The organism is Nocardia sp. NPDC058114, from assembly GCF_042884695.1.
Lineage (GTDB): Bacteria > Actinomycetota > Actinomycetes > Mycobacteriales > Mycobacteriaceae > Nocardia.
On sequence record NZ_JBHVTK010000002.1, the window covers coordinates 112,151 to 227,006 of the forward strand.

Genomic DNA, 114,856 nt, shown 5'->3' on the forward strand with positions numbered 1-114,856 from the left:
GGGCGTGGGGCACGGGGGGCTTGTGTATGGGGGGGGCGGCCACTTCGGGGGGGCTGTGGGCTAGTCGGGGGGCCCCCTCCCCGGGGTGTGGGGGTTGGCTAACCGGGGGGGCGCCCCGGGGTTCCCGGGGGCCGCCACACGTGTTTACAGAGTGGTGAATCAGATATTTTCTCAAAGGGTTAATTTTATTCTCTTTCGATGAGAAGATGATTTCCGAAATAGAGAGCGCCGAGAACAGGCGCTTTGTTCGATGAGAAACAGGGCTCGGCCGCCGAGCTTGTGTCAGGAGGACATCGGTGAGATCGCAGCGAGTACTGATCGCCTTGATGGCGACCGCGTTGCTGGTGGCGGGCTGTAGCGGCCGCACCGGCAGCGGGGTCGAAGAGGCCGCGGCACCCGGCGGCAAGGCGGTGACGAGCGACTTCGGTGATCTGAGCGGGGTCTGCCAGACCGGCAAGTCGACGAGTGCGCCGACGCAGGGCGTCACCGCCGGGCAGATCGAAGTCGGCGTGTTCACCGATATGGGCTTCACCAAGAACCCCGAATTGGTCGATGCCGCCAAGGTCTTCACGTCCTGGTGCAACGACAACGGCGGAATCAACGGTCGCAAACTGGCCTTCAATGTCCGTGACGCGAAACTGCTCGAGGTCCGTGCGCGCATGCTGGAAGCCTGCCGCGAGGACTTCGCGCTGGTCGGCGGCTCCGCCGCACTCGATGCCCTCGGCGTCAAGGATCGGCTCACGTGCACGCTGCCCGAGTTCCCGTCCCAGGTGAGTCAGGCCGAGAACACCGGTTCCGATCTCCAGGTGGGATCCGGTGCCTCCTCCGCGCGCCCCTACGACACCTACGCGGGCATGCATCAGTGGCTGTTCAAGGAGGCCTACCCGGCGTCGGCGGCCGCTGTCGGCATCATCGTGGCCGACTCGCCGGTGGTGAAGTCGATGGCCGACCGATACGGGGAATCGCTGCCCGCCGAGGGCGCGACCCTGATCTACAACGACCTCTATCCGGCCGCGGGCGTCTCGGATTGGACGCCCTACGCGCAGTCCATCAAGGCCAAGGGCGTGAAGGGTCTGATCTTCCTCGGCGACTTCCGCAGCCTCGCCAAGCTCGAGGATGTGCTCACCAGCATGGACTACAAGCTGGACTGGGTCGACGTCACCAGCAACGCCTACACCCCCGCGTTCCTCGAGCTCGCCCGCACGTCGCTGGGCGCGCAGAACAACTTCGCCGACCTGTCGGGGACTGTGCCGCTGGAATCGGCGGCCAGTGTCCCGGCGGTGCAGCGGGCCAAGGATCTGTTCGCCCAGTACGCGCCCGACGGGAAACTGACCTACAACGGGCTGCGCTCGCTGGTGCAGTGGCTGCTGTTCGCGAAGGCGGCCTCGAGCTGCGGCGACAACCTCACCCGCACCTGCGTGGTTGAGGCCGCTCGTAAGGAAACAGCGTGGACCGCCGGTGGTTTGCAGGCGCCCGCCGACATGTCGACCCACACCGTGCCGCCCAAGTGCTTCAACGTGATGAAGGCGACCGCGCAGGGCTGGACGAACGCGGACTTCAAGCCCGACACCGGTCCGTTCCGTTGCGACATGAAGCCTTACGTCTACACCAAGGAATACGGTCGCCCGCTGACGCTGGCCGACGTCAACAAGAGCATGAGCGACGTCAAATAATGGAGCAGTTCATCGCTTTCGGCATCGTCGGGCTCAGTACCGCCGCGATCTACGCCATCATCGGCAGCGGCCTGGTCCTGACCTTCACCACGACCGGTGTCTTCAATTTCGCGCACGGCGCGGCGGGCATGGTCTCGGCCTTCGTGTACTGGCAGTTCACCGTGGGCTGGGGCGTGCCGACGCCGATCGCGGTCGCCCTGGTGTTGCTGGTGTTCGCGCCACTGTTCGGGTTGGCGTTCGCGCAGGCGCTGGCGCCGACCCAGGGCCTGGGCGACGCCGAGAAACTCGTCATGACGGTGGCGTTGCTCAGCGGCCTGATGCTCACCGCGCGCTGGATCTGGAATCCGGACGTGGCGCGCACCCTGCCGCGGTTCTTCGCCGACCAACCACCGCTGCACCTGGGTTCGGTGACGATCACCTGGCATCAGGCATTGACCATGGTGGTGGCCGTCGTGGTTGCCATCGCTCTGCGAATCCTGCTGTACCGCACGAGAACCGGTGCGGAGATGCGCGCGACCGTCGACGATCGGGCACTGGTCGGGCTCACCGGCGCCGACCCGCAGCGCGCCAATCGGGTGGCCTGGATGCTCGGCATCGAATTGGCGGCCATCGGCGGCATCCTGATCGCGCCGATGGTGGCCCTGGACGCGGCGCAGCTGTCTCTGCTGATCATCAGCGCCTACAGTGCGGCGATCTTCGGACGGCTGCGCAGCCTGCCGATGACCTTTCTCGGTGCGATCGTCGTCGGCTGCCTGGAGAGCTATCTCACCGGGTATCTGCCACAGAACGAGTATCTGCCCGGACTGCGGCTGGCCGCGCCCGCGCTGCTGCTGCTCGTCGCGCTGCTGCTGTTCCCGCACGGACGGCTGCGCGGGCGCGATCGGCGGTTGAGCCCGGTGCCGTTGCCGAGCGTGCGTGGTTCGGCGGTGTTCGCGGTCGTCGTCGCGGTGGTCGGGCTCATGCTCGCCACCCTGCTCAGCGAAGCGGATCTGATCAGCTACGGCCTGATCTTCGCCTTCGGGGTGATCGCGTTGTCGTTCGTGCCCCTCGCCGGGTTCGCCGGCCAGATCTCGCTGTGCCAGTTGAGCATCGCCGGGATCGGCGCCGTTGCCTACGCGCATCTGGGCGCCGAAGGGCAGTGGTGGGCGCTGCTCGCCGCCATGGCGATCGCGGGCGTCGTCGGCGCGCTGATCGCCCTACCGGCGCTGCGGTTGTCCGGGGTCTACCTCGCGCTCGGCACGGCCGCGTTCGCGGTGGTGCTCGACCGCTGGATCTTCACCCTGCCCTCGTTCGAGGTGTTCGGGGTGCGGATCGCCCTGTTCGACCAGGGCTCGGTGGATCTGGTCGGCCCCAGCCTGTTCGGCACGCAACTGACCAGCACCGCGCAGATCACCGTTTTCGCGGCGATCGTGCTCGGGCTGGCCGGATTCGCGGTGGCGATGCTGCGGCGCGGTCGGCTCGGCCGACGGTTGATCGCCCTGCGCGACAGCGAGGCCGCCTACGCCACCCTCGGCGGAAACCTGCTGGCGGCCAAGATGCTGGTGTTCTCGCTGTCGGCGGCGATCGCCGGACTCGGCGGGGCGCTCTACGGCATGCAGCTGCGGTCGGTGACCGCCGAGCAGTTCAGTTTCGTCGCGGGCCTGCCGATCTTCCTGATCGTGGTCATCGCCGGGCTGGGCGCGGTCGGCAGCGGATTGTTCACCGGCGCTGTCTATTCGGGCCCACTCAACGCGATTCCCGTGTTGTTCCCGGCGCTGACCAATCTCGTCCATGTCCTGCCCGCCCTGGGCGGTATCGCCTTCAGCGGCGGGTTCCTCGGCCAGGGCGCCCTGGCGCAGATCCGTCGCGAATGGGCCGCGGCACTGCGCGATCGGGTCGTCATGGCGGTGCTGCTCGGTGGGCTGGCGTTGCTGTGGGCGTTGCGACTGGGCGATGTCATCAACGGCTACGTGTTCACCGCGGGTGCGCTGATCGCGGCCATCGTGGTGCCGCGCTGGGCGAATCGGCGCCACCGTCCGCCCACACCGGCGCAGGTGCCAGTCGAATGGCTCGGCATCGATCAGGCGTGGACCACAGCAGACAAGGAGATGCTCGATCGTGGGATCGCTACTCGAAGTTGAGCAGGTCACGGTGACCTTCGGCGGTCACCGCGCCCTGGACAAGGCCGGGCTGAGCGCCGAGGCGGGCAAGGTGACCGGACTGATCGGCCCGAACGGCGCGGGCAAGAGCACCCTGTTCGACGTGATCTGCGGATTGCGGCGACCGGTGACCGGCCGGGTCACCATGAACGGCCGCGACGTCACCCGGCTCGGGCCCGCCCGTCGGGCCGGGCACGGGATGGCGCGGACCTTTCAGCGGCTGGAACTGTTCGGCCGCTTGAGCGTTCGCGACAACCTGCTCGTCGCCGCGGAACTCGGGCGCCACCGGCGCGACGCCGCCGGGATCGTCGACGGGCTCCTCGACCGACTCGGTCTGGACGAGGTCGCCGACACCGCCGCCGACGATCTGCCCACCGGCACCGGCCGACTGGTCGAGGTGGGCCGGGCAATGGCCGCCCGGCCCAGCGTGGTCCTGCTCGACGAGCCGGCCGCCGGCCTCGACCACACCGAAACCGAGCGGTTCGCCGCGCTGTTGCGGTCGCTGGCCGCCGACGGCGTCGCGGTACTGCTCGTCGAGCACGACATGGGCCTGGTCATGAATGTCTGCGACCAGCTCTATGTGCTCGACCTCGGCGCGATCATCAGTTCCGGGCCGCCCGAGGTGATCCGCCGTGACGCCGCCGTACTCGCCGCCTACCTGGGAGAAGGATGACCTCGTCACTGGAATTACACGGTGTCCGCGCGGCTTACGACGCGATCACGGTGCTGCACGGTGTCGACCTGCGGGTCGGCGCCGGCGAGGTGGTCGCCCTGCTCGGTCCCAACGGGGCGGGTAAGACCACCACCCTGCGGGTCGCGGCCGGGGTGCGTGCGGTCACCGCGGGCCGACTGGTTCTCGGTGGCCGAGACGTCACCGGGGCCGACCCCCGCGATCTGGCGGCCGCCGGGGTCTGCCTGATCCCCGAGGGCCGTGGCGTGTTCCCCAACCTGTCGGTTCGCGACAACCTGCTGATGATGACGTTCACCGGCAAGACCCATGCCGAGATCGAGGAGGTGGCGTTCAGCCGATTCCCGATTCTGGCCCAACGCGCCGACCAGATCGCGGGCACGATGTCGGGCGGCGAACAGCAGATGCTCGCGCTCGCCCGGGGATTGGCCACCGACCCCGCTGTGCTGCTGCTCGACGAACTGTCCATGGGCCTGGCCCCGCTGGTGGTCGAGCGGCTCTACGAACAGGTCGGTGAGATCGCCCGGCAAGGCGTGGCGGTGCTGGTCGTCGAGCAGTTCGCCGCCGCCGTCCTCGACATCGCCGACCACGCGGCCGTGCTGGTGCGCGGCCGCATCGAATACCAGGGGCCCGCCGACGGCGAACTCCGCCGCGAACTGGCCAACCTCTACCTAGGAAGTCACTGATGACCGAAACACGTGCCGACCGCTTCGCTCGCGAACTGGCCGAATTGAAGATCCCCGATCCCGCCGCGGGCCGGGGGAGTCTGTGGTTGCGCCTCGGCGCGACCGCGATGGTGGCGGGCCCGGCGCTCGCCGTGGTGGCCTACTTCCTGGCGCACAACACCTCCGATCCGCTGGCCCAGCGCGACGCACTGGCGCTCGCGCTGGTCGGGGTGGCGCTCAGTGTCGTCGGCGCCGCGCTGTTCGTCCGCTACTCGCTCACCGGTGTGCTGCGATTCTGGATGGCACGCCAGTCCTACGATCTGAACCAGCTCGGTGATCGTTTGTCGGAGAACCGAATTCAATTGGACGACGCCGCGTCCGTGGCGTGATGAGCGCCTGATCGAGATCGGGATCGCCCCCACATGAGGGCGATCCCGATCCAGGTCACACAGCGTAATACGGTCACACACAGCGTAATACGGTCACACACAGCGCAATTTGGTCACGCGCAGCGCAGTCCGGTCACACGCCGCGCGGGATGTCGAGGAATTGCGCGTCGATCGCGGTGTCGAGCGCACCCATGGTCGCGCCGAGTTCGGCGGCCAGCGTCCGCACCGTGGCGACGTCCTTGCGGAGGAACTCACCGACCGCGGCATGGAACGCGGCCACCGAACCCTTCGCCGCCACACTCGCGGCGGCGCGACTGGCTCCGCTGGCCTGCTGGAGCGCCGACAGTAGGGTCGCCTCGTCGACGCCGAGTTCGGCGGCCAGCTGCACGGCTTCGGTGATCAGGCCGAGCTGGGCCGCGAACAGCGCGTTGTTGACCAGCTTCACGCACTGGCCCGTACCGAGTGGACCCACCGCAAGCACCGGGTCCGCGTAACACCGCAGGACCGGAAGAGCGCGGGCGACGGCGTCTTCGGCGCCACCGGCGAACACGGTGAGGGTGCCCGCATCGATATCGGGCGGCCCACCGCTGACCGGCGCGTCGACCACCCCGAGATCGAAGGAATTGGCTTGCGCGGCAATGTCGTCGGCAGTTCGTGGGCTACCGGTGGTGTGCACGATGAGCACCGACCCGCCGGGCATGCTCGCCAGCAGCGGAGTATCGAGGCAGACCTCGCGGACCTGGGCGTCGCTGAACACGCAGACCACGACGGCGTCCACCCCGGTGCCGACCGCGGCGGTGAACGACACGGGCTCGGCGCCCAACTCGGTGATCCGTCGGCGCGCGTCGCCGGACCGACCGAGCGCGCGCACTTCGTGCCCCGCCGCGACGAGACGGCGCACCATCGGAGCGCCCATCCGCCCCACCCCGATGAAGCCGATCCGCAAGGCGGTCACCGCGGATGGCCGATGAGGCTCAGTGTCTCGTCGGCCGCGGTCAGCGCGACACCGGTCTCGGCGTCGGCCCCGGTGGCGAGTTCGGCGAGCAGCCCGACGTCCTTGCGCAGGGTGTGCCCGGCGTGCTCGCCGATCCGAGCCAGCGTGCCGGCCAGGATACGACCGAGGGCGAAGCTGTTCGCCGACCCGTTCGCGATCACCTCGCCGAGCTTGGCTTGGTCGACGCCGAGGTCGCGCCCGAGCGCCAGAGTGCTCGCCGCGGTCGCGAGATTCGCGGTGAACAGCAGATTGTTGAGCAGCTTGGTGACCTGGCCCGCCCCGGTATCGCCCAGGTGCACCACCGGATCGGCGTAGGTGCCGAACACCGGCCTGCACCGGTCGACCGCCTCGACCGGACCACCGGCCATGACGAGCAATCGCCCCTGGGCGACCGCGGGCGCACCGCCGCTGACCGCGGCGTCGATCAACGTAACGCCCTGTGCCGCAGCGGTTTCGGCGAGCTCGCGGCAGGTGTCGGGATGAACAGTGCTGTGCACGGCCACGATCGCGCCCGGCGCGAGTCCGCCGAGCACGCCGTCCTCGCCGGTCAGGACCTCACGGATGTCGGCGTCGTTGCCCACGCAGAGACAGACCAGGTCGCTGGCCTGGGCGAGGGCGCGCGGGGTGGGCGCGATCTCGGCCGCGGTCTCGGCGAACTGCTCGAGCGTGGCGGGTCTGCGTGCCCACAGGGTGGTCCGATACCCGGCCGCCACGATTCGCTGCGCCATCGGCGCACCCTGACTACCCAACCCGATGAATCCGATGCGCATCAGCGCACCTCCTATTCGACTATGCCGCTCACGCAGCAGGTTCGGGCTGCGGGCGCCAGAACAGCGCGAGCAGTCCCGTGGTCGACGCCACGCCGGCGCCGAGTGCGATGACGCCCCCGGCCCAGCCGGTGACAGTGATTCCGGCGGCATGATCGATCGACAGGCGACCCGGGCCGGTGAAGGCCAGCGCCAGTGCGACCACCGCCAGGACGAGTACGTACTCGTACCCCTCCTTGAAGACGAAGAATCCGTTCGCGCGGTGCGCGAGCAGCCCGGCGACGAGCATGACCGCGATCACCGCCGCGCAGGCCAACGGTGTGGCGAGGCCGAGGATCAGCAGCACGCCCGCCCCGATCTCGGCGACCACACTCGCCCACGCCTGCAAGACGCCGTTGCGCAGGCCGAGGCCGGCGAACCAGCGGGCCGTGCCCGCGATCCGCCCGCCACCGAGCCAGTGGTTGAGTCCGTGCGCGATCATCGTGGCGCCGACGACGAGCCGGATCAGAGTCGGCGCCACCTCGGTGACATCCATGGGTTCACCTCCTGAGCCACGACGGCGTGGCTCGGTCGAATCGGGTCAGTTGTCGCTGGTCAGCAGGAGGACACCACTCGGGGTCAGCCCGCCGCTGCTGGTCACCGCGACCCGCGCGCCCTCGACCTGGCGAGGGCCCGCCTCGCCGCGCAATTGGCTGACGGCCTCGTGCAACAGCCCCATACCGTGGGTGCGGCCGTGGGAGAGCTGGCCACCGTGGGTGTTGAGCGGGAGCAGCCCGTCGCGCGCGATGTTCTTGCCGCCGTCGAGGAAGTCCTTGGCCTCGCCGATCCCGCAGAAGCCGAGGGCCTCGATCCAGGACAGGCAGTTGAAGGTGAATCCGTCGTAGAGTTCGGCGACGTCGACATCGGTGGGGCGCAGCGAGGTACGCGACCACAGATGCGCGGCCTGGCCCAGGACCTGTGGTTCATGGGTCAGGGTGCTCTGGTCCCATTCGATCCGTTCGAGGATCTGGGTACCGACCGCGGCGACCCGCACCGGTGGCTTCGCCAGATCCGGGGTGGTGTCGATCGCCGAGACCAGCACGGCGACCGCGCCGTCGCAGGGGACATCGCAGTCGTAGAGGCCGAACGGGGTGGTGACCGGCCTGGCGTCGAGGTACTCCGGCATCGTCAGGGGTTCGCGATAGACCGCCGTCGGATTCAGCTCGGCGTTGGCGCGCTGGTTCAGCGCGATCCAGCCGAGCGTTTCCCTGGTGGTGCCGTAGCGATGGAAATGCCGTTGGGCGTTCTGCGCCAACGTATGCGCGGCCGAGGTGGCGCCGAAGGGCATCATCCAACTGGTGGTCCGGCCGCCCGTCGGCGTGATCTTGCCGGTGCGCATGAGTTCGTTGTACGTCGCCTCCCAGACGGTGCGGAAGCACAGGACGTGCCTGGCCAACCCGCCGGCGACGGCCAGCATTGCCGCGATCACCGACCCGCCGGGACCGAAGGTCTCGAAACCGCCGTTGTACCAGGTCGGCCGCAGACCCAGCGCGGCCTCGAGCGCGGTCACCCCGCCCTCGCCGAAACCACCGACATTGCCGCCGCCGGGATAGGTCGACAAGCCGTCGATGTCGGCCATGGTGAGCCCGGCATCGGCGACCGCGCGCTCGCAGGCCGCGATCGTCAGCGACAGCGGCGAAACCATCAGCCGCCGACCGATATCCGACATCCCGATCCCGGTGATGGCGACCTTGTCCTCGAACTTGTCCCGGCCGATCATCGGCCGCACGTGCTCGCCGAACCGGTGCGGTTCGATCTCGTCGGCGGGCAGCGGCGCGGGTTCGGGCTGTTCGGCGGTCGGCCGGAACAGCGGCAACCACACATCCGCGTCCTGTTCGAACACGACCTCCATCCGCATCCCCAGCACGAGGTCGGCCGGGTCACAGCCCACCACATTGGTGGTCAGGCGAACCCGGGGATCCTCCTCGACCGCGACCTGGGCCACGACATACGGCGCGGGTAGCCCCGGCACGCTGAACCGCTGGTTGACGGTGAAGCCGACCAGGGTGGCGAAGCCGGAGACCTCCCGGACCCCGAGGGTGTGCCCGTGGCAGTACCGGCACACCGGTTGCGGTGGATGGATCAGGGCCGCGCAAGAACCGCACTCCTGGATCCGCAGGCGCCCGTCGGCGCCCGCGGTCCAGAAGAACTCGTTCTCCGCGGTCACCTGGGGCAGGGGCCGCCCCGATGGCTCGGCCATCTCGTTCCTCACCGATGGCTGGGCCATCTTGTTGTTCACCGATGGCTCGGCCATCGCGTTGCTCACTAGGTACTGGCGTCGCGCTGGGCTGTGACGGGTGCCGCGAGTTGCTGTTCGTCACAGATCGTCTGGAGTTTCGCCAGCGTCTCCTCGAGTCCGGCTCCCAGCCGCACGCCCGGAGTGAACGTCGCCGGGAGGTGCCGCATGCCCTGGATGACCCCGATGGTGTCGTAGTGCACCGCGGTCTCGGGATCACAGCGGTAGTCCGGCATCCGGTCCAGCACGGCGAGCAGCATGCGCTTGAACACGGTCCGCGCCACGTTCGATCCGATGCACCGGTGGATGCCGAGCCCGAAGCTGTAGTGCCGGTTGCGCCGTCGGTCCAGGATGACCTCGTTCGGGTCGTCGAAGACCGCCGGATCCCGATTGGCCATCGCCCACGACAGCCACACCCGATCGCCTTCCTTGAACTGGGTGCCGACGACCTCGCAATCCTCGGCCATCGTGCGCCCGTCACCCGGTGCCGGCGTGTAGTAGCGCAGGAATTCCTCGGTGGCGGAATCGAGGAGATCATCGCGCTCGCGGCTCAGTGTCTCGCGCTGGTCCGGGTTCTCCGAGAGCCATTCCAGGGCGTGCGCGGTGAGCGCGGTCGTGGTGTCGAAGCCGCCGCCGATGAGCAGGCCGAGCATGCCCAGCATTTCCATATCGGGGAGCGGCTCGCCGTTCATCGTCGCGTTGTTGATCGCGTTGATCAGGCCGGGCCGGGGGTTCTCCCTGATCTCGAACAGATTCTGCAGCAGATCGATGCCCATCGTCCGATGCATTTCCGCGACTCGCGGATACTCCGGCGAATCCGGCGGTGTGTACACCGACGCGTGCGCGGGCTCGTTGTAGATCGTCCATTTGGCGAGCGGGATACCCAGCATGCCCAGGGTCAGCACCGCGGGCACGATATTGGCCAGTTCGTCGACGAAATCGATCCGCCCCGACTCGATCTTCTCGTCGATCGCGGCGCGCACGATCTCGTCGATGAACGGGATCCAGCGGGCCACGGCGGCGGGGGAGAGGTACGGATTCAGCGCCGCGCGCACCTCGCGATGCTCGGGCTCGTCCATTTCCAGAATGCCGCCCCGAACACCGCTCGCCCGTGGGGCTTTCGGGATGGAGATGCCCTTGTAGCCGCGCCGGACCCCGGCCGTGTCGTGGTCGTTGGAGATGTGCGGGCAGCGCGCGAGTTCGAAGACCTCACGGTTGCCCGCCGCGACCCAGTGCCCGTCGTGGGTGTCGGTCCAGGCGATCGGGCACTGCTCATGCATGGATTCGGTGGTCGCGACGAATTGGTCCCGATATTCGGGGGTCATTCTGTCGAACGAGAAATTCGGTTTCTTACGTGTGTCGTCGGTCGCCACGTCGTCGACGCTCATGGCGGTGTCCTCTCAGGAAATATCGATGGCGCGTTCCGGGCAGGAGTGCGCTGCTTCGCGCACCTGCTCCTCCTCGTCGGGCGCGACGGTCTCACTGACCGGCGACGAATGACCGTCGAAGTCGCTCAGCTCGAATGATCGGGGAGCGGTCATCGCGCACAGCGTGTGGCCTTGGCAGCGCGTTGAATCGACTCGAACCTTCACGGCGGGAATTCCTTTCAGGCGTGGTAGTCGTACCACTTCAGGTATCCGCCCGCGTCCACCCGCAATTGGCTGCCGGTGACGAAACGGGACTCGTCGGATGCCAGGAACAGCACCGCGTCGCTGATGTCCTCGGGCTCGACATACGGAACCGGCATGGCCTGCATGGTGTGGAAGGCCGGTTCGGCGTCCGCGCGGGTCGGATTCTCGAGATCGGGCCGGAACGAGCGGTACATCGGCTCGCTCTGCAACATCGGGGTATTGCAGTTGGTGGGGTGGATAACGTTGGCGCGGATCTTTTTCGGCGCGATGTGGGTGGCGAGTTCGTGCACCACCATCGACAGCGCGCGCTTGGCGACCATGTACGCGACGCCGCCGGGATCCTTGCCGGGCTGGTCCACCTTGGTGGTGTCCATCAGCGCGGCCAGCGACCCGGTGGCGATGATCGACGCGCCGGCCTGCAGATGCGGCAGCGCGGCGTGGATGGCGTTGAGCACGCCGACCAGGTTGGTGTCGAGCACATCGGTCCAGGCCTGCCACTGCGGCTCGCCCTTCATCCCGGCGATCCCGGCCTGGGCTACGACGATGTCGAGGCGGCCCAGTTCCTGTACTCCGTGCGCGACCGCGTCACGCATCTGCGCGGCATCGCGCACATCGGCCTGGACGGTGACGATGCGCCGCCCGGACTTCTCGACCAGTCGCGCCGTTTCGTCCAGATCCTCGGGACGCGACAGCGGGTACTGGATGGTGTCGATGTCCTGACAGATATCGACGGCGATGATGTCGGCGCCCTCGGCGGCCAGACGCACCGCATGACTGCGGCCCTGGCCGCGAGCGGCTCCGGTGATAAAGGCGACCTTGCCCTCGACACGTCCCACGGGAATTCCTTTCGGTGTGTGCGGTGCCCACCGGAAGGCGGTGAGCCCGTTGTCTGGATTGGTACGACTAGGTGTTACGGCCGCCGTTGACCCCGAGGATCTGCCCGGTGATGTACCCGGCGCTCTCGGAGATCAGGAACGCGCACGCCGCGGCGATGTCCTCGGGTTGGCCCACTCGCCGCACAGGGGTGCGCTGGATGTGGTCGTCGATCGTGCCGCCGAGCAGCTTGGCCGCCTCCGCCTTGCGCAGCATCGGGGTGTCGATGAAGCCGGGCGGGACGGCGTTGACGGTGATCCCGGCCGGACCGAGTTCGAGCGCCAGCGATTTCGTCAGCCCGTTCACCGCGGACTTGGCCGCGACGTAGTGCGCCATGAAGGGCTGACCCGAATGTGTGCTCGACGAGGAGATGTTCACGATGCGACCCCACCCGGCCTCGAGCATGTCGGGCAGCACCGCCTGAACGCAGTGGTAGACGCCGTTGAGGTTGACGTCGATCACCCGCTGCCACTGCGCGAAGTCGATTTTGGAGAAGCGCCCCGTACCGTCCAGGCCCGCGGCGTTCACCAGGATCGTCACGGGACCGAGCTGGGTGCGGATCGCGGCGAAGGCCGCGCCCACCTGCTCGGGGTCGGAAACGTCGGCGGTGTGGGCGAATTCGGTATCGGTCGGGCGCAGATCGAGCGTCGCCACGTGATACCCGTCGGCCTGGAGCCGTTGTGCGACAGCGAGACCGATACCGGAGCCGCCGCCGGTGACCACCGCGGTTTTCACGCCCAGGCCTCCTCGCCCGCGAGGGTGGTCCGGTGCAGTTCGCGTTCGGAGGACGCCTGGTAGGGCAGCGCCCGGTGCAGGATGCCGGTGTTGTCCCAGATCACCAGGTCGCCGACGGTCCAGTCGTGGGTGTAGCCGAAGCGATCCTGCGTCGACCAGGCAAGCAGCTCGTCGAGCAGCGCCCGGCTTTCCGCGGGATCCATGCCGACGATGTGATCGGCGGTGGCGCCGATCACCAGGGATTTGCGGCCGTCCGCGCGCTCCCAGACCAGGGCCGTCTCGTGGCTCGGCTGGGTACGCCAGTCCGCGACCTGTTCAGGAGTCGGCTCCGGATGCACCAGCCGCTGGGACGCCTCGAAGCTGTGCACCACACGCAGACCTTCGTAGCGCTTGCGGTCGGCTTCGGGGAGGTTCTCGTAGGCGGCGTAGGTGCTGGCGAACTGGGTGCCGCCACCCTCCATGGCGACGTGGCGGGCCGTGAGCACGGTGGCCTTGGCCGGCACCTCGTTGGTGGTGTCGTCGATGTGCCAGAAGAACGTGCCCTCGAGGTACTTGGCGGCCCGGTTCTTCGCGGGATCGAGGGTGATCGTGAAGATCTCCCGGCCGCCGGGTGCCAACACCGTGCCCAGCTCGCGGCAGAACGCGAGTTGAGCGTCGTCATCGAGGTGCAGACCGCGCACGACCAGCACACCGCGCCATTTCAGTGCTTCGAGGCACCGGCTGACCACCGTGTCGTCGTGCAGATCGGCGACGCCGGTGACTTCCACCCCGATCGCGGGACGCAGCGCTGTAGTGTGGATCACAAGAATCTCCCTTCCAGTTGCGAGAACCGTACTCTCGCTGAGGTTTCCTCCGCAAGGGCTGATGTCCGCTTTTCGGCAAACGGGCCGCCGGTGATCGCGGTGTCGGTCGCGGCATTCGGCTGATGCGAGCCCTTACATATGGATATATTGTTCTCTAGAAGAGAGAATCACATTTCCAACGCTCAGCGAGGAGACGGGATGTCATCCCAGGACACGGACTCGATCGGCGCGTCCGCGCCGACCACGGCAGTCACGAAGCGGTTGCTGATAGACGGACAGCTGGTCGAGGCGGAACAGACCTTCGCCTCGCTCAATCCCGCGACCGGCGAGGTGTACGGCTACGCGCCCGAAGCCACGCTCGAACAGACCGAGGCGGCCATCGCCGCCGCCCGTCGAGCCTTCGACACGACCAGCTGGTCGACCGACGCGGCGTTGCGGGCTCGCTGCCTGGACCAGCTCCATCGGGCACTGCTCGACAACGTGGAGGACCTGCGCGAGCTCACCATCGCCGAGGTCGGCGCCACCCGGCGGCTCACCCACGGCAACCAGCTCGACTTCCCGATCGAGATCGCTCGCTTCTACGCCGACCTGCTGCCCGAGTACTCGTTGACCGAGGAACTGAGCGAGCTCGAGATCCGCGGGGAGCGCCACCGGCGCTGGATCGAGAAGGAAGCCGCCGGTGTCGTTTCGGCGATCGTGGCCTACAACTACCCGCATCAGCTTGCCCTGGCCAAGCTCATGCCCGCCCTGGCGGCGGGCTGCACGGTGGTGCTCAAAGCCGCCCCCGATACCCCGCTGGCCACGCTCGCCCTCGGTGAGCTGATCGCCGAGCACACCGATATCCCGCCCGGCGTGGTGAATGTGTTGTCCGCCGCCGACGTCGAGATCGGCAAGCTGATGACCACGCACCCCGACGTGGACCTGATCACCTTCACCGGCTCCACTCCGGTCGGGCGCCAGATCATGGCGGCGGCGAGCGAATCGCTCAAGCGGGTCTTCCTCGAGCTGGGCGGCAAATCCGCCATGGTCCTGCTCGACGACGCCGACTTCGCCACCACGGCGGTGTTCGCCGCGTTCACCATCTGCACCCATGCGGGACAGGGCTGCGCGCTCACCTCCCGGCTGCTCGTGCCACGCGCGCGCCACGACGAGATCGTCGAGCTGGTCGCCACCAATCTGGGCTGGGTGAGCAGCGGGGATCCCAGTGACCCGAAAACCTATATGGGACCGCTGATCAGCGCCAAGCAGCGCGACAAGGTGCACGGCCTGGTCGAGCGCGCGGTCGCCGCCGGAGCCACGTTGGTCACCGGCGGTACGAAGGTCGATCCGGGCTTCTTCTACGCGCCTACCCTGCTCGCCGGCGTCGATCCCGACAGCGAGATCGCGCAGGAGGAGGTCTTCGGCCCGGTGCTCGTCGTGATCCCCTACGACGATGACGACGACGCGGTGCGCATCGCCAACAATTCGATCTACGGCCTGTCCGGTGCGGTGTTCAGCGCCGATACCGAGCGCGCGCTCGGGATCGCCCGGCGTATCCGCAGCGGAACGTTCAGCATCAACGGCGGTAACTACTTCCAGCCGGACGCTCCCTTCGGTGGATTCAAGCAGTCGGGGATCGGCAGGGAAAGCGGTGTCGCCGGGCTGGAGGAATTCCTCGAGAGCAAGACCTACGCCGCGGTCGTCGGGTTGAGCGACGCGTCGGGCGGTGCCCAGTAGTGGGGCCGCTGGAGGGAATTCGCGTCCTCGAGGTCGCGATGTACGGTTTCGTGCCGTCGGCGGGCGCGGTCCTGGCCGACTGGGGCGCCGATGTTGTCAAGGTCGAACACGCGGTCACTGGCGATCCGCAACGCGGCCTCAGACAAATCGGCCGGATGCGGGTCGAAGGTGACCCCAATCCCAATGTCGAACATGCCAATCGGGGCAAGCGCAGCATCGGCGTGGACATGTCGGTGCCCGAGGGGCGCGCGGTGATCCACGACCTCGCCCGCGAGGCCGACGTGTTCCTCACCAGCTTCCTGCCGCAGGCGCGCACCAAATTCGGGATCGACGTGGACGACATCCGCGCGGTGAACCCGAAGATCGTCTACGCGCGCGGCAGTGCGCTCGGCCCGCGCGGCGCGGAATCGGACAAGGGCGGGTTCGACATGACCGCCTTCTGGTGCCGCGGCTCGGTCGCCGCCACCATCACCCCGCCGGGCACCGAGGGCATGGTCTCGCCCCCGGGGCCCGCCTTCGGCGACACCATCTCGGGGACGAACCTCGCGGGTGGGATCGCGGCGGCGCTGCTCAAACGGGAACGCACCGGCGAACCGTCGGTGGTCGATGTCTCGCTGCTCGGGAGCGGGCTGTGGGCGATGGGCCACACCATCGCGCTCTCGGCCCATCTCGGTGAGCCGATGGTGGCGCCGGTACCGGGCGCCCATGGCGCGCCGACCAATCCGCTCTCGGGTCTGTACGCCACGGCCGATGGCCGCTACCTGTCGCTGGTGATGTTGCAGCCGGTGAAGTTCTGGGCCGACGTGTGTCGCCACATCGACCGTCCCGAACTCGCGACCGACCCCCGTTTCGGGACCTCGGCCGACATCGCGGCCAATACCCAGGAGGCCGTGGCGATCCTGCGCGAGGCGTTCGCGAGCCGGACCCTCGCCGAATGGACCGAGCGCCTGGGAACGCTGTCGGGGCCCTGGGCACCGGTCCAGGACAGCCTGCAGGTCGGCTCGGACCCGCAGATCAGGGCCAACGAGTACCTGATTCGCGCTGGTGAGCTCGAATTGGTCGCCAATCCGGTGCAATTCGACGTCACCGCGCCCGAACTGGCGCCCGGCCCCGAGTTCGCCGCCCAGACCGAGGAGATCCTCCTGGGCCTCGGTCTGGACTGGGAGCGGGTCATCGCCCTCAAAACCGCGGGCGCGATCACCTGAGATCTGCCCACGATCATGAAAAGCTCCGGCGGGCACCCACAGTGGGTGCCCGCCGGAGCTTTTCTGTTCGGCCCGGCAGTGTCGCGGACGCCATCCGCTCCGAGCCATCGCGACAGCGAGCGGCCCGCCTCGGGTAGGTGCCACCGAGGCGGGCCGCTCGTCTTCCGTTGTGTGCGCGCCGATTCGATCAGCGGCCGCGTTCGACCTGATCGAACGGCAATCCTCGATCGGCGGCGGCTTCCCGGGGCATCCCGAGGACCCGCTCGCTGATCTGGTTGAGGGCCATCTCGGTGCTGCCGCCCGCCAGGCTCCACGCCTGGCGCATCAGGTAATCCTGTCCGGCTTGGCCGGTCGCGGCATCGTCGGCGTCGCAACCCGTCGCGGCGGCGGCCCCGGCGATCCGCACCGCCATATCCGCTTGCAGCCACGAATTCCGGGCGCTGAACAACCGGACCATCGATCCGGCCGCGGGTACGAACTCACCCGCCGCGATACCGCGGGTGATGTGGCCGATCAGCTGATCGTGCACCATGTTCAGCGCCCGCGCCTCACCGAGATCCTCCCTGACCCGCGGGTCATCCAATTGCCCGGTCCGCCTGGCCGATTCGATGAGACCGGAGATATCACGCCCACTGTGGGTCTGGATTCCGCTGGAGTAGGGCGACGCGCCCCCGACGGCGCTGCGCTCATGGAACAACTGCCGATTCGTGGTCTCCCAGCCGCCGTCGACCTCGCCGAGCACCGCCTCCGCGGGCAGCACGACATCGTCGAAGAACTCCTGGCAGAACTCCCGAGACCCGTCGACCTGGGTGATGCGCTGGATAGTGACACCGGGCGCGCGCACCGGAACCAGGAACATGGTGAGCCCGGCGTGTTTGGGCACCGACCAATCGGTGCGGGCCAGGCACAGCCCGTAGTCGGCGGCGTACGCGCCCGAGCTCCAGATCTTGGCGCCGTTGAGCACCCAGGAATCGCCCCGGCGCTCGGCGCGGGTGGTGAGCCCGGCCAGGTCCGAGCCGCCGCGCGGTTCGGACAGGAACTGCACGAGCAGTTCCTCACCGCGCAGCACCGCCGAGAGGTGGGTGCGCTTCTGTTCCTCGGTGCCCTTGTCCAGAATCGTCGGCGCGCAGACGGTCAGGGTCGGGATATTGAGCGCCAGCGGCATCTCGTAGGCGCGCGACTCCTCGCTGAACACCCGCTGGTGCTCGGGTGTCAGGCCCAGCCCGCCGTACTCCTTCGGAAAGCAGATGCCGGCGAAGCCGCCGTCGTAGAGGATGCGCTGCAGCTGTTTGGCGCGCTGCCAGGATTCCTCGGACTTGCTGGTTTCCCCGTGCTGATTGGGCGGTGCGGGCTCGAGGTTGTCCGACAGCCAACGTCGGGCGCGGAGGCGGAATTCGTCGACGGGCTCCAGCTCGGTGGTGCTCGGTTCGGTCATGCGACCTTCCTGTCCAGGAGATCGGTGAGGCGACGGCGATGCTCCTCCGGCGTCCCGTACAGCGCGCGCCCGAGGGTGACCCGCCGCAGATACAGATGCATATCGTGTTCCCATGTCACCCCGATGCCGCCGTGGATCTGCACGCAGTCCTGGAGCAGGCCGGGGGCGACGGCCCCGATATAGGACTTCGCGACGCTGACCGCCTCGGCGGTTCTGGTCGGGTCGCCGTGGAACGCGTTGGCCGCGGCCCAGGCGGTGGCACGGCAGGCCTCGAGCGAGGTCTTGTGTTCGGCCGCACGATGTTTGAGCGCCTGATAGGACGCCAGCTGCCGGCCGAAGGTGTAGCGGTCGAACATCCACCGCACGGTGAGTTCGAAAGCGTGCTCGGCCGCGCCGGTCGACTCCGCGGCGGTGAGCGCCGCGGCGACCTGCACCTGGGTCTCCAGCGCGGCGGCGGTCTCGCCGGGATAGCGCTGAACGACGGCGTCCTCGCCGACCACGACATCGACCAAGGAGACTTTCGCGGTGCGGCGAACGAGGTCGAGTGTCCAGGTCGGGGTGACGGTGACGCCCGGTGCGTCGGCGGCGATCAGCACCTGGACCGGCCCCTGGGGACCGCGCGCGGAAACGAGCAGCACGTCCGCTTGATCGCCGCACTCCACCCGATCCTTGACGCCGGAGATCCGGAAACCGGTGCCCTCTGGCACCGCGACGGTATCCACCGCCGCGGGCCCCAACCCGTATCCGGGCTCGTAATGGGCCCAGGCGGCGATGGTTTCGCCACTGAGCACCGCGGCGAGCAGGTCCGCGAAGCGGTTCTGCTCCCTGACCAGTGAGGTCAGCACGGCACTGGTGGTGATGAGCGGGCCGGGCGCGCAGGCGCGCCCGAACTCTGTCGCGACGAGGGCGAGGTCGGCCATCGGCACCGCCGAGACCGATCCGCCGCCGAGCCGCTCCGGGACCAGCGGTGCGGTCCAGCCGAGTTCGGCGCCCTGGCGCCACCATGCGCGGTCGAACCCGACGCCGGACGCGGCGAGGCCGCGCACGACGTCGAGCGGAACGGACTTGGCGAGGAATTCGCGCGTGGTCGAGCGGAACAGCCGCTGGTCGTCGGAGAGCTCGAAGTCCATCAGAGTGATTCCCAGACAGTCACTTTCATGGCTGCCGGGTCGATGGCCGGGCTGAGCGTGAAACGCCCGTCGGCGGAGCGAACCTTGATCTCCTTCAGTACCGCACCGGCATCGCCGTCGATGAGGTAGTCGGCCTGATAGGTGAATTCCGGGGCCTGTCCGCCGACCGGTTGGGCGCGGAATCGGGTGCACGACTCGACGCCGGGGATCGACAGCATGTCGGGAATGTGCACCTCGGTGTACCAGGTGTTGTATTCCTCGTCCATGCCCGCGCGGGGACTGGAGAAAACGATCAAATGCATGGCAATGCCCTTCGGTTGTTCGAGTGATCAGCTGATGTGCTGGGCGGCGTAGCGCTCGGCCCATTCCGCGCGCGGCCGGATGGTCAGGTCGACATCGCGTGCCTTGTCCCGCAGTGCCGCGACTGTCGCGTCCTCGCGGGAAATGTGGGTGAAGGGATCCCAGTTGAGGAATCGGCAGGCATTCTGCCAGGTGATCTGATGGATGTCGCTGTCGTCGGCGCCGGCGCTGTTGAGTTCCTCGAGCACGAATTCGGGCGCATCGGGGAACAGCGAGTCCGAGTGCGGGTAGTCGCATTCCCACGCGATGATGTCGATCCCGATCTCGTGTCGCATCTTGAGCGAGTTGCGGTCGGTGACATAGCAGGCCATCACGTGCTCGCGGAACACGTCGCTCGGCATCCGGCCGCCGAAGTCGCGGCGCAGCCACTTCTGATTGGTGTAATGGCGGTCGGAGCGGTCGAGGTAGAACGGAATCCACCCGATCCCACCCTCGGACAGGGCGACCTTGAGGCCGGGATAGGTGCGCAGCGCCGGTCCCCACAGCAGGTCCTGGATGGCGATCTGCGACACCGTCGGCGCGAGGCACATGAGATTGTCGATCGGCGCGTTCGGCGCCAGGCGAAGCGCCCCGAAACCCTGCCCGATGTGCAGGTTCATCACGAGTCCGGTATCGGCGAGCGCCGCCCACACCGGACCCCAGTACTCGCCGTCGTGGTAGGAGGGCAGCCCGTCGATGTGCGGCAGTTCCGGCATCGTCACGCCACGGAACCCCTTGGCCGCGACCCGGTTGATCTCGGCGACGGCCAACGCGGGATCCCACAGCGGCAGAATCGCGTTCGGGATGAACCGGCCGGGGTAGGCGGCGCACCACTCGTCGATGTGCCAGTTGTTGTAGGCCGAGATCACCGCGATGGTGATCTCGTCCTTGAACTGGCTCAGATGCCCGGCGCTGAATCCGGCGAAGGTCGGAAAGCACATCGAGGACAGGATGCCGTTGGCATTCATGTCCGCCACCCGGCTGTGGATGTCGTAGACCCCCGGCCGCATCTCGGCGTAGCGGGCCGGATTCTTGTCCCACTCTTCCTTCGGCCACCCCACTACCGCGTTCAAACCGGTGACGCCCACCGGTTTACCCCGATAGACCCACTGATCGACGCCCTGGTCGTTGGTGATCAGTTTCGGGATGTACTCGGCGTGCTTGCTGGGCGTGTGCCGGGCGAACATATCGGCCGGCTCGACCACATGGTCGTCGATGCTGACCAGGATCATGTCAGAGAAGTTCATGGAGGATTCCTCGAAGTCAGGCGAATTCGGTTAACGCAGTTGGTCTTTCATGACCTTGCCGGTGGCGTTGAGCGGTAGCTCGTCGAGGAACCGCACGGATCGGGGCGCCTTGTAGCCGGCCATTCGATCGCGGGCCCACGACACCAGTTCCGCCTCCGATACCGGGCCCTTCGCGACCACGAAGGCGCGGCCGACCTGCCCGAGCCGTTCATCGGGCACACCGACGACAGCGACCTGGGCCACGGCGGGGTGCTCGAGCAGAAACGCCTCGACCTCGGCCGGATAGGCATTGAAGCCGCCGACGATGTACATGTCCTTCTTGCGCCCGTTGATCCGCAGGCGACCGTCCAGGTCGAGGCTGCCGAGATCGCCGGTGTGCAGCCATCCGTCGGCATCGATGACCGCCGTCGTCGCGTCCGGATCGTCGAAGTAGCCCTGCATGACGGAGTAACCGCGCACCAGCACCTCGTCGTCCTCGGCGATGCGCACTTCCACACCGTCACAAGGGGTTCCGACGGTGGTCGCGACTTGCTCGAAGGTATCGCCGGGCCGCGACGCTGTCGCGGTTCCGGCTTCGGTGAGCCCGTAGCCGGTCATGATCGACTGGAACGGCAGCTCGGTCTTGACCCGCCGGATCAGTTCGACCGGGATGTCGGCGGCCCCGGTGACCGCGGCCCGCAGCGACGACAGATCCCGGGTCGCGGGCGCGTCGAGCAGGGCGTGATACAGGGTGGGTGGGCCGGGCAGCATCGTCACCCGTTCACGTTCGACGAGCTCGAGCACCTGTTCGACGTCGAACACCGGCACCGGCAGCATCGTGGCGCCGCGGATGAGCGAGCTGATCAACCCCGCCTTGTAGCCGAAGGTGTGGAAGAACGGGTTGACCATCAGGTAGCGGTCGCCCTCGCGCAGATCGGCCAGATCGCACCATTCCGCGTACAGCCGCAGGGTCTGGCGGTGATTCATCATCACGCCCTTGGGTCGACCGGTGGTGCCCGAGGTGTAGATGATGTCGGCGATGTCGGTGCCGTTGACCGCCCGTTCGAAAGGCTCGCCGTCGGCGAGAAAATCCGATTTCAGGTCGATCACCGGCACGCCCTGCGGGCCGGTGTAGTCCGTCCCGAGGAAGCCCTGCTGCACCAACAGCAGCTTGGCGCCGCTGCGCCGCACGACGTCGGCGGCTTCCTCGGCTTTGAATCGGGTGTTGATCGGGACCAGCACGCCGCCCGCGGTGACCAGCCCGAACGCGGCGATGATCCACTCGGCCGAGTTGGGCGCCCAGATCGCCGCCCGATCGCCGCGCTCGATGCCCGCCGCCGCGAAAGCGCCCGCGGCCTTGCGCACTCGGTGGGCGAGATCGATGAAGCTCAACCGCTGTGGTCCGTCGACGATCGCTTCGGCAGTGCCGAAGCGATCGGCGGCGCTCAGGACCATCTGCGGGATGGTCTGCCAGGTCATACCTTCAGCAGCCTCGCGAGATTGCCGCCCATGATCTTGGCCTGATGTTCCAGGCTCAGATCCTTGATCTCGTGGATGTAGCGTGCCGGTTCGGCCAGGCCCTCCGGGTGCGGGTAGTCCGAACCGAACAGGACGTTGTCCACCCCGAGCAGGTCGGCGATCCCGCCGAGGTCCTCCTCCCAGAACGGGCTGACGAAGATGCTGCGCTTGACCGCCTCGACCGGATCCTGATGGCCGAAGCCCTCCGGCGCCTTCTTGGCGACGTCGGCGAGGTTCTCCAGCAGCGGCGCCAGCCACGACGCGCCGTTCTCGATGACCGCGACCTTGAGTTCGGGGAAGCGGAACAGCGCGCCGTGGCACACCCACGAGGCCACCGCGTCCTGGATCGGACGCCATTCGGTGGTCATCCGGAAGGTGTTGGTCTGGAACGGCAGCATCTCCAGGCTGGAGCCCTCCCACTCGGCGTTGTGCCGCGAGTAGCCGCTGTCGGAGGAGTGCATGGTGACGAGGATGTCGTGCTCGACCACCCGCTTCCAGAACGGGTCGAACTCCGGCAGCGCGAACGAGCGAAGCCCGCGCAGACCGGGGACCGGGGCCGGGCGCACCAGAATCGCCTTGGCGCCGTGCTCGACGCACCAGTCGAGCTCCTCGATCGCCTTCTCGACGATCGGCAAGCTCACCACCGGCACGGTGAAGATGCGGTCCTTGTAGACGAAATTGCCGTCTTCGCCCCAGGTTTCGAGCAGCCACCGGTTCAGCGAATGGATCACCGCGTGGATGAGATCGGGATGGTGGCGCATCCGCTCCTCGACGAGGCTGGCCAGCGTGGGGAACATCAGCGAGCGGTTGAGCTGCAGCTCGTTCATGAGCTCCAGGCGCGCGCCCGGCTCGCGGAACGCCGGGATCGACTTCATCGACTTGCCGAAGATCTCCCGGCGGCTCTTACCCTCGGGGTTGCCGTTCTTGAAGTAGTCCTCCATGGCGCCGGGACGGGCGACGACCTCGAAGGTGGGGTTGGGAATGTATTCGCTGATCTGGCCGAGGACCGCGATCTTGGTGCGCCCGTTGATCTCGACGTACTTGATGGTCCCCTCGTACTCGGCAGGGAGGAACTTGGTCAGCGCCTCCTTGGTTTCGTAGAGGTGATTGTCCGCGTCGAACAACTGATACGGCAGATCCAGCTGCGTCATGAGAGCCTCCTTGTTGGTTAGTGAGAATCATATTCTCACAAGATGCGCATGGCAATATTCAGTCGCTACATTTGCGTCCAGACGGCCTTGGTCTGCAGGTAGGCCTCCAGGCCCGCCTTGCCGGACTCGTAGCCCCAGCCCGACTGCTTGTATCCGCCGAAGGGCATGGAGTGGTCGAAGACCATCTGGCAGTTCAGCGAGATGGTTCCGGCCTGCAGTTGTTTGGCCAGCCGGTGGCCACGGCCGATGTCCTTGGTCCAGACGGTGGCGGCCAGACCGTAGGAGCTGTCGTTGGCCATCGCGACGACCTCCTCTTCGGTGTCGAAGGGCAGGACCGTGACGATCGGGCCGAAGATCTCCTCGCGGTAGAGGCGGCTGGTGGCGGGGTCGACATTGGTGGCCACGGTGGGGTGCACGAAGTACCCGGTTCGATCGAGACGCTGACCGCCTGCCACGAACTCGATGCCCTCGGATTTGCCCTGATCGACATAACCCAACACCCGGGTGAGCTGCTTGGCGCTGATCAGCGGGCCGGCCATGGTGCCCTCTTCCCTGGGCCCACCCATCTTCATGTTGTCGGCCAGGTTCGCGATGCCCGCCACGACCTTGTCGTAGGAGCCGCGTTGCACGAAGACGCGCGAACCGCACACACACGCCTGACCCGAATGCACGAAGGCGCCGAAGCCGGCCATCATGATCGCCATATCGAGATCGGCGTCGTCGAAGATCAGCACCGGCGATTTGCCGCCGAGTTCGAGGGTGATCTTGTTGAGGTTGCTCGCCGCCGAGGCCGCCACGATCGCCCTGCCGACCTCGGTGGAGCCGGTGAAGGCGACCTTGTCCACGTCCGGGTGTGCGGTGATCGCCGCGCCGGTGGTGTGTCCGTAGCCGTTGACCAGATTGACCACGCCCTCCGGTACGCCGGCCTGGGCCAGGAGCCGGTCGAGTACCAGCGCCGAAAGCGGAGTCTCCTCGGCGGGTTTCACCACGCTGCTGCACCCGGCCGCGAGGGAGGGGGCGACCTTGGCGCAGTAGTTGAAGACCGGCCCGTTCCACGGGAAGATCAGCCCCACGACATCGTAGGGCTCCTTGAGGGTGTAGCCGTGCTGCCGCGATTCCACGCCGGTGAGCCCGCCGGCGTTGATGTCGTGCGCGATGCCGTCGATCTTCGTGCACCAACCGGCGTAGTAGCGGAACCATTCCGAGCCGATGCCGACGGTGAGCGCGGCCTGGTTCTGTGGGATTCCGGCGTTGGCCGATTCGAGGTCGGCCAGCAGCTCGGTGTTCTCGTCGATCAGATCCGCGACGCGCCAGAGGATCTTGGCTTTCTCGCTGCCCGCCAGGTTCTTCCAGATGCCGGATTTCGACGCCGCTTTCGCCCGTGCGACGGCCTCGTCGACAGCTTCGGAGCCGCCGTCGGTGAATTCGGTGAGCTGTTCCTCGGTGACGGGATCGACGACGGGGATCGCGTCTCCGGTGCCCGGTCGGTTGCGGATCTCGTCCAGCACAGTCTGCACGGTCATGGCGTAACTCCTCGCATGTCAGCGGTGACTCGAGCGCAACGGATTCGGTACGCGGAATGCACCGTCGTCGCAAGGTTAGGCGCATAACCATCGAGGTGTCCAGACCCCAAATCGGCTCCGGTGAGGAACGGGGAAGCTAGGTGGAAGCCCGCACGATGAGGCGGGCGACATCGGTCGGCCGCGGCGCGGGGGGTGCCGGATATCCCAGTTCGGTGAGGACAGCGGCGATCGCGGCATCGGCCACCGCGGCGGGGATGTACTCCACCGTCGTCAGCGGCGGATCACACAGCGCCCCCATGGGATTGGCCTCGATGCCGATCACGGCGAGGTCGTGCGGGCAGCGCAGACCCGCCTCCCGCAGACCGTGCAACACCAGACCCGCGATCTCGTCGCTCTGCGCGCAGACCGCGGTCACCCCGTCGCGCACCCACCTGGTGACCAGCTCGGCCGCACCGCTCGCGGTCACCTCGTCCACGGTGATCGGCGGCAGATCGTGCGCACGCGCGGCCTCGACGATTCCCTGGAGCCAATAGTCGCCGAGGGCACGCCATTTGGCGATATCGGTGCGTCCGAACGCGATCTTGCGATGTCCACGCGAGACCAGGTGCCCGACGCGCATCGCCCCGACGGTGAGCAGGGGATCGCCGAGCGCGGGCAGCAGCCCGATCTCGATCAGGGGAACCTTCGCGGCGCGCACCTTGCCGCGCGCGTCGCTGCTCAACGGGAACAGGCTCACCACCGCGATCGGATCGAGATTGTCGATCGCGTCGATGATGCGTTCGTAGTCCTCGGTCTCGAAGATCTGCACTTGGAGCAAACCGTACTGCGCGAGCGCGGCGGCCATCAGGCTGCCCGCCTGAATCGGCATGTCGCCCACCGCGACTCGCGGCAGGATCGAGAGCACCACTCCGCTCTCGCCGCGCGCGAGATTTCGGGCGGCGACATTGGGGCGATAGCCGAGTTGTCCTGCGGCGCGGTAGACAGCCTCCCTGGTGCGTGCGGAGATGCGTTTGCCCGCGGAATTGTTCAGGACGTAGCTGACGGTCGCCGTGGATACGTTCGCCAGCCGGGCGACATCGGCGTGGGTGGGCCGCGCACTTCTGCCGACACTCGTCGCGTCGGGATCGGGAGCGGCCATGCACTCATGATGGCACCGTCACCGCGGACCCGGTGTGTAGGGGCCGCCGTACGGCGTGGGAATGGTCAGCGGTCCCACCGGGGCCTGCTCGGCGGTCTGCAAGGGATCGACGGGCGGTGGCGCGGGAACGGGGTCGTCGGCCGGTCGCGGCGCGTTGCGGGCGCCGCGCGGCATGAGGGTGGGATCGGGGTCGGTGCAGTCCGCGTGGAGGTAGGGCGGCGCGTAGTCGGGGACCGAGCCGCCCCGCCGCGGCACGTTGTAGTCGCAGGCGTAGCGGGGGTAGATGCTGGCCAGTGCCCAGACACCGCCGTCGTGGAACGCCGAGGCCACCGCGTCGAGGGCGGATCCGGCGCGCTGGCGGGGAAAGAAGAACTCCTCGAGGGCGGGAATCCGGGAGTAGGCGACCTGCGAGACGGTGACGAGATTGCCCAGCAACTGCACCATCGTCGGTGAGTTCTGCGCGAGGATGGTGTCGAGTTCGGTCAGCAGCGGCGGCGTCTGCGCCAGCAGTTGTTCGTAGCCGCCGGTCATCGACGCCATGCCGCCCGTCACCGCGGCGAGGTTCGCCGAGGTGTCCCGCAGGACGGTGCGCCCGTCGTGCAGGGTCGCCAGCACGACTCGGCTGTTGCGCAACAGGTTCACGGTGTTGGGCAGCACCGTGTCGAGCGTGGAGATGAGGAACGTGCCACCGTCGATGATGTCGGCCAGTTTGTCGGGCCCGGCCGGACCGACACTCAGTTCCCGCGAGATGGTCGCGAGCCGGTCGGGATCGATCTGGGCGAGGGTGCCGCTGAGGCTTTGCAGCATGTCCGCCATCGGCACGGGGGTGGCGGTGCGATCGGCGGTGATCAGCGCTCCGTCGGTCAGATACGGGCCGTCGTTGCTCGCGGGCAGGAAGTCGAGATACTGCTCGCCCGCCGCGGACAGGTCCGCCGCCCGCACCTGCCCCGACACCGAGATTCGCACATTCTCATCGATGGCGGCGACCGCGATCACCTTCTGGTCGACCACCCGCACCGAGTCCACGCGCCCGACCCGCACGCCACGCAGGGTCACTTCCTGTCCCGGCAGCAGCCCGCCCGACTGGGTGAGTTCGACGCGTACCCGATACGGGTGATCGAGCGGATCGACGCCGAAGGTGGACAGGATCAGGTGCGAACTGGCGCCGGTGAGGATGGCGAGCAGTCCGAGCAGCGAGACCACCGCCCGATGCCGGTGTGCGGCCCGGACGACCCCGACGAGCGCGCGCGCCGGTGTTTCCATCCGGCTCGGCCGGGGTGTCGTGGTCATCGTGGTGCTCCTGCCAGCCGGACGCCCAGCCGATCGATCATGTGCTGGAGCGAGCCGACGAAGGCGGTCCAGTCGGTGATGTCAGGAGCCCGTCCGCCGACGCCGCCCGGATTCGCCGGGTCGGGAATCGCGAGCTGGGCCACATCGACCGCGACGTGCCCGTTGGGACCACTGATCATCTTGAGCACGATCTTGATCATCTCGTTCACCGAGTCGAGGTCGGCCTCCGGATTGAGGGCCGCGGCGTTGAGTCCGGCGGCCAACTGGTTGATGTTGGCGGCCATGCTTGTGTTGTTGGTGCCCGCGACACTGGGGAACCGCGCGAGCTGGATGGCGATCGTATGGACGCGATCGACCAGGGTGACCAGGGAATCGGTGTTCTCGGCGAGGACCTCGACGGCGGGTCCGGCCGCGGCCACGGTGTCGGCGAGGGTGGACTGCTGGGCTGCCACCGTCGCGCTGAGATCGGCCGCGCCGTGCAGGACACCGTTGATCTGGTCGGTGCGATCGGAGAGGCCGCGCAACAGTGTTCGGGTCTCGTCGAGCAGTGCGGCGAGCCGGTCACCGCGGCCACCGACGTGGTCTCTGAGCGCGGCGACGACGGTGGTGAGGTACTGGATGGTGCCGCCGTTGACCAGAAGCGATGCGCGAGTGAGCATTTCCTCGATCGTCGAGGCCGCCGACGTCGACTCGAGCGTGATCGCGGCACCGTCGTCGAGTACCGCGCCGCCGGGCTCGACGACCGGCGGCGGCTTCATCGCCACGAAGACGTCGCCCATCGGGGTGGCCGACCGCAGCTGCGCCGAGGTGCCGACGGGCAACCGGACCGACGAGGTGATGCGCAGGGTCACCAGGGCGGTGTAGTCGCGGGCCGACATGGACTCGACCTGACCGATATCGGCGCCGTTGAGCGTCACTTTCGCCTTCATGGGCAGATTGAGCGCGTTGGAGAAGCTCGCGGTGAGGGTGTAGGTGTCGCCGCCGAGCCCTGGTGCGGGCAGCGGCAACTGGTCGAGCCCCACGGCACATCCACTGGTGGACAGGGCGAGCGCGACGGCGACCGCGAGTCGGGGTGCGATCCGGGTGCGAGGTGTCATCGGCCGCTCTTTCCCGCAATGCCCGCCAGGATGGCGGTGATACCGAAATCCGGTCCCATATCGCGCATGGTTCCGGTCGCGCAGCCCTGGTTCTGCAGTTGGAGCAGATTGCAGATCTCCTTGACCATCTGGCCGTCGAGCAGCAGCCGGTTGATGTCCACCACGGCGCGCAGCGCGCGGACATTCGGGTCGACGGAGTTGTAGGCGTTGTCGACGACCATCGGGAACACATCGAGGAACTGGGCGAGGTTGTAGTCGTAGGCGGCCAGGGAACCGGTCACCGTGTTCGCGTTGGTGGCGAGACCGGAGATGGTGCCCTGGTGGCGTCGCAGCAGTTCGGTGACCTGGCCGATGATCCGGTTCAGCGCGGCGCCGGTCTCGCCGGAACCCAGCTGTTGTTCGGCCAGGAAATCGGTGAGTTGTGCGACGGCGCCGCCGAATTCGCGCAGCGTCCCGTCATTGCGCGCGGCGGCCGCGGTGAGCTCGTCGAGGTTGGTGACGACGGTGGTGATCGCGTCGCGGGTGGCGGCACCGTTGTCCTGGCCCTGTCGCAACGCCCGGGAGAGCTCGCCCAGGGCCGCCCGCATCTCGTCGCCGTTGCCCGTGGTCGCGGCGGACCCCAGATCGATCAGGTCGGCGACCGGTCCCGCGCCCTTGCCGTCACCGCCCAGCGAGGTCGACAACTTCTGTGCCATCGACAGCAGGGCATCGAACTCGACCGGCGACTTCGTGCGGGCGGTACCGAGCACCGCTCCCGAGGGCAGGGTGGGCCCGCCACGATAGACCGGGGTGAGTTCCACGTGACGGTCGGTGAGCAGCGAATCCGAGATCGTGACTGCCTGCACGTCCGCGGGTAGCTGAATCGCGCTGTCGATTCGCATCTCGACGACGACCTCGGTGCCGCGGGCCTCGATCCGGACGATCCGCCCGACCTTCATGCCGAGCACCGAGACCGGGTTGCCCTCGTAGAGGCCGTTGGCATTGGCGAATTCGGCGGTGATGGTGGTGGTATCCGCCTGCGAACCGACCGAGCAGCTGGTCAGGCAGGCGACGCTCACCGTGATCGTGGCGAGTTTCAGGGTGGAGATCAGGGCTTTCATCGACAGTCCTGGTGATAGGGGGCGCGGCCGTTCTCGACGGCGACGGCACTCAACGCGCACATCCACGAGTCGACGAAGGCGCCGTCGGGGGCGCTGGCATTGAGTTCGGCACCGGTACCGGTGGCGTTGGCGAACATGCGCCAGGGGACCGGAAGGATCTGCAGGATATTGCGCAGCAGGTCGTCGTGGCCTGCCATCATCGCGGTCATGTCACGCAGGTCGGTCAGCAATTGTTCGACCTCGGCGTGGTCATCGACCACGATCGGCTCCAGCCGCGCGACCAGCGTGGTGATCGCGTCCAGTAGTCGGCGTAGCGCGTCCTGGCGGGCGATGATCTGGCGCAGCACCGTGCCGCCCTGACCGACCACCGAGGCGAGTTCGGCTTGCTGGGAACGGATCACGGTGCTGACCTGGTCGGTACTGGTGAGCAGCGTGCCGATTTGGTCGCGTCGGGTCGCGATGGTGGTCGACAGGGACCGGATATCGCGCAGGATGCCCGGCACCAGCGACGGCATGCCGTCGAGTCCGCGCGACAGCGAGGTCATCGACTCGGCGATCTTGTCGGCGTCGAGTTGGTCGAAGGTCGTGGTCGCGTCCTGTAGCGCGGTCTCGAGGTCGTAGGGAACGGTGGTCTGGGACAACGGAATTCGATTGTCACGTAGTTCGCCGCCGCCGGACGAGCGCAGCTCGACATAGCGTGAACCGAGCAGTGTGGTGAGTTTGATCGCGGCCGCGGCGTCGGCGCCGAGGACGACCTCGTCGTCGACCGACAAGCTCACCTCGACGTGGTCGCCGGCGAGCCGGGTGCCGGTCACCGTGCCGACGGGAATGCCCGCCCAGGTCACCGGGTCACCGGCGGCGATTCCCGCGGCTTGCGCGAAATCGGCCCGCACCGTGCGGGTGCCGAGGTTCAGCGAATTGACCACGACCAGCACGAGCAGCGCCAGCACCACCGAGAGCACGGCGATGAGGCCGGTTCGCAGCGACTTGTCGGTGGCGATCGCGCCGGAACCTCGGCGCGTCGAGACGCGAGTGAGGGCGCGCAGTGGTGTCTTCATGGGTCCTACCTACAGATCGCGGAGTGCTGGGGCCGACCGGTCGGGGAGGCGCCGCCCAGGATCTGCGCGATCACCGGATCGATGCCGGGGATGATGCTGAAACTGATATCGCACACATAGGCGTTGACGAAAGCGCCCGCGTCGGTGGCCCGGATCATGGCCTGGAACAGCAACGGAATATTGAAGCCGAGGAAGGCGAAACGTTGGTTGCCGTCGACGAAGTGCCGCGCGAAGCCGGGTTCGCGGTTCATGAACTCCGTCAGCGACGGACTCGCGCCGTCGACCACCGCGGCGGCGTCGGCGACGACGGTGGAGATCCGCGCGGTCTGGTCCAGCAGCGTGTCACGGCGGGATTCGAGTGCGTCGAAGATCTTGCGGGTCTGGGTGAACGTCGTCTGTAGTCCGGCGCTCTGCCCGGCCAGCGTGGTCATCACCGCCGACAGGTTGTCGATCAGGGTGCCCAGGATCTGGTCCGGCCCGGCGAAGGACTGGACCAGGGTCGCGGTCTCGGTGATCAGGGCGGCGACCGCGCCGTCGTCGCCCTGCAGGGCGCGGATCAGCGCGGAGGTCAGATTGTCGACGTCCCCGGGGTCGAGGGTGCTGAACAGCGGCTGGAATCCATTGAGCAGCCCCGACAGATCGAAGCTCGGTTCGGTGCGCTCGAGGGGGATCCGCGCACCGGGCGCCAGCGCCGTCGGGTCGCCGGATTCGGCTCTGCTCAACCCGAGATAGCGCTGCCCGATCAGATTCTGATAGGTGACCGAGGCGATGGTGTTGGCGTAGACGGGCTGATCTCGTTGAATCCGGAAGCCGACCTCGGCGTCGGGACCGTGGATGCGGATGGAGTCCACCCGGCCGACCTGTACTCCGGCGACCCGGACGTCGTCGCCGACGCGCAGTCCCGAGACATCGCTGAACACCGCGGAATAGGCGTGGGTGTCACCGGTGACATCACGTTGCAGGGTCACGCGGACCATCCAGATCAGCAGGGCGGCGACGAGCAGGAAAGCGGTCAGTCCGGCGAGGTCGCGTGTCATTTTCACCGTGGTTCTCCGGTGGGTGGTTGGGCGGGCACCGTCAGGCCGAGCAAGTCGGCCAGGCTCGCGGCTTCCCTTGGTAGACCGAGGCTTTCGGCCACAATGTCGCGCTGGGTGAGCGTGTTCACCGGCTGGTCGGCGGCGCCGATGACCGCCGGCCCCGCGGCGGGTCCGTTCGCGCAGCTCGCACCGGCCAGTTCGCCGTACCGTGGGCAGTCGGTCCGGGTGTATTGCTTGTGCGGGGTGAGCTCGACGATCACCTTGGCGGTGCCGCTCTGGGTCGCGGGTTGCCAGAAGTCGCGCGCGAACACCTGCGCGATCCGGGTCTGTGAGGTCGTCATCTGCACGAAGTTGCCGCTGCCCGCGGCGAGTAGCTGCAGCACCGGGCCCAGTCTGGAGTTGAGGTCGATGAGAGTATCTGTCCGATTGTTCAGCGCGGTGCCGACTGTCTCGGTGGTCGCGATACCGCCGGTCAGCAACTCGGACAAGCGGATTCGCTGCTCAGCGACACTGCGCAGCGGCGTGACCGCGCTGTGGAGCGCGGCGAGCAGATCGGGAGCCGATTCCTGGAGTCCGAGTACCGCGTCCGAGAGCCCGGTGAGCAGCGCGGTGTCGTCGGTGCCCGAGAGTTCGGCGTCGTAGGCCCGCACGATGCGCGCGAGCTGGGTGCCCGCTGCCAGCGCGTCCGCGCCGCGGCCGCGGGTCGCGCGTTCGACGGTTTCCAGGATCCCGACGGTGGGATCGCCGTCCGGGCGTCCCACCGCGTCGACGATGCGGCTCAACGCGGTGAGCGAGGTCTGCAGCTGCACGCTGGCTCGGCTGTGGTCCTCGGGTATCGACGCGCCGGCGCGCAGGGCGGGGCCCGGACCGTTGTCGATGAGCTGGATCGAGGGCACCGCGAACACGTTGCTCGGGACGACCCGTGCTGTCACCGTCGCCGGGATGGTGGCCGCGTGCTCGGGCGTCAGCTCGATGCGCACCCGGTTGGGGTGGGCGCGGTCCGCGGCGACCACCTCCTGCACGCTGCCGACCAGGATGCCGCGATATTTGACGTCGGATCGTTTCGGCAACCCGTCGCCCACGTCGACCAGCATCGCGGTGACCTCGATCGTCTGCGCGAACGCGCCCTCGGATCGGGCGACCATCGCCGCGACGGTGGCGGCGACCACGGTCAGCGCGGCGATCCCGCGCACGAACAGCTTGGTGTTACTCAGGTGCCGGTCATCGGACTCGAACACTATCGACATCGCGTTACCCACTGATCCTGGAGCCGGCGTCGAAACCCCACAGCGCCAACGTCATCAACAGATTCACCGAGATCATCACCGTGATGCTGGCGCGCATCGCCCGCCCGGCCGCGACGCCGACCCCCTGTGGTCCGCCACGCGCGTAGTAGCCGAAGTAGCACTGGATCGTGGTGGTGATGGTGACGAACACGATCGCCTTCAACAGCGAGAACACGACGTCGGTGCCGCTGAGCACCAGGTCGAAGTAGTGGGCGTAGGTGCCGAAGGATTGTCCGCCGACCAGCCCGACGAACAATTCGACGGCCAGGTAGTCCGCGGCCAGCGCGGCCAGGAACAGGGGGATCACCGCCACGATCGAGGCGATCAGCCGCGTCGAGACCAGGAAGGGCACCGGCCGGATCGCGATCGCGTCGAGGGCATCGATCTCCTCGGCGATCCGCATCGCGCCCAGCTGCGCGGTGAACCGGCACCCCGCCTGCGCGGCGAAGGCGATCGAGGCCATGATCGGGGCGAGTTCGCGCGTGGCCGCGGTCGCGGCGATCATGCCGGTCGCGGGCTCCATGCCGAGCAGTTTCAAGGCGTTGAAGCCCTCGATGCCGACGATGCCGCCGGCGGCGGCGCCCAGGATGATCATCACCCCCGCCGTTCCGCCACCGACGATGAGCGAGCCGTTGCCCCAGGTCACATCGGACAGGATGCGCAGCGATTCGCGGCTGTAGTGGCGCAGCGCCACCGGTATCGAGATCACCGCGCGCACGAAGAACGTGAACATGTGCCCGAACCGGATGATGCCGCGCCACGGCCCCGCCACCACGGCGAGCACGGCCCGCGCGCCGGGCGGGCGATACACGCTGGCCATCAGAGTGTCGTCCTCGGGAACAACATCGTGTAGATCTGGGTGAATCCGAGGTTGACGACCATCAGCACCACGATGGACGCCACCACGGCGGCATTGACCGAATTCGCCACGCCGCCTGGCCCACCCCGGGTGTTGAGGCCCTTCTCGCACGCGATGACGACGACGATCACCCCGAACACCGCGGCCTTGACCATCGCCAGGTACAGATCACCCGAGGTCGCGAAGGAGGAGAAGGTCGCCATGTAGCTGCCCGGAGTCCCGTCCTGGACATAGACATTGAACAGGTAGCCGGCGAGAAACCCGACGAAACAGCTCACCGCGGTGAGCGCCATCGCGATCAGGATCCCGGCGGCCAGCCGCGGCACCACGAGCCTGCGCAGCACCGAGACCCCCATCACCTCCATGGCGTCGATCTCCTCGCGGATCTTGCGTGACCCGAGATCGGCGCACAGCGCCGAACCCACCGCCGCCGCCAGCAGGATCGCGGTGACCAGCGGCGCCGACTGGCGGATCACGGCCAGGCCACTCGCGGCGCCCGCCAGTGCGGTCGCCCCGACCTGTCCTGCCAGCAAACCGAATTGGATGGACAGGGTCGCGCTGATCGGCACGGCCACCGCCACCGTCGGCAGCAGCGAGGTCTTCACCATGAACATCGCCTGCCCGACGAATTCGTCGAAGGGAAAGCGCCGCCCCGCGATGTCGGTGACCAGGTACCGAAAGGCGTCCCGGCCGAGTTCGACCTGCCGTCCGACGGTCTGTAGCGAGGCGACAGGGTGTCGCCGGCTGTATTGCTTCGACCAATCTTTGATCTCGGTGACCGCTGATGCGCTGGGTTCCACTGCGAGCTCTCTTTCCGATGTCGACGTCGCGTCAGCCCGGTGTGGGCGCGGCGAGTTCGCGAAGGGAGGCCAGGAACAGTTCGTCCATGCGCGGGCTCAGTTCGCTCAGGGTGGCCGCGCCGGCATGACCGACGGAGCCGAAGACGCGTTCGAGGGCGTCGGCGGGCGTGGTGGCGCCGATGGACAGGCACAGGCAGGCCACGCCTTCGGCGCGCAGTTCCTCGAGCGCCTTCGCGGCGTCGGCCTCGGCGTAGCGGCCCTCGTAGCCGTCGTCGTAGGGGCAGCCGTCCGACAGCACCACCAACAGCCGATTCTGTGTTCCCGCTTCCTTTTTGAGAATCTCGCCCGCGCCACGGATCCCTGCCCCGAGACGGGTGTAGTTCGAGGGCGCGAGCTGATTGAGTCTGGCTCGACCGACAGCGCCGAAGCGCTGGTCGAAGGTCTTGATCGCCGGCAGGTACACCGCGTGGCGGCCCTCGGAGCGGAAGGCGTACACCGCGACGCGGTCACCGAGTTCTTCGAGCGTCACGGCCAGGGTGGCGGCCGCGCGCCGCTGGTGCTCGTGCACGGACAGGCCTTCGAGATCGGCGTCGGTGGACGAGCCGGAGGCGTCGAGCAGGATCATGACGCCGAGATTGCGTTCGAGCCTGCGGTGTTCGAGGTACACGTTCTCCGGCCGCGAGTAGCCCGAACGCAGATCGACGAAAAGGTCGATGAGCGCCTCGATATCGAGCTCGTCACCATCGGCTCGACCGCGCAGCACCTTCGGACCGAGCCCGACCCGAGCCAGCCGCCGCCGCAGCACGTCGTCTTCCGGTACGCGCGCTGCCGCGATATCGGTGGGTGCGGTCAGCGGGAAATCGACGACTCGGCACCAATCCGGTTTGTACCGGTTGTTGAACACGTCCCACTCGGGATGGAGCGCGCCGCCGATTCCGGCGGCAGCGCCCGGCTTGTCGGCGTCGGTGAACCTGATCCGGGTGGGCAGCGGCCGCGCTTCGGGCCCGACCATCCGCGCCCGCCGTACCGCGCTGACCGGTGCCTCGGTGCCGCCGGGCGAGTCACCGTCGGACCGCGAACTGCCCATGGCCTTGCGCAGGAATTCCATCGCCGACTTGCCGCTGAAGAGGGGATTCTCGAAGAGTTTGAGAATCTTGCTCTCCTCGGACTTCTCGACGCTGTCCTCGATCTCGTCATCGGCCTCGGGGATGTCGCTGAGGTCGAATTCCAGGCGCAGTTCGCGCTCGCTCGCTCGTCCGCCCGGGCCGGGATCCGAGGCCACCAACTGGGAGGGTTTGAGGGCGCCGAACCAGGCGGGTGGCTCCTCGACCGGCGTTTTCCCCTTGGCTGCCGCGAGCGAATCCGCGGCAGTCGTGGTCGCGGGGGTGCCGCGGAGCCCGACCTCGGTGACGAGCGGAAGCCGTTGGGCGAGTTCGGTGAGGACACGATGGCCTTCGAGAGCCAGATAGCGACGAGCCGCCGTCGGACGCCCGCGCAAGGACCGCACCAACGCCGGATCCAGGCTCCCGGCGCCGAGCAGCGCGCTCTGCACGAGCACTTCGCGCCGCTGCTCGGAATCAGTCGCACCGCCCGACACGAACACGATATGGCCGTTCGTGTACGGGATCCCGCCCGCCGGCAGCTCTGCTATACCCACAGACCTGCCGGCGAGATAGGTGGCCAGGAGCCTGAACCGCTCCGGCCCGTTCGGATCGTTGTCGATCATGGCCGGCCGAGGACGGCGTCGACGAGTTCGCCGAGGGCGGCGACGATATCCGCGTCATCCGAAAGCGCTTGCACCACAGCCGATTGCACGGCGGTACGCAGGGCCAATCCGCCCGCGACGAGGCCGCCGGCGAGGATCAGCATCCGGGTGGAGGACACCTCGCGCAGCGGCGAGTTGTCCAGGTTGCGGATGGCGCTGCCGACCGCGACCAGTGCCCGCGCGGTCTCGGCGTCGACCCCGGCTTCGTGGGCGATCACCTCGCGCTCGATCTCGGGCGGCGGGAAGCCGAGTTCGATCGCGACGAAGCGCTGCCGAGTCGACTCCTTGAGGTTCTTCAGCACGCTCTGATAGCCGGGGTTGTAGGAGATCACCAGCTGAAACCCGGGTGCCGCGGGCAAGGTCACGCCGAGCCGGTCGACCGGGAGTTCGCGGCGGTGATCGGCGAGCGGGTGGATCACCACGGTGGTGTCCTGGCGCGCCTCCACGACCTCGTCCAGATAGAAGATGGCACCCGAGCGCACCGCCCGCGTCAACGGCCCGTCCACCCAGACCGTTTCGCCGCCCTTGAGCAGGAAACGTCCGACCAGATCCGCCGAGGTCATGTCCTCGTGTCCGGCGACGGTGATCAGTTCGCGGCCGAGCTCGGCGGCCATGGTTTCCACGAAGCGGGTCTTTCCGCAGCCCGTGGGGCCCTTGAGCAGAAGCGGGAGCCCGCCGACGGCCGCCGCCCGGAAGACCTCGACCTCGTCGCCGACCGCCCGATAGAACGGTGCCCGCGGAACGTCGAGTACAGCGCTGGATCGACTGGTCATGTCAGTTTCCTTTGTCGGTGTCGGCGAAGGGAATGATCTTCGGCAATTCCGCACCGTCGGGCAGGATGAGTTTCCCGGTCGAATCTATGTAGCCGCTGTTGCGGAAAGGGACCGGCAGATCGGGATGCGGGCAGAGCCGGTCGGTGCCTTCACCGCAGATACCCATGTTGAAGTACGAGCGCTTCTGGATGTCCTCGGGCCAGGGATCGGTGTGCAGGGCGAAGAACTGCGCGGGCAGGTTGTAGCCCACGAAGAAGAAGGTGCTGACCGCCGCGAAGATCGCCAGAAAACGCGTGAACTGTTGTTTGACGAATCCGCCCTGGATCTGGTCCAGGCCGCGCTCGACGATGGTCCGGCCGCGGTCGTCGGTGAAATAGCGCAGCGAGCAGAGGCCGGCCTGAACGCCGCCCCACATGAGCCCCTCGTACAGCGGCCACTGGTAATAGGTGCCGGCATTGATCGACCATGCCTGGAGTGCACCGGGGTAGGTGAAAAGGCCCATCGGCATCAGGAAGAGACCTTCGATGACGAGATCGAAGAAGAATGTCCAGACGAGCAGCACACCGATCAGTGCACCGGTGCTGATATTCGGGAAGCGCTGCTTGGCCTTTCGCATCACCCAGCAGCCGAGAATCGTGCAGAGCAGCACGCCATAGGAATAGCCCGGTGCGTTCATCAGGATCGGCTCGGCCATCATGGCGCCCGGTTCGCCATAGGATTGCCAGCCCGGTACGTCCTGTACCCACGAGCCCCTGTTGAACATCCAGGTGTTGTAGGTACTCCACGTATTGAAGTAGTTGAGCAGGGGGTCCTGGAAGAACATCAGGCCGCAGGCCACGAACAGCATGCCGTCGAGCGTTATTCGCCGCTCACGCAGCCATGGCCGGATGATGAAGAAATACGCGCCGACCGGCAGGCCGAGCAGGATCACCGCGGTCCAGACGGTGAGAATCACCTTCATGAAAGTCGGCGGATCGCTCGGTCCGGTGGGGACGCGTTCGAAATTGGGTCCGGTGATCCAGCGCAGCCACACGTATATCTGGAGGGCGAGGATCAACCCGCCGAGGGTTGCCCAGATTTTCACCGCTTTGCTGGTGCCCTGAACTTTTGCGCCGAGGGCGGCCACGTTGCTGAGTGGCTCGGTGACGGTGGTTCCCTTTTTCGGCTCCGACGGTCCGCTCACAGCGCACCTCCTCGATGAATTGTGGTGGTCCGATGTGCGTCGATACGCTCGAAATTCGGAATGGAATCGGCGATGGCCGTGGAAGTCGATGGGGGAGTCATCGATCACGCTCCTGAAGTATCTGTACAACCTGAAATATACCACTGAGAATCTCAGATACTGAGGAGTTTCTTGGATTCGTGCCATAATCGTTCACATGGCTGAGCGGTGGACCAGGGATCGGAGACTCGAGCGCACCAGGGGGCTGCTCCTGGAGGCCGCCGAAGAAGTATTTGCCGAAAAGGGCTTCGCGGCGGCGACACTCGACGACATCGCCCATGCCGCCGGCTACACCAAGGGCGCGATCTACAAGCACTTCGCCACCAAGGAAGAACTGTTCCTGGGGGTGAACGATCGGTACATGCAGCGCTACTTCGATACCTTCACCGAGGTATTGGCGGCGGCGTCGAAGGTGGGAGCCGAGGAGCTGGACCGAGTCGGCGAGCTGTGGCGTCGGCTCGGCGCCGATCGCGGCACCGAGCACGCCGCGCTGGGGATGGAATTCACCCTGTATCTGCTGCGTAACCCCGAGGTCAGGGAACGGGTCGCCGCCCGGCGGGAAGAGACGGTGGAAGCCTTGGGGCAGTTCATCATCGAGAATCTGGACCGGCTGGGAGCGACGTCGCTGATTCCGCCGATGACGATGGCGAGGGTGCTCATCCACACGACGCCCTCCGTTGTGCTGGGCACCGAACTCGACAGCGTCGACCTCTACGGACCGATCCTCGAGATGTACATGTCCGCGATCAAGCTGCCCTGATCGCGAATTCCGGCCCCGGTCGCTCATGAGCTGCGGATCCCGCTCGGCGGGGCCATGGCTCGGGGGGAGAGGGTATTCGCCTGCGGCAGTGCGGAATTCGCCGGGGGGCGCATCGAGAGTGACACGGTGTCGAGGTAGCCCTCGAGGCCCTCGGCGCCGAACTCGCGGCCGATGCCGCTGTTCTTGACGCCGCCGAAAGGCGCCACCGGATCCATGCTGTAGGGCTCGTTGACGCCGACGGTGCCCGCGCGCACTCGGCGCGCAATCGCCGTGGCGCGCTCGAGATCGGGTGACCACACCGAACCCGAGAGCCCGTACTCGCTGTCATTGGCCAGGTTCAGGGCGTGTTCGTCGTCGGTGTAGGTGATCACGCTCAGGACCGGGCCGAAGATCTCCTCCTGGGCGATCCGCATGGCGTTGTCCACGTCGGCGAACAGGGTGGGCCGGACGTACCAGCCGCGCTCGATGCCCTCGGGCAGGTCGCTGCCGCCGACGAGGACGCGTGCTCCTTCGCGCTGTCCCAGGTCGATGTAGTCGCGTACGCGCTGCTGTTGACGCTGCGAGACCATCGGACCGACTCGGGTCGCGGGATCGAACGGGTCACCGACAGTGAGGTTTTCGATGGTATCCACCAACGCGTCGACGAATTCTTCGCGGCGGTGCGCGGGGACGAGGACTCGGGTCTGGGCGACGCAGGCCTGGCCGCTGTTCATCAGCCCGGCCACCATCATGCCGGTGGCCACGGCAGAGGGATCGGCGTCATCGAGCACCACTGCGGCTGATTTGCCGCCGAGTTCGAGGCTGACCTTGCGCAGTGCCGCGCCGCAGACCTCGGCGACTTGTTTACCCGCCCCGGTGGATCCGGTGAACGAGACCTTGTCCACGCCCGGGTGCGCGACCAGGTGCCGGCCGACTTCGCGCCCGGCGGGCAGGATGCTGACCACCCCTGGTGGCAACCCGACCTGATCGAGCAGTTCGGCCATGTGATGCGCGTCCAACGCCGTCTCCGGCGACGGCTTGAGCACCACCGTGCACCCGGCGAGCAGTGCGGGAATCAGCTTGCCCACCATCAGGAACATCGGCATGTTCCAGGGAATGATCGCGGCCACGACCCCGACGGGTTCGTGGCCGACGACCACGTCACGGCCGAGGAACCCGGCTCTGGTGTCGCGCCATCGGTAGGCGGCCGCGATGTCGGCGAAAGCGCTCATCATGATGCCGGGCAACTTGGCGTGCGCCGAGCGCGAGAAGGTGATCGGCGCACCCATTTCGGTGGTGATCAGCTGCGCGAGTTCGTCTTCGCGGGCGCGGTAGCACCGCACCAGCTCGCGGATGATCGCCACGCGCTCCTGCGGATCCGTGCGGGGCCACGGTCCGGTGTCGAACGCCGCGCGCGCGGCCGCGACCGCGCGATCGACATCGGCGGTCGTCGGGTCGGCGACCCGGGCGATGACCTGCTCGGTGTGCGGCGAGATCACCTCGACCGTCTGGTTGGTGGCTGGGTCGACCCAGCGACCGCCGATGTAGAGCTGCTGACGTGGCGACATTGCTACCTCGGATCTGATGCGCGTATTCGGACTGCGGTCGAACGGTTTTCGCTGATCAGGGCTTCTTGTAGACCCGGCCGTCCTTCATCACGAACCGAACGTCCTCGATGGTCGTGATGTCGGCGGTGGGGTCCCCGGGTACGGCGATGATGTCGGCCAGCAGCCCGGGCGCCAGCCGTCCTCGGTCGTCGACACCGATCAGTTCGGCGCTGACGATCGTCGCCGCGCGCAGCGCCTGCGCCGGTGTCATGCCGCGGTCGACCAGCGCCCAGAGCTCTTTGGCGTTGTGGCCGTGCGGAACCGCGGGCGCGTCGGTGCCGCAGGCGATCTTGACGCCGGCGCGGATGGCCTTGCGCAGGGTCTCGCGCGCCCGTGGGAAGACCTCGGCGGCCTTCTTCTGCAGCGCGGGTGCGGCTTTGGAGACATCGAGTCCTTCGGAGAGGTAGCTCGTGGGCACCAGGAAGGTGCCCTGCTCGACCATCAGCGCGATGGTGTCGTCCTCGGCGAGGGAGCCGTGCTCGATGCAGTCGACCCCGGCGCGCAAGCAGGCGCGGATGCCCGCGTCGCCGTGCGCGTGCGCGGCCACGTGCACCCCGGCCCGATGCGCCTCGTCGACGATCGCGGCCAGTTCCTCGTCGGAGTACTGCTGCGCTCCGGCGACGGTGCCGTGCGACATCACCCCGCCCGATGCCGAGATCTTGATGACCTCGGCGCCGTATTTGATCTGGTAGCGCACGGATTCGCGGACCTGCGGCACGCCGTTGGCGCGGCCCTCCTCCACGGTGATCGGCATGATGTGCGGGGCCAGACGCTGAAACATCGTCGGATCTAGGTGACCGCCGGTCGGGGTGATGGCGTGCCCGGCCGCGACGATGCGCGGGCCTTCGAGCCAGCCCTGTTCGATCGCGCGGTGCAGATCCACATCCAGTAGATAGCCGCCGGTCTTCACCATCAGGCCGAGGTTGCGGACGGTGGTGAAGCCGGCGTGCAGGGTGACGCGGGCGTTCACCGAGGCCCGCAGTGTCCGATAGACCGGATCGTCCTGCACACCGTGCATCGGGTTGGGCAATCCCGAGGGATTGTCGGGCCCGCCGATGAGCAGGTTGACCTCCATGTCCATCAATCCGGGCAGCAGCGTGAGCGCACCGAGATCGATGACTTGCGCGTCGGCGGGCACCTCGACCGGGTTGATCGCGGTGATCCGGTTGTCGTCGACGACGATCACCGCCGGCGTGTGCCGCTGCCCGGTCTCGACCTCGACCCAGGCAGCGGCCCGCAACACGATGGACCTGCCGCTCACAGGGCGGGCTCGATCACGCAGGTCAACGACGCCGACCCGGTGTCCGGGATGCGCGGCTGTCGCCACACCTCGATCGGAAACGACACCTGAATCATCGAATACAGCAGGTACATCAGGTTTTTGGCGTCCTCGGGCATGTCGTCGATCGAGAACTTGTCGCAGTAGGTGAGCGCGTCCTCGGCCCGTGCGGCGATCGCGTCGTAGAACCGCTGCATATCGGGCATCGTGGAGCCCAAGCGCTGGTCGTAGCGTTGGGTTTCGTCAGCCAGACACCATTTCTCGGCGAACTGCTCGAGATCGCCGAATTCGATCGGCAGTAGCTGCGCGCTCACCGCTTGGCCTCCGTACGCTCGCGCTGATAGTCGCCGACCCAGTCCGCGGCCACCTTGTGCAGGTGCCGGAGCAGGATCTCCTGGTCGTTGAGCTGGAATGTCGTCACCGCGCGCGACTCGAGCATGAGCTGGGTCGCTTCCAGCGTCGAAGAGTCCTGCAGCCCATATTCTTTGAAGGTGACCGCCGCCATTTCGCGGGCGACTCGATCGCGGGGGGTACGGGCGGGCGTGAAGTAGAGGTTGCCCTCGAAAATGTGGGTGTTGTGCGAGGTCGGCCAGTACTGGTAGGTGAGATACCAGCCGCCGGACCAGATGAGAATGGTGAAATTCGGCCACAGCTGGAACGAATCCAGCCCCCATGGGTCACAGCCCGCGGGGTTGAGCCCGGCCGGCATCGCACCGAGATCGGGCACGTCCCAGGGGCCGAACAGGCCGCTGCGGGTGATGTCCTCCATCGGTTTACGCATCGATGCGTCGAGTTCCCAGGTCACCACGCCGGAGGTGCTGACCAGCCGGTGCGGTCCGTCGAGCTGGTAGTGCGGTGCTTCGAATCCGGCCTGCTGGGCGGCCACGGAGAAATTGTCCGGCGTCTGCTTTCCGTGCAGAATCGGCGCGTGGTAGAACTCCTGGAACGCGTCCAGGTAGAGCTTCCAATTGGCGCCGACCTCGGCCTTGTAGGAATAGCGTTCGGTCAGTGCGTCGAACGGGTATCCCTCGAGACCGGTCACCATCGGGCCCAGGAATTCGCGCAGTGTCTGACGTGGTTGCGCGGCGAGATTGACGAAGATGAACCCCGACCAGACCTCACAGTGCACGCGCGCGAGCCCGAGGCTGTCCTTGTCCAGGTCGAAGAACTCGCTCTCCTGCTGCACGAAGGTCAGCGCGCCGTCGAGGCCGTAGCGCCAGCCGTGGTACTTGCAGGTGAACTGGCGGCAGGTGCCGGAGGTCTCCTCGCGGGGAAACTCGTTCCACACCAGCTTGTTTCCGCGATGCCGGCAGATGTTGTGGAAGGCGTTGACACTGCCGTCGCGATCGCGGACCAGGATGATCGAGGAGTGCGCGGCGTGGATTTCCTTGGTGAAATAGCTGCCGGTGCGTGGCAGCTGTTCGATGCGACCGACATTGAGCCAGGCGCGTTTGAAGATCGCGTCGCGCTCGAGTTCGAAGAACTCCGGCGAGATCGAGTCCTCGTAGGACATCGGCGCGGTGCCGAGTTCGGGGTAGTGTTGGGTCCAGCTACCCTCTGCGGGTTTGGGCCAACGAGCCATGATGTACTCCTGAAAAAGCGGTATCGGTGGGCTATTCGATCGGTTCTTCACCGAGCACCGTGGTGCGCAACATCTCTCGCGCGGAACCCGACGGGTAGGGCGCGGCGCGGTGGATGACACCGCGGTTGTCCCAGATCACCGTGTCCCCGACCGCCCAGGTGTGGCGGTAGACGCGGTCGGGTGCGGTGCAGCGGTTCAGCAGTCCGTCGAGCAGGGCCCGGCTCTCGTCGGCGGGCATTCCGACCACGTGATCGGTCGACGCGCCGAGAACCAGCGAGCGCCGTCCGGTTTTGTGTGTCCAGATCAGCGGGTGTTCCTTGATCGGACGTCGGCGCCACGCCACCAGCTGTTCGGGCGTCGGGTCCGCGTTCACCCCGCGCTGCGACGCCTCGAGCGAATGCACCACGCGCAAGGACCGCAGCGAGGTCTGTTCCGCGGCGGACAGGTCGTCGAAAGCCTTGTAGGTGCTGGCGAATTCGGTCTCACCGCCGACGGCGGCGACGGCCTTGGCGGTGAGCACGGTCGCCATCTGCGGGTACGCGTCGTCTTCGGGCGTGCAGCCGTCGATATGCCAGTCGAAGGTCGCGCGCAGGTAGCTCGCCGACGAGTTCTTGGTGGTGTCGAGGCTGACCCGATAGATGCCCTCCACCGGGTGGTGCCCGGGTGAGGTGTCCACCTGTCCGAGCGTGCGGCAGAACGCCACCTGGGTTTCGGGGTCCAGATGCAGGTCCCGGAAGACCAGCACTCCGTTCTCCTCGAGGGCCGACATCACGGTCGCGGCGACGCTGCTGTCGCTGAGCAATTGCTCGCGCCGAACGCCGATGACCTCGGCTCCGACGGCCTGGCCGAGTTTCTCGATGGTAATCGTCATGGTGGAGTTCCTTCGTGTCCTACGGCCAGGGAGCGCTGACGCGCGCGAGTTCGGCGTCGGCGCTGTCGACGGGCTTGGGTTGTTGGAAGATCTCGACGGCCATCGCGACCATGACCAGCGAATACACCAGGTGCAGCAGGTGTATCGCGTCCTCGGGCAATTCCTCGAGCGAGAACTTGTCGCAGTAGGAGAGGGCGTCCTCGACGCGCGGGAAGCACGCGTCGTAGAAGTCGATCAATTCCTGCATGGGACTGGCCAGGCGGCGGGCGTAGCGCTCGGCTTCGGTCTGCAGGCACCAGTCGACGGCGAACCGTTCGAGGTCGGCGAAGGCGGGCGGCAGCATGGTCGATGTCATCGCGCATCGGCCCCGGCGAGATCGTGCCGGTAGACGTCGACCCAGTCGGCGACGGCCTTGTGGAAGTGGCGCACCAGGATTTCCTGATCATTGACCGGGAAGTGGGTCAGGCCGGCGGTGCGATACGCCGATTCCAGCGCGGTCTGGGTGCCGGTGAGCATGCCCGCGTCCTGGAGCGCGAACTCCTTGAACACGACCGAGGCGACCTCGTGCTCGACCCTTTCGCGCACTGTGCGCGCGGGCTGAAAGCACAACATTCCCTCGAACCGATGGGAATTGTAGGAGGTCGGCCAATAGCGGTAAAGCAGATACCAGCCGCGGTAGATGAGGATCTCGATATTGGGGAAGATCTGGAAGTTGTCGATACCCCACGGCTCGATCCGGCCGGGATTCAAGCCCTTGGGCAGCTCGCCCAGCTCCGGCGACTCCCACGGGCCGACCAGGCCGCTACGGGTCACCCGTTCGATCGGATACATGAACTCCGGCGGCATCGTCCAGCGTCGCGCGCCGCCGGTGGAGACCATCCGGTGTGGGCCGTCGACCTGGAAATGCGCGCACTCGAAACCCTTGCCCGGGGTGCGCACCGCGCTGGGAACCTGCTGCGAGTGCAGTCCGGGCACGTGGTAGTACTCCTGGAACGCGTCGGCGAACAACTTCCAGTTACTCTGGTTGTCGGCGCTGAATTCGTACCATTCGGTCATCTTGTCGAATGGGTAGCCATCCAGATCGGTGATCATCGGGCCGAGGAATTCTCGCAGTGTCTGCCGGGGCGTGGCGTCGAGGTTGACGAAGATGAAGCCGGCCCACACGTCGCAGTGCACCGGACTCAGGCCGAGCAGCGATTTATCGAGGTCGAAGAACTCGTTCTCCTGCTGGACGAAGTTCAGTGACCCGTCGAGGCCGTAGCGCCAACCGTGATACTTGCAGGTGAACTGGCGGCATGTTCCCGAGGTCTCTTCTTTGGGAAATTCGTTCCAGACCAGCTTGTTTCCGCGATGGCGGCACACATTGTGAAACGCGTTGACGGCGCCGTCGCGGTCGCGCACCACGACAATCGACGCGCGCGCCACATCGAGTTCCTTGGTGAAGTAGGTCCCGGTCTTCGGCACTTGCTCTACCCGACCCACATTGAGCCAGGCGCGCTTGAAAATGGCCTCGCGCTCGAGTTCGAAGAATTCCGGCGACACCGAATCCTCGAACGACATCATCGACGTTCCGAGCTCGGGATAGTGCTGAGTCCAGGTGCCTTCGGGCGGTCTCGGCCATCGATGGGGCGCGGCCGGTTCGTGGACGACTTTGCTCATGATCGTTCCTCCTGTTCGGGGTCCGGTTGCAGGGCAACGCTGTTGAACACCATCGCCAGGCACAGATAGGAGCCGGCGACGAACAGCAGCTCGATCAGCTGCCGACTGTCGAAATGGAGTTCGAGCTGGGCCCAGACGGCGTCGTCGACGCGATGTCGATCCAGCAGTTGGTCGGTCATCGCCAGCAGTGCGCGCTGCACCGGCGACCACACCGGCGCCTGCGGTCCGTAGCGCACCGCCTCGATCTGCTCCGCGTCGACGCCGAGCGACGTGGCGATCCGAACATGCTGTGCCCATTCGTAATCCGACTCGCTGCGCCAGGCGACCCGCAGGATCACCAGTTCGCGCTCACGCGGGTCCACGGTGGGACGCTCGATCAGCAAGCCGTTGTAGGCCAGCCACGCACCGGCCAGTTCGGGGTGATGGGCCAGCACGCCGAGGACGCCCGGCATCGCCGGGGCATCGGGTGCTCCGGAGAGGTACCGATCGGCCGATTTCACGTGTCCGCGCAACATCGCGCGTGTCTTCTCATCCCACTCCCGGACCGGCAGGGGCACCAGTCGAGCAGCGGCGGACAGGCTCATATCACCGACCCGCCGTTCACGCCGAGGACCTGCCCGGTGATGTAGCCGGCTTGCTCCGAGCACAGGAAGACACACGCGGCGGCGATGTCCTCGCCGGTTCCCAAGTGCCCGACCGGGATCGCCGCGGCCATCACGGCGCTCGCGGGCAGATGGCCCGCCGCCTGCGACTGGCGCGACATGGGCGTATCGATGCCCGAGGGCGGAATCGTATTGACCGTGATACCGGCGGCGGCGTACTCGCGCGCCAAGGCCTTGGTCATCGCAAGGACAGCGCCTTTGGACGCGGTGTAGTGCACCATGCCCGGCGAGCCGCGCTGCGCACTCGACGACGAGATCGTCACGATACGACCCCATCCGGCCGCGACCATGTCCGGCACAACGGCTTGCGCGCAGTGGAACACCCCGTTCAGGTTCACGTCGACAACGCGGTTCCACGCCTGTGGCGTGATGTCGGTGAACGGCGCGAAATCGACGGAACCCGCACTGGTGACGAGGATTTCGATCGCGCCGAACTCGACCCGGACCTTGCCGATCGCCTCCCGGACCGCGTCGCGATCGGTGACATCGACCGCGCAGGCCATCGCCGTCGCGCCGGTCGCGCGCAACTGTTCGGCGACTCGCTGCGCGGCCGCGCCGTCCACGTCGAGGACCGCGACCCGATGTCCGGCAGCGGCGAACGCCACGCAGATCGACAGGCCCATACCGGAGGCGCCGCCGGTGACCACCGCAACCCGAGCTGGTGACCGGCCGCCTACCGCCGCCGAGGCCGTTGTGGCTGTGTTGCTCATATCCGTGTTCCTCTGCTCGTCGGCAAGGTGGGCCGTCGCCGGATCCCAGTGCGGGATGGCGCCGTGGTCGGCGCGGGGGAGGCACGTCCTCCAGGGATGGGGTGGGTCGCGATGGACCAGCCGTCGGTGGGCTGCAGGAATGGCCGAGAAGGCTCGTTCCTTTATTAATCGAGTGCTCAATTTGAGCGAGTGATTAAGATATACGTGACGGCGCTCACCACTGTCAAGAGTCCGATTCGTGAACCGGCCTTGTCAGCGATCGCGGCCCCGCACGGCCGTAAACTGGTGAACCCCACACCGCTGGGCGCTGTCTGACCATGAACCGCGATCCACGCGACAGACCACAGCGCCTGTCGCACGACAGACAGGTCTCCATGTGAAGCCCGAGCACAGCTCTGACGCCGAGAACTCCACATCCCGCTCCGCGCTGCTGGACGCGGCCGAGCGCATCATGCTGGAGGAGGGCTACGCCGCCGTCAGTTCCCGGCGTCTCGGTACCAGGGCCGGGGTGAATCCCGCGCTCGTCTACTACTACTTCGGCAACATGGACAACTTGTTCGTCGAACTGTTCCGGCGAGGAGCCGACCGTAGCTACGAACGTCAGCTACGGGCGCTGGAATCGGCCCAGCCGCTCTGGGCGCTGTGGGACTCCATTCACGACCAGTCGCACACCGCACTGACCATGGAATTCGTCGCGCTGGCAAACCACCGGAAGGCGATCCGGGCCGAGATCGCCGATTCCTCGCGCCGATTCCGCTCGCTTCAACTCGACGCCGTGGCCGAGATCCTCGCCGGCTACGGCGCGAGCGCGGCCGGCTACACGCCCGGCGCCCTGGTGTTGCTGATGTCGAGTATCTCCCGCTTCCTGCGGATGGAGGAAGCCTTCGACGTCGACACCGGCCACGCGGACGTCGTCGATCTCATCGAGTCGTTCCTGCGTGAAGTCGAGGGGGAGCGGCGCGACCGGGTGCGCTGAACCGATTCGCCGGATTCCGTTTCCCGGCGCTTCTCGAGTGGTACCGTCTGCGACCAGTAACACGGTTACTACTCGAGAAAGGCGCCTCTGATCGGGGCGACGACAGCACTCATGATCACTTTTTCTGCCCGTGCGCATCGGCGCGCCGGACTGATACTGGCCGCCGCGCTCCTGGTGTCGATGGGCGCGGTGACCGCGCATTCTGCGCCGCCCGCGACCCGCGCCGACTGCCTGCCCGGCTCGGCCCCTGAATCCGGGCTACAGGGTGACGTTCCCGCCGCCGACCGTGACAGCGGTCGTTCTCGGGACGGATTCCGGTGCAACATCCGGCTACTCGGTGCCGCGGGCGGCCGGGGCGGTGGCATCACCTCGGTGACCTTCGACCACTGCGCCTACGTCGGCACATTCTTTCCCGGTGACCTACTCGGACCCGACGCCGGCGTGCAGGTCATCGATGTACGCGACCCGGCCGCACCCGTGCACACCGCCACACTGACCGAGCCCGCGATGCTGGCGGGAACCTGGGAGAGTTTGAAGGTCAACAAGGCTCGCAAACTGCTGGTCGGCGCGGGCGTGCCCTTCCTGACCGGCGCGGGTCTGCTGTCGGTGTACGACATCAGCGACTGCGCGCATCCGCGCCTGCTCAACCCGGGCACCGGGACCGATCTGTCCTTGCCGCTGCCGATCACCGCTCATGAGGGCGGTTTCTCTCCGGACGGTCGCACCTATTGGAGCTCGGGTACAGCGCCCGGCCTGCTCAGCGCGGTCGACCTGACCGACCCGGCGAATCCGCGAGTGGTGTGGCAGGGCCTGCCCGGGCTGTCCATGCACGGGGTCGGCGTCTCCCCGGACGGCAACCGCCTCTACCTGGCGAACAACCTCGGCGGGATGAAGATCCTCGACATCAGCGCGGTCCAGCGGCGTGACCTCGCACCGCAGGTGCCCGAGCTCGCCGATCTGACCTGGTCGGACGGCTGGGCGACACAGCACACCGTTCCGGTGACATACGGGGGAGTGCCCCATGTGTTCGCCGTCGACGAAGCCGGGTCCGGTGGGGTGAAACTCATCGATGTCTCCGACGAGCGGCATCCGCGGATCTCCGGCTCGATCAAGCTCGAGATCAACCAGCCCGAACACCAGGACTCGCTGCTCGCTTCAGCCGGCGGTGGGTCGCTGTTCTCCTACGACGCGCACTACTGCGCGGCCGACCGGCCCGTCGATCCCACGGCATTGGCCTGCGGCTGGACCTCGTCGGGAATCCGCGTCTTCGACGTGCGTGATCCCGGAAAGGTCATCGAGATCGGTTATTTCAACCCGCCCGCCCGCACCGGAGAACATTTCGCGCTGTCGAACTCATCGCACGCGCTGGCCTCGATCATCGGTCTGCCGCTACTGTCGGCGCCCTCTGTCGCGCAGGCGATCCTGCGGGGCGAATTCGATCCGGAGCAGGCGCTGAGCGCACGGACCGGCGCGGCCGTCGGGGACCTGTCGACCGACTGGTGCTTCTCGCCGCCGGAATGGCGCGGAAATCAGCTCTGGACCACCTGCGCCGACAATGGATTTCTGGCGCTCGAACTCTCGCCGCAGGTCTACACCCCGCCGTCCGACCAGAACTCGACCACCGGATCATGATCAGGCGCAGCGGATTCCGCTTCGCCGCGTTCGGTGCGCTCGCCCTGCTGCTGCTCGCGATGGGCGCGGCGCTGCGGCCCGTGCTGCCCGCCGGCGCCACCGCACCGGCGGTTCTGAGCGAAACCGAGGTCGGTTTCGTTCAGGACATGGTGGCCCATCACGGCCAGGCACTGGTGCTCACCCAGCGGCTCGACGCCGACGCTGATCCGTTCGTCGTCGGTCTGGCCCGGCAGATCGCCGACAGTCAGCGCACCGAACTGGGCATGCTGCTCGGTTGGCTCCGCTTGGCCGGCGCGCCGGTTGTCAATCCGCGCCGGATGGCGTGGATGCCGGATGCCGAACAGTCACACCGGCATTCGGGCACCGAGACGGACCGGACGATGCCGGGGACTGCCTCGGCCGCCGAACTGGACGAGCTTTCCGTCGCGCGCGGAACACAGGCCGAGATCATTTTCCTGCGGCTGATGCGGCGCCATCACGCCGGTGGGGTCGAGATGGCCGCCGCGGCCGATGCGCTGCTCACCGGAGGCGAGGTCGACCGCTCGGCCCGCGAGATGGTGCGCACCCAGGGGCAGGAAATCGGGCTGATGTCCCTCCTACTGAACCGGCGCGGGGTCTGACCCGTGCCCGGACAACGACACGATGAAGGTACCGCTATGTCTACGATGACCCGCCGTTCCCTGTTCAGTGGTGCCGCCGCCGCGGGCTTGCTGCTCGCATCGTCGCGTGCCGCCGCCGCGGAGAACGGGCCAGCCGCCCGCACCGGTGGTGTCCCGCTGACCAGGGAGGAACGCAGGGTGGTGGTGATCGGCTCCGGCTTCGGCGGCGGCGTCACCGCGCTACGACTGGCCCAGGCCGGGGTGCCGGTGCTGATGCTCGAGCGCGGGAAGCGCTGGGTCACCGGGCCGAACGCGGAGACCTTCCCGCATGCCACCCAGCCCGACAAGCGGTTGCTCTGGCATCGCTCCAGTCCGACGCTGTTCGGTACGCCACTGCTGTTCGAGCCCTACACCGGACTGGTCGAAGCTGTCTCGGGCAGCGGGATGACGGCGCTGTGCGCGGCCGGTCTCGGTGGCGGATCACTGGTGTATCAGGGCATGTCGCTCCAGCCGACCCGCGAGGTGTTCGAAACGCACTTCCCGGCCGGGCTGAATTGGCAGCAGATGGACCAGGTGTACTACCCCCGCGTCGCGCGCATGCTCGGCCTCGCCACCGCGCCGGACGAGCTGGTCGACAGCGCGCCCTACGCGGCCGCACGGGTCTTCGCCGATCGGGTGCGCGGGGCCGGGATGCCGCTGTCGAAGATCCCGATGCCGATCGACTGGAACTACGCGCTGGCCGAATTGCGTGGGGAGATGAAACCGTCCTACACCAACGGCGACGGTGCGATGGGCGTGAACAACGGCGGCAAGAACACCGTCGACGTCACCTATGTCGCGGCCGCCGAGGCAACCGGGAAGGTGGAGGTGCAGACCCTGCACGAGGTCACCGACATCGAGCGGGCGCCCGACGGTCGCTGGGTGGTGCGGGTCGACCGTCTCGACACTGCGGGCGTTGTTCAGGAGAACAAGATCATCACCACGGGAACCCTGGTGCTCGCAGCGGGCAGCCTCAACACCACCCGCCTGCTGGTGCGGGCCGGCGCCACGGGCGCGATCCCGGATCTGCCGGACGAACTGGGCAAGGGCTGGGGCACCAATGCCGACCGCATCTATGTCTGGCGCGATCCGGCGGCGGGTTTCGGTACCGCGCAGGGCGGTCCGGTCGTCTACGGCAGCAAGAACTGGGACGATCCGCACTCGGCGTTCACGGTGATCCAGGCGTCGCTGCCGCCGCTGTCGATGGACGCGGGCAGCACCATGCTGGTCGGCTACGGCGTGAGCGAGAGCCGCGGCGAATTCGTCTACGACACGGGCTCGGATGTCGCGACACTGCGCTGGCCCTCCGACGGCGACCAGGCTATCCAGGTGGGCCACATCGACCCCGCCGTGCGGCGGATCGCGGGACCGGGCGCGCAGGTGCTCGACACCAACGCGGTCTTCCCGTCCACCTGGCACCCGCTCGGCGGCGCGAACATGGACAGCGTGTGCGATCTGGACGGTCGGGTGCGCGGTCAGCGCGGCCTCTACGTGCTCGACGGCGCCCTCATGCCCGGCAACACCGCGGCCTGCAACCCGTCCATGACCATCGCCGCGATCGCCGAACGCGCGGTGGATGTCCTGGTGCGCACCGATGTGGGTGCCGTGATCTGAGCAAGGGACGCGGACGAGAACGGGCGGGCGGTGTCGTATCGACCCGCCCGCCCGTCGTTCGCGAGGCTACGGCGCTGGAAGTAGTTGCTCGCCATAGACTTCGAGGCAGCGCAGCGCCAGCTCGAGGTGGACCCGTCGGCTCTCGATCGGATGACCCAACCGGCGCTCCGCCTGCTTGAGCCGGTACCGGACGGTATTGCCGTGCACGCCGAGCCGGCTCGCGGCCGCGTCGATATTGCCTCCGGCACAGAGGAATTCGAACACGGTGTCGCGGAGACGGGCGCCTTGCTCGCTTCGATCGGCCAGTTGCCCGAGTTCGCGTTCGATGAGCGCGCGCACGGACTCGATGTCTCCGTCGCCGGTGAGCAGGCAGACCAGGTCGATGTCCTGGTAGGCGGTGACCGCGCCGGAATTCTGTGCGCTGGTCGCGATCCGCTGAGCGGCACAGGCTTCCAGATGGCTTCGCCGAAAGCCCGCCACACCGGGGCGGGGGGTGCCGAGCGCGAGGTGAAGGTGTGCGCTCGGCGGCGGCGCCACCGCGGCGATGTCCGGGAGATGCGACGTCGCGATCCAGGCCCACAAACCGTGGACGCCGCTGCTGATCAGGAGCGGAGGGGGCGCCCCGAGTGCGCGCGCGATCTGGGCCGCGTAGTCACGCAGCAGACCGGTGGCGTATCGCGCCGGCACCTCGGGGTCGGTCCAGAGAACAAGCGCGACATGGACGTTGTCCATCGAGTGTGCGAGTTTGTCGGGCGAATCGGCCGGTGGTGCCGGTTCCCCGCGCAAGATGGCCTGCACGATCTCTATGCGCTGGGCATCGGAATTGCGGGTGTGGTGCTCACGCTCGTCCATGTAGGCGGCGACGATGCCGTCGAGGCAGGTATCGAGCCACAGGGTGCTGTGCTCCCAGAAGATGACCAGGACAGCCCCGCGCAGTTCGGGATCGGGGATCTGCTGGTGCAGCACCTGGGTGATGTATCGCCACAACCCCCGCTGCGCGGCGCGGTAGGTCTTGAGCAGCATGTCCACTCCGTAGCCGCGGCGGGCCACGGTCCGCGCGCCGTTCACTGCCTCGGCGGGTGGCCGCGCCTCGAACTGCGTGCGCCCGATCACCGCGAGGAAGCCCAACCAGTGGGCTCTGGTGGCCGCCCGGACTTCTCGATGGACTTCGACGTCGGCGAGGTAGTGCGGGAAGGTCTCCTGGATCGCGGAGTCGACGGCGGACAGGATCGGCTCGGACTCGGATCGCATCCGCAGTGCGAAAGCCGTGAGCCATTCGAAGGCCGGCGCCGTGTCCTCCGCGGACGCGGGCATCGGCTCGCGGACGTGGCGTTGCGTGCGCGGGATCGCCGTCTTCACCGCACGGTCAGGTGGTGGTCGCGCCGGGTCGGCCGCGCGCGGCGCCCGGATGTGCTGTCGGAGGGAGCGGAAGCCGGCATAGGTGCACCTTAGCGCAACCGGACTGTTGTGTCCGGATGTTTCCCGGTCCGCGATGGAAGGCGGGTAGAGATTGTGGGGGCGTACCAATCGCGCATTCGCGGTTGGAACGGCGGACAAATGTCTGACATTCGTTTGGTAAGGCAGGGCTTCGCTGCTAGATTCGAATAGGTCAACGCCGGGCCGCGTATGAATTCCGTACAGTGTGGTGCCGGAAGCTGTCTGGCGTCGGCTCAATTCTTCGAATTGTTGATTCAACAATTCTTCAGGTGATGGGCGCGCGTCGACGGGGCTCGGGCGCGCGCATCGACACCAGCGTCCGGCGCCGTTCGGTGCCGGACGGGATCGGCCGATGGGTAACGTTGGCTGGATGAGCTCGCCGCGCCGTACCAACAGGGGACCTGCTGCCGCCGCGGAGAATCGTCTCGCCCTGCTCGTCGCGGCGAAGGCCGCATTCGCCGAACACGGCCTGGACGTTCCGCTGAACCTGATCGCGCGTACGGCGGGCGTCGGTCAAGGCAGCCTGTACCGGCACTTTCCGAACCGAGAGGCGATCATCCTCGCGGTCTTCGAGGAGAATCTCGGCCAGCTGGAGTCGATGGTCGCCAATGTCGACTCGACGCTGGACGAGCTGCTGGCGGAGATCTTCGACCAAATCGTCGAGGTTGCTGTGCTGTTCGATCTGTTCCGTGTCGCGGACAGCAGCGACCCGCGCCTGGTGGGCATCATCGCCCGCCTGTACGCCTTGCTCGACGAGAAACTCGCCGACGACAGCCGTCGTGGCAGTGTGCGCCGGGGCGTCACCGCCGAGGAGATCTTCCTCGCCGTGGGAATGCTGGGTGCGCTGCTGAACAAGACGCCGGAATGTGAACGGGCATCGGTGGCGGGCAAATGCCGGGGCCTGTTGCTGCACGCCCTGTGTGACTAGAACTCGAGTACTTGACGGAGCGGGGCCATTTCGTCAACAATACGTTCCAGCAACCGGATACTCGTGTCCGGTTGTGGTCGGGAATTCGTGTCGATCCCGTACTCGGCCTCGTTCGAATGGCTGCTGGATTTCATCCGGTGGCGGTATCAGATTTCAGGGGAAATTCTTGAAGAATGCACGCTCGGTCGCCCCGATGATGTCGGCGATCGCCGCGCTGTCGGTCGCGTTCGCCTCGACCACAGTGTTCGCGCCACCGGTCTCTGCGGCATCGGACCCGTTCTACAGCTACCGCGACGACACGCCGCTGGCCGACCTCGCGCCCGGAGCTGTCCTCGACAGCCGGACCACGACTTATCACCTCGTCGGCATCCCCACGCCGATCACCGCGGTGCAATTGCTGTACCGGACCACCGATGCCCGGTATCGGCCGAGTGCCAACGTCACCTCGATCCTGATCCCGCCCGGTGGAGTGGATCCGACTCGGGCGGTCGCCTACCAGTCCTTCTATGACTCGCTCGACCCGGAGCACGGACCCTCACGCTCGATCGCCGGTGACGTCAGCTTCGGCGGTATGGTGTTGACCTCGGAGGCCACGGTGATCGCGGACCTCCTCGCGCGCGGCTACACGGTGATCATCGCCGATACCGAAGGGCAGCAAGCGAATTTCGCGGCGGGGCCCGAGTACGGCATGAACACACTCGACTCGATCCGCGCGGCGGTCCGTTCGGAGGCCACCGGGCTCACGGCGCAGACACGGATCGGTCTGGTCGGCTATTCCGGCGGCGCGATCGCGACCGACTGGGCCGCGGCGCTGGCGCCGGACTACGCCCCCGACGTGAACGCCGCGCTCGTCGGCGCGACCCAGGGCGGTCTGCTGGTCAATCCCGCGCACAACCTGCGCTACGTCAGCGGCAGCGTCGGCTGGTCCGGTGTCGCCGCGATGGCGGTCATCGGTGTCGCCCGCTCCTATGACCTCGATTTCTCGCCCTACCTGAGTGCGTACGGCGCGCAGGTCGTCGCCGCACTGCGGTCCGCGTCGATCGCCAACGTGCTGTTCCAGTATCCCGGCCTGTCGTGGCAGCAGATGGTCAAGCCCGAGTACGCCGACCCCAATAGTGTTGCGCCCCTGGTGGAAGCGGTCGAGAAGGTCAATCTCGCGAACGCGCCGACCCCGACCATCCCGCTCCACATCGCCCAGGGTGCCAACGGGGTCATGGAAGGTACGGACGGGAGCAAGCCGACGGTCGGCGCCGGTGACGGCGTCATGGTCGCCGGAGATGTCCGTAGCCTCGCCCGCCGGTACTGCGCGGACGGCAACCCCTTCGTCGAATACCGGCAATACGACGAGCTCAGCCACATCCCGACCTTGGCTGCGTGGAGTGTCGGCGCTGTCTCGTGGATCGATGCGCGCTTCGCCGGCGAGGCCGCTGGATCGAGTTGCGGCACGATTCCCGAGGGCAACTCGCTGACATCGGATCTGTGATGTCGTGCTGCCGGTCCGGCGATCGGCAGCACAGCCGGGTGGACTACGTCGACGGTGGTGCGAATGATGGTGGCGCGCAGGCGGGATTCAGGACGCCGGAGGAGTCTCGGCGCGCGCCGCGAGGAAGTCGTCGACGATCCGAGCGCAATCCTGCGGGGTCGATGCGCGTAGACCGATGAGCTTCGCGAAAACGAGTGGCCCGACCAATTGCGACAGTACGAAGTACGTGTCGAATTCGCCCAGTTGCCGGTGGGCCTCGGGGGTGTCGAGCACCTGGTCGAACGGCACCCGATAGTGGTCGATGATGCGCTGGCGCAGCGAGCTGACGGCCGCGTTGTCGGCGTTGTGGTCCGAGCCGGTCGCCAGCCACGCCAAGGTCGACACCTGCAGTGGCGTGTCTCGAATCGCCTCGGCCTGGCGTTCCAGTAGGGCTATGAGGCGCTCGCGCAGCGGGCCTTCGGGCGGGGTCTCCAGGGCCGACGGCAGCAGCCGTTCGATGGTGGCGGCGCGTAGCTGAATCGCGTTGTCGAAATGCCGGTACAGGGTGGTTCTGGCGACCTTGGACAACCTGGTCACGCCCTCGACGGTGACCGCTTCCACGCCGCCGTCCTGGAGGAGCGCGGAGGCCGCATCGAGTAGCCGGGCGCGTGAGCGCACCCGGCGTGGGTCGACCTCGGCGGCGTCAGTTCCGCTCATATCGTCCAGTATTCCTCTGCCGGTGGACCTTTCCCACGGTCTACCTCCCGTCAGATACTTATGCTACACATAGTAGCGAAGCGATACTGACAGTAGCGGAGGCCCGATGGTTCCCCCCGGACGCGACCGATTGTCCGCGGCCCAGCGTTGGCTGCTCACCTTGTCTTGTCTCGCGGTAGTTCTCGTCACCTCGTCGATGGCCGCGCTGTATACGGCGTTGCCGGAGATCGCGGCCGACACCGGGGCGAGCCAGGCCGAACTCACCTGGATTGTCGACGGCTACACGCTGGCGCTGGCCTGCCTCGTCCTGCCAGGGGGTGCGATCGGTGACAGGTACGGCAGGCGCGTCGTTCTCGTCACGGGGCTCGTCATCTTCTCGTTCGCTTCAGCGGCTCCCTTGTTGCTCGACAGCCCGACGTGGCTGATCGTCGCGCGGGTCGTGACAGGAGTCGGCGCGGCGCTGGTGATGCCGTCCACGCTGTCGTTGCTGACCGCCGGATTTCCGGAGGAACGGCGGAGCAGCGCGGTCGGATTGTGGGCCGGTGTCGCGGGGGTCGGCGCGATCCTCGGCATCCTCGGTTCGGGCGTTCTGATCGAAAACTGGTCTTGGGCTTCGATCTTCGCCGGGATGGCGGTCGCGGGCGCGATGCTCGCGGTGGCAGCCTTCACACTGCCCGAGTCGGTGGACACCTCGAGGTCCGCGATGGACCCGCTCGGTGCGGTCACCAGCGCCGTGGCGATCGGTGCGATCGTGGTCGCGGCGATCGAGGTGCCCGTACGCGGCTGGCTCGATCCGATAGTGATCGGCGCGACCGCTGTAGGGCTGACCGTGGCAACAGCTTTCGTCGCTATCGAACGACGGGTCGCGCACCCGTTGATCGATATCCGGCTCTTCGCGCACCGGGGCTTCGGCAGCGGCACCGCGATAGTGACGGTGCAGTTCCTGGTCACCTTCGGCCTGTTCATGCTGGTCGTGCAGTACTTTCAGCTGATTCTGGGCTACCGTCCGCTGATGTCGGCACTCGCGCTCGCTCCCATGGGCATCCCGATGGTGGTGATCTCCGTGATCGCGCCCAGGGTGGCGGAACGGGTTGGCCTGCGAATCCCCGCCTCTGCCGGTTTGCTGGCGATCGGGGTCGCGATGCTCATGATCGCGCAAGTAGATTCGCACACTTCCTATGGGGACCTCCTCGGCCCGTTGCTGCTGATGAGCGCGGGGATCGGTTTGTCCACCGCGCCGGCGACAGCGGCGATCGTCGACGGCACCCCCGTGCAGAAGCACGGTGTAGCCGCGGCGGTCAACGATGCCGCCCGTGAAATCGGTGCCGCCATCGGCATCGCGATCGCGGGCAGCGTGCTCGCGGCGGGTTACGGCGAGCGCATCGCCCCCGCCCTGCCCAGCCTCCCCGAGGCCGCGCGTGAACCGGTCGGTGACTCGCTCGCGGCCGCGCTCGAGGTGGTGGAGCGCGTGGGCCCGCCCGCGCAGCAGCTCGGCGATTTCGCGAAGTCCGCGTTCATCCACGGCATGCAGGAGTCCGCGACCGTGCTGGGATTCCTGACCATCGGGGCGGCCGTACTCATCGCCGTGTGGGCGCCGGGCAGACGCCGCACCGACAAGACCGCCGAAACCGTGGCCTCGCGCGGATAGGTCACGGCGAGAACGATCTCCGCGTTCGGTCGTGGTGGTACGAAAGGTGCCGGGCGCCCGGTGGGTGTAGGACGATGAGGGCGTGAATGCTCCTGCGCCCGGGCCTGTTTTCGATGTCATCGCCGTGTTGAACGGTGCGGTGGACCTGCGGTCCTATCCGCGTCGCAACCTGGTGCTGAGCTCACCGCAGACCGGCGGCTTTGTGTTCGGTTCGGCCGCGTATCAGCGCGCGATCTTCGAACCTGTCGTGCACCTGCTCAACGGTGTCGAGATGCTCGAATCGCAGGGGTGGCAACTGGTCAGCGTGGTCGAGCGCAACATCGACAACGTCTACTACACGCTCGCCTTCATGCGCCGGATCTGAGGCGGATCCAGCCACGACGGCCGCCTGACATCGCCGTGGCCGGTGAGCTCGAGGCGAGCCGACCGGTCCATCACGCCCTGGCGAGACGATCATTCAGGAAGGGGTTCCGCCTCGCCGATGTGGCTCATGATCACCACGGCCTGCCTCAGCAGGGTGGCCTGCTCGTCGGAGAGCTTGCTCAACTGCCCGGCGAGCCAGGCATCACGAGCCGAGACTTTGTCGGTCAGCAGTGACCGGCCCGATCGCGAGGCCGCGACGACGACCTGCCTGCCGTCGGACGGGTGGGGTCTGCGCTCGATCAGTCCCAGCGCGGCCAACGCGTTGATCGTGCGCGTCATCGATGGCGGCCGCACTCCTTCTTTGACGGCGAGCGCGCCCGAGGACATGGCGCCGTCGCGGACGAGGGTGGTGAGCGCTGAGCGTTGGACCAACGAGATCGGCTGGTCGGTGTGATGCAGGCGCAGGAGGCGATCGAGTCTCACAGTCAGTAAGGACAGCGCCCCGGCCACAGCCGCGGTATTCGAGTTCGGTGACACAATCATGAACTTTACGAACAAAAATGCCCGCTGTCCCGGCCGGGGACAGTCCTCAGCCGGGCGGGACAGCCTGCCGAAGCAGCTGCGCCAGTTCAGGACAGCCAATCGTCGAGGTGGGGGAGTTCGGTGGCCACAGTGCCGGTGAAGCGAGGTGGGCGCTTCTGGAGGAAGGACATGATGCCTTCGCGGAGGTCGGCACTGGAGAAAGCGTAGGAGATGAGGCGGGCGTCGAGTGCGAAGACGTCGTCGGGGGTCTTGTCGCCGGACATGGCGACCAGCCCGCGACGGATGGCGGCTACGGAGACGGGGGCGACCTGGGTTGTCAGTTCCGCGGCAAGGGCCCGAGCGGCGGGCAGGAGGTCTTCGGGGGCGTGCAGGCTGGTGACCAGGCCTGCGGCGAGGGCCTCGTCGGCGCCGAAAACGCGGCCGGTGATCATCCACTCCTTGGCTTTGGCCAGGCTGACGATGCGCGGCAGGAACCAGAGCGAACCACCCTCGGGGAACAGGCCCCGGCGGGCGAAGACGAAACCGAAGCGAGAATCGGTTGCGGCAAGGCGGAAGTCGGCGGCGAGGGTCATGGAGAGGCCGACACCGATGGCGGCGCCCTGCATGGCGACGATGACGGGTTTGTTCAGGTCGGTCATCGGGCGCACGACCCGGGTGGACCATTCGACCCAGTCGGGATCGGTGACGTCCTCCTCGGATCCGTCCGCTGTGAGATCCATGCCGACGCAGAAGTCACGTCCCTCGGCGGCGAGGATCACCGCGCGAACGGCGTCGTCGCGGTCGGCTTCGGTGAAGGCAGCGCCGAGTTCGTCGGCCATCGCGGTGGTGAAGCCGTTGCGCGCCTCGGGACGGTTCAGCGTGATGGTGGCGACAGCCGCGTCAACGCTGTAAATGATGGTTTTGTAGGACAATTCGACTCCTCGGTTCAGCGTTTGCCGGATGCGGCGGACACGAGCAGCTCGACCATGGCGGTGGCCTTGCCGGACTGTGGCGGGTCGCCGGTGATGATGTCGCTCCAGACGAAAGCTTCGCCGACGCGCACGATCGCGTAGGCGAGATCGCGGACTTCGATACGCGGATCCAGATCGGGCAGGTCGGTCAGTCGTGAGGCGACCCAGTCGATCATTCGGCCCTGGACGACGGAGTATCCGGAAGTCAGTACGCGCAGGCCGTATTCCGGGTCGTCGGCGACGAATCGGGTCAGCGGTTCGAAGGTGCGGACCGTATCCGCGAGGGTGCCGAAGTGGCGGACGAAGCGTCCGGCGGGATCCTCGGACACACTCGCGCCACGTGCCTCGACGCGACCGATCGCCTCCGCGATGATCCGCCACACCACTTCACCGATGACGACTTCCCGGCTTCCCCACCAGCGATACAGCGTGGCGCGGCCGATCCCGGATGTCCGGGCCAGCTGTTGCATATCGATTCGGCGGCCCTCGAGGAACCACCGGCGCGCGAGGTCGACAACATCCTCGCGCGCCGGTTTCGCAGGTGTGCTCGAGGCCGGGTCCTCCGGTTGCGGCGACGAACTTTCGCCGCTGGTCACGACTACGGCCTCGTCAGCTCGGCGTAGCGAGCGAGGTGGTGGTCGGTGGATCCGAATTCGTGCTCGATCGCGGTCAGCCGCTTGAAGTAGTGGCCGACGGCGAGTTCTTCGGTCATGCCCATCGCACCGTGTAGCTGAACGGAGTTCTGGCCGATGAATCGAGCGGCACGGCTGACGGTGACCTTGGCCGCGGATGCCGCCCGCGCCCGAACCGCCGGTGCCGCGTTCAGTGCGTGGATCGCCAGATACGCTGCGGCGATCGCCTGCTCGAGCTCCATGTACATATCGACCATGCGGTGCTGCAGAACCTGGAAGCTGCCGATCGGCTGACCGAATTGCCGGCGTTGCTTGGCGTATTCGACGGTATCCGCCACCACCTTGCGCATGCATCCGACCGCTTCCGAGGCAATCGCCGCGATCGCCTCGTCGGCTGTGGCCTCGATCGACGACCATGCCTGGCCTTCCGCTCCGAGCAGTGCGGCGGCGGGCAATCGGAATTCGGTGAAGGTGATATCGGAACCGGCCCGGTCGTCGATCGTCCGGTAGGAGTGGATTTCGACCCCGGCCGGCGGATTCGCCGCATCGAACTCGCTGAGGAACAACGAGATGCCGGATTCGTCGCGCCGGGCACCCGAGGTGCGCGCACTGATGATCAGATGGGTCGCCAACGGCGCACTGGTCACGACGGTCTTGCTGCCGTCGATCACCCACGAATCGCCGTCGCGGCGCGCGGTCGTCGAAAGATCGTGCATCGCATGACCCGACGTCGGCTCGAGTGCGGCGAACGCGGTGCGCGCCGTACCGGCCACGATCTGCCGCACCAGTGCATCGGCAGCCGTCCCACCGCAGCGTTGCAGCAGACCCGCCCCGATGATGACCGTGTCGACATAAGGTTCGACGACGAGCGCACGCCCGAGTTCCTCGGCGATGACCATCATTTCGACCGGCCCACCGCCCATACCGTCGACATTCTCGGGCAGGGTCGCACCGAGGATGCCCAACTCTTCGGCGAAACCGCGCCACACCGCGGGCTGCCACCCCGCGCCGGACTTGACCGCGCTCCGACTCTGCTCCAGGTCGTACCGGGCACCGAGGAATCCGGCCACCGAATCACGCAGGAGTTCTTGCTCTTTGGTGAAGGTGAAGTCCATCAGAGCCCCAATGCTGCCTTGGCGAGAATATTTCGCTGAATTTCGTTGCTGCCCGCGTAGATCGAGCCTGCCCGGTCGTTGAAGTAGCGCAGCGGTGCGACGGCCTGCCACTCGTCGCCGCTGCGGTAGCCGTCGGCCGGTGGCTGGAATCCGGCGATCGGGCCGCCGGGTTTCGTCGCATGCGGTTGGTACACCCGCCCGCGCGGTCCCGCTGCCTCGAGTGCCAATTCGGTGATCTTCTGGCTCAGTTCGGTGGCCAGGATCTTGAGCATCGACGAGGCGGGGCCGGGGTTCTTGCCCTGCGCCAGTACCGACAGCGTTCGGTACTCGAGGATCTCGAGTACCTCGGTGCGAATCCGTGCCTCGGCCAGCTTCGCCGCGAAGGTGGTGTCATCGATCAGCGGATTGCCGTCCGGGCCGGTCTGCCCGGCTGCCGCGGTCGCGACTTCCTGGGCCATCACCTGCAACATCGGCGACAGTGCCCCACCACGTTCGTGTACGAGCAGATACTTCGCCACGGTCCAGCCGTCGTCGATCTGGCCGAGCACATTGCTTTTCGGCACTCGGACGCCGTCGAAGAAGACCTGGTTCTGCACCTGCTCACCGGAGGTCATCACCAGCGGGCGGATCTCGATACCCGGCGAGGTCATATCGATGAGCACGAAGGTGATGCCCTCCTGCTTCTTCCCCTCGCGCGATGTGCGCACGAGGCAGAAGATCCAATTCGCCTCGGTCGCGTGGGTGGTCCAGATCTTGCTTCCGGTGCACACGAAGTCCTCGCCGTCGTCGACGGCGGCCATCGTCAGCGATGCCAGATCGGAACCGGATTCCGGCTCCGAATACCCCTGACAGAAGAACACCTCACCGGTGAGAATCCGTGGCAGGTAGTACGCCTTCTGCTCGGTCGTGCCGAAGGCGACGATCGCGGGCGCGACCATTCTGATGCCCATCGGCGACAGCGCGGGCGCACCGGCCTGCATCAGTTCCCGGCCGAAGATGTAGTGCTGGGTGAGGCTCCAGTCGCAGCCGCCGTATTCGACCGGCCATGCCGGTGCCGCCCAGCCGCGATCGTGAAGAATGTGCTGCCACTTCATGCTGGCTTCGTGATCCGGATAGACGCTGGTCGCCAAGTGTCCGGCACGGCGTAGATCGGGTGTCAGGTTCTCGTCGAGAAAGGTGCGAACCTCGTCTCGAAAGGAGAGATCAGCCGCTGACCAGTCGTAATCCATCAACCCTCCCGGAGGGATGTGCTCCATTGCGCCCATGCAGACCTGCGGTCGCGTGAGACACAATGTACTTCTGTCTCAGTCCGGAATCAAGGGATGTTGAGGTGTCAGTTCCTAGAATGGAGAGTCACTTAATTCTGCTGTCGCCGGTATGGGGGACGAGATATTCGTGGACTGCGCCGACGGCGCGGACCGCGCTCTCGGCAGCGGCCTCCATCGTCGAGGGCATGCCGGTCTCGGTCCAGTCGCCCGCGAGGAACAGGCCCTCGATCGGCGTGCGCTGCGGCAGGCGCAGCGCGTCGAAACCGGGCTGCGCCGAGAAGGTCGCCTGCGGCTGATGGATGACGTGGGTGCGCAGCACCTGCGCCTCGGCGAACTCGGGGTAGTGCTCGGCCAGCGATCGCAGTGCCGCCGCGGTGAATTCGGCGTTGGGCAGATGGACGACATCCCACGAGGCGCTCACGGCCAGTGAGTAACAGTGCCCTGCCTCGGTCTCGACGCCGTGCATCCCCGTGGTGTCGAAAACCCACTCGATGGTGGTGTCGCGCAGATTCTCCGCGAGCCTGCGCATCCTGAGCGGACGATCCAGCCACACATACACGCTCGAGATCGGAGCGGGCTCGATCTTGCGCACGGGAGTGAAGTGGTCGTACTGCCCGAGCCGGCCGCGATCGAGCAGTGTTGTCAGCGACCACGGCGGCAAGGTGAGAACCGCCGCGTCCACCTCGATGACCCGCCCGTCGGAGAGTTGCACACCGGCGAGCCCGTCGTCGACGATCTCGAGATCGGTGACTCCGGCACCGACGACGATCTCCGCGCCGTGTGCCCTCAGATAGCGTTCGGCGGGTGCGACGAACAACTCGTGCAGACTCACCCGCGGCCAGACCGCGTCACCGGCCCTGCTGTTCCCTGACAGCGCGCGCTTGCCGATCCAGTGCAGGGTCTGGACGAACAGGGAGGCCGACACCCGCTCGGTCTTCTCGTTGAGCAGACCGATGACGAACTGATCGAGCACCAGCGCGCGCAACGATTGCGGTGCACCGATCTGCCTGAACCAGCGGTCGACGGTCAGGTCGTCGAGCTCCGGTGCCGGGCGCAGCGCGGCGCGGGCGATCCGCGCCCAGGTGCGCAGGGCGGCGGGCCGTTCGCGCAGCGGGATCGGTGGCCACACCATCCAGGACAGCCCGACGGCGCGGCGCAGCGTGCCCGGCAGCCAGGCGGGCGCGCGCAGGGTCAGCAGCCGGTCGGGCCCGGTCCTGATCGCGAACGGCGGGGCGTCCCAGAAGAGTTGCTCGCGCGTGCCGATGGTATCGACGTAGCGCAGCAGTGCGTCATAGCAACCGGCGAACAGGTGCTGACCGTTGTCGACCCTGCCTTCGATACCGGGCACCTCGAACGAGATCGTGCGACCGCCGAGGCGTCCTCGCTTCTCGACGAGGGTGACGCGGTGGCCTGTCTCCGCGAGCCAGACCGCCGTGGCCAATCCGGCCAGGCCCGCCCCCGCGACCAGGACGTGCGGGGATTCTTGCTGCCCCATCGGTACCTCCGGGCAATCGATGAATGTGAGAATGAATGAGAGAATTTGTCAGTCATACTCGCACAACGTCGATATGTTCGTACAGAATGGAAACCGCTCGTGCGGAACGGAACTCGCTGCCCGGCCGATCGCGGCTGAGGCGCGAAGCGCTCGCGTCCGAAAGGAGTCAGCACGTGCGCGGCGGTAGGAGTGCGCCGCGCGGTTGATCGGGGCGTCGGGCTAGCTCCGGCGCCTCAGGAGGCTTTCGGGTCCCAGGATCTGCTCGACGACGGCGAGGAAGATCTCGGTCGATTCGTCGACGAGCTCGTCTCTGGTCAGATCGAGTGCTCCGTTGAGCCAGCCGTACACGGTCTCGTACAGCCCGCCGACGAGGTGCATGGCGGCGAGCTCGCCGTACGCCCCCGCGGCTCCGGTGCTTTCGGGGCTGAGTTGCTTGTTCACCGTCGCCAGCACCAGCGCGGCGAAGCCGCGGATCGTCGCCGTGCGGCGTGCGTTGAGGGCGGGGTTGAGCTGGGCTTCGGTGAAGGCGATGCGGATCAGTCGCGGGTCGTCGGCGACCGCCTGCAGGCCCGCGGCGATGGCCGCGTGCACCTTGTCGCGCAGGGGGTCGGGGGCGGCGCGCACACGGACGGCGATGAGCTCGGTCAGCTCACCGATGACCTGGTCGTAGACCTCGGTGACGACGGCGTCCAGGTTGGTGAAGCTCTCGTAGAAGTATCGCTCGGTCAGTCCGGCCTGGCGGCAGAGGCCGCCGACGGTGAGCCGGGCCGAGCCCTGGGTGCCGACGATCTCCCTGGCGGCCTCCAGGAACGTGACCCGGCGCTGCGCGCGCCGCTGTTCGGCAGGCACACCCGCGTACGCACGATCCTTGACCATGCGCCGAGTCTGCCACAAAGCCTTGTCAGATTTCCAAATCTGCTGCATCCTGTTGTCAGATTCGAGCGAGGAGAGAGAATCATGACCGAGGCATTCATCTACGAGGCGATCCGCACGCCGCGTGGGCGTGGCAAGAAGACCGGCGCCCTGCACGGCGTCAAGCCGCTCGACCTGGTGGTCGGGCTCATCGACGAACTGAAGACCCGCCATCCCGGACTCGATCCGGCGGCGATCGATGACATCGTGCTCGGCGTCGTGTCGCCGGTCGGCGATCAGGGCGCCGATATCGCCAAGACCGCCGCCTTGGCGGCCGGGCTGCCCGACACCGTCGCCGGCGTGCAGCTCAACCGGTTCTGCGGCTCGGGCCTCGAAGCCGTCAACACTGCCGCCCAGAAGGTGCGGTCGGGCTGGGAGCAGCTCGTCATCGCCGGTGGCGTGGAGTCGATGTCGCGGGTTCCGCTCGGCTCCGACGGCGGCGCGTGGGCGATGGATCCGGTCACCAACTACGACACCTACTTTGTGCCGCAGGGTGTCGGCGCGGACCTGATCGCCACGATCGAGGGTTTCACCCGTGAGGACGTCGACGCCTTCGCGGTGCGCTCGCAGCGCAAGGCCGCCGCCGCCTGGTCGGGTGGCTACTTCGCCAAATCCATTGTCCCGGTGCGTGATATCAACGGCGCGGTGCTGCTCGACCACGACGAGTTCATGCGCCCCGACACCACAGTGGAAAGCCTGGCCGGGCTGACCCCGTCGTTCGCGGCGATGGGGGAGATGGGCGGCTTCGACGCCGTCGCGATGCAGCGCTACCACCACGTCGAGAAGATCACCCACGTCCACCACGCCGGCAACTCCTCCGGCATCGTCGACGGTTCGGCGCTGGTACTCATCGGCAGTGAATCCGCCGGTGTCGCCGCGGGTCTCACGCCGCGTGCCCGAGTCGTCGCCTCCGCGGTGAGCGGCGCCGATTCCACGATCATGCTGACCGGCCCGGTCCCGGCGACCGAGAAGGTGCTGGCGCTGGCCGGGCTCACGGTCGACGACATCGACCTGTTCGAACTCAACGAGGCCTTCGCCTCGGTGGTGCTCAACTTCCAGAAGAAGCTGAACATCCCCGACGAGAAGCTCAACGTCAACGGCGGCGCCATCGCCATGGGCCACCCGCTCGGCGCCACCGGGGCCATGATCACCGGAACCATGGTCGACGAGCTCGAGCGACGAGGAGCGCGCCGCGCGCTGATCACGCTGTGCATCGGCGGTGGCATGGGCATCGCCACCATCATCGAGCGCGTCTGAGCGTCGGACTCCGATACCGAAGGAACAACGAAAAGCAATGACTGACAACATGATTGCCTGGGAACTCGGCGCCGATCGGGTGCTCGTGCTCACGATGGACGACCCGAACCAGTCGACCAATACGATGACCGAGGCGTTCGCGCGCGACCTCACCGCGACCGTCGACCGGCTCGAGGCCGAGCGCGACAGCTTCGACGGGGTCATCCTCACTTCTGGCAAGGACACGTTCTTCGCCGGCGGTGACCTGAACCTGCTGATGAACGCGACACCGGAGACCGCACCGCAGATCGCACTCGGCCTCGACACCTACAAGGCGGCGTTCCGTCGGCTCGAGACGTTGGGTAAGCCGGTGGTCGCCGCGATCAACGGCACCGCGCTCGGCGGCGGTTTCGAGGTCGCGCTGGCGACCCATCACCGGATCGCGCTCGACGCCAAGGGCAGCCTGCTCGGCCTGCCCGAGGTCACCTTCGGTCTGCTGCCCGGTGCCGGTGGTGTCACCCGGACAGTTCGGCTGCTCGGTATCACCAGCGCGGTGCTCAACGTCGTGGGCCAGGGCCAGCGGATGAAGCCCGCGAAGGCGTTGCAGGTCGGCATCGTTCACGAAGTCGCCGCCACCCGCGAGGAGATGTTCGACAAGGCTCGCGCCTGGATCGCGGCCAACCCCGAGGCCGCGCAGCCGTGGGACGTGAAGGGCTACAAAGTCCCCGGCGGCACCCCGTCGAGCCCGGCGGTGGCGGCCAACCTGCCCGCGTTCCCGGCGAATGTGCGCAAGCAGCTCAAGGGTTCGCCGATGCCCGCACCGATCGCGGTGCTCGCGACCGCGGTGGAGGGCGCGCAGGTCGATATCGACACCGCGTTCGCGATCGAGACCCGCTACTGCACCCACCTGATCTGTGGCCAGGTCTCGACGAACATGATCAAGTCACTGTTCTTCGATCTGGGCACGATCAACAAGGGCGGCAGCCGCCCCGAAGGCTTCCCCGTGCGCACGCCGGAGAAGGTCCTCGTGCTCGGCGCGGGCATGATGGGCGCGGGCATCGCCTATGTGCAGGCCCGCGCCGGCATGCAGGTCGTGCTCAAGGATGTCACGATCGAGGCGGCCGAGCGCGGAAAGGCCTACTCGGCCAAGCTGCTCGACAAGGCCCTGCGCAAGGGCGCGATCACCCAGGACAAGTACGACGAGATCCTCGGTCGCATCCACCCGTCCGCGGACCCGGCCGACGCCGCGGGTTGCGACTTCGTCGTCGAGGCGGTGTTCGAGGATCCGGGTCTGAAGAAGAAGGTGTTCGGCGAGATCGAACATCTGGTGAACGCGGACGCGCTGCTCGGATCCAACACCTCGACCCTGCCGATCACCGATCTGTCCACGGGCGTGCAGCGGCCGAAGGACTTCATCGGACTGCACTTCTTCTCCCCGGTGGACAAGATGCCGCTGGTCGAGATCGTCGTCGGCGAGCAGACCAGCGACGAGGCGATCGCCCGTGCCGTCGATTACACCCTCGCCATCAAGAAGACCCCGATCGTGGTCAACGACAGTCGCGGCTTCTTCACCAGCCGGGTGATCGGCCAGTTCATGGACGAGGCGATCTCGCTGGTCGCCGAGGGCGTGCATCCGGCCTCGGTCGAACAGGCCGCCACCCAGGCCGGGTACCCGGTCGGTGCGCTGGCGCTGGCCGATGAGATCAACATGAAGCTGGCGCAGAAGATCCGGCGCAGCCTGAAGGAGAATCTGCTCGCCGAGGGCAAGAACTGGGTCGACTCGAAGGCGTACCCGCTCGTCGACGCGATGGTCGACGACTTCGAGCGCCCGGGCCGGCTCGAGGGTCGCGGCTTCTACGAATACGACGCCGACGGCAAGAAGCTGGGCCTGTGGCCGGGACTGGTCGAGAAGTACACCCGCGACGATCACGGCATCGCGTTCATCGACATGCAGGAACGGATGCTGTTCGCCGAATCCCTCGATACCGTGCGGTGTTTCGACGAGGGTGTGCTGCGCACCGTGCCGGACGCGAACATCGGTTCCATCTTCGGCATCGGGTTCCCGGCCTGGACCGGCGGCGTCATCCAGTACATCAACCAGTACGCGGGCGGTCTGGCCGGCTTCGTCGCGCGTGCCGATGAGCTGCGGGCCGCCTACGGCGACCGGTTCGAGGTCCCGGAGTCGTTGCGAGTCAAGGCCGCCGCCGGGGAAACTCTCGGCTGACGGTCACGACGACGAACAGAACCCCCGCCGCCCGGGAATACCGGGCGGCGGGGGTTCTGTGCTGGAACGGGCTACAGCGAACGGGCGATCAGTTCCTTCATGATCTCGTTCGTTCCCGCGAGAATACGAAGCACCCGCGCACTGGTGAAGATCTCCGAGATCGGGTACTCGGTCATGAACCCGTATCCGCCGAACAGCTGCAAGCAGCGGTCGGCGACCACGCTCAACTGATCGGTGAGCCAGTATTTGGCCATCGACGCCGTTGCCACATCGAGCTCGCCCGCCAGGTGGTCGGTGAGGCAGTCATCGAGAAAGACGCGACCGATTCTGGCGATGGTGGCGCACTCGGCGAGCTCGAACTTGGTGTTCTGGAAGCCGAGCAGCGACTTTCCGAACGCTTGCCGATCCTTGGTGTAGGCGATGGTCATCGCGACCGCGGCCTCCATCGACGCCACGGCCATCACCGCGCAGACGAGTCGCTCCTGCTGGAGCAGCTTCATCATCTGATAGAAGCCCTGGCCCTCGGCCTCGCCGAGCAGGTTGCCGACCGGCACCCGCAGGCCGTCGAAGAACAGCTCGGCGGTGTCCTGGCCGGTGCCGCCGATCTTGGACAGGGTCCGCCCGCGGGTGAAGCCGGGGGTGTCGTCACCGACCTCCGCGACGATGAGCGACACCCCGGCGGCGCCCTTGTCGGGGTCGGTCTTGGCGGCGATGATGACCGCGTCGCAGAGCGCGCCGTTGCTGATGAACATCTTCGAACCGGTGATGACGTACTCGTCGCCGTCGCGCACCGCCCTGGTCTGAATGTTCTGCAGGTCCGATCCCGTTCCCGGTTCGGTCATCGCGATCGAGAGCAGGCACTCGCCGCTGACCACCTTGGGCAGCAGGCGCGCCTTGAGCTCTTCGGCGGCGAACTCGACGAGGTAGGGCGCGATGATCCCGGAGTGGATCGCGAGGCCCATGGAGGTGTCGCCTGCCTTCGACTGGGCCTCGATGATCGCCGCCTCGTGGGCGAAGGTGCCGCCTCCGCCGCCGTACTCTTCGGGAACAGACGGGGCCAGCAACCCGAGCTTGCCTGCTTTGAGGTAGAGGTCACGGTCGGGGTGACCCTGCTGTTTGTACCGCTCGGCGCCAGGAAGCACCTCTTTCTCGAAGAACTTCGTCGCGAGTTCGCGAACGGCTTCGATCTCATCGTCTACCCAGCCCGCTTGTGCGGTCATCCGTGCCTCCCAGGACGCAATCTGCCTCAATCTGCGGAAACAGATTGTCAGATATATTGGCACGGCGTCAATAGGGAATGCTCGGCGGTCGGTGGTCGCCGTGATCAGCGGCGACCCCGGGTGCGCCGGTAGGCGGCCGGAGTGGTGGCCGTCCAGCGCTTGAAGGCGCGGATGAAGGGGGCCGCCTCGGTGTAGCCGAGCCGCACGGCGATCTCCTCGACCGAGAGTGCGGTGGCGGTCAGCATGTCCTCGGCCAGACCGCGCCGCGCCTCGTCGAGCAGGACGCGGTAGCTGGTGCCGTCGGTGGCGAGATGCCGTCGTAGCGTGCGGCCGGTGGTGCCGAGGTCGTGGGCGACCGCGTCCAGCGACGGCGGAATCGCGATTCCCGCGGTACCGGTGCCTGCCAGCAGATGGTCGCGAACCTCGGCTGCTATCCCGGTGCGGGTGGTCCGGCGGTCGATCAGTTCACGGCATTGCGCCAGGCACAGGGCCAGCGTGGCCTGATTCGCCTGTGGCAGTGGCTGATTCAGGGTTTCGGCGGTGATCGTGATACTGGTTTCGGCCTGCCCGTATCGGGGGTCCACGCCCAGGATCGCGGCGATGTCGTCGCCATAGCCGGGTTCCGGGAACGCGAACCGCGCCTGGTGGATATCCACCGGTCGGCCGAGCAGGTCGTCGAGCACCCGATGCATCGCGAAGGTGTCGCGTTCGACGAGGAACTGCTGGACGTCATCCGGGATCCGATCGTGTCGGATCCGGGCAACCATCTGCTGGTCGTGGAACTCCACGACCGGTGTGCAGAACGCGAAGCTCAACTGGAAGTAGCTCAGCGCCAAGGAGATCGCCTCGCCGAGGGTGGGGCTGGTGATCCAGGCGTAGCCGTAGATACCGAAGGCGCTGATGCGGTAACTGCGCCCCACCTCGATGCCGAGCGCTGGCCGGGTTCCGAGTTCGCGCAGCAGATTGCGAACCACCAGCAATTCCGTGCGGGCATCGATCTGGCGGTCGGCGGAGTCGAGGTCGGCGACGGACAGACCCGTACCGGCGAGGATCGACGTGGCGTCGGCTCCGTGTTCGACGGCGAACCGGTGCATCACGGCGACGCTGGCAACACCCCGGGGGAAGTCCCACGTGTCCACTGCTGGTTCCTGTCGCGCGCGCATGCCTTCCATTATGGCCTGAAATGTCAATTTTCTGTCCGCGGGCATCCTCGTTCTCGCGTCCGCGGCGACCTACCGTTGACCGCAGAGATCACTGACACGAGGAGCTGGGCTATGCGCACTCGGACAATGCCGTCCGCTGTCATCATCGGCACCGGGTTCGGCGGCCTCGGCATGGCGATGGAACTGCTGCGCCACGGCTTCGACGACCTCGTCATCCTGGAGCGGGCGTCGGATGTGGGTGGGGTGTGGCGGGAGAACACCTACCCGGGCGCCGGGTGCGATATTCCCTCCCCGCTCTACTCGTACTCGTATGCGCCGAAATCCGATTGGCCCAAGCGGTTCTCGGGACAGCCCGATATCCACGCGTATCTGCGGGATGTGGCGCGCGACAACGGCCTGCGCGAGCGGATCCGGTTCGGGTCCGAGGTGACCGAAGCCGAATTCGACGATGCGAGCGGGAAATGGACGGTGCGCACCGCCGACGGCTACGAGGCAACCACCGACGTGCTGATTTCCGCGGTCGGTCAGCTCTCGCGGCCCGCGCTGCCCACCATCGCCGGGATCAGTTCGTTCGCCGGACCCGCCTTCCACTCCGCGGAGTGGGACCACAGCGTCGACCTGACGGACAAGCGGGTCGCCGTTGTCGGCACCGGTGCCAGCGCGATCCAGTTCGTGCCCGCGATCCAGCCGCAGGTGGGGGCCCTGACACTGTTCCAGCGCTCGGCGGCGTGGGTGCTGCCCAAGCCCGATGTCGAGTACAAGGCGTGGCATCACCGGATGTTCGCGACGGTGCCGCCGGTTCGCCTCGCCGAGCGATTCGCGGTCTGGGCCCTGTGCGAGTTTCTGTCACTGGGCATCGCTGATGTCACCGCGATCAGGGGCCTGGTCACCAGGATCGCCGTGAACCATCTGCGCACGCAGGTCAGCGACCCGCAACTGCGCGCGAAACTGACGCCCGACTACCCGGCCGGCTGCAAACGTGGGCTGTTCTCCAACAACTACTATCCGGCACTCACCCAGCCGAACGTGCGGGTGGAGACGACCGAGATCGCCGAAGTCGTGCCGACCGGGGTGAAAACCGCCGACGGCGTGCTGCACGAAGTCGACGTGATCATCTACGGAACCGGGTTCAAGGGCACCGAATTCCTGTGGCCGGTGGCGATTCGCGGCGCGAACGGGCGCAAGCTCGAGGACGAGTGGCAGGGCGGTGCCCGCGCCTACCACGGCATCACGGTGCCCGGCTTCCCGAACATGTTCATGGTGTACGGGCCCAATACGAACCTGGGCGTCGGCTCGATCGTCTACATGATCGAATCGCAGGCTCGCTACATCCGCCAGGCGCTCGAGGAACTGTCCCGCCACCCGGCGCACACCCTCGATGTCCGGCGTGCGGTGGCCGAGGAATACGACGTGAAGCTGCAAGCCCGGCTCGCCCGTACGCCGTGGGGTCTGTGCTCGAGCTGGTATCGCAACGCCGCGGGCCGGATCACCAACAACTGGCCGGGCGCGGTCCTGAGTTATCGACTACAGACCCGAGCCCTGCGCCCCGAGCACTATCACCTGACCACCAACACGACAACGCCTGCGGGCCAGTGATATTCGCGGACCGGAATTCGAAAGAGGCTCATCGATGAAGCTGACCAACGGCACCGCGGCCGAGGTACGCGAGAAGGTGCGGGCGGTGCGCCGGTTGCACCAGACCGGCCTGATCGACCTGTGGCGACCGCGCCGGATCAAGCGCATGATCGCGCTCAACAACTCCTACGGCCCACAAGCGGCGATGATCAGCGCCGGTGCGGCCGATCGGCCCGACGAACCCGCGCTGGCCGATGAGCGCGGCGTGCTGACCTACCGCGAGCTCGACGAACAGTCCAACGCCTTGGCCCACGGTCTGCTCGGGCAGGGCCTGCGCGGCGGCGAGGTGGTCGGCGTGCTGGCCCGTGACCATCGTGGCCTGGTGCTGGCGATGGTGGCGGCAGGCAAGGCAGGGTTGCGGCTGGCCATGCTGAACACCAGTTTCGCCAAGCCGCAACTCACCGAAGTCGCTGTGCGGGAGAAGGTTCGCGCGATTCTGTTCGACAGTGAATTCGCCGGGCTCATCGATGCCCTGCCCGAGACGATGCCCCGGATCCTCACCTGGGTCGACGCGGAACACACGCCGCTGCCGAGCACGGTGACCATCGACATGCTGGTGTCGGCGAACACTGGTGCCCCGCTGCCCCCGCCGGACCGGCCCGCGGGCTTCATCATCCTCACCAGCGGCACCACCGGCCTGCCCAAGGGTGCGCCGCGCACCAAGGTCTCTCCGTTCGCCACCGCCCTGGTCGTCGACCGGGTGCCGTTCCCTCGCGGTGGGGTCGTCATGATCGCGACTCCGGTTTTCCACACCACCGGGATGGGGACCTGGACGATAGCCAGCGCGCTCGGTGCCGAGATCGTGCTGCGGCGCCGCTTCGACGCGCAGGCCACCTTGGCGGCGATCGAGCGGCATTCGGTCGAGATGCTGGTCGCGGTGCCGACCCAGTTGAACCGCATTCTCGCGCTCGGTCCCGACGTCATCGCCGAGTACGACACCTCGACGCTGCGCACGGTTTTCGTCGGCGGCGCACCGCTGCCCCCCGACCTGGCGATCCGATGGCAGGATGCGTTCGGTGACGTGCTCTACAACGGGTACGGCTCCACCGAGGTCGCGATCACCGCTGTCGCCCAGCCGCACGAATTGCGTCGTGCGCCGGGCACCGTCGGGCGGGCACCGGTCACCGCGCGCATCGCGCTCTACGACAGCGACGATCGCCGAATCACCGCGGCGAACGTCTCGGGGCGAATCTTCGCCCGCACCGTCGCCCCGTTCGAGGGGTACACCGACGGGAAGACCAAACAGATCATCGACGGGTACATGTCGACCGGGGACATGGGCCACTTCGACGCCGATGGGCTGCTGTTCATCGACGGCCGCGACGACGACATGGTCGTCTGCGGTGGCGAGAACGTCTATCCGCTGGAGGTGGAGAATCTGCTGGCGGGTCGCGCCGATATCGCCGATGTCGCGGTGATCGGTGTCGACGACGCTGACTTCGGACAGCGGCTGCGCGCCTTCGTCGTCGCCGCCACGGACGACAAGCCGGACGCGCAGGAGATCAAGAACTACGTCAAGGACAACCTCGCCAGGTACAAGGTGCCCCGTGACGTGGTGTTCCTCGACGAGATGCCCCGCAATCCCACCGGCAAGATCGTGCGCAAGGCGCTGACCGAGTACGTCGTCGATGGACACGGGGGGCGGTGAGCATCATGACCGAATACGACTACGACGCGATTGTGATCGGTTCCGGCTTCGGCGGCAGCGTCACCGCGCTGCGGCTGACCGAGAAGGGCTACCGCGTCGGTGTTCTCGAATCCGGGCGGCGATGGAATCCCGAGGATTTCCCGAAGTCCAACTGGAATATCCGCAAGTCGCTGTGGATGCCCCGACTCGGCTTGACCGGGCCGCAGCGGATCAGCGTTCTCGGCAAGTGCGCGGTGTTCAGCGGGTCGGGTGTCGGTGGTGGGTCGGTGATCTACGGCAACACCCTGTACGAGCCGCTGCCCGCGTTCTACGAAGACCGTGCGTGGTCGCACATCACGGACTGGAAATCGGAGCTGGCGCCGTATTACGACCAGGCCAAGCGGATGCTCGGCGTGCAAACCAATCCGCGCGTCGGGCCCAAAGATGAAGTGCTGCTGAAGATTGCCGAGGGCCGCGGGGTTGCCGACACGTTCCATCGCACGAATGTCGGGGTCTTCTTCAACGAGGGTGCGGAGGGCGCGGAGGTGCCCGATCCGTACTTCGGTGGTGCCGGGCCGACGCGCGCGGGCTGCATTCATTGCTCCGAATGCCTGACCGGCTGCACACACAATGCCAAGAACACCACCACGGTGAACTATCTGTACCTGGCCGAACGCAACGGTGCCGAAGTGCACCCGCTCACCACGGTCACCTCGGTGCGGCCGGACGGCAACGGCGGCTACCTCGTGGAGACCATGCGGTCGGGCGGTATCGTCCGCCGGAACCGGCGCCGGTTCACGGCGCGCCAGGTCGTCTTCGCCGCGGCTGCGTTGGGTACCCAGAAGTTGCTGCACCGCATGCGAAACGATGGTGTGCTGCCCGGGTTGTCGCCTCGGCTCGGGGAGCTGACCAGAAGCAATTCCGAGGCGGTGGTCGCGGTATGCAGTCGTAGCCGGTACGACCTGTCCCAGGGTGTGGCGATCACCTCCTCGATTCATCCCGAGCCGCACACCCATATCGAGGTGTGCTCGTACGGCAAAGGACAGAACGCGCTGTTCACCCAGGGCCTGCCGATGGTCGACGGCGGCGCGTTCCGGATGCTGCGGCTACTGCTCATGGTGGCGGCGCATCCGCTCGAGTTCATCCGGTTGAAGAATGTCCACCGTGCTGCCGAGCGCTCGGTCGTGCTGCTCGTGATGCAATCGCTCGACAACTCGCTGACCTCCTTCTTGAAAGGCCGGCGTCTGGTCACCAGACAGGGGTCGGGGGAGCCGAATCCCGAGTGGATCCCGATCGCGCACGAGATCGCTCGGGAGTACGCCGCCGAAATCGATGGTGACGCGGGAAATCTGGTCACCGACCTGCTGGGTATTCCGGCCACCGCGCACTACATCGGCGGCGCGACCATCGGTGACTCCGCCGACACCGGCGTGGTCGACCCCTGGCAGCGGGTCTACGGATATCCAGGCCTGCACATCGCCGACGGCAGTGCGGTCACGGCCAATCTCGGGGTGAACCCGTCGTTGACCATCACCGCGCAAGCAGAGCGCGCGATGGCGTTCTGGCCCAACAAGGGTGATGCCGACCCCCGTCCCGTGCTGGGTTCTGCTTACGTCCGCCTCGCACCGATCCTGCCCAAGCGGCCCGCTGTTCCCGCTACCGCGCCCGCGGCACTGCGCTACTCGGTTCAGGGTTGACCGCACCATCGTCGAACCACCACGACGCCCCGCAGCGCTTCGGCGCTGCGGGGCGTCGGTGCGTAGCGGCACTGACCGAAAGGCCCCACTGAGTCGATTAGTCGAATACCATCTCACTGTATCATTGCCTTAGTGGCTCTCAGAAGAAGGAGGCGCAGGACTATGCGTCAAGTGTCAACGGTGACCGATCCTGTGACGGCGAGCGATGTCGACGGAGTCCTGCGGTGTCGATACGGCACCGTCGAGGACTTCGACATCGAGCGATTCCTCGACGGGATCGGCGCCTTCGCCGGGGCGGGCGCGAATGTGATCGTGCAGCTCGCGAACCGGCCGGTGGGCTACGGCGTCGTCGAGAGCACCGTCGACTCCGGCCGCGCCGACGTCCATCCGTGGAAGCGGTTGCGCACCACGCTGACCTACATCGCGGTGGCGATGCTCGGTACCGAGCAGGACCGGGACGAGTATCGACAGGCCGTGGGTAGCGTCCATCGACGCGTTCGTTCCGCGCCCGGCGCCGAGGTGAAGTACAACGCGTTCGACCCCGAACTGCAGAAGTGGGTCGCGGTCTGCCTGTGCTGGGGAGTCATGGATACCCACGAACGCCTCTACGGGCCACTGGACAGGGCCACCAAAGAGGTCTTCGTGCAGTACGGGGCCAGATTCGGCACCGGGTTGCAGATGAGGCCCGACATGTGGTTTGCCGACCTGGCGGCTTTCGACAGCTACTTCGAATCGGGGCTGGCGAACATGCAGATCGACGACCTGGTCGCCGAATATCTGCGCAAGCTGGTCGGATTGCGCAATGTTCCGAGGCCGCGTCGGCTTGCCGACTTTCATCGTTTCGCCGTCACCGGACTGCTGCCCGAAACCATGCGCGCACAGCTCTACCTTCCGTGGACCGACGAACAGGAGCGGCGGCATCGGCTGATGTTCCGTGCCATCGGGGCCGTCTACGGACGGCTACCCGTCCGTGCGCGGATCGTGCCGTACTCGACGATGCTGCGGGACATGCGGCGGCGTCAGCGGCTCGGCCGCCCCCTGGTCTGACAGAGTCGAGGTTGCGGGCTACCGGCAGACCACATTATGTTCGGGCTCTTGTCAGCTGAGGGGAATGGGATATGGCCGAGTCGATCAGGTTGCTGGCACGTATTCGCGGACACGGCGGTGTCGAGCGCGATAACGCCGACGTCCTGAACGGCGCCTTGGCCGCGTTTCTGGACTTCGGGATCAAGCGCACCAGCATGGCTGAAGTAGCCCGCCGTGGCGGTCTGTCCCTGGCGACGCTGTATCGCCGGTTCGGTGGGAAGACCGACGTGGTCCAGGCGGTGGGGCTCTGGCAGGTGCGCCACCTGCTGGAGCAGGCCGACGCCTCGATGCGCCGGCAGGCCGACGAGGGCGCCAGCGCCGAAGACCAGATCGTCGAACTGTTCGTTGCCTTCGCCCTCGGCTTGCGGAACAACCCGTTGCTCGACCGCCTCCTCGCCACCGACGCCGCCACCGTCCTGCCCTACCTCACCACCGGTGGAGCGCCGGTGATCGAGCTCGGTCGCGACTTCCTGGCCGAGTTCATCACCCGCTTGCAGGAGGCGGGCAAGCTCCCCGCCTACGACCCGCTCCCCGTTGCCGAGTTGGTGGCGCGTACCGCGCTCTCGCTGGTGCTGACCAGGCCGACGGTCATCCCGCTCGACGACGAGGCGGCAGCGCGCCGATTCGCCCGCGATCACATCGCACCCGGGTTCCGTCCGCTGGACGTGCGCACGGCGACCCAGGAGACCGGCGCCGCGCCTCGCTGATTCCCTGGCGTGGGGCAGCGACCACCGTGTGCCGCGGACGGATGTCTCACCGGCTCGGTGAGACATCCGTCCGCGGCCGGACCTCTACCTGCCGAAGCGGCGCCGGCCGCGAGCGCCGGTCGCGCGCATCGCGTTCCGCATGAAGCCGAAGTTCTTGAGGCTGTACGGGTACCAGACGAGTTCGGACTTCTGGGTCGGCAGCGCCGGAGCCGTGATCGCCTGCTTGCGGCAGTACTTGCGCACGCCGTCGGCACCGCCGAATCGGTACCCGGTGCCGGACTGGCCCCAACCACCGTGGGGGAGCGCGAAATTGAACAGATTGATGGTGGCGTCGTTGATGTTCACCGCACCGACGGCCAGTCGCCGCGCGATTGCCTGCCCGCGGGACTTGTTGCCCGTCCACACCGAGGCCGACAGTCCGTACTCGGAGTCGTTGGCGAGCCGGATCGCCTCGTTCGCATCGGCGACCTTGATGACCGGGATCGTCGGGCCGAACGTTTCCTCGGTGATGCACGACATCGAGTGATCGACGTCGACCAGCACCGTCGGTTCGAAGAAGTTGCCCTCGCCTGTCGCCTTGCCGCCGGTGAGCGCTCGCGCGCCTTGGGCCAGCGCGTCATCGACGTGGCGGGTGACGATGTCGAGCTGGGCCTGGTTGGCGAGGGGACCGACGTCGATGTTTCCGCTACGGTCGTCGCGGCCGAGCCGCAGCGTCTTGACGTGGGCCACCAGCTTGTTCACGAACTCGTCGTATACCGCGGCCTCGACGTACACCCGCTCCACCGACACGCACAGCTGTCCGGCGTTGGTCAGTGCGCCGAAGGCGATGCCGTTGGCCGCGCGGTCGAGGTCGGCGTCAGCCAGCACGATCGCCGGGTCCTTGCCGCCCATCTCGAGGCTGTAGGGCAGCGTGCGTTCCGCGCAGGCGACCGCGATGCGGCGACCGGTGTTGCCGGAGCCGGTGAACTGGATGAAATCAGCGTTGCCGACCACCGCGGCGCCGGTGGCGCCGGATCCGGAGACCACCGTGAACACCGGCGGCGCACCGATCTCGGCCCAGCCGCGCGCGAGGGCGAGCGGCGTCAGCGGGGTCACCTCCGAGGGCTTGAGTAGCACCGCGGCGCCCGCGGCGAGCGCCGGGACGAGGTCGGAGGCAGGCATGGCGAGAGGGAAGTTCCACGGCGTGATGATGCCGACCACCGGATACGGCGTGTACGTGGTGGTCAGCTTCTTGACCCGCATCAACGGGGTGTGGGGGCTCACGGCGGTATCGGCGAGAAACTTCGCGGCGTTTCGCGCGTAGTAACCCAGCAGGTCGACGGTGAACGCGACCTCGACCTCGGCCTCCACCCGAGGCTTTCCTGACTCGTCTTGAATCGAGTCCGCCAGCTCGTCGCTGTGGTCGAGCACCCAATCCTGCAGCTTGAGCAGCCACTGCTTGCGCCCGGCCGCGCTGATCGAAGCCCACCGCGGCTGTGCTGTGCGCAGCGCGGCCGCGGCTGCGGCGACCTCCTCCGGGGTCGACACGGCGACGGTGCCGACCAGTTCTCCGGACGCTGGGTTGCGAACAGCCAGTTCAGCGGCGTCGACGGTGGGTGTGGCGGAATCAGACACATTTTCTCCTGGATAGCCGTATCGGACTACCAACCACCTTAGACAGAGTGAGATGTTTTGTATATCACTCTGTCATTTCGATGGCCAGCTCAGATCTTCGGGTCGAAACGGATCCGCCATGTTCATCCGCTATTTGCCCCTGCTTGCAAATATCAGAACAGGTGGAAGCCGTGTTTGACCGCTATATGTTACCGAGGATTCTCTCACTGGTGAAGAGGAAAGGGAATCAAAATGGTGATCAGGAAAGCTGGATCGGATCCGGCTACAGCTCCCGGCCCGCACGATGGACGAGACCTGCGCGCCTGTCGGCGCGCGCGGAAGGAACGTAGCGAATCCTGCGCGGTGCTACCGTCGCCGCCATCCGCAGGCCGGTGGCGTAGGAGCGGAACGCGGCCCGATCTCCCGGTCTGGACCGGACGTCGAGCAGTTCCTTGGTGCGAGGGTGGAGCAACTCGCGGACGGCGGCGGATGGCAGGAGTCGCGGGACCCAGCTGGTCGGACGCACGATCTCGGGTGCGAGCGTGCGACCGGCTGGGGTGAGGCGTAACTGCTGTGCGCACACCCGTTCGAAATAGTCGCCGAAACCCGCCCAGTCCTGCGGCATGGCCCGCGCCGACACGCCGAATCGCAGATACCACTCGCAGCACTCCTCGTACAGCCGTTCATGGTCGCGATCCGACATCGGCGCGATGAAGGTGTTGATCGCGACCACCAGCGTCTCCACATAGGTCGCGTGCTGAAAGTGGAACAGGTCCGGATTCAGTGCGTGGAAGCGCGCGCCACGGTCGTCGGTTCCGCCGATGTGCCCATGAATGTTGACCATGCGGTGCTGCTGGTCCCGATCGTGATAGGCCATGTGAACCGTCTGCGACACGGTTCGCGCTTTGTGGTACCACAGCCGCATCGCCATGTGTTCGTCGAGAGCTGTCGCGATGGCCGGGTGCAGAATCTGTAGCCCCACCGCGCGCGGCAAGGCGAGCAGAAATCGTCGATCGCCGACGTACCGGCGAAGCAGCGAGGTCCCTTTGTGTGGTGCGGTGGGCACGGGAGACGGTGTGGTCATGGTCGGCTCCGTTCGAAGACTGGCAGCTGTCAGAGGCTGTCGAGGGGTGGAGATCGCCATGAATGCGCAGCTGAGCGGCGGGACCGGCATATGGCTCGCCTGCCTCGCGTGGGCGTGATGATCGTGCTGCCAGTGGGTGGCGTAGAGCATCGTGAACGGGGAGCGAAACTCGCGGTGTCGGTCTCCGTGGCCGGACGACGGCGCAGCCGCTGGAATCCCGCGACGAGGTAGCTCGCCGGCAGACAGCAGGGCATCGTTACCTCATCCGATTCTGGGCGGGCCGCCTCGAATAATTATGGTGCACGCTGACACCACAATGATGTGGTGTCAGCGTGCACCAGAAACTGCGGATGGTCAAGGGTCAGCCGTCGAGCAGGTGAGGTAAACCGGCGCGAAAGCGGTCCGCGTCGATGGCTTTGGCGGCAGCGAAACCGGGAAGGGAGACCAGCGGGAAGATCTGGGCGCGGGGACTCGGATCGTCGGCGGCGTCGAGGATGGCGTTGGCCGCCGCGCGACCGGATTCGTTGGCGCCCTCCATGGTGGCCAGGTCGATGTGGTGGCGGACGTGATCACCGCCGAAATAGAGGTTGGGAATCGCGCAGTGTGCGTCGGGACGATTGTCGTAGGAGCCGACTGTGTTGACCAGCAGCGGGGTTTCGTTGTGGATGGTGGTTCCCGACCAGGTGATGCCGGGGTCCAGATGCCAGGAGTGGATGTCTTCGTCGCGTAGCCAGTCGGTGCCGGTGTTGAGCCAGGCTTTGAGCTGCGCCCAGGTCTCGGTGGCGATCTCGGCGGCGGTGCATTCCTTGGCGGTGCGGCCGAAGTGGATTCCGGGTGTGTCCCAGTCGGAGATGTCGACCGACAGGCATTCCAGCACCGAGCCGTCGCCGTAGGTGGCAGGGAAGTCGCCCACCCACATGGGGGCTTGGCGCAGCGCGGTGAGGGCCCAGGGGGAGCCCAGCGCCGCGATGTGTCCCTCGGGGATGTCGGTGGGGCGGCGCAGGTAGTACTGGATGCCGACCATCCAGTCGGTGACCAGGTTTCGCATCCCGCCCAGGCGCGGATCGGCCTCGATGATCGTGTCGTCGAGGAGGTCGACCGCGCGGTCGACCGGCATGGCGCACAGATAGTGGTCGGCTGTCACTGTCGTGGTCCCACCTGTTCCGCTGACCGTCGCGGCGGCGATGCGACCGCCGGCCATCCGCAATGCGGCCAGGCCCTGCCCCATGACGAAGCGGACGCCGAGCGTGCGCAGGTAGTCGACCCACGGATCGATCCAGGCGACGTTGGTCGGGCGGTTGAGGATTCGGTCGACGCCACCGGAGAACTGCGCAACCGTGCCGGACGCGGCCAGGACCAGCGCCTCGCCGATCGTGCCGATGGTTCGTGCGGAGCTGGTCTGCGGCTTCGCGGCGACGGTGATCCGGGTGAGCGCGTTCACCAGGTACTTCCGGTACGCGGGCGACTTTCCCTCGGCCTGCATGATCTGTTCCCAGGTCACGTATTCCCACTGGCCGAAGCGTCGTTCGGTGCTGGAGGTGAACCACACGAGCATCTGCTTGGCGAAGAACGCCAGCTCGTGTGGTGGTAGGTCGGGGATGAAGCCGAGCGCGCCGATGATGCTGTTCTGCATCAGTTCCGGCGTCAACTGACTCAGTCCACCGAGCTCGACCGGGGCGAAGATCGGCGGCAGGTCCTGGAATCCGGCGACCGTGCCCTCGACCCGCACCAGGTTGTCGAGCACACCGTTCTGGTTGCCGGGGAACGGGATTCGGCTCATCGTGTCGGGGACATGCTGATAGCAACCGGGGAAGAATCGGAACCCGTGTTCACCCGGCAGATGCTGACGACCGGGCGACGCGGTTCCCGGCACGCCCATACTGCGGGCTTTCCCGCCGAGGAACGCGGGCTCGTAGACGGTGATGTCGTAGCCTCGCTCGGCCAGCTCGTGCGCGGCACTGAGCCCGGCCATGCCGCCACCGAATATCGCCACCGACTTGCCGCCGGAGCGCAGTAGTGGCGAACGCCGGGCAGTCGTCGCTGCGGCGAAGGCCGGGGGAGTCACGGCTAGTGCGGCTCCGGCGACGAGCCCGGCGCGCAGCGCGGTGCGGCGGGTGATCGGTGCTGACAACGGTGTCGGCTGATCAGGCATGGTGTTCTCCTGGACCTGCGGTGGTGAGGGTGAAAGGCGGGTTCGGTGGTGGGCAGTCATCGGTTGCGTTGCCGCGCAGGGTTGTCCGCGTGGTTCGCCATTCGCTGGTCGAGTCGCGGATCTCGCGTGCCACGTCGACGAGGACGGCGGGCAGATGTGCCCACTGGTGGACCGAGGCGCGGACCGCGAGGCCCAGTGCGCGGGACGGGGTATACAGCTCGGCGGGCCGGTGGGTGCGGGAGAAGATGCCCGCGGTGATCTCCGCCAGTTCCGGGTCGTCGGCGGCGGTGCGGTAGAGCTCGATCTCCAAGGGCCGCAACGTTTCACCACGTGCCAGCCGATTCGTCCAGTGGAAGATCTCGCGGCACTCGACGACGCGGCGGCGCTCCCACTCCGACAGGGCAGCGTCGAGAGCCCGCGGGTCGTGGAGAACCTCGTCGACCGACTCGGCGAGCGTCCGTCCATAGTGCAGGGCGTCGCGGATGCCCTGCGCGGTGACGGGATCTTTGAAGTGTCCGGAGTCGCCGGGCAATGCCCAGCCCGGGCCCGCGGAACGGCGGAAGTACGAGGAAATGCCGGTGGCGGAACGGATCCGGCCCACGCGCTCACACCCGCGCAGTCGGCCTGTCAAATCCGGAATCCGGGCCAGGGCCTCGGCGTAGCGGCGTTCCGCCACACCGGGACCTCGTCCGAGGTCGCTGACCGTGGGCGGCTGCACCAGGCTGAGCACCAGGCCGTCGTCGCACGGGAAGGCGGTGCCGAGGTCGGCACCGACACGCCACTGGGCGGCGATGTGGCGGGGAGCGTCGGCGGCATCGCGCCAGTAGGCGAAATAGCAGTCGCGCCCGCTCGGCACGCTCAGAAACGGTCGTTCGGCGCCCACCGCGCGGGCGATGGTGCTGCGCCGCCCGTCCGCGCCGACAACGAGCGCGGCGCGGATCTCCCTGGTCTGGCCCGCGGCATCGAGGTATCGCACACCGGCGCAACGGTTCCCGTCCCAGACCACCGAGGTGACCCGGCAGCGCGGCCGCACCTGCGCGCCCGCGTTCACCGCGGTGCGCACCAGCACGGCGTCGAGTCCGGTGCGGCGCACACACATCGCGTAGTCGATGCCGTCGACCGAGGGAAAGCCAGAACCGACACCGTGGCCCGCGGCCTGTGCGTAGGCCCTGGTCAGCCGTGGCGCACCGAGTGCTTCGACGGCGGCCAATGCGTCGAGGCGCTGGAGCTCGGCCAGCCCGGCCGGCCAGAGCAGGTGGGTGGACAGGGTGTCCGACGGCAAGATGGCGGCGTCGAGCACGACCACAGCGCGACCCGCCCTCGCGAGTGTCGCCGCGGTAGCCGACCCCGCGCAGCGCGCGCCGACCACGACGACGTCGGTCCTTTCGACTGCGGTGACGGGGGAATCGACCATGAAGACCACCTCGGTCACTGAGTCTCGGACAGTGTGTCCGATTGATGATGAGGCGGGCCGTATTCAGGTGTCAATAGCCAACCGGGACAGGGGGATTGCCGCGGCCCCTACCCCCGCCACCACGGCGGCCCGCGGGTCTACGGGCACAATGGGACGCATGGGCAATGCCAGCGCACCCGGTGCGGCATCGGCGACGGATAGCCGATGCCCTCACTGACCCGTGTCCCGCGATCGGCGCGCAAACCCGCTGACGACCGGCGGGCGGAATTCGAACGACGGGTCCTGACCGCGGTCGAAGACCTGCTGGCCGACGGCACGCCGTTCACCGAGATCGCCGTGCAGAAGATCGCCGCCGCGTCCGGGTCGGCGAGATCTACCTTCTATCGCTACTTTCCGGACAAGAGCAGACTGCTGATCCGAATGGCCGAGTTGGCCACCGCCGATCTGTTCGCCGCGGCCGAGATGTGGTGGAGTGCCGAGCACACCGATCAGCAGGCCGGAGTCGTGCTGGCCATGCGCGCGATGATCGGCGGTTTCCGCGACCATCGCTATCTGCTGCTCGCCCTGACCGAAGTGGGCTCCTACGACCGGGAGGTCGGTGCCTACTGGCGTTCCCGAGTGGCGACCTTCGCCGAACTGGTGCGTGCCCGGCTGGCGGCCGAACAGGCGTCGGGCCGCGTCGGGCCGCAGCTCGATCCCCGAGCCACCGCCCTGATTCTCACCTCGATGGTCGAACGCACGATCTCGGTCGCCTTCGCCGCCGAAACCGGTGTCGGCGAGGAGGAATTGGCCGAATCACTCGGTCGCGCGATCTGGCTCGTCATCTACGGGGACGCGCCCTAGTCGCTGTCCTTCTGCGAGACAGCGTCCTCGGCTGCGGCTGTGGTTGTGGTTGTGTGGGCGGAACGTTTGCGGCGCGGTGTCGTCTGATCGATGCGCGGATCCTCGGTCACCGCATAGTGTTTGACGTACTCGGACAGGAACGCCTGCACTGTCGCGGTGGCCGGAATAGCCAACAGTGCGCCGACCGCGCCGAGCAGCGCGCCACCGGCGAGTACCGACAGCAGGGCGATCGCGGCGTTGACGTCGACGGTGCGCGCGGTGATCCGAGGCTGTAGCAGATAGTCCTGGAACCACTGGTAGACAACCGCGAACACGATGATCCATACCGCGTCCATCGGGTCGACCGTCAGCGCCACGAAGACCGGAACGATCGCGGCGATGTAGGTGCCGATGGTCGGGATGAACGCGGAGATCACGCCGAACCAGACCCCGAGCGCGATGGGGTTGGGCAGGTGCAGGATCGACAGGAATACCCCGTGCACGATCGCGGAGACGATCGCCAGCAGCAACCGCGAGAACAGGTAGCCGCCGGTCTTGTCGATGGCGAGGTCCCAGGCGTGCAGGAAGGTCTGCTGGCGGGCCGGCGGCAGGAGTGAGCACACCGTGCGCCGCACCTTCGGGCCACCCGCGGTGAGGTAGACGCTGAACAGCGCGATGGTCAGGACCTGGGCCAAGCCGCCCAGGACCGTGGTCGACACGCCCCAGGCATTGTCGGCGGCGGTGTGCGCGTAGCTCTCGAGCAGGTCTGATTCGCGCAGCAGCCGTTGGCTCAGGTCGTGCGTTGTGAAGTGCTGTCCGAAGGTGTGATTGACCCAGTCCACGCCCTCGTCGAGCAGTCGTGGCGTCTCATGGACCAGGTTGGTCGCCGTCTCCACGAGCAGGGTCACCAGTGCGGCGAGAAAGGCCAGCACGCAGAGGAAGGTGGCGATGAATACCAGGCCGGTGGCGAGACCACGCGGTACCCCCCGCCGCACCAGCAGTGCGACGGGCGGCTCCATCGCCAGCGAGATGAAGAACGCGACGAACAAGATGATCAGGATGTCGGTCAGCCGGTGGAACGCCCAGTCTGCGAGCAGGAACAATCCGAAGAACGCCAGTGCCAGCACCATGGCCCGAGGTAGCCACGTCGGCATTCTGGTTCGCGCGGGCGCCTGCGCAGCGCTGTCCCCGGGGTCGATGTCCACGACTTCCAGTGTCGCCCCGGGTCGGTCCTTTTCCCGGCATCAACGCGGCGTCGACCTGCCCGAAGAGGCGGCCCGCTTCTCGGGCAAATAGTTGCAGTTCCTGAAATATTGCAGTTTGTGCTAATTTATGGGCGTGACTCAGGAGCCGGTCAAACAGGCCGCGGTCGGTCTGCGTGAACAGAAGAAGCAACGGACCCTGCTCGATCTCTGCCTCGCCGCGCGGCGATTGGCGGTCGAGCACGGGCTGGACGCGACGAACGTCGACGACATCGCCAAGGCCGTGGGCGTCTCGCCGCGCACGTTCTTCAACTATTACGAGACCAAGCTGGACGCGGTGGTCGGCCCGATCGGTGAGATCGGTACGCCCGAAGCCAGAAGCGAATTCGTCGCAGGCGGTCCGACCGGTGTGCTCATCGAAGACCTCACCTGGCTGCACGCCGCGGGCTTCCAGCCGGAAAGCGAAGTGCGCGAGGGCATCTCGCTGGTCACGAAACTGGTGATGGCCGAGCCGAGAGTGCTCGCCGCCTTCATCGCCTCCGGCGCCCGGATGGAGGCCGCCATCGCCGAACTCCTCGCGGCCAGGTGCGGGGCCGACGTCGACCCCGAATTCGCCTCGCTCACCGCGGGAATCATGACAACCATCACCACGCGGGCGGCGATGTCGCTGGCCGCGGACCCGAACGGGTCGCTGGCGGCAGCGCTGCACGAGCACTGCGCCATGGCCTCCCGGCTGTTCCGGCCGGACGACAGCACAAGGGAGACGCTCCGATGACCACGACGGCCGACTCGCCGCCCACCCCGATCGTCCTGACGCAGAAGCGGATCTGGCTGATCTTCTCCGCTCTGATCGCGGGCATGTTCCTGGCCAGCCTCGATCAGATGATCGTCGGCACCGCGATGCCGACCATCGTCGGCGAACTGGGCGGTGTCTCGCACATGGCCTGGACCGCCACCTCCTACCTGCTCGCCACCACCATTGTGATGCCGATCTACGGAAAACTCGGCGATATGTTCGGCAGGCGATGGCTGTTCCTGTTCGCGATCACCGTCTTCACCGCCGCGTCGATCGGCGCCGCCGCGTCGACCAGCTTCTGGGAGTTCATCGCGTTCCGCGGTCTGCAAGGTGTGGGTGGCGGCGGTCTGATGATCCTGGCGCAGGCCATCATCGCCGATGTGGTGCCCGCCAAGGACCGCGGCAAGTACATGGCTCCGATGGGTGCTGTCTTCGGCATCACCTCGGTCGCCGGACCGCTGCTCGGCGGACTGTTCGCCGACCATCTCGACTGGCGGTGGTGCTTCTGGATCAATGTGCCGATCGGCATCGCCGCGCTGTTCATCGCCTTCCGCTACCTCAACATCCCCAGCCATCGGCCCAAGTTCCGGCCCGACTACCTCGGCATCGTGCTCATGTCGACCGCGACCACCTTGCTGATCCTGATCACCGACTGGGGCGGCAAGCAGTACGCCTGGGGCTCGACGGTGATGGTGTCGATGATCGCCGCTCTCGTCATCGTGGTCGCGGCCTTCGTGTTCGTCGAGTCGAGGGCCGAGGAGCCGATGCTGCCGCTGTGGCTGTTCCGCAATCGCACCTTCGTACTCACCTCGCTGATCGGATTCCTCGTCGGCCTGGTGATGTTCGCGGCCATCGGCTTCATCCCGACCTACCTGCAGATGGCCAGCGGTACCTCCGCGTCGGTGTCGGGTCTGCTGCTGATCCCGATGATGATCGGCATGATGCTCACGCTGATCACCTCGATGAACGCGATCACCAAAACCGGTCGCTACCGGGTGTACCCGCCGATCGGCGCCGCGCTGATCGGGATCGACATGCTGTGGCTGACCCGCCTGGACGCCAACACCTCGATGTGGCTGGTCTCGGCCATGCTGTTCGTGATGGGCGCCGGCCTCGGCCTGATCATGCAGATCATCGTGCTCGTGGTGCAGAACGCGGTGGCCCCCGACCAGATCGGCACGGCGACCAGCGCCAACAACTACTTCCGTGAAATGGGTGGCGCGCTGGGCATCGCGATCTTCGGTTCCATCTTCACCGGCAGGCTGACCGAGAACCTCACCGGCGCGTTCCAGGCGAACTGGCAGGAAGCGGCGGCGGCGAAAATCGATCCGAGCGCACTGATTCCCTCGGTGGTCAAGAACCTGCCGGACAACCTGCACGACGCGATCGTCAGCGCCTACGTCGACGCGCTGGTCCCCGGATTCTGGTACCTGATCCCGGGTGCGGTGCTCGCGTTCGCGCTCGCGTTGTTCATCCCGCATCTGACACTGTCCGACGAAGCGGGAATGGTCGCGCGTGGTGAAGCGGTGATGGCCGAGACCGAGCCGGACCTGGTCAAGGAGAGCTGAGCGGGCCGCCTGCCGATCCGGCCGATGCTGCGGCGAATGTATAAGGCCCGCTATCGATTTCGGTAGGGCGGCCTTATCATTCAGGTCGGACACCGTGCGACGTCGCAGCGCCGATCAGAGGAGCGAGTCAGTGACTACCTATACCGAGCAGTGGTCGGAACTGTTCGGAATGACGCTCGACGACTGGCTGTGCACCGGGACCGTGAACGAGGTGCATCCGGACCTGAGCTGGGATCGGGTGCGCCGGCACGCGGTGGCGGAGATGAACAAACGGCTGGCGGACAGCTGGAGAGCCGGCGTCGACGAGGCGGGGACGATCAGTAGCGCCTCGCTCGCGCTCTTCGACGAGGGGCACATGAAAGCGATCGCGACCGAGGTGCGGGTCGCGACGATCGACAGCGTCGCCTGGATGTCGCAGCTCAGCGTCAGACGTCCGGTGGACGGGTCCACCGGAGGCCGCTGACGGAGTGCGGCAGGGGCTGCCGATCACCTGATGGTCGTGGGCTTCGGGGCTGTTCGGTTCAGCTGTCGAGGTATCGCCGCGGCGATGTGCCGACCGTTCGGCGAAAGGCCGCGAGAAACGCACTGGCGGTGGCGTATCCGACGGTGTGCGCGACGAGGAAGACGGGCCGGCCGTCGGCCAGCAGTGGCAGCGCGGCCTGGATTCTCGCGTGGGTGCGCCAGCGGTCGAAACTCATCCCGGTGTCCTGCACGAACAATCGGGTGAGCGTGCGACGGCTCACGCCGACGGCCCGGGCGTGGGCTTCCAGGCTGCGCGGGTCGGCCGGGTTGTCCAGTAACGCGTCGGCGACTGTGCGTACTCGTTCGTCGACGGGGTGGGGCACGTCGATCGGCGTCGCGGGCAGCGGCTGCAACAGGTCGAGGACGACCGCCTCGGCGCGGAGCCGCTGATCATCGGCCAGTGTGCTCTGGGCGAGGTGCACGATCAAGTGGGCCAGCAGGCCGTCGACGCGGACCGCGGTGGGTTCGGACCAGTCCAGCTCGCAGCGGTCCGGTTCGAAATAGAGGCTGCACAGCACGGCGTCGCGGCTCGCGCCGGTCTTGTGCGCGACTCCTGCGGGCAGCCATAACGCGCGGGTCGGCGGCACGATCCAATGCGCTTGTCCCACAGCGACTCCGAGTACGCCGCTGCGTGTCCAGGCCAGCTGGTGCTGGGGGTGGTAGTGCTCGTGGGTCCACTGTCCGGCCGCGAGCGGGAAGCTGCCGACCACGATCGCGCCCACGCCAGGGGGAGCGGGTTCGAAGGCGGGTTCGGGCACATTCTGAGTCTATGTCCTCAATGCGCTATCAGTTGGCCTGGTGACGTCTAGCGGCCATCTGTCGTCGCTGCCTACCGTCGATGCATGACTTCGATCTCTACAGCGGAATCCGGCTCGGGCGCAGACGAGGCTCGGCGCCGCGCGGTGCTGATCGTGCTCTGCCTGGTCCAGTTCATGCTGAATCTGGACGACAACGTGGTCAGTGTCGCGCTGCCCACCGTGCGCGACGACCTCGGATTCACCACCGCGGGTCTCGCGTGGGTGGTGAACGGCTACATCCTCGCCTTCGGCGGGTTCCTGTTGCTGTTCGGCCGAGTGGCCGATCTCCTGGGTCGGCGCCGGGTGTTCCTCAGCGGCGTAGCCCTTTTCGGCGTGGCGAGCGTGTTGTGCGCGCTCGCGCAGGAACCGTGGCAGTTGGTGGCGGGGCGATTCATCCAGGGCACAGGTGCGGCGATGGCGAGCCCGGCCGCGCTCGCGCTGCTCACTCTGCTCTATCCGGGCGCGGGCGAACGCGCCAAGGCGATCGGCATCTGGGGCGCGACGGCCGCGGTGGGCGCCACATCCGGGCTGGTGATCTCCGGGGCTCTGACGGGGTTCGCTTCGTGGCGGTGGATTTTCCTGATCAACGTCCCGGTCGTTGTCGTGGCCTCGGTGCTGCTGCCACGGTGGGTCGCGGAGAGCCGGAGTGGACCACGCACACGGGTCGATGTCGTGGGAGCGGCCCTCATCACCGGCGCACCGGTGCTACTGGTCTACGGCTTGCTGCGCGCGTCCGAAACCGGTTGGGGCGAACGCGGTTCCACGATGGCGATGATCGCTGCGGTCCTGCTGGCGGTGGTGTTCGTGATCGTGGAGCGGCGCACCGACGAACCGCTGGTTCCGTTGTCGTTCCTGGCTTTTCGGCCACGAGCGGTGGCCAATGGGGCGACCCTGCTGTTCTCCGCCGCCTTCTACGCGATGGCCTTCCTGCTGATGCTGCACCTCCAGACCGTTCTCGGCTACGGACCTTTCATCGCGGGTCTGGCGTATCTGCCTTTCGGAGCGGGGATTCTGGCCGGGATGTGGGTGTCGTCGCGGGCGGTGAACCGGCTCGGTGAGCGTGCTGGGCTGGTGACCGGACTCCTTGTCAGCGCGGTGGGCCTGGTGCTGATGTCGGGCATCGACGGCCACGACAGCTACGCCTCGGGGGTGCTGCCCGCCCTGCTCGTCACCAGCATCGGCTGCGGGATGAGCCTGCCCGCGTTGGCGGTCACCGCACTCACCGGCACCACCGAGGACAACGCCGGAATCGGCTCCGCCGTCCTCAGCTCTGTCCAGCAACTCGGCGGCGCACTGGGTTTGGCGATCCTGGTGACGCTCGCCACGCGTCGCGGTGACTCCTCGGCCGGCTCGATCGACGCTCGGCAGGCCGCGACCCAAGCGTTCTCCTATGCCCTGACGATCGCCGCCGCGCTGGTCGGGCTCGCTGCGGTGCTGATCGCGACGATGCTGCGCAATCACACTCGAGAAACCGAATAGTTGTATCGTGGTGTGCGAATAGGTACTCCAGGGCGGAGGGGAGGAGGCGCGGTGGGCGACAATGTGGAGCCTGTCGATGCATCACCGCCCACACAGCGCGTCGTGTCCGTGCTGGAACTTCTCGCCGACGCGGCTGAACCGCAGACCTCGGCGCAGATCGCCGATTGCCTCGCGCTGAGCCGGTCGACGGTCGGCAATGTGCTCTCCGCGCTGCGGGCGCGCGGGTGGGTGACTCGCCGCGGTGATCTGACCTATGAGTTGGGTCCCGCGTTCCTGCGGACCGCCGAGCGAGAACGAAGCAAGCTCGCCGAGGACTCGTCGTTGCACGCCGCCCTGCAGGGCCTGGCGCAGGACGTGGATTGTGGTGTCGCACTGGTTGTTGTCGACGGCGCCGAAATCCTGTTCAGCGCCGTCGTCGAGAACCGTGGACGAATTCCCGCCGGAATCTCGGTCGGCACCAGATTGCCGCTCATCCCACCCGCCGCGGCGACGATCGTGGCTCATTCCGCCGACCTGATCCGGCAACCGTGGCTGGCGGCGGCCGAGCCGCAAGATCGCGTGAAGTTCGAGCGGCTTCTGGGCGACATCCGCGTCGTCGGCGCCGCGGTCTGGGGGGTCGACTCCCGCAGCGTCGCCACCCTCGATGTCCTCGCCGACGTCGTCGACCATCTCGCCCACGATCCGGTCAGCCGAACGCTGCGCGAACGGGTGCTCGCGCTGCTCGGGGAGATCAGCGGCACGGCTTATCGTCCTGCCGAACTCGACACCGATGTGGCACTGCCGATCAGTTACGTGTCGGCGCCCGTCTTCGGCTCCGGCGGGGATGTGCTGGCGGAGCTGATCGTCGGCCCGATGCGGGCCGCGGTGACCAGGGCCGAACGCGACCGTTACCTGGCCGCGGTGATCGCGGCAGCGAAAGTGATTCCCGGCCTGCGTTGACCGCCACCGAGAGCTTGTGATCATCGACGCCACCGCACGGGTAGCGCGTTCGGTCCACGCAGCGCCACCCCGACCCGACTGGAGCCTCTCGGTGCACGGCGCGGGGCACTAGCGGCTGGTCTCCATCGTCTGCTTGAAGATGGTCAGGCCGTGTTCCATTGCCGCGCCCATCGGGACGGCGAGGTCGTCGGGTTGGACGTCGTGGATCCAGACGAATCGGCTGTGGCCGTCACGGTGGGGGAAGACCTGCATCGACGCGTTGTCGTGGGTGGGCCGCATGGTGTCGCCGATGACGGAGTAGGCGATTCGGCGTGATTGCTCGTCGAGGGCGATGAGGCGCTCGCGAACGACTGTTCCGTCGGCGAAAGTGGCGGTCCTGACCCCGGGCTCGACGAGTCGGCTGTCGGTGACGAATCCCGGGGCCATCCGGACGGGGCCTTCGGTGAAGTCGCTGATGACCGCCCACACCTGTGCGGGGTCGGCGTCGATGAGGATCTCTTTGTGCACGGTGGCCATGCTCTGTGTCGCTTTCTGTCGTGGGTGTCTGTGAGGAGGCGTTGTCAACGGAAGTCGCGGAAGCTGGCGCGCAGGTCGTCGATGATCAGGTCGGGTTCCTCCATGGCCGCGAAGTGGCCGCCGCGATCGAATTCGGTCCAGCGCACGATGGTGTGGTTGCGTTCGGCGATGCGACGGACGGGGACACCGAGGTCGTTCGGCAACACGGCCACCGCGACCGGCACCTCGGTCGCGGGCTCGGGCCGGCCCCACGTCGCGGCGCCCTCGTAGTAATAGCGCGCCGAGGAACCAGCGGTGCCGTTGAGCCAATAGATCATGACGTTGGTGAGCATCGTGTCACGGTCGACGGCGTCCTCGGGGACATCGGTCGAATCGGTCCAGTCCTTGAAGCGCTCGACGATCCAAGCCAGTTGCCCCACAGGGGAATCGGTGAGCGCGTAGGACAGTGTCTGCGGGCGGGTGGCCTGCAGCATCGCGTACGCGCCGAGTTCGTACTGGGCGCGCTGAGCCAGCTGGAGGGCCCGCTTCTCGGCCGGGTTGTCGAGGTCGGCCGTCTCGGGAGTGACGGTGGCCGAGGCGATCATGGTCACGTGCAACGCCACGAGGTGGTCGGGATCGAGCACCGCCAGTTCGCGCGAGATGGCAGCACCGGTGTCCTCGCCGTGGGCGGCGTAGCGCTCGTAGCCGAGTCGGCGCATCAGCTCGGCCCAGGCTCGCGCGGCCCGGCTGGTCGACCAGCCGATCGCGGGACCGGACAACCCGAAGCCGGGAATCGTCGGCACTACCACGTCGAACGCGTCCTCGGCCCGGCCGCCGTGCGCGACCGGATCGGTCAGCGGCCCGATCACGTCGAGGAACTCCACGATCGATCCGGGCCATCCATGGGTGAGGATCAACGGCATCGCATCGGGTTCGGCCGACCGGACATGGAGGAAATGCACGGCGTGACCGTCGATCTCGGTGCGGAACTGCGGGAACGCGTTGAGGCGCGCCTCCTGCGCTCGCCAGTCGTAGGTGGTGCGCCAGTACCGCACCAGTTCCTGGGTGTAGTCGAGCGGAATACCCTGCGCCCAGCCGACTCCGGTCACACCGTCGGGCCAGCGGGTGTCGTCCAGACGTCGATGGAGATCGTCGAGCTGGGACTGCGCGACGTCGATGCGGAAGGGAGTGATTGCTTCGCTCATGAAAACCAAGCTACGAGACAGTTAGGACAGGTTCTGCCCTAGCAGTGCGGAAGAATGCGAACTGTGTTGGAAACTTCGGCTCGCCTCCTCGAACTCCTGTCGTTGCTGCAAACGCCCCGGGTGTGGACCGGCGCCGATCTGGCCGAACGCCTCGAGGTCGACGCTCGCACGGTCCGTCGCGACATCGACAAGCTGCGCACCCTCGGCTACCCGGTGCACGCGGTGGCCGGCACCGCCGGATACCGGTTGGGCGCGGGCACCAAGCTGCCACCGCTGCTGCTGAACGACGACGAGGCGGTCGCCGTTGTCCTCGGACTGCGCACGGCCGCGGGCGGATCGGTCACCGGCATCGAGGAGAGTTCGCTACGAGCGCTGGCGAAACTGGAGCAGATCCTGCCGTCACGGCTGCGACACCGGGTCTCGGCGTTGCACGCCGCGACCGTCACCGTGCCCGCCGGAACCGCAACGGTCGACCCCGAGGTACTGACCGCGATCGCCGCCGCGATCCGAGACCACGAACGGCTCCGGTTCGACTACCGCACCCACGACGGCGCCGAGGTCCGGCGAACAGCCGAGCCCCATCGACTCGTGCACACCGGGCGGCGCTGGTACCTGGTCGGCTGGGACGTCGAGAAGCAGGACTGGCGCACCTACCGTGTCGACCGACTCCGCCCGCGAATCCCCACCGGGCCACGCTTCACCCCACGCGAGGCGCCCGAAGTCGACCTGGGCGGGTGGGTATCGCGCGGTGTCAGCACCTCCGCCTACCGCTATCAGGCCCGCATCACGCTGGAGGTGTCGGCGGCCGTGGCGGCGGATCGCATCCCGCCGACTGTCGGAGTCATCGAAGCGATCGACGAAGGGCACTGCCTGCTGCGCACCGGCTCGAACTCGCTCGACGAAATAGCGGTCTACACCGGGCTTTTCGGCTTCGGATTCCACGTACACGAACCGCCCGAACTGATCCAGCACCTGCGCGCGCTGGCTGACCGAGTCACCGCGGCCATCACACCATGCGACGACCCGCGGGGTTCCGGGCACAGCGCATCGCGCTGACCGACGGTGCCGTCCGTTTTCCGCCGGATCCGAAGCGGCGCGATTCCTATCGTCGGTGCCATGGACAGCGAACGGATTCCGGAGATTTCGACCATTGCGTTGCGCGCGCCGGTGGTGTGGTTCATGGCGCTGGCCGCCGCGCTGGCGACCGCGAGTGTGTACCTGCTGCAACCGGCCGTCGCCGAGGTCGCCGGATCGCTGGACACCTCCGCGGCGGCGATCGGCACCGCGTTGGCCTGCGGCCCGATCGGCTATCTGGCGGGGTTGGTGTTGCTGGTGCCGCTGGTGGACCGGTTCGCGCCCCGCACCGTGGTGGCGGCGCAGTTCGCGGCGCTGGCGCTGGCTTCGGTCGCCGGGGCGGCGGCCCGTTCGCCGTTGACCTTGGGGATCGTCATCGGTGTGGTCGGCGCGGGGTCGGCGGTCGGAGCTCAGTTGAGTTCGGTGGCAGGGCGGTTCGCGGCCCCCCAACGGCAGGCCACGGTTCTGGGGATCGTCACCGCGGGCATTTCGGCCGGAATCCTCGCCGGGCGCATCGTCGGTGGCTGGCTCACCGAGATGATCGGTTGGCGCGCAATGCTGCTGGTGTTCGTGGTGCCCTGTGTCGTGGTGGCGGCAGTGTCGTATGTGGTGCTGCCCGCGGTGCGTGGGCGGGCAGCTACCGGATATCTGGATACGGTGCGGGGGATGCCCGGCCTGTTCGCCCGCTTCGCCGCGTTGCGCTGGGCGGCAGCGCGAGGCGCGCTGTGGTTCTTCGCGTTCTGTGCGGTGTGGGCTGGGCTCGCGGTGGCGCTGTCGCAGCCGCCGTACTCGTATACCCCCGAACGGATCGGCCTGTATGCCTGCGCCGGGCTGGCCGGCGTCTTCGCCACCAGAATCGCCGGCAGCTGGACCGATCGTGTCGGCCATCGGAAGGTGATCCTGGTCGGGCTCGCGCTCGCTCTGAGCTCGGTCGCGGTCTTGTCCGTCGCGCTGTCGAACACCGTGGTGACGCTGATCTGCCTCGGCCTTTTCGACGCCGGACTGTTCGCCGCGCAAGTCGCCAATCAGAGTGCGGTGCTGGCCATCGATTCCTCCGCGCCGGCTCGCTTCAACAGCGCCTACATGTCCGTCTACTTTGTGGGAGGAAGCCTCGGCACGGCGTTCGGCGCGGCGGCGATCGGCTGGTTCGGCTGGGTTGGTTCGGTCGCTGCCGCCGCGACCGCCACGGCAGCGGCGGGCGTGGTCGCCCTGGCCGATCGGTCGCGCATCGGCGCGGATTCGTTCGGTGTCGGAGCAGGCGAGGACGGCCGCGATCGTGCGGAGATTTCGGGCGGACGCTGAGCCGGATGCGCGCGGGGCTAGGTGCTGGGGTCGGGCGCTGCTCCGGAGCCGGATGCCGGCGAGGCCACCGCGGCTTCGTCGGTCTCGGCTTCGTCGGCATCTGGCGCGTCGACTGCTGGTTGTGCTCCGGTGGCTATGTCGATCTGCTCGCCGATGTAGCGGATGATCACCGCGATCATCGCCACGACGGGCACGGCGAGGAAGGCCCCGGTGATGCCGTAGAGCGAGCCGCCCGCGGTGACCGCGAGCAACACGATGACGGCGTGGAGTTCCATGCTGCGGCTTTGCAGGACCGGTTGCAGCACATTGCCTTCCAGCTGCTGCACCGCGATGACGATGCCGAGCACGATCAATGCCGTGGTGAGCCCGTTGCCGACCAGCGCGACGAGGACGGCGAGCGCACCGGCGACGAACGCGCCGACCATCGGGATGAATCCGCCGATGAAGGTGATCACCGACAGCACCAACGCCAGTGGCACATCGAGGATGAACAGCGACGCGCCGATGAGGACGGCGTCGACCATGCTGACGATCGCCTGGGTCCGGATGAAGCCACCCAGAGTCGCCCACACCCGCTCCAAAACGGCTTCGACGTGGCGGCCGCTGCGGTTGCCGAACACCTGATGCATCCAGGGCAGAAAACGCGGCCCGTCCTTCAGGAAGAAGAACACCAGCACCAGGACCAGGAACAGGGTGATCAGTAGCGATGTCGCGGTGGACACGCCGGTGAACACACCGTTGGCGATCTGTGCGCCGCTGGACTGGAGTCGTCCGATGATCGCCTCGACCGCGGAATCGAGTTGCTCGTCGCGGATGCGCAGCGGTGGTCCCTGGATCCAGCCGCGTACCTGGTTGACCCCGTCGGTGGCCTTGTCGGCGAGCTGCGGTGCTTGATCGGCCACCGAGGGCACGATCGAGGCGACGACCCCGGCCAGCAGTGCGACGAACCCGAGTAGCGTGATCGACGCGGCGAGCGCGGGTGGCAGTTTGCGCCGGATCAGCCAGCGGGTCAGTGGCCACAGGATCGTGGTCACCACGACCGCCAGCGCCACGGGCAGGATCACCACCCAGAGCCGGGCGGTGATCGTGCCGAGTACCCATGCGCCCGCCGCGATCGCCACGATGCACAGCGCCCATTTGGCCAGCCACAGGATCCCGCCACCGATCACGTCCCCGCGTTCACGCGAAGGCTTGTCGTTCGGTTGCGCCCCACTGGTTTTCTTCACCGGCCCGCTCACGTCGCCCAGTCTGGCACGTGCGCCGCGTCCATCGGAACTTGTCGGTGCCACGGCCTAGCGTTTCGTCCATGTCGGAAACCATCACTGTCGGCGGCATCACCATCGACAGCAACGATCCCGCCGAACTGGCCGAGTTCTGGAGCTCCGCCCTCGGTTACACGGTCCTCGTCGACTCCGGGGACTACATCATGATCACCCCGCCCGGCGTCGGTTTCGGGGAGGGGCGTTATCTCGCGTTCCAGCTGGTTCCTGAAACCAAGGTGACCAAGAACCGGGTGCACATCGATTTCCAGACCACGGCTCGCGCGGCCGAGGTCGCCCGGCTGACGGCGCTGGGAGCCACGGTCCACGGCGAACACTCGCTGCCCGGTTTCGCCTGGACCGTGCTGCAGGACCCGCACGGCAACGAGTTCTGCGTCGTCGCCGCCGAGAGCTGAGCGAAGTGGCATGCTGTGCACAATGGCATGAAGTGCATCCTGCGCTGTCTGACGTGTTCGCATCGTGGGTGAGCTGATCAGTCCGGCGCGGGCTCGGCCTCGGCGCGATCGAGTTCTTCGTCGAGCGCGATGGCAGCGGCGATCAGGGCCAGGTGGGTGAAGGCCTGCGGGAAGTTGCCCAGCTGCTCACCCGAGGGACCGATCTCCTCGGCGAACAGCCCGACGTGGTTGGCGTAGGTGAGCATCTTCTCGAACGCGTAGCGGGCCTGTTGCAAGCGGCCGGTCCGGGCGAGGGCCTCGACATAGAGAAAGCTGCACAGGTTGAAGGTGCCTTCGGTGCCGAGCAGGCCATCCGGTGACGCCTCGGGGTCGTATCGGTAGACCAGGCTGTCGCTGACGAGTTCCTTGTCCATGGCGTCGAGGGTGCTCAGCCACATCGGGTCGGTGGGGGACAGGAATCTCATCCGGGGCATGAGCAGCAGCGAGGCGTCCAGGACGTCGGTGGCGAAGTGTTGCACGAACGCTTGGCGTTTCTCGCTCCAGCCGCGGTCGATGATCTGCCGGAAGACCGCGTCGCGTTCGGCGGTCCAGCGGACCACGTCGGCGGGCCTGGCTTGCGCGTTCGCCATGCGGATGCTGCGGTCGAAGGCCACCCAGGTCATCAGGCGGCTGTAGGTGAATTCCTGGCGGCCGCCGCGGGTTTCCCAGATGCCCTCGTCGGGGCGATCCCAGTTGTTCGCGAGCCAGTCGACAAGGCGGCTGAATGTCCGCCAACCGGCGATGGCGGCCATATCGGTCCCCTGCGCCAGCGCGTCCGCTGCCTCGCCGTAGATGTCGAGCTGGATCTGGTCAGCTGCGCCGTTGCCGACCCGGACCGGCGCCGAACCCTGGTATCCCTCCAGGTGGGGCAGCGTTATTTCGTCCAGGCGTGGGTCGCCGTCGACGCGGTACATGATCTGCAAGGGTTCGCCGGAGGCGGTGCCGCCCGCGTCGACCCGGTCGCGCAGCCAGCGACGGAACGCATAGGGCTCCTCGGTGAAGCCGAGGTCGCTCAGCGCCCGCACCGACAGCGAGGCGTCGCGGATCCAGGTGTAGCGGTAGTCCCAATTGCGTTCGCCGCCGATTTGTTCGGGCAATCCCATGGTGGCCGCGGCGATCGGCGCGCCGGTCGGGGCGTAGGTGAGCAGTTTGAGGGTGATCGCGGACCGATTGACCATGTCCCGCCAGCGCCCGCGGTAGGTGGACGAGCGCAACCAGGTCTGCCAGAAGCGACGGCACTGGTCGAACTCGTGGGCGATCGTTGCCCACATCGGTGCCGACGAGAAGTCCGCGCCCGCGGGAGCGGTGGTCAGCACGACCGCGGCTCGCTCACCGGCGGACAAGGTGAATCGCGCGGTGATGTCGGCGCCGTCGGGGTGCAGCGCGATCGGGTCGGTGGATTGCAGGTGCAGATCGGCGATGCCGGAACGGAAGACGGCGGTGCGTTCATCGACTCGGTCGAGGGTGTGGGTGGCGCGGGCATAGTCGAACCGGGGGCGGCAGGCGAGAGTGAACGTGAAGCTTCCCCGCACCACCCGCGCGAATCGCACCAATCTGTGCCGGTCGGCCGGTTCGGTGCCGCGAATCGGCTCCATGAAGTCGGCGACCTCGCCCACGCCGTCGGGTCCGGAGAACCGCGTCAACAGAATGGCGGTGTCGGGCAGGTACAGCTGCCGGACGGTCACCGGGTTGGTGGTGTCGACGGCGAGCGAGCAATGTCCGCCCTTCTCGCTGTCGAGCAGCGACGCGAACACACTCGGTGAATCGAACCGTGGCGCGCACCACCAGTCGATCGTTCCGGCGGCCGATACCAGCGCCGCTGTCTGCAGATCACCGACGATGCCGTGCTCGTCGATCGGCGGGTACGAGTTCACGAACACTCCTCGCCTCGGACCGCCGTTCGCGCGGTCGGCGAGCTTCAGCCAACCAGCGAACGGCGGCGTCGGCCTCATCCGGAACGGGTGAATCCCGCGCCTCGGAGCTGAGGTTGGCGTGTTCGGCACGAGATTGGCGCGTTCTGTTCTTGTCGTGGCCGCGAGGTAATTCGACACTTACGTTCGGATGGTCGGTGAGTGAACGATGGGAGTGTGCGGTGACAAGGGAGAGTGCCACTGTCTACGTGATTTCCGCGCTGGAGTCGAAAGGAACCGCGACCCGCGATGACTTCGACGTAGCCGGTATCGTCGCCACGTTCCGCGATCTCATCGACGGGTGGGACTTCCGCTTGCTGGAGCGGGAAACGTTCTGGCAGATCGCCTCGACCTACCTCAGGACGTGACGTTGCGAACCGGAGGTGAGCCCGTTTCCCAGCGCCGGGCAGCCCGGCGCAGCGAGCCCGCGTCGGAGTAGCCGAGCAGTTCCGCCTGTTTGGTGCCGCTGAGCGAGCCTCCGGACGCCGCTCGCGACAACCTCGCGCTGCGGGCCCGGTCCAGTTCGGCCCGCCAGGTGGTGCCGGATTCGGCCAGCCGCCGCTGCAACGTGCGAGGGCTGATGTTGAGGATCTGGGCGACACTGTCGAGCGAGACCGCCCCGCCGTCGATGGCCTCGTCCACCGCGTCGGCCACTCGTGCGGGCCAGGCCGAGGCAAGGGTCGGCGGTGGCGCCAGGGCGGCGGCCAGCGGTTCCAGAACCGCTGCCAGGACGGGATCAGCGGTGGTCAGGGGAAGATTCAGGTCCGCGGAGCGGAAAGTCATCGAGTCGACCGGTGCGTCGAATTCCAGTGTGGCGGAGCCGAAGACGGCACGAAAGCGGTCCACGTGCGAGGGAGCGGCCTGACGCAGTGAGACACGCACCGGGTTCAGCGGATCGTCGACGACCCGGCGCGCGCGGCTCAGGACGGCCGACAGACCCCACAGCTGGGTGTGGTCCCTGCCACGGCCTTCGCCGTCGAGCATCTCGAGGTACAGGGTGGACTCGTCCTCGGTCTCGGTGACCAGGTCGAAGCGGTGATTGGTGGTGACCGCGGTGATGTAGGGACCGCAGGTGGCCAGCCCGGCTCCCAGCGTCGGCGCGGACGCGAACAGATAGTCGTACAGCCCGAGGCTGGACAACTCGTAGCGCTGGGCCACCTGCAGCGCGACGTCCGGGCCGAGACGATGTTCGCCGACCTCCCACAGCCGGGAGAACGTCGCACTGGGTAGATGCACGTCGTGGCCGGTCATCGTCCAATCCGGGACCCCGGTGTCCCGGATCAGCTGCGCACGATCGAGCCCGGCTGCGCCGAGCTGGGAAATGACGAAACGGTGCAGCAAGCTCTGGTCGGTAGCCATGACATCTCCTCGTGGCAGCGCGCCGATCTGCGAACGTTTACGTCAGCCGCGGGCGTCGACCGATAGGGAGAGTCTGTCGGCGAACGTCTCGGCGCTTCGCGATCGGCACCTCGTGTTTGATCCGGTTCTACCAGTTCCGCGCAGGTCGCGAAAGCAATCACGATTCTGGTCGGCAATCATGGCGGCGGTCATGCGATGGGCTCCGATCGCATCCGGCGAACGGTGGATGCTCGGTACTCGAGCGTGCCATGGTGAGTTGTGACCGTGGAACTGTGCTGCCTGACCGTCCGTGTCGACACCGCGCGGTGGAGCGAAACCGTGCTCACGGAGGTCGATCTGGTGGTGCCTGCCGGTCAGATCACCGCTGTGCTCGGTGGGCCCGGCGCCGGAAAGTCCATGGCCGCTTCGGCTCTCGCGGGACGATTGCCCGCCGCCGCGCAGTCTCGGGGCCAGGTCTTGGTCGACGGTGTGGCTGTCGACGGTCAGCAATGGGCGGCCTTGCGTGAGGGCGTCGTGGGCTATGTGCCGCAAGAAGGTGTGACGGCATTCGACTCGGGCAAAACGGTAGGCGTCCAATTGCGGGCGTTGGAGCGGCGCCATCGAGCGTGGAGTGTCGAGCGAGCGTGCGCCGCCGCACAGTATCCGGCCGAGGCCTCGGACCTTCTCCCACATCAGCATTCGGGAGGTCAGATCCAGCGCGCCGCGCTCGCCGCCGCGTTGCTGCCGGCTCCGCGCGTCCTCATCGCGGACGGACCGACCAATTCTCTCGACCGGGCGACGGCGTACGGGGTGTGGCGATCATTGCGCGATTACGCCGACTCCGGTGCGGCGGTACTCGTGGTCAGCAACGAGGTGCAGATGCTGACTCACGGCCGCGTCGCCGACCGAATGGTGATCCTGCACGCGGGCCGGGTCCTCGCCGCGGGAACGACCGCAGAGCTCGGAAAGTCGACCGACACCTTCGTGCGGACCCTGCTTAGGTCGTCCTTCTGACGCGGCGCCGCGATCGGCAGCTCAGTCGGCGCCGGTCACGAAAACACGCTCCAGCAGGGCGAACAGGCAATCTCGATCTCGGTCACTGAGCTTCTTCAGGCCGTCTTGTGTCGACTGCATCTTCGCACGGATCGTATCGGTGACACGCTCGCCCTCGGGCGTGATGACGAGGTGGGTAACGCGCCGGTCGGACGCACTGGCCTCGCGGCGCACGAGGTCGCGCTTCTCCAGCCGGTTGATGATCCCGGTGACATTGGACGCGTCGCAGGACAGGGTCTCGGCCAGGGCGCGCATCGCAACAGGCCCTCGGCGCAGCACCGTCAGCGTTTTGCCCTGACTCGCCGTGAGGTTCTCGCTCGCCGCCGCCGCGGTGAAGTCCCCGTAATAGACGCCGAGCGCCACCGAGAGCAGCTCCATGAGCTGGGCCGTATCGACGCGCGCAGCTTCTTCCATGAGAGTCAGCTTATCCGCAGAAACTTGACTATCTCAAATATCTGCCTCTAGCGTGGGGGCATTGCTTGAAGTTCTCAACCTTCGACTTTGTCAAGTACCTCTGAGGAGTATCCAGTGATCGTCACCCAGTCCGAGGCCTCCCGCACGGCGGAGATCCTGTCGCGGCCCGTCACACTGAACGGCCTGACTGTCCCGAACCGCATCGTGATGGCGCCGATGACGCGGATGTTCTCGCCCGGCGGCGTTCCCGGTGACGATGTTCGGTCCTATTACGCCCGCCGCGCCGCCGCGGGTGTCGGTCTGATCGTCACCGAGGGAACCTACGTCGGCCATCAGTCGGCCGGGCAGAGCGACAGTGTGCCGCGGTTCCACGGTGAGGAGCAGTTGGCGGGGTGGGCGAAGGTCGCCGAGGACGTCCACGCGGCGGGCGGCACGATCGTGCCGCAGCTGTGGCATATCGGCATGGTGCGCAATCAGGGCGAGCAGCCCTATGTCGACGCGCCCGCCGTCGGTCCCTCCGGCATTCGCGTCGACGGCACCGAGGGCACCGGCAAGGCGATGACCCAGCGTGACCTGGACGACGTCATCGGCGCCTTCGCCGAGGCCGCCGCGGCGGCCGAGCGCATCGGTTTCGACGGCGTCGAACTGCACGGTGCGCACGGCTATCTGCTCGATCAGTTCCTCTGGGAGCGCACGAACCGCCGCGACGATGTGTACGGCGGTGACGCGGTGGCCCGCACGAGGTTCGCGGCCGAGATCGTGGCCGCCGTCCGCGCGGTCGTCTCGCCCGAGTTCCCGGTGATCTTCCGCTACTCGCAGTGGAAGCAGGAGGCCTACGACGCCCGCCTGGCCGAGACGCCGCAGGAGCTGGAGGCGATCCTGGCTCCGCTCGCCGCGGCCGGTGTGGACGCTTTCCACGCCTCCACCCGCCGCTACTGGCTCCCGGAGTTCGACGACTCGGAGCTGAACCTGGCGGGTTGGACCAAGAAGCTCACCGGCAAGCCCACCATCACCGTCGGATCGGTCGGCCTCGACGGTGATTTTCTCCGTGCGTTCTCGGGCCAGGGTGCCGAGCTCGGCAGTCTCGACAACCTCCTCGATCGCATGGAGCGCGACGAATTCGACATGGTCGCCGTCGGTCGAGCCCTTCTCCAGGACCCGGAATGGGCCGCCAAGGTCCTGGCGGGGCGGATCGACGAGGTGAAGCCCTACGACGGGACGGCGCTGAAGACGCTGAGCTGAGCGATTCTCGCCGAGGCGGCGCCGTCAGCCGGTGACGGCGCCGTGTGCGGCCGAGCTGACGAGCTTGCGGTACTTCGACAGCACCCCCGAGGTGTACCTGGGCGGCAGCGGTTCCCAGCCGACCTTACGGGCGGCGAGTTCGTTCTCGTCGATCTCGACGTCGAGGATGCGGTTGGCGACATCGAGCACGATCGGGTCGCCGTCGCGGACGAAGGCGATCGGGCCGCCGTCCACCGCTTCGGGGGCGACATGCCCCACGCACAATCCGGTGGTGCCGCCGGAGAACCGGCCGTCGGTGAGCAGCAGAACGTCCTTGCCGAGGCCGGCGCCCTTGATCGCGCCGGTGATGGCGAGCATCTCGCGCATGCCGGGTCCACCCTTGGGCCCCTCGTTGCGGATGACGACGACATCACCGGCCACGATCGTGCCGTCCTCGAGTGCGTTCATTGCGCCGCGTTCTCCGTCGAACACCCGGGCCGTGCCGCGGAAGACATCGGAGTCGAAACCGGCGCTCTTCACGACGGCGCCCTCGGGTGCGAGCGAGCCGTGCAGGATGGTGAGCCCGCCGGTGCGGTGGATCGGCCGGTCGAGGCGGCGGATCACGTCGCCGTCGAGGCCGAGCTCGATGTGGGCGAGATTCTCGGCCATGGTCGCGCCCGTGACGGTCATGGCGTCGCCGTGCATGAGACCGGCATCCAACAGGGCCTTCATCACGACGGGGATGCCGCCGACCCTGTCGACGTCGTTCATGACATAGCGGCCGAACGGCTTGAGATCGCCCAGGTGGGGCACCTTGTCACCGACCCGGTTGAAGTCGGCGAGGGTGAGGCCGACACCGGCCTCGCGGGCGATGGCCAGCAGGTGCAGCACGGCGTTGGTCGACCCGCCGAGTGCCATGACGACGGTGATGGCGTTCTCGAACGCCTCCATCGTCATGATGTCGCGGGCCGTGATCCCCTTGCGCAGCAATCCGACGACGGCCTCGCCGGACTTCTCGGCGAAGTCGTCACGGCGACGGTCCGGGGCAGGCGGTGCGGCCGATCCGGGCAGGCTCATTCCGAGTGCCTCGGCCGCCGAGGCCATGGTGTTGGCGGTGTACATGCCGCCACACGCGCCTTCGCCAGGACAGATCGCCCGCTCGATGCGGTCGACCTCGGCGGGGGTGATCAGACCTTTGATGCAGGCGCCGACAGCTTCGAACGCGTCGATGATCGTGACGTCCTTGCCGTCGATATTGCCGGGCAGGGTCGAACCCGCGTAGAGGAATACGCTCGCCAGGTCCAGTCGCGCGGCGGCCATCAGCATGCCCGGCAAGCTCTTGTCGCAGCCGGCGAGCAGCACCGAACCGTCGAGGCGCTCGGCCATCATCACGGTTTCGACGGAATCGGCGATGATCTCGCGGCTGACGAGTGAGAAATGCATCCCCTCGTGGCCCATCGAGATGCCGTCGGAGACCGATATCGTGCCGAACTCGAGCGGGAAACCGCCCCCGGCGTGAACACCGCGTTTGACCGCCTTGGCCAGCCGGTCGAGCGACAGATTGCACGGTGTGATCTCGTTCCAGCTCGAGGCCACACCGATCTGCGGTTTGACCCAGTCTTCGTCACCCATGCCGACCGCGCGGAGCATGCCACGAGCGGCGGTCTTCTCGAGTCCATCGGTGACATCGCGGGAGCGTGGCTTGATGTCGACGGGCTGATCGGTGTCGTGTGCCATAGCGCAAGCCTACGAGGCCGGGCAATGAAATCGCCACGACGGCGCAGCTATGGGCGGTGCGAACTACTCCGCGGCCATGGCCGATGACGAAGCCCCGATAGCGCTCAGGTCCGCTGGGCCCCGGGTGTTGGCGAGGGAACTGACTGTCGCGGTACCGAATACGCCTTTGCGGTCATAGATCGCCGCAGTGCCCAGCGCGATGCCGTCCTGTGCCAGCCGGTCCAAGCCGACCAGCCCGGCTTCGTCCCCTTCCGGAAGCCTGGTCAACGTCAGCGTGGCATCGGCGTTGATGTATTCCAGGCCGTGGCTGCCGAGGTTGGTGACCACATTCGTCACATCGGCGAGTCCCGCGACGAACTGGAACGGCGTCGGTTGCTCACCGACCACGACCGCGATCGGGCGGTGCCAGATCCCCGTGCGGGCCGCGTTGTGGTGGGTGCGGACATCGGGACTCCATCCTTGTTCCTCGCTGAAGTACACGCGATCCTGATCGGGCGAGGGTTCGCGGTCGGCAGGCGGCGGATCCGCGGCCGTCTCCGGCGACCAGCAGATGCCGTGCGGTGTCGGGCCGGGGCGCAGATACAGCGCGCCGGCCCGAGCCACGGCTCGGCCGTCTTGGATCAGCGTCGCATCGAACAACGACAATCGGCGGCCGTCGCGGATCACTTCGACACGAGTTGTGCAGGGCCGCATGAACACCGGGCGGAACAGGTCGAGCGTCCACCGCACCGGCCGCAAGTCGCTCCGTTCGCGAACGATGAGCTCGCGCTCCACCGCACGCGCCAGGACCGCGCCGACAGCCATCCCGCGTAGCTGTCCACCGATCCATCCGCTGCTCGCCTCGGGTTCGGGATGGAGTACCTCGGCGCCACCGATCGGATCGGATTGTGCGCGAAAGAATGCATGGCTCACCGGCGGACTCCTCAGGCATGGGCAGTCTCGCCGAACGCGCGGCACCGGTGGCGCGCGACTGACAGATGCCCGGATCTGAGAGTCGGCGATTTGTCCATGATGCGGCCATCGGGAGGGGGCGGCTACTCAGGCGTGGAAGATCACAGCGTGCGTTAGGCTCGGATATGGCTCACCGATCGGTTGTTCTCGGTGCGATGCTGACCGCGGTGTCGTTGCTCTGCGCGTGCACTGTGTTCGGCCGCGGCGAAAGTGATCCGCCCGCCGTGCGTGACGCGGATGTGCTGGTGTCGATCGCTGAGTCGGCGGGGTTCCTGGAGACCGGCCGTGTCGGGAGCCGACGTGTTCCCTTCTTCGAATTGCGGCGCGACGGTACGGTTTTCACCTACGTGGACGACGGTGCCGAGGAGAGTGTGTTCGGCGTGTACTGGGCCCGGCTCACCGAGGACGGCATCGAGCAGGTTCGCGCGTGGTTCGACGAACTCTCCTTCAACGATGCCCACTACCGCGAGTTCTCGCCGCCGACGGACCAGCCGACGACGGTGGTGTACGCGAACTTCGATGGGCCGGTGGGTGTCTCGGTCTACGGCCTGGACACCGACTCCCGCACGCATTCCGGCAATCGCGAGATGCGCAGGTTGGGGAATGTGATCGATCGTTTGCGAGCACTGCCCGATGACGAGCAGCTCACGGTGCAGCGTCGTGCGCCGTACACGCCGACCGCCCTCGATATCGCGTTCCAGCCCGCGGTCTCACCGGACGACGAGCCGTTGCCCGAGCCGACCAGATGGCCGTTCGCCCTCCCGCTCACGCAGCGCCCCTTGGGCGTCGGCGGCTACGGCAGAGCGCTGTGCGCCACTGTCGACGGTGCCGAGGCTGCCACGATCGTCGAGCTCATGGCCGGACACGACGAGGACACCCCACCGCATTGGACCACCGGGGCGGCACCGGGGTCCGGGCAACCCACCTCGGTCCTGGTGACGGCGAACGCGCTCCTGCGCGGTCGATCCGGGTGCAGCGCAGTGGCGTCGGACCCGGCGTCGTCGAATCGTGTTGTCGTCGAGCCGCTCCAGGACGTGGTACTCGCCGATCCGTCGGGCTGGCAGGGCCGCTATCCGGCCGACCGGTTCACCACCGCGACCAGCTTGGAACTCTATGCGGCGGTGCCGATTCTGGTCCGCGATCTCGAGGCCAGAGAAGCGGTCGAGGACGCGGACGGCACCAGCGACAGCACCGAACTCCACGTGCCGACCGGCTCGGACCTCACCTGGTACGACTACGAATTCGTGGCAGCCGAGGCGGGCGGCTCCCGCTACCTGGACCTGTCGGCCCGCTACCAGGGCGTGGCTCCCGATCCGTGGGAGCCACCGACCTGGCACGCCCGCATCGCACTCGGCCCCGAGACCGTCACCAACCTCGACCTTCATTGACCCGCTGCGAACCCGTCGCTGCTGTCGGATGGCGGATCCACACATTGGGCTCCACATAGACCGCGACACCGTGCTCGACCGAACAGGACACCGGGGCCAGTGCTGTGGGTACGAGCACCTGCCCGCTGGTGTCGAACGGCAGGCCGGTCCACGCACGCCATTCCGCCAGCGTCCCAGGAATAACCATGGATCGCGGTGCGATCTTGTCGATCGTGCCGCCGGCTCGGACGTGTACACGCAGCCATGGGTCGACCGGCAGCCCATCCGCCCTCGTCAGCCCGGCGTAGACACTCATCGGCTGTTCGATGTCGGCTTTTCCGGTGGGGCGCACCGGTGCCACGAGCTCGGCGAATCCGAGCCGAGCGGCGTTGTCCCGCAGAGCGGCAAGGATTTCCGCGCTCAGCCCGGTGCCCAGCCTGCTCGGTTCGACGACGATCTCGATCGCGGACACCGTGTCGGGCTGTGCGCCCGTCGCCGAGGTATGGATGCCGCGGCGAATCGCACCGTCCCAGCCGTCGTCGGGGAGGTCGGCCGCACCGAGCCGGAACGGGACGGAATAGGCTCGACCCACCACCTCGCCGGCCTCGTCCTGGCAGACCAGGATGTAGTCGGCGAACCGATCCAGCATCGAGTAGTACAGGCTGCCGACGGGGTCGTGGCGCATGAATTCAGGCCAGGAGTCGGCCATTGCGGTGAAGGCGTCGTACAGGTCGGGGCGGTCCGCGAGAACCGAAATCGTCAGCGGCATGGATCTACGATGCCTCACCCGACGCCGCGAAATCGAGCGAAATCAGGTCAGTTCGATCGGACCGCGGAGTTGACGGGCAACCGCGCGGAACCAGCCGAGGTGGTAGTGAGCGCCTTCGGAGTCGAATCGGGAACGTAGCTCGTACCAGCGCAGGCCGGGGTGGCGGTGGTGTACGTCGTGCAGATTGAAGCTGAGGGCGAAGCGCTCGAGGGTGCGGGGCAGGCGCAGATTCATTGCCGCTCTGGGCGATTCGAGGTCTGTGCCGTAGTGGTAGGCGTTGTCGGAGAGGGAGATGATGAGGGCGCGGCCGCCGAGCGCGGCGAGCAGCATCCAGCCGTGCGCGCCGTAGCAGAGGAACGCGACGGTGTGGATGACGACGATCGCGGCGGCGTCGGTGCGGAACTTTCCCAGAACCACCGGCTGGGCGACTCGTTCGAGTACGAGACCACCGACCGAATCGGGTGCGTCCACTCGACGTCCCAGTGCGCGAATGGTTCGCTCGGGCATCGGCGCGAGCAGGAGCGCGAGCACTTCGAGCAGGTACAAACCGCCGAACAGTTTCAGATAGAACGGGGGAGCGGCGGACCGCCGAGTGGTCGTCGCCGGGTCGTAGATCTCGCTGCGCTCACGAACCCGGCTGTATCGATGGTGGAGCAGGTGGCCCACTTTCAGCATCGCGAAGGGCGATCCGTACATCACCGCCAGCATGCGTCCCATCCGGTCGTTACGGGTCCGATTCCGTAGCAGCGACCCGTGTACGGCCTCGTGGATCAGTGACCAGAACGGCGTGATGGTCAGCGTCAGCGGCACCAGGGCCCAACCCCACGCGGCATCCACGGGGAGCAGCACCAGCGGGATCACGAACAGCTGGGTGCCGCCGATTGTCAACGCGAGCACGATGAGTCGCACATTCACCAGGTCGCCGCCGGCAGTGCGCGGCACATCGGAGGGGCGCGGGGTGCGAGTTCGAGTCATGGTGCAGCGGTGCTCCGGATAGATCAGGCAAACTCCGCCCCTATCCTGCCACCCGTGCACCCAGGCGTGGCAGGCCCGACGGTACCGCGAACCGGGTGTTCGCCGACAATTCAGCAGAGATGCACCCGCACGGCCGAGGCGGAACGGCTAGGTGTTCTGCTGCTCCGGTTCGATATCGAACTGGAGAGGGAACTGGCTCACGGTCCATGCGGCCACCGCGGTCGACGCCAGGACGTGGAGCAGGTAGATCGTGCAGACCAGGCCGATGCCGTAGTCGCGCATCCACGCACCGAGGGGAATCAGGGCTACCAGGTCGAGGCCGAGCATCAGTAGCGACAGGAGCAGAGCAGGCGCGGCCCAGGACGGCGCGGCCGGTTCGGCGGCCGCATCGGTTGTGGGCGGGAAGTCGACGGGGTTTTCGGTGGCCATGGTGTCCTCACAGGCAAAGCCGGGGGCTGGACGCTGCGTGCTAGCTGATCTGTCACATATTCGGGGTCGCAGGCTGCCCGGATCGGCGCGCGAGGTGAAAATCTCGGCATCCGCAATCGATGGGCAACATGGCGCAAGCGCCTGTCACGCGGCAGCGGCCGACTCTCGGGGGCCGGTTGCCCCGCGGTGTGGCAACCCGAATCGAATCACTGCAGATCGGGGCTGTCGTGGACGGGAATCCGGTGTGGTCACGGATTTGCCGCCGGTGTCGGGCGCACGAGCGCTTCCCGGTGCTTCCCCCTTCTACTGTATACACGATTCCGGGCCCTCATGAGGCGCTGAATCCTGGTCCATAATCGCTCGCGTCAGACCGAAAACACCAGGTGAGGAGTAGCGGAATGGCCTATGTGCTCGGGTTCGACGAGATCGATCGAACAATGGTCGCGATCGTCGGCGGTAAGGGTGCCAACCTCGGCGAATTGTCGCGGATCGACGGTGTCGAGGTGCCGGACGGGTTCTGCGTGACGACCGATGCCTTCGCTCGGACGGTGGCGGGGGAGCCGACGCTCGATGCTCGGCTCGACGAGGTGTCGCGCCTCGAGCCAGGTGATCGGGCCGCGATCTCCCGGCTGAGCGCGCAGTTGCGGCGCATGATCGAGGAGCTGGTCGTGCCGGACGCGGTCGTGGAGGCGATCCTCGCAGCGCATGCTCGGCTCGGAGCAGAGGACGCCTGTGCCGTGCGATCCAGTGCGACGGCCGAGGATCTGCCGGGCGCCTCGTTCGCCGGCCAGCAGGACACCTTCCTGAATGTCGTGGGAGCGGCGGCGATCGTCGAGCATGTCCGCCGGTGCTGGGGTTCGCTGTTCACCGAGCGAGCGGTCACCTATCGACTGCGAAACGGCTTCGACCAGAAGAAGGTCCAGATGGGCGTGGTCGTGCAGCGGATGGTGTTCGCGCGCGCCGCCGGCATCCTGATGACGGCCGACCCCCTCACGTCCGACCGGACCGTCGTGTCCATCGACGCCGGTTTCGGTCTCGGCGAAGCGCTCGTGTCGGGTCTGGTCGATGCCGACGTCTACCGGGTTCGCGACGACCACATCACCGACAAGGCGATCGCCACCAAGAAGATTCGCGTGGAGCCGGTCCCGACCGGCGGCACCCAGGTGCGCGAGATCGCGGGCGAACACCGAAACGAGCAGGTCCTCTCCGATGCGCAGGTGCTGGGGCTCGCGCGGCTCGGCCGCCGCATCGAGGCGCATTTCGGCAGTCCTCAGGACATCGAATGGTGTGCGGACGGAGATGATTTCCGCATCGTGCAGAGTAGGCCGATCACCAGCCTGTTCCCGATCCCCGACGCCGACGACGGGGAGAACCACGTCTATGTGTCGGTGGGCCATCAGCAGATGATGACCGACGCGATGAAGCCGTTGGGGCTCTCGGTGTGGCAGCTCACGAGCAACGCTCCGATGCGCGACGCGGGCGGCCGGTTGTTCGTCGACGTCACCGCGATGGTGTCCGTGCCCGCGAAAGGCGCCGGCTTGGCGGCGGGACTCGGCAAGTCCGACCCGCTGATGGGGGACGCGCTGCGCACGGTGCTCGAGCGCGGTGACTTCGTTCGTGAAGTGCCAGAAAAGGATTCCGGCGCACCAGCGACGCCGTTCGGTACCGCCCCCGCGCCGATCGACACCGATCCCGACATCGTCACCGAGCTCATCACGCGGAGCGAGGCATCGCTGGCGGCCATGAAGCGCGACATCGAGGACCTGTCCGGACCGCCGCTGCTCGAGTTCATCCGGACCGATATCCAGCAGGAGCTGCGGCGGGTCCTGTTCGCTCCCCAGGGTTTGCAGGTGATCATGGCCGCGATGGAGGCCACGGAGTGGCTCAACGATCGGTTGCGGGAATGGCTGGGCGACAAGAACGCCGCCGACGCACTCACCCAGTCGGTCCCCGGCAACGTGACATCGGAGATGGGTCTGGCGTTGCTGGACGTCGCCGATGCGATCCGCCCGCATCCGGCGGTGGTGGCGTACCTGGAGCGGATCGAGGGCGACGATTTCCTGGACGGTCTGGCCGATCACCTGGGCGGTGATGACGCACGAGCCGCGATCGAGGGGTTCCTCGGCAAGTACGGCATGCGCTGCACCGGCGAAATCGACATCACCCGGCCGCGCTGGAGCGAGAATCCCGCCACGCTGGTGCCGACGATCCTCGGCAATATCAAGAACTTCGGGCCGGGTGAGGGCAGACGTCGCTTCGAGGACGGCCTGCGCGAGGCCGAACAATCGGAACGACAGATTCTGCGACGCCTGCGCGCTCTCCCCGAAGGGGAGCACAAGGCCGCCGAGACCGCGCGAATGATCGAGCGTGTGCGCACCTTCTCCGGATATCGGGAGTACCCGAAATACGGCATGGTGAGCCGCTACTTCGTCTACAAGCAGGCGCTGCTGCGCGAAGCCGAACGGCTGGTGCAGGCCGGTGTACTGGACGAGTCCGGCGACATCTTCTTCCTGAGATTCGACGAGCTGCAGGAGGTCGTTCGCACCCATCGGGCCGAGCGGGCCCTCGTCGGTGAACGACAGGACGCGTTCCGTTCGTATCGGTCGCTCACCGCGCCGCGAGTGCTCACCTCCGACGGTGAGGCGCTCGCCGGGGCGTATCGGCGCGAGGACCTGCCCGCCGGGGCACTGCCCGGCTTGGCGGTCTCGGGCGGGACGATCGAAGGTCGCGCCCGCGTCATCGCCGACATCGCGCAGGCCGACCTGGAATCCGGTGACATCCTGGTCACCGCCTACACCGATCCGAGCTGGACCCCGTTGTTCGTCGGGATCGCGGGACTGGTGACCGAAGTGGGCGGCCTGATGACCCACGGCGCGGTGATCGCCCGCGAATACGGCCTCCCCGCCGTCGTCGGCGTGGAACACGCCACCGAGCTGATCCGCGACGGGCAGCGCGTCCGCGTGAACGGCACCGACGGATATCTCGAGATCCTCTCGGAGCCGTAACCAGGACGGCAGCGATGCCCGCGCCGTCGCGGCGTCGCTGGTCGGTGTCGACGGATCAGTCTCGCGGCGGTCGTCGTACTGTCGGTCGGGTCGCTTCGATGCGGGCGGCGAGGTCGACCAGGTCGCCCGCGGGGCCGGATGGTGGGGTGCTGCGGTGCCAGATGGCGCGAAACTTTCGGGTCAGCACCAGCGAATCGGCCAGGTCGACCTCGTGCAAGGTGCCCGCACGGAGTTCGTGGGCGACGATCAGGCGGCTGACCACCGCGGGGGCGAGTCCGCTCCGGGTGGTCGCGAGAATGGCTGCGGCGGAACCGAGTTCGGCCGCGGGCCGCGCGGGGGTGCCGTGGATCTGTAGCGCCGCCCAGACGGTGTCCCGTGTCCCGGATCCCTTCTCGCGCCACACCAGCGGCGTATCGGCGAGTTCGCGCGGGCGCACCGGGCGTGCGCGGGTGGCCCATGGATGGGTCGGTGCCACGACCACGACCAGCTCGTCGGCCACGAGCACCCGGCTTCCCAGCCCCGCGGGTGCCTGCGGCCCCTCGACGAATCCGAGCACCACCTCGCGATCGCGCACCGCCGTGGTCACCTGCTGTGAGTTCGCGACGTCGAGTTCGACGGCGAGCTCGGGCCGGAGCTTGCGCAACGCCGCCAGCCACTGCGGAATACGGTGGTCGGCAATGGTTTTCGAGGCGATGACATGCAGTTGTGGTGACAGTTCGCGGTGCAGGTCAGCGACACCGTCCATCAGAGCCAGCCCCGCGGCCAGTACCGGCCGACCCAGCTCGACCACGGCCGCACCGGCATCGGTCAAGGCCGAACCGGTGGGTCCGCGATCGATCAGCCGCAGCCGCAGCCGCCGTTCCAACGCGCTGATGCGCATGCCGACCGCGGGCTGGCTGATGCCGTGTCTGCGCGCCGCGGCACCGAGGCTGCCCAGCTCAGCCACCGATACCAGGAGATCGAGCACCTCCAGATCAGGCGTTCCGGGCGGCAAGCTCATAAGGAAACCTTACGAGGTGGTGGATATCGGGGGCTACCCGCCCGCAGGCGCGCGCACCAGGATCAGCACTACCGCAATGTGCGGGCCAGTACAGCTGAGGAGTACAACATGACGTTCGTGGTCGGCGCCGCCTGCGTGGACATCCTGGATCGGGCCTGCATCGAGGAGTGCCCGATCGACTGCATCTTCATCGGTG

103 protein-coding genes and 1 pseudogene (1 of these 104 only partly in view) are annotated in these 114,856 nt (G+C 67.2%); 38 read left to right on the forward strand and 66 right to left on the reverse strand.

From position 1 onward, the window contains the following. The first annotated feature begins 326 nt into the window (after positions 1–326). The 5 genes from ACFVVI_RS09075 to ACFVVI_RS09095 are packed head-to-tail and all read left to right on the forward strand — an operon-like array spanning position 327 to position 5,553. Positions 327–1,673, forward strand: coding sequence for an ABC transporter substrate-binding protein (locus ACFVVI_RS09075; RefSeq protein WP_387445366.1), 1,347 nt, complete (start codon positions 327–329; stop codon positions 1,671–1,673). Beyond that, positions 1,673–3,793, forward strand: coding sequence for an ABC transporter permease (locus tag ACFVVI_RS09080; protein WP_387444694.1), 2,121 nt, complete (start codon positions 1,673–1,675; stop codon positions 3,791–3,793). The genes ACFVVI_RS09075 and ACFVVI_RS09080 overlap by 1 nt, the downstream gene beginning before the upstream one ends. Beyond that, positions 3,771–4,484, forward strand: a complete 714-nt coding sequence (locus tag ACFVVI_RS09085; protein WP_067444920.1) for an ABC transporter ATP-binding protein — start codon at positions 3,771–3,773, stop codon at positions 4,482–4,484. The genes ACFVVI_RS09080 and ACFVVI_RS09085 overlap by 23 nt, the downstream gene beginning before the upstream one ends. Next, positions 4,481–5,185, forward strand: a complete 705-nt coding sequence (locus ACFVVI_RS09090) for an ABC transporter ATP-binding protein (RefSeq protein ID WP_378990209.1) — start codon at positions 4,481–4,483, stop codon at positions 5,183–5,185. The genes ACFVVI_RS09085 and ACFVVI_RS09090 overlap by 4 nt, the downstream gene beginning before the upstream one ends. Continuing rightward, positions 5,185–5,553: a hypothetical protein gene (locus ACFVVI_RS09095; RefSeq protein WP_067444923.1), complete on the forward strand. Its 369-nt coding sequence runs from the start codon at positions 5,185–5,187 to the stop codon at positions 5,551–5,553. Before ACFVVI_RS09090 ends, ACFVVI_RS09095 begins: the two co-directional genes overlap by 1 nt. Positions 5,554–5,686: 133 nt before the next feature. Here ACFVVI_RS09095 and ACFVVI_RS09100 read toward each other — a convergent pair. The 9 genes and pseudogenes from ACFVVI_RS09100 to ACFVVI_RS09140 all read right to left on the reverse strand — a co-directional run. Continuing rightward, a pseudogene (locus ACFVVI_RS09100) lies at positions 5,687–6,526 on the reverse strand (NAD(P)-dependent oxidoreductase); the annotation flags it as partial. Next, positions 6,505–7,317 (reverse strand): NAD(P)-dependent oxidoreductase, encoded by an 813-nt coding sequence (locus ACFVVI_RS09105; RefSeq protein WP_387444698.1) that lies wholly within the window; start codon positions 7,315–7,317, stop codon positions 6,505–6,507. The pseudogene ACFVVI_RS09100 and the gene ACFVVI_RS09105, both read right to left, overlap by 22 nt. A 28-nt stretch (positions 7,318–7,345) precedes the next feature. Beyond that, complete coding sequence (locus ACFVVI_RS09110; protein ID WP_387444701.1) at positions 7,346–7,849, reverse strand: DoxX family protein; 504 nt, start codon at positions 7,847–7,849, stop codon at positions 7,346–7,348. 45 nt (positions 7,850–7,894) lie between these two features. After that, the gene (locus ACFVVI_RS09115) at positions 7,895–9,553 is read right to left on the reverse strand and encodes an OB-fold domain-containing protein (protein ID WP_387444704.1); all 1,659 of its coding nucleotides are present in this window, start codon (positions 9,551–9,553) and stop codon (positions 7,895–7,897) included. A gap of 65 nt (positions 9,554–9,618) precedes the next feature. Further along, positions 9,619–10,977 (reverse strand): cytochrome P450, encoded by a 1,359-nt coding sequence (locus ACFVVI_RS09120; protein ID WP_067444935.1) that lies wholly within the window; start codon positions 10,975–10,977, stop codon positions 9,619–9,621. A 12-nt stretch (positions 10,978–10,989) separates the two neighbouring features. Next, positions 10,990–11,181, reverse strand: coding sequence for a ferredoxin (locus ACFVVI_RS09125; RefSeq protein ID WP_067444937.1), 192 nt, complete (start codon positions 11,179–11,181; stop codon positions 10,990–10,992). Between the two features lie 14 nt (positions 11,182–11,195). Beyond that, positions 11,196–12,056, reverse strand: coding sequence for a mycofactocin-coupled SDR family oxidoreductase (locus ACFVVI_RS09130; protein ID WP_378990201.1), 861 nt, complete (start codon positions 12,054–12,056; stop codon positions 11,196–11,198). A 67-nt stretch (positions 12,057–12,123) separates the two neighbouring features. Beyond that, positions 12,124–12,828 (reverse strand): SDR family NAD(P)-dependent oxidoreductase, encoded by a 705-nt coding sequence (locus ACFVVI_RS09135; protein ID WP_387444708.1) that lies wholly within the window; start codon positions 12,826–12,828, stop codon positions 12,124–12,126. Continuing rightward, on the reverse strand, positions 12,825–13,631 hold the full coding sequence (locus ACFVVI_RS09140; protein WP_387444711.1) for a TauD/TfdA dioxygenase family protein: 807 nt from the start codon (positions 13,629–13,631) through the stop codon (positions 12,825–12,827). The genes ACFVVI_RS09135 and ACFVVI_RS09140 overlap by 4 nt, the downstream gene beginning before the upstream one ends. 198 nt (positions 13,632–13,829) lie before the next feature. On the opposite strand from ACFVVI_RS09140, the gene ACFVVI_RS09145 reads away from it, so the two are divergent. Both ACFVVI_RS09145 and ACFVVI_RS09150 read left to right on the forward strand, forming a co-directional pair. Further along, positions 13,830–15,347 (forward strand): aldehyde dehydrogenase family protein, encoded by a 1,518-nt coding sequence (locus ACFVVI_RS09145; protein WP_067444948.1) that lies wholly within the window; start codon positions 13,830–13,832, stop codon positions 15,345–15,347. Beyond that, positions 15,347–16,552, forward strand: a complete 1,206-nt coding sequence (locus ACFVVI_RS09150) for a CaiB/BaiF CoA transferase family protein (protein WP_387444714.1) — start codon at positions 15,347–15,349, stop codon at positions 16,550–16,552. Before ACFVVI_RS09145 ends, ACFVVI_RS09150 begins: the two co-directional genes overlap by 1 nt. Before the next feature lie 187 nt (positions 16,553–16,739). Here the strand turns inward: ACFVVI_RS09150 and ACFVVI_RS09155 are convergent, their stop codons facing one another. The 19 genes from ACFVVI_RS09155 to ACFVVI_RS09245 all read right to left on the reverse strand — a co-directional run bounded on the left by ACFVVI_RS09155 (position 16,740) and on the right by ACFVVI_RS09245 (position 38,203). After that, a complete protein-coding gene (locus ACFVVI_RS09155) occupies positions 16,740–17,987 on the reverse strand; it encodes an acyl-CoA dehydrogenase family protein (RefSeq protein WP_387444716.1) in 1,248 nt (415 codons plus the stop codon). Continuing rightward, a complete protein-coding gene (locus tag ACFVVI_RS09160; RefSeq protein WP_387444718.1) occupies positions 17,984–19,117 on the reverse strand; it encodes an acyl-CoA dehydrogenase family protein in 1,134 nt (377 codons plus the stop codon). Before ACFVVI_RS09160 ends, ACFVVI_RS09155 begins: the two co-directional genes overlap by 4 nt. Continuing rightward, positions 19,117–19,419, reverse strand: a complete 303-nt coding sequence (locus ACFVVI_RS09165) for a hypothetical protein (protein ID WP_378990195.1) — start codon at positions 19,417–19,419, stop codon at positions 19,117–19,119. The genes ACFVVI_RS09160 and ACFVVI_RS09165 overlap by 1 nt, the downstream gene beginning before the upstream one ends. A 27-nt stretch (positions 19,420–19,446) precedes the next feature. Next, positions 19,447–20,703 carry an amidohydrolase family protein gene (locus ACFVVI_RS09170; RefSeq protein WP_378990194.1) on the reverse strand — a complete coding sequence of 419 codons (1,257 nt, stop codon included), beginning with the start codon at positions 20,701–20,703 and terminating at the stop codon, positions 19,447–19,449. Between the two features lie 30 nt (positions 20,704–20,733). Next, positions 20,734–22,161 carry a FadD3 family acyl-CoA ligase gene (locus ACFVVI_RS09175; protein ID WP_387444720.1) on the reverse strand — a complete coding sequence of 476 codons (1,428 nt, stop codon included), beginning with the start codon at positions 22,159–22,161 and terminating at the stop codon, positions 20,734–20,736. Next, positions 22,158–23,351, reverse strand: a complete 1,194-nt coding sequence (locus tag ACFVVI_RS09180) for an amidohydrolase family protein (protein WP_067444964.1) — start codon at positions 23,349–23,351, stop codon at positions 22,158–22,160. The genes ACFVVI_RS09175 and ACFVVI_RS09180 overlap by 4 nt, the downstream gene beginning before the upstream one ends. A gap of 65 nt (positions 23,352–23,416) precedes the next feature. Next, positions 23,417–24,874 carry an aldehyde dehydrogenase family protein gene (locus ACFVVI_RS09185; protein WP_378990192.1) on the reverse strand — a complete coding sequence of 486 codons (1,458 nt, stop codon included), beginning with the start codon at positions 24,872–24,874 and terminating at the stop codon, positions 23,417–23,419. Positions 24,875–25,010: 136 nt separating this feature from the next. Next, positions 25,011–26,012, reverse strand: coding sequence for a LacI family DNA-binding transcriptional regulator (locus ACFVVI_RS09190; RefSeq protein WP_378990191.1), 1,002 nt, complete (start codon positions 26,010–26,012; stop codon positions 25,011–25,013). Positions 26,013–26,030: 18 nt separating this feature from the next. Beyond that, complete coding sequence (locus tag ACFVVI_RS09195) at positions 26,031–27,302, reverse strand: MlaD family protein (protein WP_387444723.1); 1,272 nt, start codon at positions 27,300–27,302, stop codon at positions 26,031–26,033. Beyond that, the gene (locus ACFVVI_RS09200; RefSeq protein ID WP_387444725.1) at positions 27,299–28,399 is read right to left on the reverse strand and encodes an MlaD family protein; all 1,101 of its coding nucleotides are present in this window, start codon (positions 28,397–28,399) and stop codon (positions 27,299–27,301) included. The genes ACFVVI_RS09195 and ACFVVI_RS09200 overlap by 4 nt, the downstream gene beginning before the upstream one ends. Then, complete coding sequence (locus tag ACFVVI_RS09205) at positions 28,396–29,499, reverse strand: MCE family protein (protein ID WP_387444727.1); 1,104 nt, start codon at positions 29,497–29,499, stop codon at positions 28,396–28,398. Before ACFVVI_RS09205 ends, ACFVVI_RS09200 begins: the two co-directional genes overlap by 4 nt. Next, positions 29,496–30,557, reverse strand: a complete 1,062-nt coding sequence (locus ACFVVI_RS09210) for an MCE family protein (RefSeq protein WP_084472258.1) — start codon at positions 30,555–30,557, stop codon at positions 29,496–29,498. The genes ACFVVI_RS09205 and ACFVVI_RS09210 overlap by 4 nt, the downstream gene beginning before the upstream one ends. Positions 30,558–30,562: 5 nt before the next feature. Further along, the gene (locus tag ACFVVI_RS09215; protein ID WP_387444729.1) at positions 30,563–31,594 is read right to left on the reverse strand and encodes an MlaD family protein; all 1,032 of its coding nucleotides are present in this window, start codon (positions 31,592–31,594) and stop codon (positions 30,563–30,565) included. Between the two features lie 2 nt (positions 31,595–31,596). Further along, positions 31,597–32,841 carry an MCE family protein gene (locus ACFVVI_RS09220; protein ID WP_387444732.1) on the reverse strand — a complete coding sequence of 415 codons (1,245 nt, stop codon included), beginning with the start codon at positions 32,839–32,841 and terminating at the stop codon, positions 31,597–31,599. A 4-nt stretch (positions 32,842–32,845) separates the two neighbouring features. Next, complete coding sequence (locus ACFVVI_RS09225; protein ID WP_378990183.1) at positions 32,846–33,700, reverse strand: ABC transporter permease; 855 nt, start codon at positions 33,698–33,700, stop codon at positions 32,846–32,848. Next, the gene (locus ACFVVI_RS09230; RefSeq protein ID WP_379314699.1) at positions 33,700–34,539 is read right to left on the reverse strand and encodes an MlaE family ABC transporter permease; all 840 of its coding nucleotides are present in this window, start codon (positions 34,537–34,539) and stop codon (positions 33,700–33,702) included. The genes ACFVVI_RS09225 and ACFVVI_RS09230 overlap by 1 nt, the downstream gene beginning before the upstream one ends. A gap of 31 nt (positions 34,540–34,570) precedes the next feature. Further along, positions 34,571–36,265, reverse strand: coding sequence for a nitric oxide reductase activation protein NorD (locus ACFVVI_RS09235; RefSeq protein ID WP_387444735.1), 1,695 nt, complete (start codon positions 36,263–36,265; stop codon positions 34,571–34,573). Continuing rightward, positions 36,262–37,077 carry a CbbQ/NirQ/NorQ/GpvN family protein gene (locus tag ACFVVI_RS09240; protein ID WP_387444737.1) on the reverse strand — a complete coding sequence of 272 codons (816 nt, stop codon included), beginning with the start codon at positions 37,075–37,077 and terminating at the stop codon, positions 36,262–36,264. Before ACFVVI_RS09240 ends, ACFVVI_RS09235 begins: the two co-directional genes overlap by 4 nt. Before the next feature lies 1 nt (position 37,078). Further along, positions 37,079–38,203 (reverse strand): spirocyclase AveC family protein, encoded by a 1,125-nt coding sequence (locus ACFVVI_RS09245; RefSeq protein ID WP_378990178.1) that lies wholly within the window; start codon positions 38,201–38,203, stop codon positions 37,079–37,081. 253 nt (positions 38,204–38,456) lie between these two features. Here ACFVVI_RS09245 and ACFVVI_RS09250 point away from each other — a divergent pair, with 253 nt between their 5' ends. Further along, on the forward strand, positions 38,457–39,059 hold the full coding sequence (locus ACFVVI_RS09250) for a TetR/AcrR family transcriptional regulator (protein WP_379297529.1): 603 nt from the start codon (positions 38,457–38,459) through the stop codon (positions 39,057–39,059). A gap of 23 nt (positions 39,060–39,082) precedes the next feature. Here the strand turns inward: ACFVVI_RS09250 and ACFVVI_RS09255 are convergent, their stop codons facing one another. Genes ACFVVI_RS09255 through ACFVVI_RS09295 form a run of 9 tightly spaced genes read right to left on the reverse strand, consistent with a single transcriptional unit; the run spans position 39,083 to position 47,408 of the window. Beyond that, entirely contained in the window at positions 39,083–40,606 is a 1,524-nt protein-coding gene (locus ACFVVI_RS09255; RefSeq protein ID WP_387444740.1) for an aldehyde dehydrogenase, read from the reverse strand. A 55-nt stretch (positions 40,607–40,661) separates the two neighbouring features. After that, positions 40,662–41,906 (reverse strand): amidohydrolase family protein, encoded by a 1,245-nt coding sequence (locus tag ACFVVI_RS09260; RefSeq protein ID WP_387444742.1) that lies wholly within the window; start codon positions 41,904–41,906, stop codon positions 40,662–40,664. After that, positions 41,903–42,238: a hypothetical protein gene (locus tag ACFVVI_RS09265; protein WP_379317802.1), complete on the reverse strand. Its 336-nt coding sequence runs from the start codon at positions 42,236–42,238 to the stop codon at positions 41,903–41,905. Before ACFVVI_RS09265 ends, ACFVVI_RS09260 begins: the two co-directional genes overlap by 4 nt. Continuing rightward, positions 42,235–43,506 carry an aromatic ring-hydroxylating dioxygenase subunit alpha gene (locus ACFVVI_RS09270; RefSeq protein ID WP_387444744.1) on the reverse strand — a complete coding sequence of 424 codons (1,272 nt, stop codon included), beginning with the start codon at positions 43,504–43,506 and terminating at the stop codon, positions 42,235–42,237. Before ACFVVI_RS09270 ends, ACFVVI_RS09265 begins: the two co-directional genes overlap by 4 nt. Before the next feature lie 31 nt (positions 43,507–43,537). Continuing rightward, a complete protein-coding gene (locus tag ACFVVI_RS09275; RefSeq protein WP_387444746.1) occupies positions 43,538–44,377 on the reverse strand; it encodes a TauD/TfdA dioxygenase family protein in 840 nt (279 codons plus the stop codon). 19 nt (positions 44,378–44,396) lie between these two features. Continuing rightward, a complete protein-coding gene (locus ACFVVI_RS09280; RefSeq protein WP_387444749.1) occupies positions 44,397–44,732 on the reverse strand; it encodes a hypothetical protein in 336 nt (111 codons plus the stop codon). After that, positions 44,729–46,036, reverse strand: coding sequence for an aromatic ring-hydroxylating dioxygenase subunit alpha (locus ACFVVI_RS09285; RefSeq protein ID WP_387444751.1), 1,308 nt, complete (start codon positions 46,034–46,036; stop codon positions 44,729–44,731). The genes ACFVVI_RS09280 and ACFVVI_RS09285 overlap by 4 nt, the downstream gene beginning before the upstream one ends. Next, a complete protein-coding gene (locus ACFVVI_RS09290; RefSeq protein WP_387444753.1) occupies positions 46,033–46,620 on the reverse strand; it encodes a carboxymuconolactone decarboxylase family protein in 588 nt (195 codons plus the stop codon). Before ACFVVI_RS09290 ends, ACFVVI_RS09285 begins: the two co-directional genes overlap by 4 nt. Further along, entirely contained in the window at positions 46,617–47,408 is a 792-nt protein-coding gene (locus ACFVVI_RS09295; protein WP_378990166.1) for an SDR family NAD(P)-dependent oxidoreductase, read from the reverse strand. Before ACFVVI_RS09295 ends, ACFVVI_RS09290 begins: the two co-directional genes overlap by 4 nt. 376 nt (positions 47,409–47,784) lie before the next feature. On the opposite strand from ACFVVI_RS09295, the gene ACFVVI_RS09300 reads away from it, so the two are divergent. From ACFVVI_RS09300 to ACFVVI_RS09315, 4 genes are all read left to right on the forward strand, one after another. Further along, positions 47,785–48,384, forward strand: coding sequence for a TetR/AcrR family transcriptional regulator (locus tag ACFVVI_RS09300; RefSeq protein ID WP_378990165.1), 600 nt, complete (start codon positions 47,785–47,787; stop codon positions 48,382–48,384). Positions 48,385–48,564: 180 nt separating this feature from the next. Continuing rightward, positions 48,565–50,016, forward strand: a complete 1,452-nt coding sequence (locus tag ACFVVI_RS09305) for an LVIVD repeat-containing protein (RefSeq protein ID WP_387445367.1) — start codon at positions 48,565–48,567, stop codon at positions 50,014–50,016. Beyond that, positions 50,013–50,636: a DUF305 domain-containing protein gene (locus ACFVVI_RS09310; RefSeq protein ID WP_387444755.1), complete on the forward strand. Its 624-nt coding sequence runs from the start codon at positions 50,013–50,015 to the stop codon at positions 50,634–50,636. Before ACFVVI_RS09305 ends, ACFVVI_RS09310 begins: the two co-directional genes overlap by 4 nt. Before the next feature lie 36 nt (positions 50,637–50,672). Beyond that, positions 50,673–52,268, forward strand: a complete 1,596-nt coding sequence (locus tag ACFVVI_RS09315) for a GMC oxidoreductase (protein ID WP_387444757.1) — start codon at positions 50,673–50,675, stop codon at positions 52,266–52,268. A gap of 66 nt (positions 52,269–52,334) precedes the next feature. Here the strand turns inward: ACFVVI_RS09315 and ACFVVI_RS09320 are convergent, their stop codons facing one another. Further along, positions 52,335–53,627 (reverse strand): PucR family transcriptional regulator, encoded by a 1,293-nt coding sequence (locus ACFVVI_RS09320; RefSeq protein WP_387444759.1) that lies wholly within the window; start codon positions 53,625–53,627, stop codon positions 52,335–52,337. Positions 53,628–54,075: 448 nt separating this feature from the next. On the opposite strand from ACFVVI_RS09320, the gene ACFVVI_RS09325 reads away from it, so the two are divergent. Then, positions 54,076–54,633, forward strand: a complete 558-nt coding sequence (locus ACFVVI_RS09325; RefSeq protein WP_378990161.1) for a TetR/AcrR family transcriptional regulator — start codon at positions 54,076–54,078, stop codon at positions 54,631–54,633. Between the two features lie 166 nt (positions 54,634–54,799). After that, positions 54,800–56,116: a lipase family protein gene (locus ACFVVI_RS09330; protein ID WP_387444761.1), complete on the forward strand. Its 1,317-nt coding sequence runs from the start codon at positions 54,800–54,802 to the stop codon at positions 56,114–56,116. Between the two features lie 87 nt (positions 56,117–56,203). Here ACFVVI_RS09330 and ACFVVI_RS09335 read toward each other — a convergent pair whose 3' ends face one another. Continuing rightward, entirely contained in the window at positions 56,204–56,812 is a 609-nt protein-coding gene (locus ACFVVI_RS09335; RefSeq protein ID WP_387444764.1) for a TetR/AcrR family transcriptional regulator, read from the reverse strand. A 106-nt stretch (positions 56,813–56,918) separates the two neighbouring features. Here ACFVVI_RS09335 and ACFVVI_RS09340 point away from each other — a divergent pair, with 106 nt between their 5' ends. Together ACFVVI_RS09340 and ACFVVI_RS09345 are read left to right on the forward strand one after the other, a co-directional pair. Beyond that, positions 56,919–58,460: an MFS transporter gene (locus ACFVVI_RS09340; protein WP_387444766.1), complete on the forward strand. Its 1,542-nt coding sequence runs from the start codon at positions 56,919–56,921 to the stop codon at positions 58,458–58,460. An 82-nt stretch (positions 58,461–58,542) separates the two neighbouring features. Next, positions 58,543–58,824 carry a hypothetical protein gene (locus ACFVVI_RS09345; RefSeq protein WP_378990155.1) on the forward strand — a complete coding sequence of 94 codons (282 nt, stop codon included), beginning with the start codon at positions 58,543–58,545 and terminating at the stop codon, positions 58,822–58,824. Between the two features lie 89 nt (positions 58,825–58,913). On the opposite strand, the gene ACFVVI_RS09350 is transcribed toward ACFVVI_RS09345, so the two are convergent. The 7 genes from ACFVVI_RS09350 to ACFVVI_RS09380 all read right to left on the reverse strand — a co-directional run bounded on the left by ACFVVI_RS09350 (position 58,914) and on the right by ACFVVI_RS09380 (position 65,702). Then, positions 58,914–59,366, reverse strand: coding sequence for a MarR family winged helix-turn-helix transcriptional regulator (locus ACFVVI_RS09350; RefSeq protein WP_379318283.1), 453 nt, complete (start codon positions 59,364–59,366; stop codon positions 58,914–58,916). Positions 59,367–59,452: 86 nt separating this feature from the next. Next, positions 59,453–60,277: an enoyl-CoA hydratase-related protein gene (locus ACFVVI_RS09355; RefSeq protein ID WP_387444769.1), complete on the reverse strand. Its 825-nt coding sequence runs from the start codon at positions 60,275–60,277 to the stop codon at positions 59,453–59,455. Between the two features lie 14 nt (positions 60,278–60,291). After that, positions 60,292–60,912 (reverse strand): QsdR family transcriptional regulator, encoded by a 621-nt coding sequence (locus tag ACFVVI_RS09360; protein WP_378990151.1) that lies wholly within the window; start codon positions 60,910–60,912, stop codon positions 60,292–60,294. A 2-nt stretch (positions 60,913–60,914) separates the two neighbouring features. Further along, positions 60,915–62,063, reverse strand: coding sequence for an acyl-CoA dehydrogenase family protein (locus ACFVVI_RS09365; RefSeq protein WP_387444771.1), 1,149 nt, complete (start codon positions 62,061–62,063; stop codon positions 60,915–60,917). After that, positions 62,063–63,292: an acyl-CoA dehydrogenase family protein gene (locus ACFVVI_RS09370; RefSeq protein WP_387444774.1), complete on the reverse strand. Its 1,230-nt coding sequence runs from the start codon at positions 63,290–63,292 to the stop codon at positions 62,063–62,065. Before ACFVVI_RS09370 ends, ACFVVI_RS09365 begins: the two co-directional genes overlap by 1 nt. A 124-nt stretch (positions 63,293–63,416) precedes the next feature. Further along, on the reverse strand, positions 63,417–64,826 hold the full coding sequence (hpnE, locus tag ACFVVI_RS09375) for a hydroxysqualene dehydroxylase HpnE (RefSeq protein ID WP_378990148.1): 1,410 nt from the start codon (positions 64,824–64,826) through the stop codon (positions 63,417–63,419). Between the two features lie 219 nt (positions 64,827–65,045). Further along, positions 65,046–65,702 carry a TetR/AcrR family transcriptional regulator gene (locus tag ACFVVI_RS09380; RefSeq protein ID WP_378990433.1) on the reverse strand — a complete coding sequence of 219 codons (657 nt, stop codon included), beginning with the start codon at positions 65,700–65,702 and terminating at the stop codon, positions 65,046–65,048. Positions 65,703–65,780: 78 nt separating this feature from the next. Here ACFVVI_RS09380 and ACFVVI_RS09385 point away from each other — a divergent pair, with 78 nt between their 5' ends. Next, on the forward strand, positions 65,781–66,995 hold the full coding sequence (locus ACFVVI_RS09385) for an acetyl-CoA C-acetyltransferase (RefSeq protein ID WP_378629992.1): 1,215 nt from the start codon (positions 65,781–65,783) through the stop codon (positions 66,993–66,995). 37 nt (positions 66,996–67,032) lie between these two features. Further along, on the forward strand, positions 67,033–69,198 hold the full coding sequence (locus tag ACFVVI_RS09390; RefSeq protein ID WP_387444777.1) for a 3-hydroxyacyl-CoA dehydrogenase NAD-binding domain-containing protein: 2,166 nt from the start codon (positions 67,033–67,035) through the stop codon (positions 69,196–69,198). Between the two features lie 71 nt (positions 69,199–69,269). Here ACFVVI_RS09390 and ACFVVI_RS09395 read toward each other — a convergent pair whose 3' ends face one another. Beyond that, the gene (locus ACFVVI_RS09395) at positions 69,270–70,418 is read right to left on the reverse strand and encodes an acyl-CoA dehydrogenase family protein (protein ID WP_387444780.1); all 1,149 of its coding nucleotides are present in this window, start codon (positions 70,416–70,418) and stop codon (positions 69,270–69,272) included. 104 nt (positions 70,419–70,522) lie between these two features. Continuing rightward, on the reverse strand, positions 70,523–71,581 hold the full coding sequence (locus tag ACFVVI_RS09400) for an AraC family transcriptional regulator (protein ID WP_387444783.1): 1,059 nt from the start codon (positions 71,579–71,581) through the stop codon (positions 70,523–70,525). Between the two features lie 111 nt (positions 71,582–71,692). Here ACFVVI_RS09400 and ACFVVI_RS09405 point away from each other — a divergent pair, with 111 nt between their 5' ends. The 5 genes from ACFVVI_RS09405 to ACFVVI_RS09425 all read left to right on the forward strand — a co-directional run bounded on the left by ACFVVI_RS09405 (position 71,693) and on the right by ACFVVI_RS09425 (position 78,333). Beyond that, on the forward strand, positions 71,693–73,177 hold the full coding sequence (locus ACFVVI_RS09405; protein ID WP_378990141.1) for a flavin-containing monooxygenase: 1,485 nt from the start codon (positions 71,693–71,695) through the stop codon (positions 73,175–73,177). Positions 73,178–73,211: 34 nt separating this feature from the next. After that, entirely contained in the window at positions 73,212–74,864 is a 1,653-nt protein-coding gene (locus ACFVVI_RS09410) for an acyl-CoA synthetase (RefSeq protein ID WP_387444785.1), read from the forward strand. A 5-nt stretch (positions 74,865–74,869) separates the two neighbouring features. Further along, the gene (locus ACFVVI_RS09415) at positions 74,870–76,540 is read left to right on the forward strand and encodes a GMC oxidoreductase (RefSeq protein WP_387444788.1); all 1,671 of its coding nucleotides are present in this window, start codon (positions 74,870–74,872) and stop codon (positions 76,538–76,540) included. Positions 76,541–76,720: 180 nt separating this feature from the next. Then, positions 76,721–77,587, forward strand: a complete 867-nt coding sequence (locus ACFVVI_RS09420; RefSeq protein WP_378990135.1) for an oxygenase MpaB family protein — start codon at positions 76,721–76,723, stop codon at positions 77,585–77,587. Positions 77,588–77,658: 71 nt separating this feature from the next. Further along, positions 77,659–78,333, forward strand: a complete 675-nt coding sequence (locus ACFVVI_RS09425; protein WP_387444792.1) for a TetR/AcrR family transcriptional regulator — start codon at positions 77,659–77,661, stop codon at positions 78,331–78,333. An 84-nt stretch (positions 78,334–78,417) separates the two neighbouring features. On the opposite strand, the gene ACFVVI_RS09430 is transcribed toward ACFVVI_RS09425, so the two are convergent. The 4 genes from ACFVVI_RS09430 to ACFVVI_RS09445 all read right to left on the reverse strand — a co-directional run bounded on the left by ACFVVI_RS09430 (position 78,418) and on the right by ACFVVI_RS09445 (position 84,576). After that, complete coding sequence (locus ACFVVI_RS09430) at positions 78,418–79,947, reverse strand: aldehyde dehydrogenase family protein (RefSeq protein WP_378990133.1); 1,530 nt, start codon at positions 79,945–79,947, stop codon at positions 78,418–78,420. 262 nt (positions 79,948–80,209) lie between these two features. Beyond that, the gene (locus tag ACFVVI_RS09435) at positions 80,210–81,010 is read right to left on the reverse strand and encodes an oxygenase MpaB family protein (protein WP_378990132.1); all 801 of its coding nucleotides are present in this window, start codon (positions 81,008–81,010) and stop codon (positions 80,210–80,212) included. A 361-nt stretch (positions 81,011–81,371) separates the two neighbouring features. Beyond that, a complete protein-coding gene (locus tag ACFVVI_RS09440) occupies positions 81,372–83,162 on the reverse strand; it encodes an FAD-dependent oxidoreductase (RefSeq protein WP_387444796.1) in 1,791 nt (596 codons plus the stop codon). Beyond that, complete coding sequence (locus ACFVVI_RS09445) at positions 83,155–84,576, reverse strand: NAD(P)/FAD-dependent oxidoreductase (RefSeq protein ID WP_387444798.1); 1,422 nt, start codon at positions 84,574–84,576, stop codon at positions 83,155–83,157. Before ACFVVI_RS09445 ends, ACFVVI_RS09440 begins: the two co-directional genes overlap by 8 nt. A gap of 204 nt (positions 84,577–84,780) precedes the next feature. On the opposite strand from ACFVVI_RS09445, the gene ACFVVI_RS09450 reads away from it, so the two are divergent. Beyond that, positions 84,781–85,419 (forward strand): TetR/AcrR family transcriptional regulator, encoded by a 639-nt coding sequence (locus ACFVVI_RS09450; RefSeq protein ID WP_387444801.1) that lies wholly within the window; start codon positions 84,781–84,783, stop codon positions 85,417–85,419. Here ACFVVI_RS09450 and ACFVVI_RS09455 read toward each other — a convergent pair. Further along, positions 85,416–86,603, reverse strand: coding sequence for an AI-2E family transporter (locus tag ACFVVI_RS09455; RefSeq protein ID WP_387444804.1), 1,188 nt, complete (start codon positions 86,601–86,603; stop codon positions 85,416–85,418). The two genes, ACFVVI_RS09450 and ACFVVI_RS09455, sit on opposite strands and share 4 nt — an antisense overlap. Positions 86,604–86,736: 133 nt before the next feature. On the opposite strand from ACFVVI_RS09455, the gene ACFVVI_RS09460 reads away from it, so the two are divergent. From ACFVVI_RS09460 to ACFVVI_RS09470, 3 genes are all read left to right on the forward strand, one after another. Further along, positions 86,737–87,375 (forward strand): TetR/AcrR family transcriptional regulator, encoded by a 639-nt coding sequence (locus ACFVVI_RS09460; RefSeq protein WP_379313566.1) that lies wholly within the window; start codon positions 86,737–86,739, stop codon positions 87,373–87,375. Then, positions 87,372–88,964 (forward strand): MDR family MFS transporter, encoded by a 1,593-nt coding sequence (locus ACFVVI_RS09465; protein WP_378990125.1) that lies wholly within the window; start codon positions 87,372–87,374, stop codon positions 88,962–88,964. The genes ACFVVI_RS09460 and ACFVVI_RS09465 overlap by 4 nt, the downstream gene beginning before the upstream one ends. A gap of 130 nt (positions 88,965–89,094) precedes the next feature. After that, on the forward strand, positions 89,095–89,427 hold the full coding sequence (locus ACFVVI_RS09470; RefSeq protein WP_387444808.1) for a hypothetical protein: 333 nt from the start codon (positions 89,095–89,097) through the stop codon (positions 89,425–89,427). A gap of 58 nt (positions 89,428–89,485) precedes the next feature. Here the strand turns inward: ACFVVI_RS09470 and ACFVVI_RS09475 are convergent, their stop codons facing one another. Continuing rightward, a complete protein-coding gene (locus tag ACFVVI_RS09475; RefSeq protein WP_387444810.1) occupies positions 89,486–90,244 on the reverse strand; it encodes a helix-turn-helix domain-containing protein in 759 nt (252 codons plus the stop codon). Positions 90,245–90,328: 84 nt separating this feature from the next. On the opposite strand from ACFVVI_RS09475, the gene ACFVVI_RS09480 reads away from it, so the two are divergent. Both ACFVVI_RS09480 and ACFVVI_RS09485 read left to right on the forward strand, forming a co-directional pair. After that, positions 90,329–91,762, forward strand: a complete 1,434-nt coding sequence (locus tag ACFVVI_RS09480) for an MFS transporter (RefSeq protein ID WP_387444812.1) — start codon at positions 90,329–90,331, stop codon at positions 91,760–91,762. Positions 91,763–91,864: 102 nt separating this feature from the next. Continuing rightward, positions 91,865–92,701, forward strand: a complete 837-nt coding sequence (locus tag ACFVVI_RS09485) for a helix-turn-helix domain-containing protein (protein WP_387444814.1) — start codon at positions 91,865–91,867, stop codon at positions 92,699–92,701. 108 nt (positions 92,702–92,809) lie between these two features. Here the strand turns inward: ACFVVI_RS09485 and ACFVVI_RS09490 are convergent, their stop codons facing one another. Both ACFVVI_RS09490 and ACFVVI_RS09495 read right to left on the reverse strand, forming a co-directional pair. Then, positions 92,810–93,217: an SRPBCC family protein gene (locus ACFVVI_RS09490; protein ID WP_387444816.1), complete on the reverse strand. Its 408-nt coding sequence runs from the start codon at positions 93,215–93,217 to the stop codon at positions 92,810–92,812. A gap of 44 nt (positions 93,218–93,261) precedes the next feature. Next, entirely contained in the window at positions 93,262–94,401 is a 1,140-nt protein-coding gene (locus ACFVVI_RS09495; RefSeq protein WP_387444818.1) for an epoxide hydrolase family protein, read from the reverse strand. 63 nt (positions 94,402–94,464) lie between these two features. Between ACFVVI_RS09495 and ACFVVI_RS09500 the strand changes: the two genes are divergently transcribed. Further along, entirely contained in the window at positions 94,465–95,457 is a 993-nt protein-coding gene (locus ACFVVI_RS09500; RefSeq protein ID WP_378990113.1) for a helix-turn-helix transcriptional regulator, read from the forward strand. A gap of 60 nt (positions 95,458–95,517) precedes the next feature. Then, on the forward strand, positions 95,518–96,777 hold the full coding sequence (locus ACFVVI_RS09505) for an MFS transporter (protein ID WP_387444820.1): 1,260 nt from the start codon (positions 95,518–95,520) through the stop codon (positions 96,775–96,777). 17 nt (positions 96,778–96,794) lie between these two features. On the opposite strand, the gene ACFVVI_RS09510 is transcribed toward ACFVVI_RS09505, so the two are convergent. Beyond that, entirely contained in the window at positions 96,795–98,015 is a 1,221-nt protein-coding gene (locus ACFVVI_RS09510; RefSeq protein ID WP_387444822.1) for an AI-2E family transporter, read from the reverse strand. A gap of 68 nt (positions 98,016–98,083) precedes the next feature. Here ACFVVI_RS09510 and ACFVVI_RS09515 point away from each other — a divergent pair, with 68 nt between their 5' ends. After that, the gene (locus tag ACFVVI_RS09515; protein WP_378990107.1) at positions 98,084–98,452 is read left to right on the forward strand and encodes a VOC family protein; all 369 of its coding nucleotides are present in this window, start codon (positions 98,084–98,086) and stop codon (positions 98,450–98,452) included. 77 nt (positions 98,453–98,529) lie between these two features. Here ACFVVI_RS09515 and ACFVVI_RS09520 read toward each other — a convergent pair whose 3' ends face one another. Next, entirely contained in the window at positions 98,530–100,365 is a 1,836-nt protein-coding gene (locus ACFVVI_RS09520; protein WP_378990106.1) for a glycoside hydrolase family 15 protein, read from the reverse strand. A gap of 218 nt (positions 100,366–100,583) precedes the next feature. Between ACFVVI_RS09520 and ACFVVI_RS09525 the strand changes: the two genes are divergently transcribed. Beyond that, entirely contained in the window at positions 100,584–100,769 is a 186-nt protein-coding gene (locus tag ACFVVI_RS09525) for a hypothetical protein (RefSeq protein WP_378652994.1), read from the forward strand. Here the strand turns inward: ACFVVI_RS09525 and ACFVVI_RS09530 are convergent. Further along, the gene (locus tag ACFVVI_RS09530; protein WP_387444825.1) at positions 100,759–101,760 is read right to left on the reverse strand and encodes an AraC family transcriptional regulator ligand-binding domain-containing protein; all 1,002 of its coding nucleotides are present in this window, start codon (positions 101,758–101,760) and stop codon (positions 100,759–100,761) included. The two genes, ACFVVI_RS09525 and ACFVVI_RS09530, sit on opposite strands and share 11 nt — an antisense overlap. Positions 101,761–102,018: 258 nt before the next feature. Between ACFVVI_RS09530 and ACFVVI_RS09535 the strand changes: the two genes are divergently transcribed. Next, a complete protein-coding gene (locus ACFVVI_RS09535) occupies positions 102,019–102,753 on the forward strand; it encodes an ATP-binding cassette domain-containing protein (protein WP_387444827.1) in 735 nt (244 codons plus the stop codon). 21 nt (positions 102,754–102,774) lie between these two features. On the opposite strand, the gene ACFVVI_RS09540 is transcribed toward ACFVVI_RS09535, so the two are convergent. Further along, complete coding sequence (locus ACFVVI_RS09540) at positions 102,775–103,206, reverse strand: MarR family winged helix-turn-helix transcriptional regulator (protein ID WP_378990102.1); 432 nt, start codon at positions 103,204–103,206, stop codon at positions 102,775–102,777. 114 nt (positions 103,207–103,320) lie between these two features. Here ACFVVI_RS09540 and ACFVVI_RS09545 point away from each other — a divergent pair, with 114 nt between their 5' ends. Beyond that, entirely contained in the window at positions 103,321–104,448 is a 1,128-nt protein-coding gene (locus ACFVVI_RS09545; protein WP_387444831.1) for an NADH:flavin oxidoreductase, read from the forward strand. 24 nt (positions 104,449–104,472) lie between these two features. On the opposite strand, the gene ilvD is transcribed toward ACFVVI_RS09545, so the two are convergent. Next, positions 104,473–106,164 (reverse strand): dihydroxy-acid dehydratase, encoded by a 1,692-nt coding sequence (gene ilvD, locus ACFVVI_RS09550; RefSeq protein ID WP_387444833.1) that lies wholly within the window; start codon positions 106,162–106,164, stop codon positions 104,473–104,475. Between the two features lie 63 nt (positions 106,165–106,227). Further along, on the reverse strand, positions 106,228–107,076 hold the full coding sequence (locus ACFVVI_RS09555; protein WP_387444836.1) for an acyl-CoA thioesterase domain-containing protein: 849 nt from the start codon (positions 107,074–107,076) through the stop codon (positions 106,228–106,230). Positions 107,077–107,240: 164 nt separating this feature from the next. On the opposite strand from ACFVVI_RS09555, the gene ACFVVI_RS09560 reads away from it, so the two are divergent. Continuing rightward, on the forward strand, positions 107,241–108,503 hold the full coding sequence (locus tag ACFVVI_RS09560; protein ID WP_387444837.1) for a hypothetical protein: 1,263 nt from the start codon (positions 107,241–107,243) through the stop codon (positions 108,501–108,503). Here the strand turns inward: ACFVVI_RS09560 and ACFVVI_RS09565 are convergent. From ACFVVI_RS09565 to ACFVVI_RS09575, 3 genes are all read right to left on the reverse strand, one after another. After that, positions 108,481–109,251 carry a hypothetical protein gene (locus tag ACFVVI_RS09565; RefSeq protein WP_387444839.1) on the reverse strand — a complete coding sequence of 257 codons (771 nt, stop codon included), beginning with the start codon at positions 109,249–109,251 and terminating at the stop codon, positions 108,481–108,483. The two genes, ACFVVI_RS09560 and ACFVVI_RS09565, sit on opposite strands and share 23 nt — an antisense overlap. A gap of 42 nt (positions 109,252–109,293) precedes the next feature. After that, a complete protein-coding gene (locus tag ACFVVI_RS09570; protein ID WP_387444842.1) occupies positions 109,294–110,226 on the reverse strand; it encodes a fatty acid desaturase family protein in 933 nt (310 codons plus the stop codon). Between the two features lie 147 nt (positions 110,227–110,373). Further along, complete coding sequence (locus ACFVVI_RS09575; protein WP_378990094.1) at positions 110,374–110,655, reverse strand: hypothetical protein; 282 nt, start codon at positions 110,653–110,655, stop codon at positions 110,374–110,376. Positions 110,656–111,053: 398 nt separating this feature from the next. Here ACFVVI_RS09575 and rph point away from each other — a divergent pair, with 398 nt between their 5' ends. Further along, positions 111,054–113,660, forward strand: a complete 2,607-nt coding sequence (rph, locus tag ACFVVI_RS09580) for a rifamycin-inactivating phosphotransferase (RefSeq protein WP_387444844.1) — start codon at positions 111,054–111,056, stop codon at positions 113,658–113,660. A 55-nt stretch (positions 113,661–113,715) separates the two neighbouring features. Here the strand turns inward: rph and ACFVVI_RS09585 are convergent, their stop codons facing one another. Next, positions 113,716–114,660 carry a LysR family transcriptional regulator gene (locus ACFVVI_RS09585; protein ID WP_387444846.1) on the reverse strand — a complete coding sequence of 315 codons (945 nt, stop codon included), beginning with the start codon at positions 114,658–114,660 and terminating at the stop codon, positions 113,716–113,718. Between the two features lie 108 nt (positions 114,661–114,768). Here ACFVVI_RS09585 and fdxA point away from each other — a divergent pair, with 108 nt between their 5' ends. Continuing rightward, positions 114,769–114,856: the 5' end (the start) of a ferredoxin gene (gene fdxA / locus ACFVVI_RS09590; protein ID WP_387444849.1), read on the forward strand. The gene runs 248 nt beyond the window's last position; 88 of the gene's 336 nt are visible here — the first part of the coding sequence; the start codon lies at positions 114,769–114,771; the stop codon falls past the right edge of the window.

Coding starts and splice junctions, on each gene's coding strand:
- ACFVVI_RS09570 (WP_387444842.1), bottom strand. CDS start 110,226: ATGACTCGAACTCGCACCCCGCGCCCCTCCGATGTGCCGCGCACTGCC.
- ACFVVI_RS09495 (WP_387444818.1), bottom strand. CDS start 94,401: ATGAGCGAAGCAATCACTCCCTTCCGCATCGACGTCGCGCAGTCCCAG.
- ACFVVI_RS09390 (WP_387444777.1), top strand. CDS start 67,033: ATGACTGACAACATGATTGCCTGGGAACTCGGCGCCGATCGGGTGCTC.
- ACFVVI_RS09155 (WP_387444716.1), bottom strand. CDS start 17,987: ATGACCGAACCGAGCACCACCGAGCTGGAGCCCGTCGACGAATTCCGC.
- ACFVVI_RS09110 (WP_387444701.1), bottom strand. CDS start 7,849: ATGGATGTCACCGAGGTGGCGCCGACTCTGATCCGGCTCGTCGTCGGC.
- ACFVVI_RS09335 (WP_387444764.1), bottom strand. CDS start 56,812: ATGAGCGGAACTGACGCCGCCGAGGTCGACCCACGCCGGGTGCGCTCA.
- ACFVVI_RS09275 (WP_387444746.1), bottom strand. CDS start 44,377: ATGACGATTACCATCGAGAAACTCGGCCAGGCCGTCGGAGCCGAGGTC.
- ACFVVI_RS09465 (WP_378990125.1), top strand. CDS start 87,372: ATGACCACGACGGCCGACTCGCCGCCCACCCCGATCGTCCTGACGCAG.
- ACFVVI_RS09075 (WP_387445366.1), top strand. CDS start 327: ATGGCGACCGCGTTGCTGGTGGCGGGCTGTAGCGGCCGCACCGGCAGC.
- ACFVVI_RS09255 (WP_387444740.1), bottom strand. CDS start 40,606: ATGTCGCCACGTCAGCAGCTCTACATCGGCGGTCGCTGGGTCGACCCA.
- ACFVVI_RS09565 (WP_387444839.1), bottom strand. CDS start 109,251: ATGCCGCTGACGATTTCGGTTCTCGCGGACCGCCCCGACCTGTACGAC.
- ACFVVI_RS09350 (WP_379318283.1), bottom strand. CDS start 59,366: ATGATTGTGTCACCGAACTCGAATACCGCGGCTGTGGCCGGGGCGCTG.
- ACFVVI_RS09505 (WP_387444820.1), top strand. CDS start 95,518: ATGGACAGCGAACGGATTCCGGAGATTTCGACCATTGCGTTGCGCGCG.
- ACFVVI_RS09215 (WP_387444729.1), bottom strand. CDS start 31,594: ATGACACGCGACCTCGCCGGACTGACCGCTTTCCTGCTCGTCGCCGCC.
- ACFVVI_RS09310 (WP_387444755.1), top strand. CDS start 50,013: ATGATCAGGCGCAGCGGATTCCGCTTCGCCGCGTTCGGTGCGCTCGCC.
- ACFVVI_RS09440 (WP_387444796.1), bottom strand. CDS start 83,162: ATGCCTGATCAGCCGACACCGTTGTCAGCACCGATCACCCGCCGCACC.
- rph (WP_387444844.1), top strand. CDS start 111,054: ATGGCCTATGTGCTCGGGTTCGACGAGATCGATCGAACAATGGTCGCG.
- ACFVVI_RS09200 (WP_387444725.1), bottom strand. CDS start 28,399: ATGACACCTCGCACCCGGATCGCACCCCGACTCGCGGTCGCCGTCGCG.
- ACFVVI_RS09270 (WP_387444744.1), bottom strand. CDS start 43,506: ATGGCTCGTTGGCCCAAACCCGCAGAGGGTAGCTGGACCCAACACTAC.
- ACFVVI_RS09160 (WP_387444718.1), bottom strand. CDS start 19,117: ATGGACTTCGAGCTCTCCGACGACCAGCGGCTGTTCCGCTCGACCACG.
- ACFVVI_RS09370 (WP_387444774.1), bottom strand. CDS start 63,292: ATGGATTACGACTGGTCAGCGGCTGATCTCTCCTTTCGAGACGAGGTT.
- ACFVVI_RS09305 (WP_387445367.1), top strand. CDS start 48,565: ATGGGCGCGGTGACCGCGCATTCTGCGCCGCCCGCGACCCGCGCCGAC.
- ACFVVI_RS09490 (WP_387444816.1), bottom strand. CDS start 93,217: ATGGCCACCGTGCACAAAGAGATCCTCATCGACGCCGACCCCGCACAG.
- ACFVVI_RS09185 (WP_378990192.1), bottom strand. CDS start 24,874: ATGACCGTGCAGACTGTGCTGGACGAGATCCGCAACCGACCGGGCACC.
- ACFVVI_RS09445 (WP_387444798.1), bottom strand. CDS start 84,576: ATGGTCGATTCCCCCGTCACCGCAGTCGAAAGGACCGACGTCGTCGTG.
- ACFVVI_RS09415 (WP_387444788.1), top strand. CDS start 74,870: ATGACCGAATACGACTACGACGCGATTGTGATCGGTTCCGGCTTCGGC.
- ACFVVI_RS09235 (WP_387444735.1), bottom strand. CDS start 36,265: ATGATCGACAACGATCCGAACGGGCCGGAGCGGTTCAGGCTCCTGGCC.
- ACFVVI_RS09365 (WP_387444771.1), bottom strand. CDS start 62,063: ATGGACTTCACCTTCACCAAAGAGCAAGAACTCCTGCGTGATTCGGTG.
- ACFVVI_RS09480 (WP_387444812.1), top strand. CDS start 90,329: ATGACTTCGATCTCTACAGCGGAATCCGGCTCGGGCGCAGACGAGGCT.
- ACFVVI_RS09425 (WP_387444792.1), top strand. CDS start 77,659: ATGGCCGAGTCGATCAGGTTGCTGGCACGTATTCGCGGACACGGCGGT.
- ACFVVI_RS09080 (WP_387444694.1), top strand. CDS start 1,673: ATGGAGCAGTTCATCGCTTTCGGCATCGTCGGGCTCAGTACCGCCGCG.
- ACFVVI_RS09450 (WP_387444801.1), top strand. CDS start 84,781: ATGCCCTCACTGACCCGTGTCCCGCGATCGGCGCGCAAACCCGCTGAC.
- ACFVVI_RS09285 (WP_387444751.1), bottom strand. CDS start 46,036: ATGAGCAAAGTCGTCCACGAACCGGCCGCGCCCCATCGATGGCCGAGA.
- ACFVVI_RS09280 (WP_387444749.1), bottom strand. CDS start 44,732: ATGACATCGACCATGCTGCCGCCCGCCTTCGCCGACCTCGAACGGTTC.
- ACFVVI_RS09405 (WP_378990141.1), top strand. CDS start 71,693: ATGCGCACTCGGACAATGCCGTCCGCTGTCATCATCGGCACCGGGTTC.
- ACFVVI_RS09195 (WP_387444723.1), bottom strand. CDS start 27,302: ATGACCACGACACCCCGGCCGAGCCGGATGGAAACACCGGCGCGCGCG.
- ACFVVI_RS09180 (WP_067444964.1), bottom strand. CDS start 23,351: ATGACGCAGCTGGATCTGCCGTATCAGTTGTTCGACGCGGACAATCAC.
- ACFVVI_RS09325 (WP_378990161.1), top strand. CDS start 54,076: ATGAGCTCGCCGCGCCGTACCAACAGGGGACCTGCTGCCGCCGCGGAG.
- ACFVVI_RS09315 (WP_387444757.1), top strand. CDS start 50,673: ATGTCTACGATGACCCGCCGTTCCCTGTTCAGTGGTGCCGCCGCCGCG.
- ACFVVI_RS09560 (WP_387444837.1), top strand. CDS start 107,241: ATGGCTCACCGATCGGTTGTTCTCGGTGCGATGCTGACCGCGGTGTCG.
- ACFVVI_RS09210 (WP_084472258.1), bottom strand. CDS start 30,557: ATGAAGACACCACTGCGCGCCCTCACTCGCGTCTCGACGCGCCGAGGT.
- ACFVVI_RS09290 (WP_387444753.1), bottom strand. CDS start 46,620: ATGAGCCTGTCCGCCGCTGCTCGACTGGTGCCCCTGCCGGTCCGGGAG.
- ACFVVI_RS09115 (WP_387444704.1), bottom strand. CDS start 9,553: ATGGCCGAGCCATCGGGGCGGCCCCTGCCCCAGGTGACCGCGGAGAAC.
- ACFVVI_RS09530 (WP_387444825.1), bottom strand. CDS start 101,760: ATGGCTACCGACCAGAGCTTGCTGCACCGTTTCGTCATTTCCCAGCTC.
- ACFVVI_RS09410 (WP_387444785.1), top strand. CDS start 73,212: ATGAAGCTGACCAACGGCACCGCGGCCGAGGTACGCGAGAAGGTGCGG.
- ACFVVI_RS09585 (WP_387444846.1), bottom strand. CDS start 114,660: ATGAGCTTGCCGCCCGGAACGCCTGATCTGGAGGTGCTCGATCTCCTG.
- ACFVVI_RS09395 (WP_387444780.1), bottom strand. CDS start 70,418: ATGACCGCACAAGCGGGCTGGGTAGACGATGAGATCGAAGCCGTTCGC.
- ACFVVI_RS09165 (WP_378990195.1), bottom strand. CDS start 19,419: ATGCATTTGATCGTTTTCTCCAGTCCCCGCGCGGGCATGGACGAGGAA.
- ACFVVI_RS09340 (WP_387444766.1), top strand. CDS start 56,919: ATGGTTCCCCCCGGACGCGACCGATTGTCCGCGGCCCAGCGTTGGCTG.
- ACFVVI_RS09435 (WP_378990132.1), bottom strand. CDS start 81,010: ATGACCACACCGTCTCCCGTGCCCACCGCACCACACAAAGGGACCTCG.
- ACFVVI_RS09240 (WP_387444737.1), bottom strand. CDS start 37,077: ATGACCAGTCGATCCAGCGCTGTACTCGACGTTCCGCGGGCACCGTTC.
- ACFVVI_RS09095 (WP_067444923.1), top strand. CDS start 5,185: ATGACCGAAACACGTGCCGACCGCTTCGCTCGCGAACTGGCCGAATTG.
- ACFVVI_RS09225 (WP_378990183.1), bottom strand. CDS start 33,700: ATGGCCAGCGTGTATCGCCCGCCCGGCGCGCGGGCCGTGCTCGCCGTG.
- ACFVVI_RS09090 (WP_378990209.1), top strand. CDS start 4,481: ATGACCTCGTCACTGGAATTACACGGTGTCCGCGCGGCTTACGACGCG.
- ACFVVI_RS09205 (WP_387444727.1), bottom strand. CDS start 29,499: ATGAAAGCCCTGATCTCCACCCTGAAACTCGCCACGATCACGGTGAGC.
- ACFVVI_RS09575 (WP_378990094.1), bottom strand. CDS start 110,655: ATGGCCACCGAAAACCCCGTCGACTTCCCGCCCACAACCGATGCGGCC.
- ACFVVI_RS09105 (WP_387444698.1), bottom strand. CDS start 7,317: ATGCGCATCGGATTCATCGGGTTGGGTAGTCAGGGTGCGCCGATGGCG.
- ACFVVI_RS09540 (WP_378990102.1), bottom strand. CDS start 103,206: ATGGAAGAAGCTGCGCGCGTCGATACGGCCCAGCTCATGGAGCTGCTC.
- ACFVVI_RS09380 (WP_378990433.1), bottom strand. CDS start 65,702: ATGGTCAAGGATCGTGCGTACGCGGGTGTGCCTGCCGAACAGCGGCGC.
- ACFVVI_RS09220 (WP_387444732.1), bottom strand. CDS start 32,841: ATGTCGATAGTGTTCGAGTCCGATGACCGGCACCTGAGTAACACCAAG.
- ilvD (WP_387444833.1), bottom strand. CDS start 106,164: ATGGCACACGACACCGATCAGCCCGTCGACATCAAGCCACGCTCCCGC.
- ACFVVI_RS09175 (WP_387444720.1), bottom strand. CDS start 22,161: ATGACCTGGCAGACCATCCCGCAGATGGTCCTGAGCGCCGCCGATCGC.
- hpnE (WP_378990148.1), bottom strand. CDS start 64,826: ATGGGGCAGCAAGAATCCCCGCACGTCCTGGTCGCGGGGGCGGGCCTG.
- ACFVVI_RS09190 (WP_378990191.1), bottom strand. CDS start 26,012: ATGGCCGCTCCCGATCCCGACGCGACGAGTGTCGGCAGAAGTGCGCGG.
- ACFVVI_RS09120 (WP_067444935.1), bottom strand. CDS start 10,977: ATGAGCGTCGACGACGTGGCGACCGACGACACACGTAAGAAACCGAAT.
- ACFVVI_RS09515 (WP_378990107.1), top strand. CDS start 98,084: ATGTCGGAAACCATCACTGTCGGCGGCATCACCATCGACAGCAACGAT.
- ACFVVI_RS09170 (WP_378990194.1), bottom strand. CDS start 20,703: ATGAACTTCTCTGACATGATCCTGGTCAGCATCGACGACCATGTGGTC.
- ACFVVI_RS09400 (WP_387444783.1), bottom strand. CDS start 71,581: ATGCGCGCGCGACAGGAACCAGCAGTGGACACGTGGGACTTCCCCCGG.
- ACFVVI_RS09145 (WP_067444948.1), top strand. CDS start 13,830: ATGTCATCCCAGGACACGGACTCGATCGGCGCGTCCGCGCCGACCACG.
- ACFVVI_RS09250 (WP_379297529.1), top strand. CDS start 38,457: ATGGCTGAGCGGTGGACCAGGGATCGGAGACTCGAGCGCACCAGGGGG.
- ACFVVI_RS09295 (WP_378990166.1), bottom strand. CDS start 47,408: ATGAGCAACACAGCCACAACGGCCTCGGCGGCGGTAGGCGGCCGGTCA.